The sequence below is a fragment of the Ureibacillus thermophilus genome (assembly GCF_004331915.1).
In the GTDB taxonomy this organism is placed as follows: domain Bacteria; phylum Bacillota; class Bacilli; order Bacillales_A; family Planococcaceae; genus Ureibacillus; species Ureibacillus thermophilus.
Window position 1 is genome coordinate 2,677,963 of record NZ_CP036528.1, and the last position, 115,343, is coordinate 2,793,305.

Here is a 115,343-nt window from a genome sequence, read left to right on the forward strand (position 1 = left end):
TTTTAATGGATCATTTGAGGAACTCCTTTTGGCAAGAGGTTTTTTACGAAGAGTGAATGGACAGATAAAATTAACCGTAGCGGGTGTATTAATGTTTGCGAAGTATCCTACAGCATTTATTCCTAGTGCAAGGTTAAGGTTTTTCCGTTATGATGGGACGAAAGCAGATGTTGGAACTTCAATGAACATCTCTAAACAAAAGGTTTTCGAGGGTCCAATACCTAAGTTAATTGAGGAATCAAAAAAGTTTATTGATACACAATTAAGGGAGTTTACTGCACTTGACAAAAATACTGGACAGTTTATTACCGTTCCGGAATATCCGCCTTTTGCATGGCAAGAAGGAGTCATAAACGCTATTACCCATCGAGCTTATAACATACATGGGGATGATATCAAAGTCTTTATGTTCGATGACCGACTTGAAATACACAGTCCCGGTCGTCTCCCTAATATTGTGAATGTAGAAAATATAAAATATACAAGGTATTCAAGAAATCCAAAAATCGCTAGAGCATTGACGGAGTTTGGATGGGTACGAGAACTGAACGAGGGCGTCAAACGGATTTATCGTGATATGGAACAATTCTTTTTAGATCCTCCAGTATATATTGAAACTAATTCATCTGTCATCCTAACTTTAAAAAATAACATATTAATGCGAAGACAACGCAGAGAAGAAAGAATTTCATCAATTATCAATAGAAGTTGGAAAAGTTTAACCGATGATGAAAAAGTAGCATTGGAAATTGCATATGCAAAAGAAAAACTAAAAACGAGACAACTAGCGGATGCTCTTGGAAAAAGTCTTCAATATGCTCGAAAAATCCTTAAAAAATTAGAGGAAAAGAAACTTATTAAAAAAATTGCTACCTCTAATTATGATCCAAATTTACATTATATATTAAATACTGAAGATGAGTCTGGAACAGCTGATAAATGAGTCTAACACGGGTTTGTTAGGCTCATTTTTTGTTGGGATTAAGAAAGGCTAAAGGGATAATACATAGACCTAAATAAAAAATGTGGGAAGACTGATTTAGACTCTGATCAACTTATTATAAAGGTGAATAGGCTGTTTTCTAAAGGATATAGACATGAAACTGCTTCATATACTCTCTAAATTGTGGAAAATAAAGAAACTTTATGGTGGAATTCGGTGTATTTGACACGAGATATGAAGAATTTGAACCATGCAAGAGTTACCTAAAAAAATAATTAAAATTCCCTCTAGCTTGATAAGAAATAAAATTGAGCTTGACGTGAAATCTGGGGAACTTGACGCGGGGAAGAAAGAACTTGTCAAGGGAAATTCAAGGATTGTCTTGAATAGAAGGGTTTAGATGCTATCTTAGCTTGATAAGAAATAACATGAGCTTGACGTGAAATCTGGAGAACTTGACGCGGGGAAGAAAGAACTTGTCAAGGGAAATTCAAGGATTGTTTTGAATAGAAGGGTTTAGATGCTATCTTAGCTTGATAAGAAATAACATGAACTTGACGTGAAATCTGGGGAACTTGACGCGGGGAAGAAAGAACTTGTCAAGGGAATTCAAGGATTGTATGCTATCTTAGCTTGATAAGAAATAACATGAACTTGACGTGAAATCTGGGGAACTTGACGCGGGGAAGAAAGAACTTGTCAAGGGAATTCAAGGATTGTTTTGAATAGAAGGGTTTAGATGCTATCTTAGCTTGATAAGAAATAACATGAACTTGACGTGAAATCTGGGGAACTTGACGCGGGGAAGAAAGAACTTGTCAAGGGAATTCAAGGATTGTCTTGAATAGAAGGGTTTAGATGCTATCTAGCTTGATAAGAAATAAAATGAGCTTGACGTGAAATCTGGGGAACTTGACGCGGGGAAGAAAGAACTTGTCAAGGGAATTCAAGGATTGGATAGGTAATTTCTCTTTTGACTCTAATTTTTGCAGTTCTTCAAAGGAAAATAGGCTTTCTTGTAGAATATACAAAGTGACTTCCTCCTTTTGAATTTTTTGTTGTTTCGTCACTTCAAAAATTCTACATTTTAGGGGTGAAGTCCTTTTTTATGTCTTTGAAATCCTTATGGCTCTTGGGTCAAAAAATATGCAAAATGCTCAATTAGTAATTAAAATTTAATATAATTCTTTTATCTCTCTTAAACTTCCCCTAATTCCCCTAATTTTCTAAAAAAGTAAAATTAGATTATTATTTTTTAAGGGGAACCCCTTTCCCTAAAAATCACTAAAAACCCTAAATATTTGAAAGGGAATTAGGGGCTTCTAGGGAAAGTAAATATCCTAATTACTGTTGTTGATGTAATTGTATTGGAAGAATATTAGGGGAAATAGGGTAATTATTTTGTAAATGAGGATTAACATAAATTATTTGTTTTCTCCCCTCAAAACTATTTTTAATATAATTTAATTCTTCCAGAATATTTAAATATTTTTTACATTCCTCTGATTTTTTAAATCTTTTTTTTACTAATTGCCATAATTCTTGATATGCAATATATTCTTCCCTTTCAAATTTTTTAGATGTTATTTTGTCTAATAAATATTTCAAATCATCGTAATTCTCTCTTTTTCCAATAAGACCAAAAGCCTTTTCCGCATGTTTAATAAAATAATCCCTTAATAAATCAGCCCTTTTTAAGGTTTTTCTTGTTATTTTATTTGGTATTTTCTCATTTTGAATATTTTCTGCAATGTGCAACACCCCAGCTATGCGAACTATTTGTCCGATTAATTTCCCCAGCCATCCTTTAAAGCCAAAATCCATATCTTGATTTCCTAACATTTTTTCCACTTCAATCTGAATATCAATTAAATAATTTGTTGCTCCTTCATCAAAAACTAGTTGGATTGGTTCCTTTTTTTGTTTTTGGTGTTCTAACGTAATTAATTTTCTAATATTAATTTCATATATTTTCTTTGTCTGTGTAGGTATTGGTATTGGTTTTATTTTTCTAAAGCCTATAAATGATTGGGGCAAGAAAAAAAGAAATCTTTGTGTTAAACCTCTTTCTGAAAACTTTCTTGGAAGATTTTGTATCACAGTTGGTTGAACAAATAAACCTATTGTTAGCGTTGGATTGGGAATAAAAATGCTATTACTATTTTTTCGATCTATAGTTATATTGTCACCAGAGTGAGCTTTCAGATATATATCTAAATTATACTTTTCAGAATATCTTCCTGAAACCATATCAAATAATTCTGCACCTTCAGATGATAAGATTGCAAATTTCCCATTATTCTCGAACATTAACTCTGCTAGTTTTTCAGGTGTGACATCGCTAGTAAAAAAACGAGGCAATATGATACGATTGTTTTGTTTATTGATAACATCTTTTTGCAGTTCTTTAATTTCTTCTAGGATTAAACTTGCTTTTTCTTTATCACTTTCCTTACTGTACATGTTTTCAAGCTCACTAATACGTTTTTTTATTGCTTTTTCTTCCGCTTGTTTTTCTGCCAACATAGGTGCTAATCGTTCTCTCTCTTCTGCTTCAAAATCAGATAATGGCTTCTGAAATAAACTAAAAACTGCACTTTTACGATTTGCTGGATCTAATGCCATAACACAATACAGTCCTAACGTCTCAGTCCATGATGTTCCATTTGGCTTGACCACATATTTACCACCTAAAATGGTAGATAATATCGTTAAACAAGCCATTCCTGCTGCATCCACAGGCGTTTGTGTTTCTTCTGCAACCGCATCAACATATTCTTTTAACCAAGTAGGGAATATGCTAGAATTAAAAGTAGGTAGTATTGTATTATCCAATGGGATTGGTTGCTCCCATTGGATTGGTAAAGGATTAATAAGTTCATTAAGTAATAGTTCTTTATTCAATTATCTCACCGCCTTCTCTCTACTCTTGTTCGTGAGTCTTTACGTGCAATACTACGAATAATCGATTCTAGCTCTCTTTCAGGAAGCGGTGGTTTATTTTTTTGATTCCACATTAGCATGAATTCTATTATTATCGCTGGATTTACATTACATCTAATTAAATGTCCGACTAACGAAGTAGCTGCATTATTTCTTTGTCCCTCGCAAACACCATTAAGGATTGACACCCAATAATCTGTTTCTTTTTTTGCTATTCTATTTTCTTTTTTCGCTATTAGATTTTCTTTATCGCCAACTAAAAGATGTAACAACCAATTAGGTAATTCCGCAATCTCTATTTCGTTTGGTCTACTAGATAATTCCCACTCGTATTGCCTACCATTTGGGTGTATAGATGGAGGTGCTACAATATAACCCCCATCCCCTCTAATGTCTATTTTTTCAAGCCAATTCACCTTATTTTTTATTACTACATTGGGTATATTTGGATATTTAAATAAAATATGTTTTCCTCCACTACCTGTTAGACTTATTACAGTATCTGGTAACACCCCATATTGACTAACTAATTTTTCCAAAGAATAATCTCCAATTTCACCATCTATATCAATTACAATAAATCCTGATTCCTTACCAGTTCTTATACCTACATTTGCATCTGGATATTCTGTCCACCAATTAACAATTCGGCTTATTTCTGTAGTAGCATCCCTAAAACCATTCGAAGTTATTGGTTCTTTTCTTTTTGGAATTAACGGGAAAACATTCCATTTAAACAACAGTGCATAATAAATTGCAGCTTTACCATAATTCGAAATGTTTAAATTACAAATATTCACTATACTCATCCTTTACAATATCTTTTGCCCCCACAAGTATTTCTTTTTTAAAAGTGATATTTTATTTCATTAAAATACTTCTAATAACTATTCTCAGAAAGAAATCTATCAATCTCCGATTTTTTAATCCGCTTTATACCATCAATTTCACATACCCGTAAGCCCATACGACGCATTTTGGATAAAGTATTAAATGATACTCCTATATATTCTTGTGCCTCTTTTAGCGTCATCCACTCTTTTGTATTTTTTCTTAATAAATATTGTTCTAGTTTTTGTTCAATAGTTTTGACAATTATTGCACTTGCTTGCTCTCCCAATAATGTTGATAAATCCGTATCTTTTAACTCAATTCTCATTTTCATCCCTCTGTTCCTTTGTATTTCTTTGTAATAAGGTAAAAAAATAAAACCAAAAGTTTCTTTTGATTTCACCCCTTTTCATCTTTGTGTTTCTTAGTATACCATTTTTATTATTTAAAGTCAAATTAAATCTTTGCATTTCTTTGTATTTTGTAGTATTCTTTGATTAACTAATAGAAAGGAGAAGTGCTATGGATATAATTCCTAATCCTAAAGAAGTTGGGGAGCGTATCAGAAATATTAGGAAAAGTTTAGGATTAAGTATGGATGCTTTTGCAGCTAGGATTGATGAAAAAGCTAAAAGTGGTACAGTTAGTAATTGGGAAACTGGTAAAAACCTTCCTAATAATGAACGTTTAAAAAGAATAGCGGAATTAGGTAATACTTCAATTAGTTCACTTTTATATGGTAATACACAAAATTTTATACGAAATAATTTGAGGAGACTGCTACCTGAAGAATATGAATTTCTAAGTGAATCATTATCAAATGAACATGTAGATTTTTTCGTAAATGAAATTGAACATAATAAAGTTTCTATTTTTGAAATTGAAAAAATAAGATCAATTATTAACAATTGTTTGTTAAATTTACTGCCTGAAATAGAAATATCATATAAAGATAAGGTAAATTTTATTGCAAAAAATAAAAATTACAAAGATCAAGTAATTGAACAGTTCATATCAGATAATAAATTTTCTAAAAGTAATACAGAAAAAATTAATCAAATAAAATTTATCTTTAAAAATGCTGACAATCTAACAGTTAAAAATCTTAATCTATTCCCAACCATAAATATAATTTCAGAAATCTTAGAATCAATCATTAATAATAATTCTTTAATTTCTGTTTACGCTTTTTTAATAGAAGAGAATACTTTTATTAAAAAAATCGAAGATATTGATTTTATTAATGATCAAACCTTAGAGATGCATCAAATTTACATTAAACAATATACAAAACCATTTCCAAATCCTGAAAATGATGATTACTTTCACTTATTAGTAAAATTAAAAAGTGAAATCCCAGAATATGCAAACAAAGGAGACTATATACTTGTAGATTACTTTCCAAATTTGGATTATGAAATAATAATTAAATTTCTTCTTAATAAAAAGCTTGCAATTATTCATAATAATAAAATATATATTGGTAATTTAAATGAAGATTTAACTTTCAAAACAGCAAATAAAACTATAAAATTAGATGAAGAAAATTTAGAAACTAAAATATTCCCTTTATTAGCCATTTTCTATTAAATATTACTTCTTATAACACTTGCCCCCACAAGTAGTTATAGGAGGAGATATTATGGGTACACCAGTAGCGTACTACAAAAACGGTAAAAAATATTACAGAATCCAAGTGTATCTAGGTACAGATCCATTGACTGGTAAACGAGTAAAAACAACGATTAATGGTTGTAGAACACAAAAAGAGGCACAACAAAGAGCTCGCCAATTAAAAGTGGCATTTGAAAATGGTAAATATAAAAAACAAACATTTGCCACATATCAGGATGTATTCAATCAATGGATAGAAACTTACGAAAAAACCGTTGAAGAAAGTACATTTTTAAAAACAAGCCGCATTTTTAAAAATCATATTTTGCCGTCAATGGGTAACTATCGAATCGAGAAGATAAATGTACAAATTTGTCAAAAACATATTAATGAATGGGCGAATAAATTACAAAACTTTAGAGTTGTTAAAGCCTACGCATCTAAAGTTCTCGACTATGCTATGAAATTAGATTTAATAAAAAGTAATCCTTTTAAACTTGTTGAAATGCCAAAAAGAAAAAAAGAATTAAATACAAAAGAAGAGGTTGAAACTCAATTTTATACAAAAGAAGAATTAAAAAAATTCTTAGATTGTCTTGAAAAAGAAAACAATTATATGGTTTTTGCTTTTTTCAGATTATTGGCCTATTCAGGGATGCGTAAAGGACCAAAAAGAACTATTAGGAAATAAACTGCTTAATTCTAAGCAACTGGTATTTAGTAATCAAAATAATGATTTTTTACAGCCTACAAAAACTCGTAAATGGATATTAAAAGTTCAAAAAAAATATGGGTTAAAAGAAATTAGTACACATAAATTACGTCACACTCATTGCTCCTTGCTGTTTGAGGCTGGAGCAAGTCTTAAGGAAGTACAGGACAGATTAGGACATAGCGACTCTAAAACTACATTAGATATATACACTCATGTCTCTAAAAAAGCTCAAAAAAATGCAGTCCAAAAATTCGTTGCTTATATTGATGGAAATGATGAAGAATAACACTTTATTAAATGCCATTTTAAATGCCACTCGTTGAAATCAAATGCCATTGGATGAAACAGTGCAAAATAAAAAAACCCTTGAACTTCAAGGGTTTTGACATTGTTTGAAATCCAATGATATTAAAATATGGAGACGGCGGGAGTCGAACCCACGTCCAGAAACTTCAACACTTAAGCGTCTACGCGTGTAGTTTGTCTATTAAAGTTTCGCGTTGCATTCTGCCGACAAACAGGCGTCCTGCACGCTAGCTTGTTGAATCTCTTGCCAGCGCCCCAAGCAAGGCACTCGCCGTAGCCCACTCAGGATGAACCCTAATGCAGCCACATGGGCGATGGCTGATTAGAGTGCTTCAGCAATTAAGCAGCTAAAGCGTAAGATTGTTTGTTGCCAGTTATTTTTAACTGCCGTTGATCACGGAGACGAGCCCTCCGACGCGCAGCTTAAGCTTGAACCATTCCTGTCGAATCCGTAACGTCCCCTTCATAGTATACTACAAAAGGACTACGGTTATATTAGAACGTCCAATCTGGCTGTCTACGTTAATTATTATACTTCACTCATAAATAATTTGCAACTATCCAAAATAAAAATTTAGTATTTTTCTTTCATAAATATTATTTTTTTGATTAACACACTATTGATTTTTTAATTTCAATGCGCGTTCCATTTCACGTTTTGCTTCTTTCTTCCGCTCATCCGCACGTTTATCATATTTTTTCTTACCTTTGCCAAGGCCAATCAACAACTTGGCATAGCCATCTTTAATATAAATTTTCAAAGGTACAATCGTGTAGCCGTCCCGTTTGACCGCACCGGCAAGTTCTGCGATTTCTTTTTTATGTAATAACAGTTTCCGCACTCGCAGCGGATCATGGTTGAAGCGGTTTCCTTGTTCATATGGGCTGATGTGCATATTGTGAATCCATGCTTCCCCGTTCCGGATTAGCACGAAGGAATCTTTCAATTGTACACGGCCGGCGCGGATGGATTTAATTTCCGTTCCTTGCAATACCATGCCAGCTTCAAATGTTTTTTCAATAAAATAATCGTGGTTTGCTTTTTTATTTTGAGCAATGACTTTTCCTGTACCCTTCGGCATAATTTACACCTCGCTGAACACACAAAATAAAAGGCTGCTAGAAATTCCTTCTTTTATTTTAAAGTAATTTCATAACAGCCTCTAGTATAATCGTTCGACAGATATTTGTCGAATCATCGGGCTACTTTCTTTTCTTCTTTTTCCCTTTTTTTGCAACGCCTTCGTAGAATTTCTCTTTCTTTTTCCCTTTGCGGCCGCGCTCATCTTCCTCTTTCCGTTTTTTCTTCTTCCGTTCAGCATGAATCACTTTTGGCGCTTCTCTGCGAACTTTATGGAAAGATTTCACCATATCCACAATCTCAAAGTCGATGGATGATTCATCCAAATTCACATTCGCCACACGGACTTTCACTTCGTCCCCGATGCGGAAGATGCGCCCCGTGTATTCGCCAACCATAATCATTTGGCGTTCATCAAAATGATAATAGTCATCCGTTAAGTTTGTAATATGCACGAGCCCTTCAATCGTATTTGGCAGCTCAACGAAAATACCGAAATTTGTGACGGACGAAACAATGCCCACAAATTCTTCCCCAATTTTATCAGACATAAATTGGGCTTTCTTCAACGCTTCTACATCCCGCTCTGCATCCACCGCTCTGCGTTCACATTCAGACGTATGGTCGGCAATTTCATCCATCACTTGCGCCCATTTGAAGATTGATTGCTTCGATACATCGCCTTCAAATAAATATGTGCGGATTAATCGGTGCACAATCAAGTCCGGATAGCGTCGGATTGGCGATGTGAAGTGAGTATAGAAATCTGTGGACAATCCAAAGTGCCCAATGGATTCAGGATAATATCTTGCCTGCTGCAATGAACGGAGAAGCATTGTTGAAATGACCGGCTCCTCTGGCAATCCATCAATCGACTCAAGCACTTCCTGCAATGCTTTTGGATGAACCGTATTTCCTGTTCCTTTTACAATTAAGCCGAAGTTCGTAATAAATTCAAAGAAACGATGCAATTTTTCCGGTTTTGGATCCTCATGGATACGATAAAGGAAAGGCACTTCCATCCAATGGAAATGTTCGGCTACTGTTTCGTTGGCGCAAAGCATAAATTCCTCGATGATCCGTTCTGCAATCGTGCGCTCCCGCAATACGACATCAATCGGCCAGCCTTCTTCATTGACAATGATTTTGGCTTCTTCAAAGTCAAAATCAATGGCGCCTCGGTTCATGCGTTTTTTCCTTAAGATCAGCGCAAGTTCCTTCATTTCTTTAAACATCGGAACAAGCGGTTTGTAACGTTCAATGAGCACTTCATCTTCCTCTTCCAATATTTTATAAACATCGGAATAAGTCATCCGCTCTGTTGTCCGAATCACACTTGGGAAGATTTCATGTTCAATGACATTTCCGTTTTGGTCGATAATCATTTCACAAGAAATCGTCAAGCGATCCACTTGAGGATTCAACGAGCAGATGCCATTGGATAATCGATGTGGAATCATTGGAATAACCCGGTCCGCCAAGTACACGCTCGTTCCCCGTTTGTAGGCTTCTTGGTCAAGGAGCGAGCCTTCTTTTACATAGTAGCTGACATCGGCAATGTGGACGCCTAGTTTATATGTGCCATCTTCATTTTTTGTTACCGTCACCGCATCGTCCAAGTCTTTCGCATCAGCGCCGTCAATTGTAACAATCGTTTCATTTCGTAAATCTCTGCGTCCCACCAAATCTTCATCCGATATAGTATCTGGAACTTTTGCCGCTTCTTTGAGCACTTCATCTGGAAATTCTGGCGGGATATCATGCTGATAAATGATAGATAAAATATCGACGCCCGGGTCATTTTTATGCCCTAAAATTTTAATAATGACGCCTGTAGCCGATTTGATTTCGCTTGGCCAGTTCGTCACTTCCACAACGACTTTATGGCCGTCCACAGCGCCCATTGAATCTTCTTTGGCAACGAAAATATCCATGTTTAAGCGTTTATCATCCGGCACGACAAACCCAAAGCCTCGATTTGCTTGATATGTGCCGACGAATGTCGTTTTGGAACGCTCCACCACTTTGATGATGGTGCCTTCCCGCTTATCGCCGGAAGACTCCTTCAATACGCGCACCAACACCATATCTCCATTTAATGCGCCATTGACTTCATGGGGCGGGATGAAAATATCATCCAATCCTTCTTCTTCTGGCACCACAAATCCATAGCCTTTAGAATGGCCAATAAATTTCCCGCGAAGCAAATTCATTCGTTCCGGCAAGCCGTAGCGATTGGAGCGGGACCGAACGATATAGCCTTGGTCTTCCATGCGGACAAGAGCTTTGACTAATTCTTTAAATTCATCGGCCGTTTCAATTCCAAGTACTTCTTCCAGTTCATCTACTTTAAGGGGTTTATAATCTTCTTCCTTCATTAAATTTAAAATTCTTTGTTCAAGCTCCGTATGTGCCATCACATTCCCTCCTTTTTTCTATCCTTCCCAATCCAGGCTTTCTAAAAATCCGAAAACCTCTTCATGCAGTTTTTGTTTTTCTTTATCCAATGTAATGACATGCCCCGATTCTTCAAACCATACTAGTTTTTTATTCAAAGATTCCACCTTTTCATAAATAATATGCGCAGAATTCGGGTCAATAATTTCATCATGTCTTGACTGAATGACAAGAATTGGTGCATACACTAAATCTAAATCTTTTCGGACTTCTTGCACAAATTGCTGCAAATCCTGTAAACTTGGCATGCCTTTTTGGCGAATGGCTTCTACTTCTTCATAGATTTGCTGTTCCGTTTTTCCTTCATATTTTTTATACTCTCTCGCATATTTGAGAACTCCTTGAAACATCATGTCCGTTGTTCTCATCGTCATGGGAGAACACATCGTAATGACACCTTTCAGAGGGACGTTCATGGCAAGTTTTAATGCTAAAACGCCGCCAAGAGAGAGTCCGGCAACTGCAATTTGTTCATATCCTTTTTCTTTTAATGTTTCATAAGCTTTAACGACATCTTCCCACCAATCTTGCGGACCGGTTTGGATGAGCTCTTCTGGCGGTACACCGTGGCCTCGATAGTGGGGAGCATAACAAGTATAACCTTTTTTTTCGAGAAAACGGCCGAGTATTCGAACGTCGGCTGAACTTCCAGTAAAGCCGTGTAGCAATAATACCGCGCGCTTTCCTGCTGGGAAAAAGAAAGGTTGATGTTCTTTTTTCTGCATAATTTCCTCCAATTTTGCAACCAATATTTCCGTGATGATGCAAATTTTCTCTCTCCATTATAAATGAAAAAGCCTAACCATGCTCGGTTAGACTTTTATTTTATCCATTTTAAAATTTCACAATTAATAAAGTTAAAATGAAAAATAATACTGCAAGAACAATTGTCATTCTATGTAAAACTAAATCAATTCCTCTAGCTTTCGTTTTACCGAATAGTTGTTCAGCTCCACCAGAGATGGCACCTGATAAGCCCGCACTTTTACTAGATTGCAATAATACTACGGTGATTAAAGCAAGAGATACTAAAATTAACAAAATCAACAATACAGTATGCAAAAGTCCCACCTCCTGAACAGTAACACTTCTTAGAGTATATCAAAATCCATTGTTAGTTACAATCTTTGTAAAAAAAATGAAATATTAATTATTCATTTTTTAATTTTTCTATTTTTCTCTGATTAAAGTTTTTCGCTTCATCGGTTCAATTTATTCATCTTAAAGATAGAAAAAGTGCCACAAATTTTGATTTTAAATTGTATTTTGTCTTCAAATATTTATTTTCAGGAAATTTATTCCATTATATCAGCTGTTGTTTTATGATGGAAGAAAGGAGGTGGAAAGTTGCTTCTGCTGGATCGAAAAACGCCAAAAAGCATTTTGATTTTAGAAGCACTTTTGCGCAGGCTGGATGCTAATGATCGGGATTTTTCCTATTTTCAAGACTATTTGACTCGGCTGAAATTTGGGCATGAAGGGGAGCATCGGGTTGACCGGGAATGGTTTGAAATGCCCTATTTGAATGAGCATTATTTATTGTTTAACTATGAAATTGAGAATGAATTCGGCTTCTCTCATCAGATTGATACCTTGTTGCTGACAAAGCACTTTCTCTTGATCCTGGAAGTCAAAAACATTGTTGGGCGGATCGATTATGACGAACAGAAGCATCAATTGATTCGCACCCGTCCAAATGGAATGGCAGAAACGTTGACAAATCCTTTTGATCAGCTTTATCGTCATGAAGAATTGTTTCATCGAATTTTATCTCAATTGAAAATTTCATTGCCTATTGAAACAGCGGTTGTCATGGCTAATCCTTCCACTGTGATTGGAACGGTTCCAAAAGCTCCACCACTTTTTCATGCCAGTGGGCTGCGAGCATTTATTAAGAGTTGTTTAGTCCGGCATGAAAGCCTACTCACAACAAGCCAATTGGATAAGTTGGCAAAGCTGCTTATGTCGCGATCCATGTCCCGAAATTTTGATTTGAATATCAGCGTGGATCGCATTCGGAAGGGCGTGCTTTGTGAGAAATGCAATTATGCCGTGGCCATGACTTACAGCAGAGGAATTTGGACTTGCCCAAAATGCGGCTTTGAAAGCAGGGATGCATTGCTGAAGGCGCTGGATGACTATCGGTTGTTGATTAGCGAGCGGATTACAAATCGGGAGTTTAGGGAGTTTTTTAATGTGGAGTCTATGTATGCTGCATCAAAAATATTGTCACGACTAAATATCGAAACAGTAGGGCATAAAAAAGGAAGATATTATATCATTCCTGAAGATCTTTTAAATAGATGACTTTTATGGCCATCTAGAAAGCAGAATTTTTTCTAGATGGCCTTTGTTCTTTTAAATTTTGCTATTATCCTTCCATCAAAAATCAAATTTCCCTCTTTGACTATTATCCATTTCTGGAAGCGGCATTTTTCTATTCTTGGCTATTATGTTCTCTACTTTGGCCATTATCTTATCCACTTTGACTATTAACTTTAAGTTTTTGACTATTATCCATTTCTGGAAGCGTTGCCAAACGGAGAAAGAGAATTGACAGAGACATTTCAACGATTCGTTTTACATTATGGCTTTGAATGCGAGTTCTGCAACCCAGCCAGCGGAAATGAAAAAGGGAATGTCGAATCAAAGGTGAAATATATTCGAAACAATTTCTTTTTACCTGAACAAACAATCTATCAACTAGAAAGTTTTAATGAATCTTTATGGGAGAAATGTGAGAAGGACTGGAATCGTCCGCATTATGAGAAGGAGCGACTCATCGCTGAATTATTTGAAGAAGAACAAGCGTTATTTCTTCAATTGCCAGCCAAAGAATTTGAATGTGTCCGATATGAGCAGGTCACGGCTGATAAGTATGGTTTCATCCATTTAGAAAACAATTTATATTCCACGTCTCCCCGTTTTGCCAAACAAAAGGTTTTGGCAAAGATCTCTTATCATGAGATTGCCATTTTAACAGAAGAGCATGAGCTGATTATCAAGCACGAGCGTTTATATGGCACAAAACAAAAATCAATGAAATGGCAACCATATCTTACGTTAATGGCCAAAAGGCCAAATGCATTAAAATATACGGATTTCTATGAAAAGATGCCGGAAGAATGGAAAAATTATTTTTCCAATTGTACCGTTCAAGAAAAGAAGGAAGCATTACAACTACTAGCTGTTTTACTAAAAGAACATGATTTCGAAGTTTCGACACAGGCTTTGAGGATTGCCTCCCAGTATGGTCATCCGAAAGTAGAATCGATTAAACAGGTATTTTATCAATTAATCAATGGAAGAGGTATACGAGAGCCAATTCAACCGAAAAAACACGTTCCAGATATGCCGGAAGCCATCCGAGGAGTAAGGCATTATGACCGCCTATTCGAATCCCAAGGAGATGTGGCATCATGGAACAAATGATTAAGGAATATGCCAAAAGACTAAAATTAAGCTGGATTCCAGCCAATTACCATACCATCCATGCGGAAACAAATGAGGAATTTTTACTGAAGCTGTTTGAACGAGAAGTGCAGCATCGAGATGAGAGAAGGATAAATTTACTACTAAAACAGGCGACATTGCCGAAAATTCCAAATAAACCTTATGATTGGCGGGAGATTCAACTAGCCCCAGGCATCACAAAAGATTATATTTTAGAAGGTGAGTTTACGAAAAATCAGGAAAACCTTATCTTCTATGGCGGAGTGGGAACCGGTAAAACATTCCTTTCCACTCTCATCGCCCTCAATTTGATGAAAAAACAAGGAAAAAGAGTGAAGTTCTATACGGCCGCCTCCATTGTCAATGCTTTATTGGAGGCCAATGAAAAAGGTGACCTTGGTAAATTTCTCAATCAAATCGAAAAGTTGGATCTCTTGATTCTTGATGAATTGGGCTATATTCCATTGCATAAACAGGGGGCAGAGTTATTATTTCAAGTTATTTCCATGTGTTATGAAACCAAAAGCATCATTGTGACAACCAATTTACCGTTTAGCCAATGGAATAATGTCTTTGGCGATCCCATTTTAACAGAGGCCGTCATTGATCGGCTGATTCATCATTCTCATTTAATCATCTTCAATGGTGAAAGTCACCGATACAAAGACTCAATCTCTCAACGTTAACCATGGAATTTGGCAAGTGTATGTATGCATTTTTAATTGCCATTTCATACATTTTCTACTTGCCAAAAACACCGATAGTGCAAAAAGTGCCTTTGACTTGTTTCCGACTACCGACAATGTAAAAGACATCAATCCACCCCACTCGTTGCATTGCGAAGCTTGGAGTTGGCATGATGAATGAAGAACGATTTCCAATTGTGGAAGTCTTTTTTTTAGGAAATCCATTATCGGCAAGTAACTATTTCATGGGAGAAAACAAGGGGGATATTAACAAGCGGGTGTCAATGTTTTATAAGTTAATTATTTTAGTATTAAAAATAGCTAGCCGTGGAAATGTTTATAAAGGATAGTAATATGAGATGATAAAAAATAAGCGTCTTTAGAACATTTGATCGTCCTGTCGATTTAAGTGAAATTGGAATTGAATTCAAAAATAACATTGTTTCTGGAAAAAGAATTGATGAGACGGATATTAATAAAATAAATGAACGTGCTATTAATTAAGTATAGACCTTCTTCTAAATAAAAATGATTTTTTGAAAAAAAAAAACTCCCAATCTTAGATAAGCAGTAATATTTTTTTACTGTCTATCTAATAGGGAGTTTATTAATTTTCTGTTGCTTTTTTTGGAAACCGTTAAATCTGTCTGCAATTTGCCGCCTATACCCCCATATAATAATCAGACAGAAGTAAGAGCATCTAAGATAAGGAGTCCCTGATTTTTGCTTCAATATCACTTTTACTTGTTTTAAATCGCTTAATCATGTCTTGAAGGTTGTCAGCCAAGTTTTTTAGGTTTACATTTTGTTGTTTTAAGTAATCGACCGTGTTGTTTTGTTGGATAGCAGAAGCAGAAATTTCTTGCGTAACGGCTACTCCTTGTTCTGAAATGGCAGAAATTTCTTGAATGGACATTAAAATTTCGTCGGATGCTTGATTCAAATCTTCTATACTTTTCACAATCGTATCAATTCCTTTTGCCAATTGTTCTACTGACTCAAAAATAGAATTGAATAACCGTCCATTATCTTCAACAATCTCAACACCTTTTACAATATCCTCATAATCTTGTTGGTTCAAACTTAGTACGAGATTTGCTTGTTCATTGATTTCACTTATCGCTTCAGATATTGTTTTGATCGATCCATCCGTTTGATTTGCAAGTTTCTGAACTTCTTGGGCAACAACTGAAAATCCTTTGCCCGCCTCTCCAGCACGGGCAGCTTCAATGGATGCATTTAAAGAAAGAAGATGAATTTGGGATGAAATTTCTTGGATAATCTTAATGATTTCATTAATATGTTCTAATTTTTTTCCTAGATTAAACAAGTTCTCTTTGCTGACCATACCATTTTGTTTAATTTTGTTTATTTGTTCGACAATCATTTGAACTTGAACATTTCCCTTATCCGCTTGCTGACTTGTTTGATCAGTAAGGTTTTTAATCAACTTAGTTTGTTCATCTACGTTGGATATCGAAGTGGACATTTCAGATAGCATATTTGAGATTCGTTCAATATGGTTGGCTCTTTCTTCGGCACCTTTCGCCTCTTCATCTGTACTTGTCGCAATTTGTTTAGAAGCCTCATCTAATTCTTCAAAGGATTCCAGAAGCGTTTGGCTAGTATGATGAATTCCTTCCGATTTCTCTTTTACATTATCAATGATGTGGCTTAAATTTTTTCTCATTTCTTCAAAGCTGTTTGCTAAGATGCCGATTTCATCATTTCGCTGAATTTTTACTGATTCGCTAAGATCTCCAGTAGAAAAGAGTTTCGCATAATGTACTAAACTATTCAGAGGGTTAGAAATTCTTCTTCCAATGAATAAAGCTAATAAGACCCCAATAACAATCATAATAGCTGTTACAATAAGCGAAACCGTTTTAACTGGTCTATAAATTCAGCGCTCATATCGATTCCTAAAATAGCGTCCACACCATTATCATCTAAAGGAGTAAAAAATGATTTATGCACACCCCATTTATCTTTATAAATAGGACTCAGCACATTCTTGTTTTCTTCAAATGATGATTTTTGCTCATCTGTAAACGAAGACTCAACCATATATTCGTCACTGCCATTTAATGCGACAATGACATCCTTTCCATTTTTTCTGGACAATATATATACATATTCGATTCCTTTTTTTCCTTCAATAAATGAATCTAATTTGTCTTTCAGTTCCGTCCCATATTTTTCAGGGTAAATCATTGCATGCTTAATTAAATCTGGATCAATCGATTTTGCCAGTGTTTGTCCATTTTCTTTTAACCGTTCATCAAACTGCGGAATCACTTGTTCTTGAATAATGTAATCTGATACATATCGAACAAACCCAAATAGAATGAATGAAAATATAAGGAAAGGAATTAAAAAACTGACAATTAATTGGGTTTTTATTGATTTTTTCCGGATACTTTTCCTCAATTCTTATCTCTCCCTCGAATGCTCCATTCCGTAAATCCATTTGCTTTGCCGGAATTTAATAAAAAATAATCAAGATACATTTTAGAAAAGATTTGACAGAATATATCTTTTATCTTTGAATTGTCTTACCCAACAACTTTTGATGTGCATCCATAAAAGAAAAAAATCCTTATCATCCATTAAATGTAAGGATTTTAGCATATCTGAATGGCTACTTTGTTATTAACTTTTTGTAACGATTTAATCAAAATAGGAGAAATGATTTGAACGTCTAAGAGAATCATTTTGATGCACCTTTCTACAATAAAGATTAAGCAGCTACTTTCTATAAAATGTAAAAATAAGTAATTGGACAGATAGTTCTTTAAAATACATTCAATATGGCATCTAATCAATCCAATAGTTGAGCCACAGCTGCGGCTAAAATTTTAGACCTACTGCCTTGATAAAAAGTCGCGACATTATTCTTACTTTTATTTTTAAAATTAACGGGCCCATTTTCTTATCGTCGAAAAATTAGAGAGTTTTAACATTTTAAATGTTTTTTTACTTTTCAGGAAATTTCAACATTTTCGGAAAATTAAAATTGAGATAGCTAATGCGGTAATTATTCAATAGGGTAAATTTGCATTGCACTAAAAAACAATCAAGTTGAATACTCCAACTTGATTGCTTTAGACAGCCATTAATTTTAAAAGAATTTTTTTGTATTTCGGTCTTCTTTAAGGATTTCGACGGCTTCCCTAAATCGGAGGGAGTGGACGATTTCTCTTTCCCGTAAAAATTTCAAGCTATCATTTAAATCTGGATCGTCAGACATATCAATAATCCATTGGTAAGTTGCACGTGCTTTTTCTTCTGCGGCGATGTCTTCGTACAAATCGGCAATTGGGTCGCCTTTTGCTTGAATATACGATGCAGTAAATGGGACGCCGGATGCGTTTTGGTAGAACAGGGCTTTATCATGATTCACATAATGATCTCCTAACCCTGCTGCTTTTAATTGTTCCGGTGTCGCATCTTTTGTCAGCTTGTAAATCATTGTGGCAATCATTTCGAGATGAGAGAGTTCCTCCGTTGCAATATCCGTTAATAGGCCGACCACTTTATCCGGAAGGGTATAGCGTTGATTCATATAGCGTAAGGCAGCTGCCAACTCCCCATCAGCGCCTCCATATTGTTCAATTAAATACTTTGCAAGCATTGGATTGCAGGTACTTACCTTCACTGGATATTGAAGCTTTTTTTCATAGTACCACACCATTTGTTCCTCCTAACGAATTTAGGTACTTAAACCTGCCAAGGCCAAGGTGTATCGATCCAATTAAAAGGGTAATTCGAAAAACTTTTACCAAAATTCATTAACGGACCAAACTTTTTCTCAAATTCTATTTTTAATTTCATGCTTTTTTCAGTGAAGTCATTAAATTGTTTAATGGCTTCAAAATCGTCAGGGTGCGTATCTAAATACAGATTTAATTCCACAATAACAAAATCAATGGCCTGAATTTCTTCCAACATACTGTAAAACTCAGGGGGCATTGTTTTACTCATGATTTTTCATTCCTTTTTGTGGATTTGGATAAGGACTATAAAGCTGAGGCCATAAGGTTCCATGTTTTAAGGCTTCTTTGGGAGTTTGAAATTGAGGCAATCCAAGTGGTTGGAATCCTATATAAAGTTGAGGGGGAGTGGAATAGCTTTTTATTTTTATCGGTGGACAAGGATCATTTGGACTAACATAAGGCTGCCAATATTTATATTGAGTAAACAAAAAATCCTCCTCTCCGTTACTCTACTTATAAATTTATGGCAATAATGCTTTCAATATGATGGTCTTAGAGAAAATAAATGTAGGTTTTCATAAAAAATTCAACTCCTCCTCGCTTTGGAAAATTGTCAGGGATTTAACCAATCAACCTCTACTAAGTATTTTCATTATACCTTTTCATATAAATTTCAGAAACCAATGGTATCTTGATAATCAAAGAGATGATACAAGTACTGACTTAGAGCCTAAACAGAAGGGAGATAGGAAGAAATTCATTCAAAAGAGGATGATGTTTTGAAGTGGTTTTTGATGACAAGTAGATAAAATATAAGGAGTGAATGGAAATGATAAAAAAATTAACGTTAACCGGATGCACACTACTTTTATTGGCAGGATGTGGCACAAATACATCAACAGAAAATGTAGATACGCTTAATCAACTAGATACAGCTGCCTATCAAACAAAGACTTCTAACTTGACCAATGTAAATTATAAATCTAATTCTTCAACAGGAAACGAAGCCAACACTTTTGATATCAAAAGTCCAAAAGTTTCATTGTCAGAGGCATTGGGGATTTTTAATGAAGTTTATCCAAATGCAAAAATTGAATCGGTTGATTTAGAAATTGGTTATGGACAATTATATTATGAAATCGACGGTTTTGATTCAGCCAAAGAGTATGAACTAAAAATTGATGCAACAACAAAAGAAATTTATCAAAATGAAGTGAAAAGAATGAAAGGAACAGAAGAAGTATTAGATTTTTCAAGCATAATGAATCTAAAAGAAGCCATTGAAATTGCTTCACAAATTTCGGAAGTACAAGGACTTGCTCCAATAGGCTGGTCCCTTGATGCAGAGTATGGGGTGCAAATTTATACAGTTGAATTTAGAGATTCTTACACAGAAATAGAAGCTAAAATCAACGCAAACACTGGGGAAATTTTAGAAGTAGAGGTGGATGATTAATAATCGCTTTCATGATGTGAAAAATTCGCTGCCTTGAATCAATAAGGGAACGCTTGCATGGAGAGAGCATTCATGATTCTTTGCAAAGATCATGTCCATCATTCCATGCAAAGCGTTAAATAGGACAAAATTTATGTGTAAAAACTAAATCATTTTCCCTTAGAATTTAATAATTCCTCAAAATACTTGATGTTTTCTTCAAATACAGGCAATTGTTGTGTTTCTTCCGCTTTTTTTACTAAATCCACCACTAAGTTATTAAATGGTGTATCGACGCCAAGCTGTAATCCTTTTGCTTTGATGACACCATTAATATAGTCGATTTCTGTTTTTCTGCCTTTTTCTAAGTCCTGCAGCATGCTGGCTTTTAATGAGCGTTGAGGAGTAAACGCATAAGTTAATAATTGCATGCGATGTGGGATTTGACTTTCGTCTGTTACTTGCAGCTGGTTGAAATCAATGCCTAGCATTTCTATAAATGTGATCCCTTGGGCTTTTGCAGTACGAATCACTTCATCCATAATATGCACGGCGCTAGTTAAAGCGACTTTATTATCTAATACCCCTCCAAATGTGCAGCCTAGAGCTGTTGATAAACCGCTCATTGTGACATTCACGAGCAATTTAAACCATTTTGCTCCAACTAAATTTTCTTTGATTTCTGTATGTCCAACAGATTCAAGGATTTTTTGAATAGTATGTATACGTTCTGTTATTTGACCATTTAATTCCCCAATGTCAAAAGCATTAGATTTAAATGCTTCATACTCAGTTGTTAATTCTGAAACCCCTGGGGATTTCCATGTTGCACCGAAGTTCACTGTTCCAGCAACGACTCTTGATTTTCCTACAATACTAGCCACTTGTTCTTCAGGAATTCCATTTTGCAATGAAACGACTGTTCCGTCCTCTTTTAAATAAGGAAGCAAGCCTTCTAAAACAGATTGATTATGTAATTGTTTTGTCAGTAGAAATACAATATCGTATTTTTCTTTCATTTCTGAAGGGAGTATTGCTTTTACCGGAATTGTTTCGTTTAAATGTCCAACTAAAGTGGCTCCTTTTGTATTTAAAGCATAGACATGTTCTTTGTTTACATCGATTAAGTCGATATCATATCCGTTTTTTGAAATTAATGCACCAATAATTGTTCCGAGTGAGCCGGCACCCATAACAGCTAATTTCATAATCATTCAATCTCCTTTTTTTAATAGTTTAAACAATATTAAACATTTAATAATTATAATGGCCTCCAACCATTATATACAAAAATTTTAATAAAATAGCATTCTATTCGCATAAACGAGTAAATTGTTTATGTTTTAATAAGGAAAATAGTTTTTATTATTTTACAAATATCGAAATTGTTATAACAATAAAACAAATATTAAGGGGAACTAAAAGCAGTAATTTTGAGCAATTTTCGTGTAAAATAGATAGGGACATATAAAGGAGGATAAGTATATGTATTTCGTTGATAATAAAGGCATCACAGACCCTAGGGTGAACTTGGCAATAGAAGAATATCTTATAAGAAATATGGATGTTGAGCAGGATGACTTTTTGCTGTTCTATATTAATCAACCGTCGATCATTATCGGAAAAAATCAAAACACATATGAAGAAATCAACACAGACTACGTTGAAAAAAATGGAGTGATTGTTGTTCGACGTCTTTCTGGCGGTGGGGCAGTATATCACGATTTAAATAATTTGAACTTTAGTTTTATCACAAAAGATGACGGAAACAGCTTCAGCAACTACAAAAGATTCACACAGCCGGTTGTTGATGCGTTGGCAAAATTAGGAGTAAAAGCGGAACTTTCCGGACGCAATGATATTTTAGTGGAAGGACGAAAAGTTTCGGGGAATGCACAATATGTAACCCGCGGCCGTGTAGTTAGCCACGGTACATTGATGTTCAATTTAGATTTGGATGCAGTGACGAATTCTTTAAAAGTGAAGCAAGACAAAATTGAATCAAAAGGCATTAAATCCGTGCGTTCCCGTGTTGCCAACATCATTGATTTTCTACCGGAAAAAATTACGGTTGAACAGTTCCGAATGGAAATTTTAAAATCGATTTTCGGCGGCGAGGAGAATATCAAATATTACGAGCTATCCGAACAAGATTGGAAAAATATTTATGAATTATCAAAAGAGCGCTACCAAAAATGGGAGTGGAATTACGGAAAATCCCCAAGATTTAATATGCAAAAGCAAAAACGCTTCCCATCAGGAGAAGTGGATATTCGTTTGGAAGTGAACAAAGGCATCATTGAAGAGATTAAAATTTATGGCGATTTCTTTGGAGTGAGAGACGTAGAAGAAATCGAGCAACGCTTAGTGGGTAAACGTTATGCTTATCAAGACATTGAAGAAGCATTGTCCGATGTGGATATTTCTATGTACTTCGGCGGCGTAACAAAGGAAGAATTCTTACAGTTAGTTTATTGAGTTATGGTTTGGTAAACGTAGATAATACCAAAACTAGACTGTCAATTCGCTGTGTAAAGAAATAATTAAAACTTTATTTTAAAACTACATTGGACACTTTTAATCACTCTTTTCACTGTATCTAAATCATTTCTTCAAAAGACTAAATATTTTTATCATAATCATATTAAATTCGAAAAAATTGTTGGTTCTTTCTAATATAAGAAAGGAGTAATCTATGTATAGAGATATTGATTATTTAGTTTCTTTATTAAAAGAATTACAAGCCCTGCCAAAAGAAACAGAATGGGTTGAATTCAAATCAAATCAATCAGATCCAAATGCTATTGGTGAATATATTTCTGCACTTAGTAATTCAGCTGTTTTATGTGGAAAAACTAGTGCTTATCTAGTTTGGGGAATAGAAGATGATACACATAAATTAATAGGTACAAATTTTAAAATTTCTACGTCTAAAAAAGGTGCAGAAGATTTGGAACCATGGTTATCTAGATTGCTTAATCCACGAATCGATTTTCAAGTGTATGAGTTTCAGTATGATGGGTTAGACTTTGTTATATTAGAAATTCCTAGAGCTTCGAATGTACCTACCAAATTCTCAGGTCAGGAATATATTCGGGTTGGTTCGCATAAAAAACCTTTAAAGGATTATCCAGAGAAGGAGCGAGCATTATGGAGAGCTTTTGAAAACGTTGCATTTGAGGAAGAAGTAGCAAAATCTGATCTTGAAAAATCAGAAGTACTTAGTTTGTTGGATTATACTGCGTATTATGAATTACTTAATTTAAGATTACCGACTAATCTTGATATGGTTATTGAAAATTTAATTGCTGATCATTTTGTACAGCGTCAAGATAATGGACGATACAGTATTACGAATTTAGGTGGAATTCTTTTTGCGAAAAATTTAAGTCTATTTCCTACATTACATAGAAAAGCCGTTAGAGTTATACAATATAGTGGAAAAAATAAACTAAATCCAGTTAGAGAACAAATTGGTGGAAAAGGGTATGCTATTGGATATGAAGGGCTGATAAATTTTATTGATTCGATGACACCCACAGAGGAGATAATTGAAAAGGGTATTAGGAGATCAATTAAACATTTTCCTGAGTTAGCAATACGTGAAGTAGTTGCCAATGCACTTATACATCAAGATTTTCGAATAAGTGGTACTGGACCAACTATTGAAATTTATTCTGATAGAATGGAAATTACTAATCCAGGTAAACCATTGATGAGCACTGAACGTTTATTAGATAGTCCGCCTCAATCACGAAATGAACGATTAGCTTCTTTTATGAGAAGAATTGGTATTTGTGAAGAACGGGGTAGTGGAATTGATAAAATTGTTTTTGCCGCTGAATCTGAGCATTTACCTGCACCGACGATAACAGTAAATTCAGAACACACAGTGGTAACATTGTATAAATTTAAACCATTAAAAGAGATGGAACGACATGAAAAACTTCATGCTTGTTATATGCATGCTTCGTTGAAGTATGTTTCGAAGGATTATTTAACAAACAGTAGTTTAAAGGAACGCTTTGGAGTAACGGATTCTCCGACAATTTCTCGTATTATTAAGGATGCTGTTGAAAATGGAAAAATTAAGCCTCTAGATCCAAATACCGCTCCTAGGTATATGAAGTATATACCATATTGGGCATGATTTTATTTTCTAAAGTACTTAGTAATAGAGGAGAAGAACTTTATATAAAGGGAAAATTTAATTTGCTTTTAACTTGCAAAAGCAGTTGGAAAAGTTATTAGAAATACAATGATATTTTGTATTTTAACTTGATGATAACTTGCAAAAGTAGTTATTAACTAAGGAGAAAAGCTTTATATAAAGGGAAAATTTAATTTGCTTTTAACTTGCAAAAGCAGTTGAAAAAGTTATTAGAAATACAATGATATTTTGTATTTTAACTTGATGATAACTTGCAAAAGTAGTTATTAACTAAGGAGAAAAGCTTTATATAAAGGGAAAACTTTGACTATTAACTTTAAGTTTTTGACTATTATCCATTTCTGGAAGCGGCATTTTTCTATTCTTGGCTATTATGTTCTCTACTTTGGCAATTATAATCCGCCTTCTTATAGAAAAAAGAAAAAGCCGTGCCCCCTCTAACAGGAAGCACGGACATCTCCAATTATTTCAAATTATAGAACGACTTAATTCCAAGGTATTGTGCTGTTGAGCCAAGTTGGTCTTCGATGCGCAATAATTGATTGTATTTAGCGACGCGGTCTGTGCGAGAAGGAGCGCCTGTTTTGATTTGGCCAGCGTTTGTAGCTACAGCAATGTCTGCAATTGTAGCGTCTTCGGATTCACCGGAGCGGTGGGAGATGATGGCAGTGTAGCCAGCGCGTTTTGCCATTTCAATCGCATCAAGTGTTTCTGTTAAAGTACCGATTTGATTTACTTTAATCAAAATTGCATTGCCTACGCCTTGTTCAATTCCGCGAGCAAGCCGTTTTGTATTTGTCACGAATAAGTCGTCACCTACAAGCTGCACACGATGACCGATGCGTTCAGTTAATAATTTATGGCCTTCCCAGTCGTTTTCATCTAAGCCGTCTTCAATGGAAATGATTGGGTATTTAGAAGTTAATTCTTCGTACCAATCCACCATTTCTTCAGAAGTTTTAACAACGCCTTCACCAGCTAAATGATATTTTCCATCTTCTTTGTTGTATAACTCAGAAGATGCAACGTCTAATGCAATGCGCACTTCTTCTCCTGGTATATAGCCAGCGCGTTCAATCGCTTCTAAAATCACTTGGATGGCTTCTTCATTTGATTTTAAGTTTGGCGCGAATCCACCTTCGTCACCAACAGCTGTGTTGTATCCTTTTTCTTTCAATACTGCTTTTAAGTTATGGAAGATTTCTGCTCCCATGCGCAATGCATGGCGGAAAGATTCTGCTCCCACAGGCATAATCATGAATTCTTGGATATCCACGTTATTATCTGCGTGTGCCCCACCGTTTAAAATGTTCATCATTGGGACAGGCAATTGTTTTGCATTCACGCCGCCAAGGTATTGATATAAAGGAATATCAAGGTAATTTGCTGCTGCATGGGCGCAAGCAAGGGAAACACCTAAAATGGCATTTGCGCCAAGTTTTCCTTTATTTTCAGTGCCGTCAAGTTCGATTAAGGCTTTATCAATTTCCACTTGATCCAACACAGAATAGTTGCCTTCTAATGCTTCTGCAATGATTGTGTTGACATTTTCGACTGCTTTTAGAACACCTTTTCCTAAATAGCGGGATTTGTCGCCATCGCGCAATTCCACTGCTTCATATTCACCAGTGGATGCACCAGATGGAACAATTGCCCGTCCAAAGGCGCCTGATTCTGTGAACACTTCTACTTCTACTGTTGGGTTACCGCGAGAGTCTAATACTTCACGTGCGTATATTTGTGTAATAAATGGCATATCCATTCTCCTCTATATTAATTTTTCAGTTATTAAAAAAGTGGTTGACCTGTCATTTCTGCAGGTTGTTCAATATTTAATAATTTTAACATAGTTGGAGCTAAATCAGCTAAAATTCCATTTTCCCTCAATGTAATTCCTTGTTTTGTCACGATAACTGGCACTGGATTCGTTGTATGAGCCGTCATTGGTTTTCCTTCCATTGTCACCACTTCATCAGAATTACCATGGTCTGCCGTAATGATGGCAGTGCCGCCAAGTTCTAAAATTTTATCAACAACTCGGCCTAAGCATTCATCTACTGCTTCGATTGCTTTAATTGTCGGCTCTAACATACCGCTGTGTCCTACCATGTCAGGATTTGCGTAATTTAAAATAATGGCATCGAATTTATCTGCTTCTAATTCATTAAGCAGTGCCTCTGTTACTTCATAAGCACTCATTTCAGGTTTTAAATCATATGTAGCTACTTTTGGGGATGCAATTAAGATTCTTTCCTCACCTGGAAACTTCTCTTCTCTGCCGCCGCTCATGAAATATGTAACATGAGGGTATTTTTCTGTTTCAGCAATACGTAATTGCGTTAAACCGTGTCTTGAGATGACTTCCCCTACAGTATTAATTAAATCTTCATTTTCAAACACAACATCTGCAAATACTTCTTCGCTATATTCAGTAAATGTGACGAATTTTAAATTTTGAGGGTGCTTATTAGACAATTCAAAACCGTTAAATTGATCATTCGTAAATACAGTAGAAAGCTGGATGGCCCGGTCTGGACGGAAGTTGAAATGGATTACTGCATCATTTGAATCAATTGTTGCGACCGGTTTTCCATCTTCCACGATTACAAATGGAATCACAAATTCATCCGTTACATCATTGCTGTAGGATTCTTCCACGCCAACTTTTGCAGAAGGAGCTGTTTTTCCTTCCCCATCCACAAGAGCTTTATAGGATAATTCCACCCGCTGCCAACGTTTGTCGCGGTCCATAGCATAGTAACGGCCATGGATGGAAGCAAATTTCCCTACACCAATTTCTTCCATTTTCTTTTCTGTTTCTTCAATATATCCAAGGGCTGTTTTTGGACCAACGTCTCGTCCATCTAAAAATCCGTGGACATAGACTTCCTCAACCCCGTTTTGTTTCGCCATTTTTAATAATGCGAATAAATGATTATAGTGGCTATGTACCCCACCGTCTGATAACAGTCCCATAATGTGGAGTTTGGATTGATGTTTTTTCACATGATTCATTGCCCCTAACAATTTTTCATTTTCGAAAAATTGTCCTTCGCGAATAGATTTGTTAATTCTTGTTAAACTTTGATACACAATGCGTCCTGCACCGATATTTAAATGTCCTACTTCAGAATTGCCCATTTGACCTTCTGGGAGACCTACTGCTTCTCCAAAGGCAGTAAGTGTCGCATGGGGATATGTTTCCCAATAACGATCAAAATTTGGTTTTTTGCTTTGTGCTACTGCATTTCCAAAGGTTTCATCACGTAATGCAAAGCCATCTAAGATAATTAACGCAACTGGCTTTCTAGGCATTTGCCCCCGCCTCCAATAATTTAAGATAAGATTCTACTTGTAAACTAGCACCGCCCACAAGAGCGCCGTCAATTTGTTCTTTGGACAATAAATCTTCAATATTTTCCGGTTTTACGCTGCCGCCATATTGAATGCGAATATTTTCAGCAGCCGCTTTTCCGTATAGTTCTTCCACCACTTTGCGAATATGGCCACAAACCGCATTCGCATCATCGCTAGTAGCTGTTTTCCCCGTTCCAATGGCCCAAATCGGTTCATAGGCAATGACAATATGCTGCACTTCTTCTTCCGTTAAACCAGCTAAAGCTTTTTTCACTTGGTTTGCCACTTTTTCTTCCGTTTGGCCAGCTTCCCGTTCTTCCAACGTTTCGCCACAGCAAACAATTGGAACGATTCCATGGGATAAAGCCGCTTTTACTTTTTTGTTCACCGCTTCATCGGTTTCATTGAAGTATTCACGGCGCTCAGAATGACCAATAATGACATAGTCCACTTGGATTGCTTCAAGCTGTTTTGGGCTGATTTCGCCGGTAAATGCGCCTTCTTCTTCATAATGCATATTTTGTGCACCAATTGCCAAATCCGTTTCTTTTGCAATATCCACTAGAGTTGGCAAATATAAAGCAGGGGCGCAAACAACTGCATCCACTTTCTCCACTGGCGGAATTTTGTCTTTAATTGCCTCAACAAACTCCACTGCTTCATCAAAGGTTTTATACATTTTCCAATTGGCAGCAATGATTGGTTTACGCATTCAATTTCTCTCCTTATTTATCATTCAAGGCTGCAATACCTGGCAGGATTTTACCTTCCATTAATTCTAGAGAAGCTCCTCCGCCTGTTGAAATGTGATCCATTTTATCTGCTAAGCCGAATTTTTCAACGGCTGCTGCAGAATCGCCGCCGCCAATAACCGTATATCCTTCCGTTTCGGCCATGGCTTCTGCAATTGTTCTTGTTCCGTTGGCAAATTGGTCGATTTCAAATACGCCCATTGGTCCATTCCATATTATTAATTTTGAATTTTTAATAACTTCCGCATACTTCTCTGCGGTTTTTGGACCAATATCAAGACCCATATAATCTTCAGGAATTTGATCAATGTCTACCACTTTGGCTTCCGCTTCAGGCGATAGTTCTTTCGCAACCACTGCATCAATTGGCATGTAGAAGTTGACACCCTTTTCTTTTGCTTTTTCAATGAAGTTGCGGGCTAATTCTATTTTATCTTCTTCGAGCAATGATTTTCCAATTTCGTACCCTTGTGCTTTTACAAATGTAAAGGAAAGACCACCGCCGATGATTAAGTTATCCACTTTATCAAGCAGATTTTCAATGACGCCGATTTTGTCTTTTACTTTTGCGCCGCCAATAATCGCTGTGAACGGGCGATCCGGATTGGATAAAGCTTTGCCTAACACATCTAATTCTTTTTCCATCAACAATCCAGAAACTGCCGGAATGAATTTTGCTATTCCTTCCGTAGAAGCGTGTGCACGGTGGGCAGCACCAAATGCATCATTTACATAAAGATCTGCAAGACTTGCAAATTGTTTGGCTAGCTCTTCATCATTTTTCTCTTCGCCTTTATGGAAACGCACATTCTCAAGTAAAACAATGTCTCCATTTTTCATTTCGTCAACGGCCTTTTTAACTGCTTCGCCAACAGATTCATCTAATTTTTTTACAGGTTTTTTCATTAATTGGGAAAGGCGTTCGCCGACAGCTGTTAAACGCATATCTTCTTTTACTTCGCCTTTCGGACGACCTAAGTGAGATGCTAAAATAACTTTTGCACCTCTTTCCGATAGTTGCTGGATTGTCGGAATGGCTGCACGAATTCTTGTGTCATCTGCCACGACACCATTTTCCATCGGCACGTTAAAATCTACACGTACAAAAACTCTCTTCCCCTGTACGTCCACATCGTTCATTGTCTTTTTCAGAAACATGAAGTAACCTCCTAGTGTACCGTCGTCATTCCTCTTTCCTACGACAACATTTCTGTAAAAATTTTCAACACTTTTTATATTAGCAAAAAATAAGAAGCGATGGGTACTCCATCACTCCTTTTACCCTCATTTATTATAAATCGTTCTCCATATTTAGGCTATACTTTTTCAATAGAAAGTCATAATTATGTTACACTTTTTCAGTTTTATAATATAAATTATGACATAATTGACGATTAAACCAATCCTTGTTCAGTTATATATGAGGCCAAGTCAATCAATCGGACGGCATATCCCATCTCATTGTCATACCAAGCGACCACTTTAATCAGGTTGTCGTCTAATACCATTGTTGATAGACCATCAATGATGGCGGAATGGGGGTTTCCATTATAATCGATGGATACAAGAGGCAATTCGCTGTAATCCAGTATGCCTTTTAATTCACCTTGAGCCGCTTCTTGAAAAGCAGAATTGACCATTTCGACCGTGACATTGGTTTTAAGTTCTGCCACCAAGTCCACACAAGATACGTTCGGGGTTGGTACACGAATGGCAAAGCCGTCCAATTTTCCTTTCAGCTGCGGTAATACTTTGCCAACCGCAGTGGCAGCACCTGTTGTTGTCGGAATCATGGACAGGTTTGCAGCTCGGGAACGCCGGGCATCTTTATGGGGCAAATCTAAAAGCCGCTGATCATTTGTATAGGAATGAATGGTTGTCATCAACCCACGCCGAATGCCAAAATTTTCATCGAGCACTTTGGCCACTGGCGCCAAACAGTTCGTTGTACAAGAAGCATTGGAAATTACATGATGCTCTTTTGGGCTGTATTCCTTGTGATTGACGCCCATTACAAATGTCGGCATTGCTCCTTTTCCTGGAGCGGATAAAATAGCTTTTTTGGCACCTGCTGTTAAATGTTTTGATACATCTTCTACAGAACGAAACAATCCTGTACATTCCAAAACGATGTCTATGTCTAATTTTTCCCACGGCAATTTTTCTGGATCTTTTTCTGAAAGGACTTGAACCCGCTTTTGATCCACAATCAACGCATCTTCTTCATGATGCACTTCTCCCTCATAAATCCCGTGCACGGAATCGTATTTTAAAAGGTGGGCTAACTGGTTGGCTCCCGCTAAATCATTCACCGCCACCACTTCAAAACGGCCGTTTTTCATTGCCTCTCGAAAAGCGAGACGACCGATGCGGCCAAATCCGTTAATTGCCAATTTTATAGTCATTTAACACCCCTCCATTTATCTATCTTATATCCATTTTTCCCCAATACAAGTGTAAATAAACATTCTCCCGCTCATGTTGTGATTCCAAATATATTCGAAATCATGGTGTATTCATGAAGGCTTCATATAAAGTGGCAAAATCGATTTGGCCATATTGGACAATTTCCCCATCTTTTTCTATCACCGGAATCATGAGCATATATTTCTCGTGAAGTTCATCATCTTCTTCAATATTGATCATGTCAATTTCAAAATTTGACTCTTCCTGAACAAGTTTTAATATAAGCAATCCTTCTTCGCACAATGCACAATTGGGACGATGATAGAAGCGAACTTTCAATAGTATTCCCTCTTTTCTTCATTTTCTGTTTCCACTATCCCAAATCTCTTTTGAATAATCAAATGATTTTAATGCCAAAATAGTAATGTACGACTGTACAGAATTAATTAAAAGGAGGAGACTTATCGATGGAAAATCAATTTATGAACCAACAACCTACTTCAGAAAACATTCCCATGTCCATGAACCATGGTGCCCATGAAGTTTTAGACGTTCATGAAGTATTAAGTTCTTCTATTGGCGCATTGAATATGTTTATTATCTTGCGTCCGCATGTAAAAGACCCTGAACTGCTCAATATTTTAGACAGACAGTATGCGTTTATGCTCGATGAATATAACATCACTTTAGAATGCTTTAAAACAGGTCAAGATCCAAGCCATCCAACACGCAAATACAACATGCAAATCGGCAATGATTCTAAATACGGCTTAACGCCTTCTCAACCGAAAAAACCTATCACTTCTTCCAACGAAATTGATGATGGCATCATCTCTAGCTTCATGTTAAGCCAGCACAAAATGTTGGCAACAGGAAAAACTGCTGCTGCATTAGAAGCAACAAATCCAGTTGTGCGCCGCGTGTTGCAAGACTCTGTTCCAAACTGCATCGAAATGGCGTACGAATTATCCCTATACCAAAACAAAAAAGGCTACTATCAGGTTCCACAACTTTCCACTCAAGATATGCAAACAATGTTAAATATGTACGGCCAAGCCGAAAAAGCAAAAGATATGCCAAACTAATTTCATTTGGGTTTGCTCCCCCTACACAAAAAGGACATCTCTTTCCCATGGAGATGTCCTTTCTTTATTATAAAACTTTGCTTAAAAAGGCTTTTGTCCGTTCGTGTTTTGGATTACCAAAAATTTGTTCTGGCGGTCCTTCTTCTACAATGACACCACCGTCCATGAAGATGACCCGATCCGCAACTTCACGGGCAAATCCCATTTCATGAGTTACGACTACCATCGTCATACCTTCAACAGCTAATTGTTTCATTACATCTAATACTTCCGTTACCATTTCCGGGTCAAGGGCTGAAGTTGGCTCGTCAAAAAGCATTACTTTTGGTTTCATCGCAAGGGCTCTTGCGATGGCTACCCGTTGTTGCTGACCTCCAGATAATTGTTGTGGATAATTATATGCTTTTTCACGAAGCCCTACTTTTTGAAGCAATTCAAAAGCTAAGTTTTCTGCATCTGTTTTGTTCATTTTTCGGATGAGCTTCGGAGCCATCGTAATATTTTCCAACACCGTCATATGCGGGAATAAGTTGAACTGTTGGAACACCATTCCCACTTCTGTACGAATTTTGTTAATATCCGTGTTTGGATCATTGATTTTAACCCCATCAATATAAATTGCACCATCCGTTGCTTCTTCTAACAAGTTGATGCAGCGCAAAAAGGTACTTTTTCCGGAACCGGAAGGACCAATAACACAAACAACTTCCTTTTCTCGGATTTCATAATCGATGCCTTTTAATACGTCCAGGCTGCCGAAACTTTTATGAAGATTTTCAATTTTAATCATGCAGCAACCCGCCCTTCATCTTTTTTATCTTTGCGCGGATTGTATTCGACACTGAATCGTTTTTCAATGAATGAAACGATTTTCGATACGATAAATGTCAAAATTAAATAAAGGGCTGCCGCAGCAAGATATGGTTCCCAGAAACGGAAATAAGTTCCGGAGACAACTTTTGCCGCATATAAAATATCGTTGGCAGCAATCACCGTTACTAAGGAAGAATCTTTTAAGAGAGTAATAAATTCATTCCCAAGAGGGGGAATCATACGGCGGAAGGCTTGAGGCAGAATCACTTTCCGCATGGCTTGGAAATGATTTAAACCGAGGGACCTTGCCGCTTCCATTTGACCTTTATCAATAGATTGAATCCCCGCACGGATAATTTCAGCTACATAGGCAGCGCAGTTTAAAATTAGCGCAGCAATACCTGAGACCATAAATCCGAGGGAATGACCAAAAATCGATGGAATTACTGCTAAGTGAATAATAAATATTTGAACTAAAAGCGGAGTTCCACGGAATAAATCGATATACAATTTACATGGCCAATAAAGCCATTTTCTTTTTGAATTTTTCCCAAGTCCAAGAAAAACTCCGAAGATGAATCCGCCTAAAAACCCACATATTGTCAAAATTAATGTTACCCAAATACCCCGTATGAAATATTCACGGTAGTTCCAGATTATATCCCAGCGAAAATCCAGGATTTCCATCTGAAACACCCCCTAAACTGTTATTCAAGTTCTTGTCCTGTAATTTCTGCTAACTTACCGTTTTCTTTAATTTTTTGTAAGCCTTCATTTAGTAAATCAAGCAATTCTTTGTTTCCTTTTTTCACCATAAAACCATAATATTCTTTTTCAAATGCATCGTCTTCAATGACTTTTAATTTTGCATTTGGATTATTTTTTAAATATTCATAAACTACCGCGTTATCACCAATTGCTGCTTGAGCTGTTCCATTAATCACTTCTTGGATTGCTAATGGAAGGTTTTCATACGCTAAAATATTTGGGTTCGTTTCTCCTAAAAGTTTTTTCGCTGCTTGGTGTCCTGTAGAGTTGATTTGTACAGAAACTTTTTTACCTTCTAAATCTTTTGCCGATTCAATCGGTGAATCTTCCGTAACCACAATCACTTGTGTTGCTTCGAAATATGGTTCAGTAAAGTCGAATGTTTCTTTACGTTCATCTGTAATTGTTATACCGGAAGCACCCATATCAAGTTCGCCGTTTTGAACTTGTTGGAATACTGCTTCCCAACCAACATGGCGCATTTCATATTCCATGCCGAGTTCTGTAAAAATGGCATCTACAATATCTTTGTCGATTCCTACAATATTTCCGTTATCGTCCATATATTCAAAAGGAGCAAATGTCGCTTCTGTACCCACCAAGATTTTTTTGTCTTTCAAACTAGTTTCTCCGCTTTCACTTTTTGAATCCTTTGAAGATGATGAATTTTCGCTTGATCCGCATGCTGCTAGCACCACTGCAAATGCCATCAGCAACATAAATAAAAATACACGATTTCTTTTACCCATTTCAATATCCTCCTTCGGTCAATTTCTAGCTTTATCAGCAACAACGAATATTTAATGATGTGTACTGATATGTTTAATTATATAAATCGTTTTATATTTATACAACAAATAATTAATAGGAATAAAAAATAATATATTTTCAGTATGAATATTCCGAAAAATGAAAGGGCTTACATTTTGAAAAAAATTCTCCAACTCAAGCTTATACGCTTGGAGATGGAGAATCAATGATTTATTATATTTAATCTGAAATTTTGCCTTAGGAATAAATAAGGGGTAAAATGAATCACGTCATTTTATCCCCTATCTATCCATCCACTTGTATTCTTTAAGCTGCTAACTAATAATTTTACTTACTTAATATATTCTATTAAACAGTAAAATGGCGCCCTCGGAGGGAATCGAACCCCCATTGCAAGAACCGGAATCTTGAGTGTTATCCATTACACCACGAGGGCGAGTGAATAAAGTTTCCATTTTTTGCATATTTTATTGTATTTTTCATATAATATAGAATATGCATAGAACTTTTTTTGAATACTTACGACTTTAATATTATACACAGGACTTCAAAATAATTCAACCTTTAAAACAAAAAGAAATTTTTCTGCAAACTAAACGTATAGATTTTGTAAATTCAATAAATGCGGGACTTTATATTTGACCATTATTGACTATAATGTGTATGATAAACATACAAGCTGAAACAAATTTTGTTTCGGTACGTAGATTATTTAGAATAATTATTTGCTTAAGGAGGACATACGATGATCTTAGTTCCTACAGTCATTGAACAAACAAACCGTGGTGAGCGTGCTTACGACATTTATTCTCGCCTTTTAAAAGACCGTATTATTTTACTTGGCAGCCCAATTGATGATAATGTTGCAAACTCAATTGTCGCACAATTATTATTTTTAGAAGCAGAAGATCCTGATAAAGATATTTCTTTATACATCAACTCACCTGGTGGTTCCATTACAGCAGGGATGGCCATCTATGATACAATGCAATACATTAAACCAGATGTGCAAACAATATGCATCGGAATGGCAGCATCAATGGGTGCTTTCCTCCTTTCAGCTGGTGCAAAAGGAAAACGTTATGCATTGCCAAACGCAGAAGTGATGATTCACCAGCCATTAGGCGGCGCTCAAGGTCAAGCGACTGAAATCGAAATTGCAGCAAAACGCATTTTATTCTTGCGCGATAAATTAAACAAATTGTTGGCTGATCATACGGGCCAACCAATCGAAAAAATCGCACAAGATACTGACCGCGATAACTTCATGACTGCTGAGCAAGCAAAAGAATATGGTTTAATCGACCATATTATTTCATCCAGCGAACAAAAATAATGTGAGAAACCGGGCTGTCGAAGTAGACAGCCCGGTTTTTTGTGCGTCAAACAAAGCTGCCTGCAGGAAAAGTTATGCATAAAATAAAAAAACTCACAATTCTCGAATAGCTTCGAAAAATTGCGAGCGTTTTCAAAAATTAAATAAATTATGCTTCATTTGTGATGAATGAAGATAACCCTTCAATTGCCTCGTTTTCATCATTGCCCTCTGCAATCAGCTTTACCGTTGTACCTCTTGCAATGGCTAAGCTCATGATGCCCATAATAGATTTTGCATTGACTTTTTTCTCGTCTTTTTGCAAAAAGATATCAGATTTATAACGATTTGCCTCTTGGACAAACAGAGCTGCCTGGCGAGCTTGCAAACCGTTTTTTAATTTAACTTCCACTGTGGTTTCAACCATATCACTTTCCACACCCTTTCTACACCGTTCATCACATTTTTATATTTATCTTATCGAAATTATATGAAAAGAACAATGCGGTTCTTAGAAATTATTTTATCACTTTTTCACCGCGCCGTAACTTTTCCGCAATTTCATCAATTTTTCTCAAGCGGTGATTAATGCCGGATTTGCTGACTGTGCCTGTTGAAATCATTTCCCCAAGCTCTTTTAATGTAACGTCCTGATGTTCGATGCGCAGTCTCGCAACTTCTCTTAATTTTTCCGGCAATTGATCGATGCCGATTGTTTCATCGATAAATTTAATATTTTCCACTTGTCTTAGAGCGGCACCAATGGTTTTATTCAAATTGGCCGTTTCGCAGTTGACGATGCGGTTGACGCTATTTCGCATATCTCTAAGAATACGCACATCTTCAAACTTTAGCATTGCTTGAAAGGCGCCTGCAAGTCCAAGAAATTCCGAAATTTTCTCTGCTTCTTTCAAATAAGTGATATACCCTTTTTTGCGATCGATGGTTTTGGCATTCAATTGAAATTCATTCATTAAATTGGCTAATGCTTCACTGTGCTCTTTATACATGGAGTGAATTTCCAAATGATAAGAAGATGTTTCAGGATTGTTGACCGAACCGCCTGCTAAAAAAGCGCCTCTTAAATAAGCTCTTTTTTGCATATTCGTTTTTAGCAGCGAGGAGGAGATGGAATGATTTAACTGAAAATCCCCCTGAAGGATGTCAAGATCTTCCAAGATTTCTCGGGCACCTTCTCGAATGCGGCAAATATAGACATTATTCTTTTTGAGCCTCATTTTTTTACGAACTAAAAGCTCCACATTATACGGATATAGCTTTTTGAGCATCGTATAAATTCTTCTGGCAATAGCGGCATTCTCCGTTTGGACATCTAAACTTAACTGTTTATTTGAAAAGGATAGAGTCCCATTCATTCGAATAATGGCAGAAAGTTCTGCTTTCAAACATTGATCGTTTGCCTCAATTTGAGTTAATTCTTTCTTTGTTTCCGATGCAAATGACATACAAGCCCCCCCTCTCAAATTTTTTATGATGTTAATGTATATTCAAGCAGCCATTCGGCAATGGCTTTTCCTTCATGCCGTACAGCACCATTTTTGATAGTTGCTATATTCTTTTTTATAATTTCTAATCCTAGTTTTTTTAATTCTTCTTCATTTACTCTGACCGGTTCAGCATTTTGTTCTCTATAGTTTTCTTTAATGGGGGATGGCAAATCGTTGCTGTTGACTAAAATGGCATCTAAAAATGGCGTGCCGACATGCTCATAAATGGCTTTTACATGATCTACCGCCTGATACTGATTGGTTTCCCCTTGCTGCGTCATCAAATTGCAAACGTAAATTTTTTTTGCTTTTGATTGGATGATTGTTTCGCCAATTTCCTTTACCAATAAATTTGGGATGATGCTTGTATATAAACTGCCTGGTCCAATGAGAATCACATCTGCATAGTTGATTGCGTTTATTGCTTCCGGAAGGGGCTTTACATCATCTGGAACTAAAAAAACGCGCTTTATAGGCTTGTTAGACAAAGGAATTTTGGATTCCCCTTTAACAATCTCCCCATCCAACAATTCAGCATGTAAATTGACTTTAGCATTTGCAGATGGAATGACCTTTCCATGAACTTTTAACACTCGGCTCATTTCGATAATGGCACTAAAAAAATCCCCGGTAATGTCGGTTAGTGCAGTCAGCATTAAATTTCCCAACGAGTGGCCGCCTAATTCTTGAGAATTTGCAAAACGATATTGAAATAATTGTTCCAGCAGCGGCTCCGTATCAGATAAAGCGGCAATGACATTTCGAATATCTCCAGGAGGCGGGATGTCGTAATCATCCCTTAATCTCCCGGAAGACCCCCCATCATCGGTTACAGTGACAATCGCCGTAATATGAAAGGGATAAAGCTTTAACCCTCGCAGTATGGTCGATAAACCGGTCCCTCCTCCAATAACTACAATATTGAGTTGTTTCATCCAAACAATCCTCTCTCTTTATGAACGGATATCCCGGTGCGTGACCTCCGTATGATATTTTTTTCTAAAATATTTTCCAAAATATTCAGTTAATGTAACCGAACGATGTTGACCGCCTGTGCAGCCAAAGGCAATCACTAATTGCGGTTTTCCCTCTTTAATGTATTGCGGAATAATAAAGTCAAATAAATCTTCTAATTTTTTGATTAAAGTTTTGGTTTCATCCATGTTATAAACATAATCGTAAACTTCTTGGTCCAATCCCGTTTTATTTCTTAATTCTTCAACATAATATGGATTATTTAAGAATCTTACATCAAAAACTAAGTCTGCATCAATAGGTATCCCGTTTTTATACCCAAAAGACACCACATTAATCGAGAATTTAGGACTTGAGGAAAGGGAAAATTCTTCTGTAATGCGTTCCCTGAGTTCACGGGGCTTCATTTTGGAAGTATTGTAAATATAATGGGCTCTTCCCTTCAATTCTGACAGCATTTCTCTTTCTTTTCTAATGCCGTCAAGAGGAAGTCCGCTGGGTGCTAACGGATGCTGCCGTCTTGTTTCTTTATATCTTCTCACCAACGTCTCATTATCGGCATCTAAGAATAAGATCCGCGTTTTGACGCTTTTTTCTTTCTCCAAAGTGTCAAGAGCATCAATGAGGGAATTGAAAAATTCTCCGCCGCGCATATCCATAACAGCAGCGATTTTGGAAATTCTTTTTTTCGATTGTTTCATTAATGCTAAAAAAGTGGTTAATAATTTAGGAGGCAAATTATCTATACAATAATAGCCCATATCTTCAAAACTTTGAATGGCTACAGTTTTTCCTGCACCAGACATGCCAGTAATGATGACTAGCTCATGTTCATATTCTCTTTCATCTTTTTCATCCATTTGATTCATCTCCTTCGATTAATTCCATCGAAGTTTGGTATTTGGCCTCTATCAATTCATAATCCTTTGTATATATGCATGTTCCGTATTGAATGCCTTTATTTAATGCAGCAAACAACAGGATTTTCCGGTCTCCTTCCGCCATTGGAAGGTGGTGAAGATCTTGGATTGGACGCCATTCTAAAATACCTTCTCTATTTTCCTTATCTGGTGTTCCTTCCACACCTGTTGCTACAAAAGTGAATAGCATCCATTCTTCAATAACTTGGTCGCCGTCTTTAACAACAATTGTATAAACCCCTTTTAAATGGGCATTTTTAGGAGTAACATTCGTCTCCTCTTGGAATTCTCTTACTGCAGATTCAACGATGGATTCACCGCTCTCCATTTTTCCGCCGGGAGCGACGTACCATCCTCTTCTCGGTTTTTTCAGAAGAAGCACTTGTCCATCTTGTATTGCTAATAAGTTGGCTATTCTTTGCATAATCGACACCTCAAATCTTTGTTACTCCTGCTCATTATTATACCTTGACTCGTCATTTCGTTACAAAATAATCCTTTTACAAACAATCTATAATTTCAATTTTATGATTAGAAGCACTTTTGTATAATTATTGAAAAAAAAAGTTGTTTCCAAAATGGAAACAACTAAAAACAAACTAAAGGGGGGTTAAATTCTAATATTATTATACCCCAATTCAATAGTAAAAAAAGTTACAATAAAGTTAATTTCTCGTTACCCATTCTTTACTAATTTTTCCTTCAATTCTTCCACATATTGTTGTGCTGATTGGGCTGCAATGCTTCCATCACCTGTTGCTGTCACAATTTGACGCAACTCTTTTTCACGCACATCTCCTGCTGCAAAAATCCCTTTCACAGATGTTTCCATTTTTTCGTTTGTTACTACATACCCTTGCTCATTTAAAATACCTAACTTTTTAAAAGGTGCAGTTAATGGAGACATTCCGATATATACAAAGACACCGTCGCATGGAACTTCTTTTTCTGAACCATCCACTGTTGAAACAAGCGTCACGCTTCCAACTTTTCCGTCTTTTTCGTTGATTTGTTTTACAGTGTGATTCCAGATAAAGTCTATTTTTTCGTTGGCAAAGGCACGGTCTTGCAAGATTTTTTGGGCGCGCAATTTATCGCGGCGATGCACAATTGTAACTTTATTGGCAAAACGTGTTAAATAGACGCCTTCTTCCACAGCAGAGTCTCCACCGCCGACTACAATTAAATCTTTGCCTTTGAAGAATGCCCCATCGCAAACGGCACAATAACTTACACCTCGTCCGCCGAGTTCGTTCTCTCCTGGCACTCCTAATTTTTTGTATTCTGCACCTGTAGCGATAATAATGGCATGGGCTTTATATTCCTTTGCACCAGCTTTGATAATTTTATAGTCCTCGCCGTCAATTATTTCGGAAACATCGCCATAGGCATATTCTGCTCCGAATTTTTTTGCATGTTCAAACATTTTTGTGGATAATTCCGGACCTAAAATTGTTTCAAATCCTGGGTAGTTTTCAATTTCTTCTGTATTCGCCATTTGCCCGCCAGGAATGCCCCGTTCCAACATAAGAGTTGAAAGGTTGGCACGGGAAGTATAAACCGCTGCAGTCATACCTGCTGGTCCTGCTCCGATAATCACGACATCATAAATTTTTTCTTCTGCCATTTTTATTCCTCCTAACTTACTTTAAATGTAGTCAAACAAGTTAGAAACTTCAAATAGTTTGCCTATTCTTCACCAAAAGGCAAAAAATCCAGCAATTGTTCTACATATTTTGTTAGCGTACTGACAGAAATTCCGTGTTTTTCTGCAAATTGTTTTTTCGTAACCCGCTTGGAACTGACCGTTGAATAGTACATATATTCCATTGCAGCGGTCAATGCTTTTACATTTTTAAATTCGTAGCCGTTCAGAAAAGCTCTCTCGCTGAGTACGAACCACATTTGAAACAGATGCTGCCTTTCAAGGGTCAACGCTTCGATACTGTTGAAAAGTTCCTCAGCCACAGCAATCAGGTGAATAAAATTTTTCTCTACTTTATTATTTAAATCAAATTGATGATTTAATGCATACGCTAAACAAAGTTTTTCCAATCCATTGTATTTCGACAAATCAATCAATTTCGGATGAGCTATAATTTCTTGCTTAAATGCCGATTTGCTGAGCAAGAAAAAGCCGAACATTCGATGGGCTGAATAATTGCTGCTGATTTTCTGAATAATATAGTCCCGATTTTGGTCAAGGGTTGGCAATTCGTTTGATTCTTTTCTTTTAATATGTTTCCATGGTTCCATCCCCTCTTTGGATGGGTCTAGTTGAACCAACATTTTCCACGCTTTATCTGCTTCTTTTCTATGGTTTGAGAAATACGCAGCTTGACTCAACCAAAAATAGAAGCCGGAATCTGCCGGCGACATTCGCTTTGTCATGCTATGTAACCATTTATAAGCCAAATCGTATTCGCCAATCAGCGCCAATGTTGCACCAAGTTTGTAACGATTGTCAAAGTCAAATGGATGTATTTTTTTCAACAAATCAACTAAATACGCTAAGGTAGATTCATCTTTTTCATAATAAGCAATGATTGTGAGATTACATAGCGCATGCAAATTTCCGACATTTTCCCGAAGCACGTGATGCAAGATGGCTTTAGATTGTTCCAAGTCCCCTACATAAAAGTAAGCTAGAGATAAATTGTTATAAGCAGGCCAGAGTTCTGGATATTGATCAATCAGATATTCCAACACTTCAATGGCTTCATCAAATTGTTTATCTTCCATTAATCGACGAGCTTTTTCCTGCATGATGAATTGTTCATAGGAATCATCATCATCATCAAAGTCGTCAATAGTATTTTGCTCAAAATGGACATAATCAATGATTTCTCTTGCTTCCCATGCATAATAGCCATCCGGATCAAGCTCTAAATATTTTTCAGCATATTTTTTCGCATCGTTCATCAAGCCTAAAAAGCCGGATACTTCCGCTAAATAATATACATGCTCCGGTTCATCTGGTTCCATGCAATAAGCAGTGTGAATCAACTCATAGGCCTTTTCAAAATTTTGCAAATTCATTTCCAAAAGGCCGTAATGCATTAATACATGAGCATCATCAGGACTCAATTCCGCTGCTCTTTTCATATATTTGTACGCTCGATCCATTTGGTCTTTTTCCAATGCTTTAATCGCTTTGTTAAAATAATATTCTCCATCTGGAATGAACGAAACAATGTTGTTTTTTTCTTTCTGATGTTTCTTTTCCAAAATGAACCTCCAAGACAATAAATAAGGAACGTTTTGAAAACGTTCCTCTCTATTATAACATACTTCCAACATTCTTCATTGGAAATGCTTATGAAATTATTTTGTATGTTTTGTGCTGGCCCGTTTTTGCTGATGTCTTTCTACAAGCACTTCCAATACGTCATAAATGCTGATTTTCTGTTCTTGCAAAAGTACAAGCAAGTGATAGATTAAATCAGCCGCTTCCCATTTTACTTCTTCCGGATTGCGGTTTTTTGCGCCGATGACCACTTCTGTAGCTTCTTCACCGACTTTTTTGCAGATTTTATCGATTCCTTCTGTGAATAAATAAGTCGTATACGCACCTTCAGGCATTTCTTCCTCGCGTTTTTTAATGATTTCTACTAATTCTGGAATAATGCCTACACTTCCTACTTTTCCATTTTCCACAACGGTTTCAGTAAAGCAGGAAGTTGTTCCATTATGGCAAGCAGGGCCGGCTGGATCTACTTCCACCACTAAGGCATCTTGGTCGCAATCGGTTGTAATGGAAATGACCTTTTGTGTATTGCCGCTCGTTTCCCCTTTATGCCAAAGTTCATTGCGGGAACGGGAATAAAACCAAGTTTCTCCTGTTTCGATGGTTTTTTGCAATGATTCTTTATTCATGTAAGCAACCGTCAACACTTGCTTTGAGCGGGCATCTTGCACAACGGCAGGAATTAAACCCTTTTCATCAAATTTCAAACTTTCAATATCTATCATCTGACACAAACTCCTTTTTCTCGTAAGTATGCCTTCACTTCAAGCACGCTTGTTTCTTTATAGTGGAAAATGGATGCTGCAAGGGCTGCATCCGCATCCACATCTTGCAACACTTCCCGGAAATGTTCCTTGTTTCCTGCTCCGCCGCTTGCGATGACCGGCACTGTAACCGCATCTCTTACAGCTTTGGTCAACGCCAAATCAAAGCCAGATTTTTCTCCATCTTGATTCATGCTGGTAAGCAAAATTTCTCCTGCTCCAAGCTCCACGGCTTTTTTGGCCCATTCTATAGCCGTCCAATTCGTTTTATTTCGGCCGCCATGTGTATAAACCATCCAAGTGCCATCTTCATCACTGTATCGGGCATCAATGGCAACTACAATGCATTGGGAACCGAAGAAATCCGCTCCTTCTTTAATTAATTCCGGTCTTTCGATGGCAGAAGTGTTGACGGATACTTTATCTGCTCCAGCCCGCAAAATCCGCTTCATATCGTCCAATGTGCGGATGCCGCCACCTACAGTAAAAGGAATGGAGATTTCAGAGGCAGTTTTTCTCACCACATCTATCATTGTCTGTCTTCCTTCGTAGGATGCCGAAATATCCAAAAAGACTAGTTCATCAGCTCTTTGCTCATCGTAATATTTGGCAAGTTCCACCGGGTCTCCGGCATCCCGAAGGCCTACAAATTGGATGCCCTTTACGACTCTGCCTTCTTTTACATCTAAACAAGGTATGATTCGTTTTGTTAACATTTATTTCACCCCTTGCAGCCACTTTTTCAATAAATACACGCCAAATTCCCCTGACTTTTCAGGATGGAACTGCATGCCGCAAACATTGCATTGCTGCACGATTCCAGGAACTTGCACGCCAAAATAATCAGCTGTTGCCACTACTTGGGAAGAAGCCGTATCTGCATAATAAGAATGGACAAAATATACAAATTTATCTTCCGGCAACTCTTCCCCTTTCAACCATTCTGGTATGGAATGAAAGGCTAATGAATTCCACCCCATATGAGGAACACGGTATTTTTCGCCCTTCTCTGAAATGCCGGAGAATCGGACTACGTTCCCTTCAAAAAAACCAAATCCTTTTGTCGGCGCCACTTCTTCACTTTCTTCAAACAATAGCTGCATCCCTAAACAAATGCCAAGGAGGGGCTTATTATTTTCGACCTCGCTGCGGATAAACTCATCCAATCCGGTTTCCTGCAATCGTTTCATAGCATCCGGAAAAGCGCCAACCCCAGGCAAAATGAGCGCATCTGCTTCACCCAATTCTTCCGGTTTGGAAGAGACGATCACTTCAACATGCAACTTTTTTAACGCTTGCGTCACGCTGAATAAATTTCCCATTCCATAATCAATGACTCCAATTTTCATGCAAGCAGTCCTTTCGTTGAAGGTACTCCTTTAACCCGAGGATCGATTTGTACGGCATCATCAATCGCGCGGGCAAGGGCTTTAAAAATAGCTTCGATGATATGATGCGTATTGTGGCCATAAGGAACTATCACATGCACATTCATCCGCGCTTCTAAAGCAAACTTCCATAAAAATTCATGCACTAGCTCAGTATCAAATGTTCCTACTTTTGGCTTCAGTTCAGGTGTCACGCGATATTCTAAATGAGGGCGGTTAGAGCAATCCACCACCACTTGCGCTAAAGCATCATCCATTGGCACAAAGGCGTTTCCATAGCGTCGGATGCCCCGTTTATCCCCAAGAGCTTCTTTCACTGCTTGTCCTAAAACAATGCCGAGGTCTTCCGTTGTATGGTGGTCATCAATATGGGTATCTCCATTTGCCACAATCTTGCCATCAAACAACCCATGCTTCATAAATAAATCCAGCATATGGTCCATAAAAGGAACACCTGTGTTAACTTCTGCCTTACCTTCTCCATCCAAATAAAATTCCACTTTGATTTGGGTTTCTTTTGTTGTCCGTTCAATTTGGGCAAAGCGTTTTTTCTCCGTCATCCTTATTCTCCTTTCTTCCAACCCCGCGATTCAACGGCTCTAGCATGGGCTTCCAAACCTTCCATACGGGCAAGCCGTGCAATTTTCGGTGCGTTTTCTTCCCAAGTTTTTTCTGAGTAGTAAATGATGTTTGTCTTTTTAATAAAATCATCAACATTTAATCCGCTGGCAAAACGCGCAGTGCTGTTTGTAGGGAGTACATGGTTCGGTCCTGCAAAGTAATCTCCTACTGGTTCTGAACTGTATCGGCCAAGGAAGATTGCTCCTGCATGGCGGATACTAGCGCTCACTTCTTCCGCATTTTCCGTTACAATTTCCAAGTGTTCTGGCGCAAGAGTATTGACTGCTTCCACTGCCTGTTCCATTGATTCAGCAATATAAATATGGCCGAAATTTTCAATAGAGGCTCTTGCAATCTGTTCGCGAGGAAGCTTTCTCAACTGCTCTTCCACTTGTGCACTAACGGCAGTCGCCAATTTTTCACTAGTTGTAATTAAAATGGCGCAAGCCCGCATGTCATGTTCCGCCTGGCTTAGCAAATCCGATGCGATTTCATCCGGATAAGCTGAGTCATCCGCAATAATGCAAATTTCGCTAGGCCCAGCAATCATATCAATGGCAACTTGTCCAAACACTTCTCGTTTAGCAAGGGCTACAAAGATGTTTCCTGGACCTGTTATTTTATCCACAGGGGCGATGGATTCCGTTCCGTAAGCAAGCGCTGCAATGGCTTGGGCGCCGCCTATTTTATAAATTTCATTCACCCCTAAAATGTTCGCACACACTAACACAGCAGGAGGAAGTTTTCCATCTTTTCCGCAAGGGGATGTAATGACGATGCGTTTTACTCCCGCCACTTGCGCAGGAATCACGTTCATTAATACAGAGGAAGGATAAGCAGCAGAACCTCCTGGCACGTATAAACCTACTGAATCCAATGGAATGATTCGCTGTGCAAGATAGGAACCGTCCCCTAAAGCCAATGTATATCCTTCCCGTTTTTGGGCTTCATGATATTTTCGAATATTGTTTGCCGCTTCTTCCAAGTCCTTTTTCAATTGCGGATCGAAATGTTGAAGGGCTTCCTGAATTTCCTCTTCGCTTACACGAAAATCAGAAAGCACAACCTTATCCCACATTTCCGTATATTTTCGAATGGCCTCATCTCCATGTTCGCGAACATCTCTAATGACTTGTCTTACCGTTTTTAGCTGCTCCTCATTCCCGCTCTCTAACTCTCTTTTTAATGAAATATTTTTGGATAGTTTCGAAATCTTCATTTGGCAACCTTCCCTTTACTTCACAATTTTCTTTAATCGGGATACGATTTCTTGAATGCGTTCATTTTTCATTCGATAACTCACTGGGTTTGCAATTAATCGGGAAGATACATCGGCAATATGTTCATATTCTACCAACCCATTTTCCCTTAACGTTCTTCCCGTTGAAACGATGTCCACAATGCGGTCTGCAAGCCCAATCATCGGCGCAAGTTCTATGGAACCATTTAATTCAATAATCTCTACTTGCTCACCAATGCCTTTATAATAATTCATCGCAATATTCGGATATTTTGTGGCAATCCGCGGCGCAATTTCATCCATTTCCGTATTTGGAAGTCCAGCAGAAGCAATATGGCATTTGCTGATTTTTAAATCCAACAGTTCATGGACATTGCGCTGCTGTTCCATTAATACATCTTTTCCAGCAATGCCTATATCGGCAACTCCATGCTCCACATACACCGGAACGTCCATCGGTTTGGCTAAAATAAAGCGGATGTTTTCTTCCGGAATTTCAATCATTAATTTTCTGGACATTTCTACTTCTTCAGGCAATTTAAACCCAGATTCAATCAACATTTGATAGGCTTCTTCAAAAATTCGCCCTTTCGGCATAGCAATTGTTAATTCAGTACTCATTGTGTTTCCTCCTGGCTTAAATCAACAACCCGACTAAACTGTTTCGTAAATGCTTCCCGATTGATTAATCCTTTTTTTGATTGGACCGTTACCCGCGCCCCTTGTTCTCTCAATGCAGTTGCAAGGTCCAATGCTTTAATGAAATCTTCATCATCAAACAAGATGCAAATTGTTTCTTCTTCAATTTCTTCTTTCGGCAATACTTCAAGAAGCCGGTCAATGCGAATGCTAAATCCGGTTGCTCCTGCATCGCTTCCAAACAAATGCAAAAGCCCATCGTAGCGTCCGCCATTTCCTAGTGGGAAACCGCTGCCTGATGCAAAAATTTCAAACAGCATGCCCGTGTAATAGCTCATATGGCTTGAAAGGGTGAAATCGAACGACACATACTGCGTGAGATTATACGCATCAAGCAATTTTGAAAGCTGCTTCATATATTCAATCCCATCGTTTTTCCGTACATATTTTTCCATATCTTCAATGGAAGTTAAATTTGTTGCTTCATTAATAAATTCTAAAAGTGCGTTGGCTTTTGTAATCGGCAAGTCAAATTCATGCACCGCTTCTTCAAAGCCAACATAATTGCGTTCCACAAGCAAATTTCGCAACGTTTCCCGCTGATCTTTGTTGTCAGTATAATCATTTAAAATATCATGCAATACTCCTGCATGCCCGATGGTTAATTTAAACGACTCAATGCCAAACTCTTTTATTAATTGAATGGCTGTAATGAGCACTTCTGCATCAGCAAAAATCGTTTTATCTCCAATAATTTCAACGCCCATTTGACCGAACTCAGCCGGTCTTCCTCCTTCCATTTGCTGTGCGCGAAACACATTCGCGAAATAGGCGAGCCGAAGAGGAATTTTTTCCTTCAATAATTTCGAAGTGGCGACCCGTGTAATTGGCGTTGTCATATCCGGGCGAAGGACAAGGGTGTTTCCTTGGCTGTCGACTAATTTAAATAAAAATGAATCAGATATAGCTGATGCCTTGCCTACCGTATCGTAATATTCCAATGTCGGCGTTTCGATAAAATCAAATCCCCTTGAACGAAAGACTTTTCGGCCGATTTGCCTTGCCCTCTCCATTTTTTCATATATCCGAGGGAATGTATCTCTCATTCCAAGGGGTTTTTCAAATTTTTTAATCGATGACATAGACCACACTTCCTATTTCACTTTAGTATATTAGAGTATTAGAGAGTTAGAGAGTTAGTATATGAAAGCATTGTATCGAACTATTGAAAAATAGTCAATTCATAAATGGCTGAATTAGGAAAATTTTCTCTTCTCTTGTGGTGAATTCCCAATTCTCTAGAAAACTTTACAAAGAAAGGCTGTGTAGAAAGCTCTCCTTTCTAAACAGCCCCATTTCTCTTCTTTTTGCGTTCTGCCATTTCTTCCGCGGTATAGATGATGCGCATTGGGTTTCCCCCAACCATTGCTCCAGCCGGAACATCTTTATTCACTAAAGTGGCTGCGGAAACAATGGCTCCATCGCCGATTTCTACACCAGGCAAAATGGTGGAATTTGCTCCTATCATGACTTCATTTCCAATTTTCACATCACCTAAACGATACTCATCAATCAAATATTCATGAGCCAAAATGGTTGTGTTATAGCCGATAATCGTATTATCGCCGATGGAAATGCGCTCAGGAAACATCGTATCCGGCATAACCATTAATGCGAGAGAAGTCTTCTTCCCTATTTTCATTTTTAAAAAGGTGCGGTAAATCCAATTTTTTAGTCCCATAAATGGTGTAATTCTGCCGATTTGAATAAAAATAAAGCATTTCACAACTTTCCAAAAGGAAACGGTTTTATAAATATGCCATAAAGAGTTGGCGCCTCCTTGAACTTGGTATCTTTCAGTTCTCCGCATATTACAACCCCTTCACGATTGTCAATAAATCGGATATATGATGCAGCATATAATCCGGCTGGAATTGCCTCAAATAGTCTTCTCCTTTTATGGACCAAGCAACGCCGGCTGTTTTGACGCCTGCATTTTTTCCCGCCAATATATCGTGGTAATTATCACCAATCATTAAAGCGTCTTCTTTCCGCATTTTTAGACGTTCCAGCGCCAACAACACTGGTTCCGGATCCGGTTTCACTTTTCTCACATCTTCCAATCCAATCCAAAAGTCAAAATACTGTTCCGCCTTCATAAATTTAAGCCCTCGCTCAATGGTTTCCCGTTTTTTCGTGGAAACGATGGCCAATTTATGTCCTTGGCGCTTCAACTGTTCTAAAGTTTCATTGACACCATCAAATTCTTTCACATACTGATCGTGATAAGCATGGTTCCATTGGCGATATTTCGCGATTAATTCATCAACTTCATTTGGTGCTATCTGTTCGAATGTCTCTTTTAATGACGGACCAATGAATTTGATGCAATCTTGTGGCGAATATTGCCCGGGAAATCTGTCGTTTAATACATGCATAAATGTGCGGATGATTAATTCATTAGTGTTTAATAACGTTCCATCGAAATCAAATAATAATGCCTTCATTCTGTTCGTACCACTTCCCTATTTAACGCCTTCACTTCTGCTTTATTCCAAATAAATGCAACAATTATCGTTAAGACAAATGCCGTCACTAAACGGATTAATAATAAATATAAAATTGGAACTCCGAGTGGTGCAAAGATGAGCGTATCTTCAACGACTGCGTGGCATGCAACTAAAAAGATGAAGCATAATGTAGCATCTTTTTTGCTCACGCCATCTTCTTTAACAGATTGAATCATCACTCCTGCTCCATAAGCGAGCCCAATGACTAAGCCAGCCACTAAAGTCATTGCAGCATTTGGTTTGACGCCGATTACTTTCGTTACAGGAGATAAAACATTCGACAATTTATCTAAATAATGATAGTCGCGCAAATATTGCACGATAATCATTAACGGAATCACAATAATTAATAATTGTAAAATCCCATAGCCTGCTTTTTCGAGTCCAAGCAACAATATTTCGCCCCAACCGTTTGGATCAGGTGTTTGTGTAGGAACTAAACCGTATTTGGCAATTTCATCGCCGCCGTTCCAAAGAAAACGAATAACAAGGGCTGAAACAATTGCAAGTCCGAATCTTACCGCAAGTACCACCCAAAGTTTAACTCCCACTTTTAAAGCGACTCCCGTTTCAACAAACATATTGTGGGCAAAGGATAGCATCACAGCTAGTATAAATACTTCTTTCACAGTAAGTTCTAAGGACAAAATCCCTGCAATGGCTGCATATAAATTCAAAAAATTCCCAAGTACAAGGGGGATTGCAGCTTCCCCGCTTAATCCAAGTATCCCCATTAATGGTTCAATTAAATCGATGAGCCAAGGTAAGATTGGTGTAAATTGTAATATTGTGACAATAAATGTAATTGGAAAAATGACTTTACTTAAAGACCAAGCAGTTTTTCCACCTGCAATTAACCCCTTTTTTAACGTAGACATTTCTCATTTTCCTTTCTCTTTCTATTCATCATAATAACGAATAACAGGACGAACTTTCCATCGGCGATAGAAAATTGAAACGAAACCGATGATAATGAGCGTCACTGACATCACTTGAGCAGAGCGCAAATCTCCAATTAAATATAGGCTGTCAGTTCTCATGGATTCAATAAAGAATCGGCCTATTGAATACCAAATTAGGTATGAAAAGAATATTTCCCCTCGATGCAAATTGGCTTTTCTAAATAAAAGCAAAATAATTAGCCCTACTAAATTCCATGTCGATTCATATAAAAATGTTGGATGAACATATGTGCCTAAATCATGAATGTACATTTGTTCAATGAGCCAATCCGGCAAAAATAAGCTTTCCAGAAAATCTCGGGATACGGGACCTCCAAAGGCTTCTTGGTTCATAAAGTTGCCCCAGCGCCCGATGATTTGGCCGATCAAGATGCTAGGAGCGGCAATGTCCGCTACTTTTAAAAAGCTTACTTTTTTTACACGGCAGAAAACATATGCGGTTGTAATGGCCCCAATCAACGCACCATGAATAGCAATGCCGCCATTCCATATTTCTATGATTTTCCCTGGATTAGCTCCGTAATAGTCCCATTTCATCATAACATAATATAGCCGTGCGCTGATAATGGCAATCGGCACTGCCCACAATAATAAATCACCAAAAAAATCTTCAGGCAACCCTCGTTTTTTTCCTTCCGCATTGGCTACTAAATAACCGATGATAATGCCTGTGACGATGATAATGCCGTACCATCGGACAGTCAGTGGACCAATACTGAAGGCAACAGGATCAATTGTTAACAAAATCGTATTCATAGGAACTCCTCTCAATATCATCTTTTATCATTCATATTCATCCAAGTCATCGTGCATGGCAATAACCTCGTCCAATCTTCTTGAAAACTCAAGAGCAGGATTAATGCCGATTTTCTTCAAACGATAGTTCATTGCTGCTACTTCAATAATAACGGAAACATTTCGTCCAGGGCGCACTGGAATTGTTAATTTTGTAATTTCCGTATCAATAATTTTCATTTTTTCTTCATCCAACCCTAAACGGTCGTATGTCTTATTTGGATCCCAAGTTTCCAGCTCTACAATTAATGTAATGCGCTTATAAGGACGAACCGCACTTGCCCCAAAGAGCGTCATAATATTAATGATGCCAATTCCTCGAATTTCCAATAAATGCTCAAGTAATGGCGGCGGACTTCCAATAAGCAAATTCTCCGCTTCCTGACGAATTTCTACACAATCATCCGCAACGAGCCGATGTCCTTTCTTAATTAATTCCAAAGCGGTCTCACTTTTTCCTACACCGCTTTTGCCAATAATTAAAACCCCAATTCCGTAAACATCGACTAATACGCCATGAATCGCCGTTGATGGTGCAAGTTTACTTTCCAAATAGTTTGTCAGCCTGCTGGAAAATCTTGTTGTTTTCATGGACGTAACAAGAACAGGTACATTATTTTGATTGGAAGCTTCAATCAATTCCTGCGGCACTTCCATATTTCTTGAGATAATAATCGCCGGTGTATCCTGTGAACATAATTTTATCATTCGTTCTTTTTTTAAATCCGGAGGGAGCATTTCAAAAAAGGATAATTCGGTTCTGCCAATGAGCTGTACCCGGTCAGCAGGATAATGGGTAAAATAGCCTGCCATTTCTAAACCTGGTCTTGAAATATCGCTTGTTGTGATATGACGACCGATGCCTTCATGACCGCTGACAAGCTTTAGTTCAAATTTTTCCATTACATCTTTTGTTGTAACTTGTGCCATTCACTCTCCCACCTTTTTTCTCATATGGTTTTATTTTAGCATTATAGTATACTTCGCCAAAAGAAAAAAGGAGACGTGCTTATACGTCTCCTAAAATTTCCTAATGTAAACGCTTTTATTTCTTCATTATTTTTGTTGTGCTAACCATGCAGCAGCAGCTTTTGCATCATCGCCAGTAAGCAAACCTGGAGGCATTGCATTTCGACCGTTTACAATAACATCTAAAATTTCTTCTTCAGAAAGTCTTGACCCAACGTCAGATAGCGCAGGAGTATTGCCCATTCCCTCTAAGTTGCCGCCATGGCAAGAAGTACAGTTTTTCTTTACAAGTTCTTCACCTTTCGCAGTATCTGCACCACTATCAGTTGTTGTTTCTTCAGTAGTTGTTGTAGTGCTGTCGTTTGAACCTTCGTCGCTAGTATCGTCGCCACCGCCGCAAGCGCCAAGAACAAGGGCAGTTCCAAAAAGTAATGCTAACCAAGCTTTTTTCATTTTTTGAACCCCTCCAAAAAAATTAATAAAAATTGTATAATACAAATTCATTATAACAAAATTGATGGATAAAAAAACATTTGGCCCTTTATCCAATGCTTAGAAAAACCGTTAAAAGTCAAGCGTTTCAACGATTTCAACAATTGTTTCAGATTTGTGAATTCTTTGTGAAATTCTGTCACAATCCGAATAAGTTTTTTTAATATAATTCTGCATTGATTACGAAGGTTCAGTAATGAATATTATGGATAACTCTTTTCATCCTATTCATGCGGTGATTGTGACTATGTATTTATTCAAAATGATTTTTTTGAATCATCTAATGCTGGTTTGTAAATCTCGACTAAATCCTTTGTTTCGAATCCTAATCTCTTTGCAATGCTTGTGGCTAAATGAATATCCAATTTTGAAAGGGCGATACTCAACTGCAAATAATCCGTCATTTCCGTATTCTTGCCGCAAATCGTGGAAGTTCTGCGACCATTTCATTAATTGTTTTTTGCAAAATGGCATCAATTAACGAAAACATTCCGGCTAAATAATATTCAGCATAATTTTCCTTTTTCTTTTTTCTGGAAAGAAGTTCACATATTTTTCCTCTTATTAGGGAAGCTCTCGTTAATTCAATTTCAACATCTGTCGGCTCTTCCAAACGCCCTTCATGCAAAGCTAATAAATATAAGTATTTGCGCAGTTCCATTATTCCCAATTCCATGATGGCCTGCTCAATGGAGTGCACTTTTATTTTTTTTCCTTGAAAGATTGTTTATTAACCTAAGCAATTTATAGATTAAAGCAACATTTTGTTCAATGGTTTCGGCGATGTTTTTTCTTTTGTATTCATTGGAACATCTGATGATTTAATAATTTGCGGTTCTTCGAAAAATTTATAAGCAACCACTTCTTCCTTTCGATTAAAAATTGGTTGCCGCCCGACAAACACTTTTGAAAAAATTTGTACCTATTACTATAATATCTAATCCAATTCATAGAAAAACCTCATAAATATGAAGAATATTTGTCATATTAAAAAAAGAGGTTTGGACAAATCTAAAAAAACATCACTTTCTCCAAAGAGAAAATGATGTTTTTTTGATATGTATTAAAAATTGATTTCCGTTCCGGGGACGCTTTCCGCGGGCCCGGAACGAGCCCCCTCTGAGTCATTCCTTCGCTCCTCGTGGTATCGAGAGGGCTCGTCGCAGGAAAGCTTTGCTTTGCGACTAAGCGTGCGCGACAGGAACTCGCCCCGTCACTCCAATCAATTTCTAGTTATATCAATTTTTTATCAAAACTCTCTCAGCTGCCCCTATCATTTTTGGTTTATGTCCAAGCCTCTGTACAAATTAATTTATTCTTCTTTAAACACGATGGACCATTCATTGCGTTTTTCTAGCATTTCTTTTGCCAATTGTTTTGCCCCTTCTAAGCTGTGATTTGCCGCCCAGCCGCACTGCACTTCATTACATGCAGGAACTTCCGTCGCATTCAATACATCACGAAGGGTTTTTTCTAAAATATCCAATACTTCCTCATAATCTTCGTGGTTAATCATGGTGAGGTAAAATCCAGTTTGGCATCCCATTGGACTTAAATCCACCACATGGTCTGTGTAGTTGCGGATATGTTCAGCCATTAAATGCTCAAGGGAATGCAAAGCTGGCATTTCCATATGTTCTTTATTCGGCTGTTTAAAGCGGATATCGTATTTGCGCACCACATCGCCATTTTGTCCTTCTTTCACGCCGGCTAAACGAACATAAGGCGCGCTCACCTTTGTATGGTCTAAATTAAAACTTTCCACATTCATTTTTTTCATCGAGCTTCCCTCTTTTCCAATCTTTTATACTACAAATCATTGTACTGCTTTCCTTTTATTCTGTCACTTTTTCCTGGAACAAGGATTGAAACTGAATTTTCTAGCTGCATTTTCTAAATCTTAATTTTTTACGTGGGCAATAAACCGCCATCGAATTAAATAAAAATAAATGATCTGAATTAAAATCAAGAAAGAAAATGCAAATACAATTTCCTTTACAATTGAAATATTAGCAATATCTTTCAGCAAATTTTGCAAAGCCAAAAAGGCAAATAAACTATGAACCATCGCCACCCCCCACGGCAAGAAAAACTGAGGGAATAATTGATTTGTCACAAGCCCCTTTATTTCGCTGTCAGCAATCCCCATCCGTTTCAATACATCAAATTTCCTTTTTTCTGCATCCAAGTTTGTATGAATTTTAAAGTAAATAAAGCTGCCGGCCGCCAGCAAAAATACTGCCGCTACTAAAAGCCCTACCAACGTAAATAGAGAATACATTGACAATACATAGGAATAATTCAACCCAGCGTTTTCAAAATAAAAAGGCAATTCATACTGATTTTTTTCGTATTCTTTTTGCACCTGCTGATAAATCGGCACTCCTACATCCTGCGCCTCAAGCCATTGAGGAATATCAAAAGCAAATAAATGATACGCCGGCTCCACTTCAGGATAGCCGCTATACGGATTTTTTAATTGTACAAAATCTTCATCGCTAATAATGATGGCGTTCGGGCTGACAATGGAACTTGGGAAAATCAATTTTGGATACACTTCATCAATCGTAATGGGCACATTATTTTCTTTTAATACCGTATGCACAGTTCTTTTTGAAAGCTTTTTAATTGATTCTTCTGAGTAAGGAATAAACATCCCTTCACCGCTGTCCAACTGCACCATCGGATAGCCATAAGAAAACAGCAAACTGTTTATATCCGATTCCCGAAACACTTCCACTTCGTAATTCGTATAAGAAGAGGTTTGTTTTTTTACTTCGAAGCGGGTGAAATGATAGGAAAGCCCTTTCTCTTCCAATTCATTGACAATGGATGAAATATGCTCTTTCTCATAGGGATTATCAATATGCCCTTTATAAATCAACCCCAATGGATTTAATTTGTCATATTGAGATGTATAGGATGACAAGGCTGCAAGCAAGCCGATGCATAAAAAAGCAGCTGCCGAAACCATCGTAACAACAAAATACATTTTTCCGTTATTTTTCAAAATAAACGTTTGCTCGGCAATGGACAGCATACTTGATTTTTTCCAATAAAAATTTTTTCTGCTTTTTATTGCCTCCACAATCCATTGGACTGTATCTGTAAAGAAAAGATATGTGCCAATGGTAATGAGAAGGGGCAATAATACAACAAATAGATAAAAGTTCACCCGGTTCGTAAGCAACGACAAAAGATAGGCCACCACTAATAAAATGATGGACAAAACCGCTCTCTTTTTTGAAAAGCGGCCGTTCATATGAGGATATTGATACCATCTTAATAAATCAATAATTTTTCTTTCAGGAGAAAAGTTGACGCTGATGATCGAAATGATCACAAAGGCGCTGAAATAGACAGCAATCGTCAAAATAAAAGGTTCCCATTGAAAATACAACGGCAGCTCTTCCAACATTAAAATTTCCCTGACAATCATAAAGAAAAATTTCGTAAAGGCGTATCCAAAAAGAATGCCACAAGCAATTGAAAGACTTCCGATGATAATGGTCTCCAAAAAGATGAGCTTGCTGAGCTGCCGCTTCTCCATCCCTAAATGAAGCAGAATCGCAAATTCCTTCGCCCTCGATTCTAAAAAAGCTTTCATGGAATAAAAAATAAAAAACCATGAAAACAGCACTAAAATCATTTCAGCAAAGACCATCCCGCCAATCGGCACTTTTCCTAAATACCCGTTTTCGATTTCCGGATGAAACATCAACATTGAATAGATGAAAAATACGAACACGGAAAAAAAGCTGGCCATAAAGAAAGCCGCGTAAATCCGGAAATTCCGAAACACATTACGGTAAGCGAATTGATGAAAGGTCACCGACTCTTCCCCCCAACAAGCTCAACACGTTTAATATTCGTTGGAAAAAGGTTTGCCTGCGGTCATCCCGATAAATTTCATTAAAATATTCGCCATCTTTGATAAAAAGCACCCGGTCGCAGAAGCTGGCTGCAATTGGGTCATGGGTCACCATAATAATTGTTGCGTTTCTTTCTTTGTTTATTTTGCTTAACAATTCAAGCACTTCCCTTGAATTATGAGAGTCCAGATTTCCTGTCGGTTCATCGGCTAAAATGATGGCAGGCTCATGGATAAGGGCGCGGGCGATGGCCACCCTTTGCGCTTGACCGCCGGATAATTCATCTGGCCTTTTATTTAAAACGCTTGATAAGCCTAACTTTTCCGTCAGTTCAATTACCCGCTCTTTCATTAATGAAACAGGCTGGTTGTCCAGGGTCAGCGGCAATACTATATTTTCTTCCACCGTCAACATCGGAAGCAAATTAAAATCCTGAAAGATGAAGCCTAATTCTCTCCTCCTGAAATAGGCGAGTTCTGTTTTATTAAATAAATGTGGCTTTGTTCCGTTAAAAATAATCTCCCCAGATGTTGGTTTATCGATGGTGGAAATGATGTTAAGCAGGGTAGTTTTCCCGCTTCCGCTAGGACCCATAACCGCCAAAAATTCTCCCTTTTCCACTTCAAAACTTAATTGGTTCAATGCCCGGTGCGTCACTTTTCCTTCATATACTTTTGTTACATCGATGACTTGCAATATTGGCATATAATTCCCTCAATTCATACTTAGAATACAACTTTTACCGTTGTTCCTTTTCCAACTTCCGATTCAATCACTAATTCATGGCCCAACTTCTCGCAAATTTCTTTCGCCAAGAATAAACCCATACCGGTAGACTCTCCTGTTCTTCGGCCATTTTCCCCTGTAAAGAACGGCTTTGTCACGCGGGATAAATCGGATTTGGGAATGCCGATTCCTTCATCTTGCACAAATAAAACCGTTTTTCCTTCATCTTTTTCTACAAAAATTTTCACTTTTTTATTTGGCTTGAAGGTATATTTCACGGCATTTGTTATAAATTGACCAAGCATAAATTTCAACCATTTTGAATCGGTTGTCACAGTTATAGTCTGGTCGATATTAATCACCGGAAAGACATGATTTGTAATAAATAAACGTTTATTGTCATTGATTGTTGCCGTGACAATTTCTTTTAAATTCACCTCATCTATCTGCATATCCTCTTCAAACTTTTCAAGTCGTGCGCTCATTAATACCATTTCAATGCCCCGTTTTAACCGGTCCACTTCTTCTTGAATGCTCGACCGATCCAATTCCTCTTCCTGCAGCAGCAGTTCTATAACAGAAATAGGCGTTTTCATTTGGTGAATCCATTGATTTAGAAACTTTTCCTGCCGATTTTGTTTCACATAAAGGTTTTGCACTTCATTTTGATAGTGCCGGTACAATTCCTGCAAATAAGCCTCCATTTGAAGATGCTCCGGTGTTTTTGCATTTTTTTGAAGGGCATCGTCCATCGAGTTTGGCAAATTGGAAATTCTATTAAGAAAATTTTTCCGGAATACATATCGAATAGCTAGAAAAGAAAAAATAAGCACCATACTGATTACGATGGAATAGATGGCTGTATCCACGTTTCGAAACCCATCCAGCCAGTACAAAGACAAAATAAAAAGAACGACGAACAGCTCGAATATGATAAAGGATATGTTCTCCTTCAAAAATAGTTTTAATCCCATACTATTTTTCCTCCGAATGTAAAACAAATCGATAACCGGCGCCGCGGACCGTTTCGATCACTGATTGAACACCGTACTCCGCAAGTTTTTTCCGAACGCGGGTCATGTTTACATTCAATGTGTTTTCATCCACAAAGGCTTGGTCATCCCATAGCTCTTCAAGCAATTTTTCCCGGGATACCACTTTCGGCGACTCCCGCATGAGCAAGTTTAAAATGGCGCATTCCTTTTTTTGCAGAGGGATTTCCACGTTTCGCACATGCATTTCCATTCGCTCCAAATAGAGAGTCAATTGCCCCAGCTGGACTGTTCTTTCTTCCTGTCTTGTTGAATATTCTCCATAGGATCTTCTTAAATGACTCTTAATTTTGGCGAGCACAATTTCATAATTGAATGGTTTTGTAATAAAATCATCGCCGCCATTTTCCAACGCAAATACTTGGTCCATCTCGCCGGAACGGGCAGAAATAAAAATAATCGGACACTTTGTATATTGCCTCAATTGTCTGCACCAATAATATCCATCATAAGAAGGCAAGTTTATATCAAGCAAGATTAAATGCGGTGAAAAAGCCAAGCATTCCTCAATAATTTCATCAAAATTTTTTACGATTTCCACTTCATATTGATATTTTTTCAATGTTTCAGCAAGCAGAGAAGCGATTTTATAGTCATCCTCAATGATATAAATTCGCGTACTTTCCAAATTTCTTCCCCCCTATCGGTACATCTAACTTTATTTTATCAAAAATAGAACAGCGGTCATATATACGCCCCTTTCAACTTTCTTATTAGCCAAATTTTTCATGGCTCTTCACAAAAGTGTCACAGTTACTTTTTAAAATAGGCAAATTCCTTATTGACGAATCAAAACTGTTATAATACAATTACAAATACAAAGAGGTATTATAAAACAGTTAATCTGCAAGGAGGTCCCCACATGTTAGAAAATATCGTTGAGTTCTTCAAAAATTTGCCAGATAAAATTTGCGTTAAATGCGGTGAAAAAATAGAAGAACAAAGTGAATGCTACACAAACACTTGCGAAAAATGCAGCTCACACTAAGAGCATCGCAACCGCTTACAACCTATGAAATGAACTTACTATTAAATCGCTTAACTTACCGTTCATCAAATCGTTTACAAAAAAAATCCTCAAAGTCCGAAACTTTGAGGATTTTTTTGTACTACTCTGCATCAATGGCTCCCATGAGAATCTTCAGTGGAATCATGATGATCTTGAAGTTCATGCTGCATTTGTGCTGTGTCTTATTTCGATGTATCTTCTTCCGGAATCACTTTGCTCATATCCGGACTACCTGCAATAATTTGTTTTTTCGGCATTACATGCAAACCCCTTGCTGTTGTATGGGCATACATATAATACACCCCATCATGATTAAATGTAAATTCTGCTTTATATACGCCATCTCCCGCATGTTCCGCTTTAATCATGGAACCTTGTTCGCGCAAACCGGATTCCCAAACTTCAAATTCTACAGAATCCGCATCTTCCACATCTTCATTGTTTTGTGTCACATGGGCAGCGAGTTCCACCGGCTCCCCTACTTTCACTTCATCCGGCGTCAATATCTCAACATTCACTTCCAAAGCAGAAACATCAACAGGTTCATCATTTGTATCCACTTTTGGTTCTTTATCGTCAGAATTGCATCCAACTAATAGCATAGGTACAGCCAGTATAGCAATCATCCATTTTTTCATGTCAATCTTCCTCCATTATTGGTAATGAAATTGTTACAAGTGTTCCCTCACCTAAAGCACTTTTGATGGAAAGGGTCCCATCATGCTGTTTCACTAACTGTTTCACAATAGAAAGTCCCAAACCAGCTCCACCGTCAGCTCGGCTTCTTGCTTTATTAACCCGATAAAATCGTTCGGTCACACGAGGGAGGTCTTCTTCAGGTATGCCAATTCCTTCATCTTGAATCTCCACGATAGCGCGGTGGTCTGATTCATAACAAAGAATGGTTACTTGCGAGTTATCATTGGAGTAGCGAATCGCATTTTCAATCACATTAATGAAAATTTGTTTAAGCTTCTCTTCATCTCCTTGAACGATGATATTTTCATCCAACTTTTGCATCATGCGAATATTTTTTTCTTTTGCTTGTCCCTCAAGGAGCTTCACGGATTCTCGAATGGTTTCTGAAAGGACAATCGGCAACATTTCAATTTCTTCTTGCTCTTTTCGGACAAGCTGCAGCAATTCATTCGTCATCCGTTCCATGCGAATCGCTTCACGAAGAATCAGCTCCAATGCTTCTTCCCGCTCTTTTCCTTCAAGAAGTTGATTTTGAATAGCTTCGCTGTAGCCTTTAATGTAGCTAATCGGCGTGCGCAGTTCATGGGAAACGGTTGCTAAAAACGCTTTTTGTTTTTCATCTTCCTGCTGAATTGCCTCTGCCATATGGTTAAAGGCTTCTGAGAGCATGCCAATCTCATCTTTGGAAGCCACCTTTACCCTTGTGCTGTAATCCCCTTCCGTCATTTTTTCAACTGCCGTTTGCAGCTCGTTTAAAGGACGCATGAGCCGCTTTAAACTTTGATGAACCAAAATGGCGATGAGAAGAGCAAAAATCATCCCTCCACCTATAAATATAGCCACTTCTGTTTTAGCTAATTCAGTAATTTTTGCTAAAGGATAATAAATATAGATAATTCCTTCCAATCGGTTTTGATCCAATAGCGGCAAAATCACCGATACAACTTCCCGATTAAACCGCTCTTCATAGCCGATTTTTGTAACAGTTTCTCCTTTCAATAAAATCCGCCGTTCATTTGGACCAATCAAAGTATTGTAATCAATTTCAAAAGGGACGCAAGCACTCAATTCCCGCGGGTTGCGGACGGCAAATACATCATAATTGGCATGTCGATTAAACTCCTCCACCTTTTCTACAAAGGTATCTGTTACTTTTCCCCCTGTATACATGGATTGGAGGTTTTCGCCAATCTCAACCATTTCGCTTTTCGTATCTTCTACATAAAATTTTTCATAGAGAAAATCGGCGAAAATATACATAAAGGCAATGGTCAACACTAAGTATGCAATAATTAAAATCCAAATCTTGGTTGAAAGCTTTCTCATACTTGATCAAAGCGATAACCAATCCCCCATACGGTTTGGATATAGTCGCTTGCCTCCTTTGAAATTTTCCTCAATTTTAGCCGCAATGTTTTGATATGAGTATCCACCGTTCTTGTGCCGCCATCGTAATCCATTTCCCAAATCTTTTCCAATAATTGTTCTCGGGAAAAAACGGTGTTCGGATTTTTCATAAAAAGCTGAAGCAAATCAAATTCCTTTAATGTTAAAGTAACTTTTTGATTGTTGACATAAACTTTGCGGGAAGCTTCATCCAGCTTAATAACTCCCCGTTCGAGAAACTGCTGCTTGTTCATTCCAGTTCTTCTTAAAACCGCTTGAATTCTTGCAATCAGTTCGCTGGCTGTGAAAGGTTTGACGATGTAATCATCCCCGCCAATTGTCAACCCTTTCACTTTGTCCTCATTGGCGTCTCTTGCGGTCAAAAAAATAATGGGTATGGATGAGATTTTTCGAATGTTTTCGCATACGCGGAATCCATCTTCTTTCGGCATCATTACATCCAGAAGGACAAGATCCGCTTCTTTGCGTTCAATAATGGGATAGGCTTCTTCGCCGCTTTCCACAGCAATCGTTTGAAAAAATGATTTTGAAAGCATGACTTCAATCAAATTTCGCATGTCTTGTTCATCATCGATAATCAACACGGTTGGCATCATCAAACCTCCCTTACGAGCAACTGGAACGGCCCAGACCCGGTCGATATGGATTGCTCAATTTCTCCATCTTTTATGAAATATACTCGATTGTCATCATATCCGGCTACAATAATCATATCTTTAAAGGCAGCAACAGAAAATGGATTGGCTCCTACTTCTTTGCTCCATAACACATTCCCGTTCACATCGCAGGCATACAATTCATTGGAGCCATGGTTGGTGATAAAAATGGCCTCTTCATTTCTTGCAAATCCGACAGGCATATGGGAAACCTGAATTTCTTGCAGCAACTCTCCCGTCTTTAAATCCAGCACTTTTACTTTTTGATTAGGACGGCTTCCTTCACCATGCCCTCCAATCCAAATAGTTCCTGTCTCCTCTACAATTTGCATTCCGCTCGAAGATTTATCAATCGACCATTCATCGAGAAGTTTCATCGTTTTTATATCCACAACGGACAGGGCAGGGGCTTTGTAATTGATGATATATAATTTGCCTTGATAACTATCCATGGACATTGGATAATCCTGCAGGCGAATTTCTCCTTGTTTTTCTCCATGTTCATCATAACTTGTCACTGTATTTTTCTTGCTATTGGCAATAAACAGCATTTTTTCCTTTTGATCGTAGTAAGCATTTGTTGTTCCTGTACCCGTTTTAATGGATTGGATTAATTTCCCGCTGGACAACTCGTAAATGTCTACTTCATCTAATTGGTGTCCATAAAGCACGATGCGGTCAAAAGGAATCAATGCTGCCCCCGTATACGCTTTTTCAAATTTCCATGTGGTAATCCGTTCTCCCTTTGAATCTAAAAAATCGATTGAGGGTTCCAATATATTGACAGAAGCAACAAAGGACTGATGGGGATTGATGGATGAAAAACGTTCATCAATGCATCCTTGCATTATCCAAATCAAGCATAAAAATAATAGGACTGTCCAGTTTTTCAAACAATCACCTCTCATCCTATAAGTGTAGTGAAAAAGTGTGAAGTTTTGATGAAATAAATTTGACAATCTTTTCAAATTTTATACTTTGATTGGAGGTAGTTTTTTCTTGCATAAATAGGGAGGTGAGGTGTCTTCTTATGCGGATGAACTTTTCTAGTTTTTGCCGATTAAATCTATAAGAAAAAAAGAGCCTCTCGCCACTAGGAGGGAGCCCATTACTGCGTTTACTTTATTTTCTCTTTTATAAATCTCAGCCCTTCTTCCCTTGTGCCATTTGGCTTAAATTCTAATTTTTCCAGAATTCTCATAGATGCGGCGTTATCTGCAGCCGTTTCCGCCTCAATAAATAATACATCCTGCTGCGCGAATGCCCACTCTATTAGACCTTTGCCATCTTCCGTTGCATAGCCGTTTCCCTCATAGGGTGAATCGATGTTGTAGCCAATCTTTACGGAACGGTTGATTGGCGTGCCTTTGAATCCAATACTGCCAATCTGCTCTTTTGAACTTCCAAGCACAACTTTCCATGGCGAATACCATACACGATTTACAACATCATTCATACAGCTATCCAACATTTCGCTATAAGCATTTTTTAATTCTAAATCGCTTGCGTTCATGATTAGCGTCCTGATTTCATCATCTGTCATTGACTCCAGCATAAGCCGGTTAATCTTTACAATCACTTCTTTATTCATTGTCATACAGCCTAAAAACATTTATCCCTATTTTTTCGAATGAAACATCCTACTGTAATACCATTTTTCAACAAAAATGAAAGGCTTCCATCCATCGGTCTAATTGCCGATTTTCTGGAAACCTTTCATTTAAACGAATTGCGCTTGAAACATCTTATCCACTATTTCTTCTGCCGCTTGTCTGCCTTGCAGCACACAATCTGGAACACTGATTCCTTCATATGAACTTCCCGCTAATTTCACATTAGGAAATTCTTTCTTGAGAATCCCCCTCATTTTTTCCAACCGTTTCTCATGCCCCACCGTATATTGCGGCATTGATTGCTTCCATCGCGAAACTACAGTAAACGCTGGTTTTTGGGTAATTCCAAGGGATTTCTCTAAATCACGAAGCACCGTTTTTTCAATATCCGCATCAGACAATTCTACGATGGCTTCGTCTCCCACACGGCCAATATACGTCCGGAGCAAATCATATCCTTCAGGCGCTACATTATCCCACTTATGATTGCTCCATGTGCAAGTCGTAATGGAAATATCGCTGTTTCTTGCAAAATAAAAACTAATTGCATCCTTGTATTTCTCGCTATCGATCCCTTCAAAGGCCATTGTAACCGTTGCAATCGTCGCATAGCTCATATCTGGAATCTCATAGAACATTCCGTAATGATGAAACATATTTTTCGCTTCATTCAAAGAAGTTGTGACAATCACTCCATGGCATTTGAGCGGCGCGATATTATTAAAATAAATTTGCAGCGTGCCGTCTTGCAGCTTATCAATTGATTCTACTTTCACGCCTTTTAAAATCGTTTTTGACGGCAGCTGTTCTTCCAATTTTTCCACTAACGTTTCTAAACCGTTTTTGAATGTTTGGTAGCCTTTCATCTGGCTGCTTAAAAAGGAAAAGTTCGTTTTTTTCATGCCATAAATTAAACTGCGATATTGTTTTTCAAGTTCATAAATCTCCGGAAACATGGATTGAATGCTCAGCCGATCAATATCACCTGCAAAAGTTCCTGCAAGCAGCGGCTCTACTAAGTTTTCAACTACTTCTTTTCCAAATCGGCGTCGGAAAAAGTCCCCAATTGGTTCATCCTTATTTTCCCTCATTTTAGGCAATACTAAATCTCCTGCAGCGCGAAACTTTCCACTTAATGAAACAATCCCAGAAGTTAATAATGAGGGGACAATGGGTGACCCACCAAATAAAATACCATTGGGAATGGGATACAGATGTCCACCAACAGCCACATATGTTTGACCTTTTTTATTGGTTACAACTTCATTTTCCATTCCCAAATGTTTCGCCAATTCCATCATGCCATTTTCATGATCAACAAAAGATTCAGGACCCCGTTCAATAATAAATCCATCTTTTCTTAAAGTTTGGATTTTGCCACCTAATCTTAATGACGATTCAATTAACATCACATCTAAAGGCAAGTGACGTTCCCGCGCATACTTATCCAAATAAAACGCTGCAGTTAACCCAGTAATACCACCGCCAATGACAGCTATTTTTTTTCGATTCGTCACCCTCATCATCACTTTCTATTATTTCTCTAGCATTTTAAAAATAGCATCAATCATCGCATCGATAAATAACGGATGCGTATTTGGCATTGGTGGGCGATAGTAATTTGCTCCCAATTCATCGCACACATTTTTGCATTCAATATCGTTGTCGTATAGCACTTCTAAATGCTCTGTTACAAATCCAACTGGTGCATATACGAATGAACGATATCCTTTTTTCTCATAAAGCTCTCTTGTTAAATCTTGTACATCCGGACCAAGCCATGGTTCAGGTGTTTGTCCTGCTGATTGCCATCCCACTTCCACATTTGGAAGCCCTGTTTTTTCTTGAATTAAACGGGCTGTTTCAAAAAGCTGTTGTTCATATGGGTCGCCTACTTGTTTAATTTTTTCAGGCAAGGAATGGTTGGAAACAATGACACAAGCTTTTTCCTTTTCTTCCTCGGACATTTTTTCGAACTCTTTCAGAATGGCTTGAGCCCAATATTCAATAAATTTTGGCTCATCATACCATGCTTCCACAGAATTAATTTTCAAAGTGCCGCCTAATTTATCCGCCGTTTCTTTCGCTCTGCCATTATATGATTGAATGGAAAATGTGGAAAAGTGAGGAGCCAATACAATCGAAACTGCTTCCTGAATTCCATCTTTCACCATTTGCTCAACAGCATCTTCAATAAACGGCTCGATATGTTTTAAACCGATGTATAATTTATATTCCACTTCATCTTGGACTTCATTTAAACGATTGACAAGCGCCTCTGCTTGTTTTTTTGTCATTTCTGCAAGAGGAGAAATACCGCCAATCGCTTTATAACGGGCTTTCAAATCATCTATATGTTCTTGGGAAGGTCTTCTCCCATGACGAATATGTGTATAATATCTTTCAATATCTTCTTCTTTATATGGCGTGCCATATGCCATCACTAATAAACCATGTACTGGTTTCAATGTTTTCACCTCATAAACAAATTTTTATTCATTTGCTAGTTTAGCAATCCGTTCTCTGCTGTAATCATGGATTAAATTTGTCAATCGTTTTAATACTTCAGGATTTACCTCAGGGAATACGCCATGTCCTAAGTTAAAGATGTGTCCTCCCGGCAATTCGATACCTTGGTCGATAATATCTTTCGCTCTTCGTTCAATGACAGACCAATCCGCTAAAAGAATGGAAGGATCTAAATTTCCTTGGACAGGTTTTTCTACCCCTAATTCACGGGCTTTGCGTATCGGCATCCGCCAATCAAGTCCCACAACATCAATTGGCAAATCATTCCACTCATGAAGTAAATGGCTTGCTCCAACACCAAATAAAATTAATGGAACATTTTGATTGCGCAACTCTGCAAAAATGCGAGTCATGACTGGTTTAATAAATACGCGGTAGTCATCAACGTTCAATGCTCCCACCCAAGAGTCAAACACTTGAATGGCGCTTGCACCGGCCTCCACTTGGGCTGAAATATCCGCAATAATCATATCCGCAAGCTTATCCATCAATTTAAACCATGCTTTTGGATCAGAAACCATAAATGATTTTGTTTTACTGTAATTTCTGGAAGGGCCTCCTTCAATCATGTAGCTGGCTAAAGTAAAAGGAGCGCCAGTAAATCCAATGAGCGGCACATCCAACTGCTCTTCTGTTAAAAGTCTGATGGTTTCAAACACATATGGCGTATGTTCCTTCGGATAAAACTCGCCCAACTTTTCCACATCTTCTACGCTTCGAATAGGATTGGAAATGACAGGACCAACGCCCGGCTTGATTTTGACATCAACTCCGATGCTTGGCAAAGGCGTCACAATATCTTTATAAAGAATCGCTGCATCGACATTATATTGTTCGACAGGCAGTCTTGTAACATATGCACAAAGCTCCGGTTGTTTTGTAATTTCTTCCAGTGAATATTTTTCTTTTATTTTTCGATACTCTGGTTGCGAACGTCCTGCTTGGCGCATATACCATACCGGTGTATATTCCGTTCGTTCTCCCCTTGCTGCTCGAATTAATGTGTCGTTGATTTGCCTCATTTTTATAACCTTCCCCTCAAAAGATAATCGTTTGACTAAAAGTTCAATGAAATCGATTGCAATTTTTCACTTTTCAAGAAATTTCATCGCTGAAAATTACTACAATTCATTATAATAACTATAATCTTGGAATTCATCCACTACTTCATTGATACCCATCAATATATACTGTTCCTTTACCATTGTATAGCTTTCTCTGACAAATGTCATAAAAATGTTCTTTTAATAGCTCATTTTTCTTAATGAATTTTTGACAAAATTAAGTCACATGATGAAACAAAGTAATTAAGGAGGAATCAAAATGAACTTTTACATGACGACCGGAACTCCACTATTTATGGAACAATTGCATAAGAAACATGGAAATGAAAAGATGTATATTCTCTATGGAACGACAGAAACCCTTTTGCTTCATGAGACTGAAAGAAAAACGGTTTTCCAAACGCCGAGAATATATGAAGTGGTTGATGGAGCAAATGAACTGCAGCAATCAGGTTTTTTCACTCTATACCATATTCCTGTTTCGGATGAAGGGAGACCGATTTTTGAAAAAAATATAAAAGAACGTTCCGGAAGATTAAAAGAGCAAACGGGGCTGGTTGCCTATCGACTTCTTCGTCCTAAAAAATCTGAAACCTACGTGATTCTCCTTCAATGGACCGACAAACGCTCTTATGATATTTGGAAAAAATACGATCCAATTGCCCAAGAACTAGAAAACTTTAAGATCGGTGTCAAAAAAGACAATATCTTCAATGCGGCCATATATATCACAACCTACTCTGGCGCAAAACAAAAAGCGGAAGAACAAGAAGAGGCTGGGACATAAACAAAAAATGAAAGGGGCAGTTGAAAGATTTTTGATAAAAAATTGATAGAACGAAAAATTGATTGAAACGGGGCAAGTTTCTGTCGCGCACGCTTAGTCGCAAAGCGGAGCAAGCTCAAGGAAGTAAATTCAAAGCTTTCCTGCGACTAGCCCTCTTAAGACCACGCGAAGCGAAGGAATGACTCAGAGGAGAGTCTAGCGGGGCGTGCGGAAAGCGTCCCCGGAAAGGAAATCAATTTTAATAACATATCAAAAAAAACATCATTTTCGCTTTGGAGAAAATGATGTTTTTTTTAGATTTGTCCCAACCTCTTTTCCTTCCAGAAGAAGCAGTGTCCCAATACAAAATAAAAAAAGCAGCTTAAGCTCATACTCAAGCCGCTTCTAAAACTCTAAACTTGCACTGACGGATCCTTTGACATGCAGAATGTCAATTCATTTACAACAATCACAATCAACGCCGAAACGAAGAACAATGGATGTCCAATGGCGCAAAGCATTACAATCATAGCTTGCATAACCATAAAGATGCGGAGCAATTTTTGAACGGCTTTCTTCCGTTGATTGTCCTTAATAGGATAGAGCATGTCCATGCGAAAGTCGCTCGAAGATAACAACGCATATTTCAATTGAATCGTGGTCGCAAAACTTAAAGCCCCTGCCACAATCCATAAAACAACAGGAATATCAATCAATAGAGCCACGATTGCAGAAATAAGCGTTAAACGCACCCATAAATAAAAATGGTCATTCGTTCTGACAAAGGTACGGAATATTAAATAACTTTGTGTATTTTCCTTTTTATATGGAACAAACTTGTAAACGGCATCCAGCCAAGTTCTCCGCTTTACTGCCCCGCGGATATGAGGAACATCGGTAAAATAATTGGCAAACCGATAAAAGGCCATCATTCGATTTTGTTCCAATTTGACAAAATGCTCATAAGGAATCGGTTGCACCTTTGCTTTTTTTGATAACGAAGCATTATACACTAAAAGCAGCACGAAATAAATAATTGCCCACCAAAAGGAATCAGACAATGCGGACTGCACCGCCAAAATGGATACCGCCATCCGTGCAATGCGATCATAAACCACATAATAGCCGCGATAAGCAAAACGGTAATGGAATTCTGCTTGAACGTTCATATATTTTAAAAGAATCACGAACAATAGGCCGAGCCATATTTGCCACGTTGATAAATCTGTCACTGCATTTATTAAAGGAATCAAAACAATATAGCAAATCACCGGCAAAATCACTTGGGACCAAAATGTCCAATTCAGCGCTTTTCGAAAATAAAGATGCATCTCTTTTTCCAGCGGCAGCAAATACACTTGATCCGGTTCCCGAAGCAATGTGACAGTCCGAGAAAAACAGACAACAATTCCTACAATGACTGCAGCGAGCCAATCAGCAGGAAAATCCGGAGACACAACATGCAGCCATTCGCTATATTGATACGCCAACGCCCCAATGGCAAACACTAATACAATCGCCAAATGCCCAGTAAAGACAAACCGCATATATTTTTGAACTTCTAAAAGATAATGTTCAAACCGTTTGGACCAAACATCTGTCAAGTTATTCATGCCGATCTTCCTTCGTCATGGCGATATACAAATCGTCCAGTGTGGCATTTGGCATGCCGAACGCTTCCCGCAAATCATTCATCGTTCCCTGTGCACGAACGCGACCTTCGTGAAGAAAAATAATGCGGTCGCAATACTTTTCGGCAGTTGATAAAACATGGGTGGACATTAATACAGAAGCCCCTTCTCTTTTACGCTCCGAAATCTGCTCAAGCAAAGATTGAATGGCCAATGGATCTAGCCCTACAAACGGTTCATCAATAATATATAAAGAAGGCTTGACCAAAAAGGCGCACATAATCATCACCTTTTGTTTCATCCCTTTTGAGAAATGGGATGGGAACCAATTAAGCCGCTTCTCCATTCGAAACTCTTCCAATAATTTTTCAGAGCGTTCTTTCAACGTCTTCTCATCAATGCCATAAGCCATGGCTGTCAATTCCAAATGTTCTTTTAACGTCAATTCCTCATATAATACCGGCGTTTCGGGAATATAAGAGAAAGAGGAACGGTATTTTTCAATATCTTCTTGCAAGGTCATCCCATTTAATCGAATTTCCCCTTTTTGTGGAATCAGTGTGCCGATAATGTGTTTAATGGTTGTACTTTTTCCTGCACCATTTAATCCTATTAACCCCACCAATTCCCCTTGTCCAATGGAAAAATTTAAATCCTTAATGACCGGTTTTCTTGTATAGCCGCCTGTTACATCCTTTAGTTCCAACATATTTCTAACACTCCTATTCTTCCTACAGTGTATCAAAAATGGAGGGAGTTATGTTAAAATGAAAATAACATTTTGAAAGAAAGGATTGGGTGAAATGAGCGACTGCATTTTCTGCAAAATTATTGAAGGGTCCATTCCGTCCAATAAAGTATATGAAGATGAACACGTACTAGCGTTTATGGATGTAGCTCCACTAACAAAAGGACATACATTGCTCATTCCAAAACAACACGTAAAAGATCTTTTTGAAATGCCTGAAGATGTAGCAAGAAATTTATATGCAGCTGCACCAAAAATTGCAAATGCCATTAAAAAAGCATTCAACCCAGTTGGAATGAATACGGTGAATAATAATGGCGCCTTTGCTGGACAAACTGTGTTCCATTATCATTTGCATTTCATTCCCCGCTATGATGAAAGCGACGGATTAAAAGTAAGATGGGAAGCAAAAAAAGACGAGTTTACGCCTGAACAATTAAAAACGATTGCAGAAGAAATCAAAGCAAATTTAAATGAATAAGATTCGGACTGGCTCCATTTTTGAGCCGGTCTTTTTATTTATACTCTATTAAAAATACTTGAAAATTATTTCTTATAAGATTACAATTATCGTACTATAAATTTCGCTGACAGCTAGTGACTGTTAGGAAGTTGAGCATAGTTTAGCAGAGGAGAGAAGTGTATGAAAACGAAAAATTTAGTATTAATGGCCCTTTTAATTGGTATTGGAACAGCGCTTTATTTGGTGATGCCGCCTATTCCAATCGGTGGCGGAATTAAGCCAGATATGATGCTGACAATGATGTTTGTTGGGATTATTTTATTCCCGAATGTTCGAGACGCCTTTATTCTTTCTGTTGTTACAGGTGTACTTTCTGGATTATTCTCATCTATTCCAGGTTCGCTCATTCCAAATATCATCGATAAATTTGTAACAGGTTTTGTCTTTTTACTAATTCTTTATGTAGTCAATAAATTCGCAAAAAACATTGTTGTTTACGCTATTTTAATCGGTCTTGGTACATTGTTGTCCGGAACCGTATTCTTGTCCATGCTGCTTCTATTAGTTGGTGACATGCCAGCAGCTTTTGGAATTATGTTTGCAACAGGAGTAATTCCTGCAACAATTGCCAATATTGTTGCATTCTGCATCATTTACCCAATCCTTACAAGTTTGTTAAAACGTTCGAAATTTGAAACTTCCATTACACAAGCATAAAAAAATTCGCTATCTAAGTATTCGTTTTACTTAGATAGCTTTTTTATTTCCTGTTAATTTGGTTTAATAAAAGATATGGGGGTTAATTAATAAACAAACCATTTTCTTTACATACTATTGAGCACATAATAAAGGAGAGATTGGCGATGCGTGTTAAACCATTTTTCTTAGGAATTTCGACAGGTGTGATTGCAGGCCTTGCTGCAGCATTTTTTACGACTCCACAGTCCGGACAACAATTGAGAAAAAATGTAAAAACAACAGTCAACAATATGAAATCCACCATCGAAGAAATTAGCTTTCAAATTAACGACTTGAAAAACGCCTTTTCTAAATTATCCAACGAAGCAAAAATTACTATACCAAAAATATTATTTGATCTAAAAACGTCTATTTCCCAATATAAAGAAGAAATCAAACCAGATTCGGAAAAGCTAATAGAAGAATTAGAAAAATTACAGAAAAGTATTAACGAAATCGAGAATAATCTTTCACAATTAAAGAAAGATCAAACAAATAAAAATTAGTTCTTTTTTATCATAAAAATCCGTTGATCATCTCGTTCATTTTCTAATTTTATTTTAAAAATAATATTTATTTATCGCTTTTTGATTTATGTATATTTTTTAACTTTAAACTTTTTTCTTTTATTGCTATAATATTTTAAAAACTTATAAAAAGAAGGTGAATCGAATTGGCTGCGGAATCCTACTCATTGAAAGAAGCCATGATTTATAGTCAGCGGATTGCTCAACTGTCTAAAGCCCTATGGAAAGCAGTAGAAAAAGACTGGCAACAATGGATTAAACCGTTCAATTTAAACATCAACGAACACCACATTTTATGGATTGCTTACCATTTACAAGGCGCTTCTATTTCAGATGTTGCCAGATTTGGGGTCATGCACGTTTCAACTGCCTTCAACTTCTCAAAAAAATTGGAAGAACGTGGGCTTCTTAAATTTTCAAAGCGTGACGACGATAAGCGCAACACTTACGTTGAATTGACTCCTGAAGGCGCTGAATTAGTCATCCGCATGTACGACCATTACTTGGATACGGAGCATTCTATCCTAGAAGGTTCTTTAGCATTAAAAGAACTGTATGGAAGATTTCCAGAATTTTTAGACGTTACGGCAATTATACGCAATATTTACGGGGAAGATTTTATCGAAATTTTTGAACGATCTTTTAAAAATTTTAAAGATTCCATCGAAGAAATAGATAAAAATCAAGTAGCAATTAAAAATAATGAAATTGTTATGAAATAAGTAAGCAATTGGGGATTTGGGGAGTGTATCTGTACACTCTTTTTTCTTTTTTTCGCATAAAATATTTCTCTCATCCATCGATTTGTTTTACAATTTTCTTGAAATGACATAGAGAGGTAGTCATTATGCATTGTTGGAAAGTAATAAATATTAAACGGGAATATCGTCTGCCGCGACTGATTTTATATATGGTGATAATTTTCATTTTAGTTTTTTCCTTTTCCTTTATTCTTGTTGGGTTTAAGCGTCCATTAAGCTATGATGTACAATATTTTCCTTTATTTGTTTTGGTCTTTTTTTTGTTTTATCCGCTGCATAAACTGATTCATTACTATTCGCTTTTTTCTTATCAAAAATCCGCTAAACTAAAATGGAGATTTGAATTTCATTTATTTCCGATCGTTAATATTCGAATAAAAAAAATGATACCGAAAAATCGATATATGTTTATTTTGATTGCGCCTTTTATTTTTTTGAATGCTTTATTAATACTCTTAGCGTTTCTTTTTCCTTATTATTCCCATTATGCTTGCATTTTGCTTGGATATCATTGTTCCATTTGCTTAATAGACATATTATATTTTAAACACCTGATCAAAGCGCCAAAAAATGCAGTCATTGAAGAAACTCCAAAAGGGTATGAAATTCTAGTTCCTCCCACTTTTCCAAACGCGTGAACCGCCAATTTCTAAAGAATAGGGAACTTACTTGTAGAATAACAACATTTTTTGATATCCTTAAATGAAGTGATAGAAGGGAGGAACCACTTTGCTACTGTTCACTGTAATATTATTTTCTGTCTTTTATTTATTTCAAATTAATCGGATGACCTATGCATTATGTATACAAAAAGAAATTCCCGAAGAAAAACAAACGAAAATTTTCAGAGCGATTAATATTTTAATTACGATTTTACTCATTTCTTTTTACATTGAGGTGTACACTGCCATCAATTTATGATGGCTTTATGCACATAAATAAAGAGCTAAAGGATTTCCTTTAGCTCAAAATTTACATTAGTGCAAGTATGCTGCACCTACAATGATTAATAAAATGAACAACACAACAAGAAGCGCGAACCAGCTACCACCGTATCCACCACCATAACTTTGGCCCATACCGACACCTCCTTTCCTTTCTACTGCCTATAGTATGCAGGGGGAAATGAGGTACCTAGGCAAACATAATTAGTGGAACCATTTCGTTTCTGGTTCGTTTATGTTATAGTACAAATGGAATTTATAGACAGGGAGAGAAAGAAAGTTTATGAAAAAAACAGTTTTAGCCATTGCATTAGCAACATCCGTTTTCGCCTTATCCGCTTGCAATTCCGGTGACGAAGTGGTAGTTTCCACAAAATACGGCGATATTACGAAAGATCAGTTCTATGACGAAATTAAAGATTTGGCAGGAAGTGTGCTATTAGAACAAGTCGTCCTAGAACAAGTTTTAGAAAATAAATATGAAGTATCTGATAAGGAAGTAGAAGAACGATTAAATCAATATAAAGACCAATTTGGCGATTCCTTTAACGATATTTTAAAACAACAAGGGTTGACAGAAGAACAATTTAAATCCAATATCCGCTTTACATTATTGCAAGAAAAAGCAAAAAACGATATTAAAATTTCAGATGAAGAAATCAAAAAATATTACGAACAAGGAAAATATGAATTGCACGCCCGCCATATTTTAGTGGATGATGAAAAAACTGCAAATGAAGTTCTTAAAAAACTGAAAAATGGTGAAGACTTCGCGAAATTAGCAAAAGAATACTCAAAAGACACAGGTAATGCAGAAAACGGCGGCGACTTAGGCTGGTTTACTGTCGGCAATATGGTGCCAGAATTCAATGATGCGGCCTATGCATTAAAAGCGAATGAAATCAGCGAACCTGTGAAAACAGAATTCGGCTATCATATCATCCAACTTTTGGACAAACGTGAAGTGGAAAACTATGGTACATTAGAAGAGAAAAAAGATGAAATCCGCCAAACATTAATTGAAATGAAAGGCGGCATTAATGCGAAAATAGAAGAATTACTAAAAGAAGCGGATATTAATATTAAAGATGAAGATTTGAAAAATGCATTTTCTCAAATTTTAGGAACTGACACAGACGATGATGATAAAGAAGCTGAAAGCAAAGAGAAATAATTAAATTTAGTGAAACGGTGTTGGCGAATAAGGCCAGCACTTTTTTTATAAATAAGTTTGCGCTTAATGCTAAGTAAACTATCAAAGTAATTAGACTTCTTCAAAATTCTCCATTCCGGGCAAAAAAAGAGCGAAAGGGTAAACATTTCCCCCATTCGCTCGCAGAAATTATGATTCTTCAAATTTCGGTTTGTAGAAAGAACGATTATCCAACGCAAAAATACGCTCCGTAAATTCCCCTGGCTTCGTTTTGCTTAGAGCCCGTGTCAACATATTCATTTTGGCGTCAATATTGTCAATATAATGCAGTATTTCTGCCTCTTGGATCATTGGTTTTTTCGGGCTGCCCCATTCTTCCTTGCCGTGATGGGATAAAACGATGTGTTGAAGCACCATCACTTCTTCTCCTTCAATGCCTAATTCCTTTGCAGCCTGCCCGATTTCATCCACCATGATTGTAATATGGCCCAATAAATTTCCTTCAACCGTATACATTGTTGAAACAGGGCCGGATAGTTCCTTTACTTTCCCTAAATCATGCAAGATAATGCCCGCATAAATTAAATCCTTATTCAAGGTTGGATATAATTCACAAAGGGCCTTTCCTAATCGCAGCATGGAAACCACATGATCCAACAGCCCTGAAACATAATCGTGGTGGTTTTTCGTAGCAGCAGGATATACGGACATTTCCATTTGATATTTTTTCATCAAATAGCGTGTAATTCTGGAGATTTTTGGATTTTTTATTTCAAAGAAATATTGAGTTAATTCTTCAAACAATTCTTCCTTTGGCGTAGCAGCGGAAGGCATTAAATCTTTTATTTGAACGCCATCTTCCGGTCTTGCCGGCCGAATTTGTTTAATGCGAAGTTGGTTTTTGCCTCGATACTCATGGATTTCCCCGCCAATTTTGACAATGGTTTGAGGCTGGTATATTCTTTCATGTTCTTCATTTGTATCCCAAAGTTTCGCTTCAATATCGCCGCTTTTATCTTGTAAAATCAGCGTCATGAAAGGTTTCCCAACGGTTGTGATCCCTTTCGTCGCTTGTTTAATCAATAAAAATTGATTCACCTCATCTCCAGGTTGAAGTTGAGTAATTCCTGGCATTGCGTATCCCCTTCTTTCGTTCAAAACAATCGTTTCTCTCTTATTGTACCATTTGTTTGGAATGGATTCGATGATTGAATCGATATTCTTTATCTACTAACGTACTTTACTTTTGTTATATAATAAAATGGAATATTCAAAAAAGGATGGGGATGAGGATGGCAAATTTTTATTTCACAGCTTTCGAAAAAAATGGGGAAATTTTATTCAATGAAGTTTGGGAATTTGAAAACGAACAAGAGGCAAAAATTGAAGGCCAAAAACGCATTGTGGAAAAAGGGGTGCAAGATAAACCACATCGCCTTGTGAATTCTTCAGGAAAATTGATTTTATTCCATTCGTCAAAGTTAGAGGTTGACTCATGATTTGAGTCAACCTCTCATTTTTATTGGCCGACAAATTGAGGCGCACGTTTTTCTACAAAAGCTTTAATACCTTCCAAATGGTCTTTCGTTTGCCTCATTTTAGTTTGAGCCACTAATTCTTGATTCAATATGTTTTTCAGTTCTTCTATGCGTTCGGAATGATAAATTTTCTTTGTTTCAAGCATCGCTAATATTGGGCTGGACAGGAGTTTCTTCACAAATTCCTGAACGTATTGATCTGCCTTGCCATCTTTCACCACAACGTCTATTAGTCCAAGTTTTTGCGCTTCTTCTCCATTCATAATTTTGCCTTCCCAAATAATTTGCTTTGCCTTTGGTATGCCGACCCGTTCTTTCATGAAGAAATGTCCACCACCATCTGGAATCAATCCGATGCCGATAAAATTCATTGCCAGTTTGCTGTTTTCTTCCGCAATGATAAAATCGGATGCAATGGCAAGGCTAAATCCGAGTCCTGCTGCAGCGCCATGAACTTGCGCAATTGTAATCATCGGCAATTGATAGTAAGCAGTTGCCATGCGTGAAATAATATCCATAATTTCATGGAAATCTTCAATTTTATCCTTTTGCAGCATCATTTTAATATCGCCGCCGGAAGAAAATGCCCGTCCATCCCCTTTAATGACTAATACTTGAACATTCTTTTCTTCCTGCAGCTGTTCAAAACAGTCAGCTAGTTCTCGAAGCATCACTTCATTCATCGCATTGAGCGATTCCGGACGTTTGAACGTTAGCACCCCTTGGCGATCATTTATCGTTAATTCAATTGTTTCGTAAGCCAATTTCTCCACCCCTTTATTTTTCTGTACCCTATTAACTTCGACCCGTATAAAAAAATTCCTCTTCCTTATTGAAAATCCATTAAAATTGAAGTAGATTAATACAAATATTTCATTAAAAACACGAATATTATTTTGTATTATCTGTATTAACGTTCGTCAATTATCGCTCAATTAAAGCGTTTTCATTTCATTTATTTAATTTTATTGCGGATATGAGTTGACAAACATGAACAATTCAGTTTATTATGTAGTCACATTGAAATAATAGTCAAAATATTATGACGGAGACATGCTCTTGCGTTCAGAATCTAAAGAGAGCTGATGGTTGGTGCAAATCAGCGTTTCTGGCGTCAGTAGTTCCACTCCTGAATAGAAAGGCCGAAATTGCAGTAAGCCATTTCCGGGTAATGCACGTTACGCATCACTTGAGGCTGTCGGAATTTTTTATAAACTTTCGGCAGTGAAAAAGGGTGGTACCGCGTAAAGTTGATAAGCAGCTTTTCGCCCCTTACATTGTAGGGGGTGGAAGGCTTTTTTTAATACTTCGAAATGAAAGGAGTATTTTTTATCGAAAATCTTTAAGAATTTTTCGATGTTTCGACGTTGTATTGACACCTATCATTCGAGAATAATTAATTAAAAAGCAAAAAGGAGTTTTTCAGATGGTAACAAAAGAAACTACAGCTACAGATGTAATTAAAGTATTTATTGCAGATCCATTAAGCGAAGATGGTATTTTCCCATTGCGTGAAGAAAAAGACTTAAACTTGGAAATTATCATTGACACTGGCAACTCTCAAGAAGAATTGATCAAAAAAATTAAAGATGTAGATGCTTTAATTGTGCGCAGTGCGACAAAAGTGACACGCGAAGTTATTGAAGCGGCTGAAAATTTAAAATTAATTGGCCGCGCTGGTGTTGGAGTAGACAACATCGACCTACAAGCTGCTACTGAACGAGGAATTATCGTCGTTAACGCACCAGACGGAAACACAAACTCTGCTGCTGAACATACAATTGCCATGATGACTTCTCTTGCTCGCCATATTCCTCAAGCTTATCTATCTTTGAAAAACGGCAAATGGGACCGCAAATCTTACGTTGGGGTTGAATTGAAAAACAAAACATTGGGCATTATCGGTTTAGGCCGCATCGGTACAGAGGTGGCATTCAGAGCAAAAGGTCAACGCATGAACGTCATGGCTTATGACCCATTCTTAACGGAAGAACGTGCAAAAGAATTGGGTGTAACAAAAGCAACAGTTGACGAAATTTGCAAAGAAGCAGATTTTATTACAGTGCATACGCCTTTATTGCCTGAGACAAAAAATATGATCAACAAAGAAAAATTCGCTTTAATGAAACAAGGCGTTCGCATTATTAACTGCGCTCGCGGCGGAATCATCAACGAAGACGATTTATACGATGCGATTGTAGAAGGTAAAGTAGCAGGTGCTGCTCTTGACGTATTCATTGAAGAACCTGCAACTGACCATAAATTACTTACATTGCCGCAAGTGATTGCAACACCTCACTTGGGAGCTTCAACTGTGGAAGCGCAAGAATCTGTAGCAGTGGATGTTTCGAAAGACATTATTAAATACTTTAAAACAGGTACTGTCACAAACCCTGTCAATATGCCTTCTATTCCAAAAGAATTACTTGCAGAAGTTGAGCCATTCTTTGAATTAGCTGAAAAACTTGGTTCTTTCTTATCTCAAGTAACAACTGAGCCATTGAAAGAAATTAACCTATACTATGCTGGAGAAATCGCCAATTTCGATGTGCGTCCACTGACAGCAAATGCGTTAAAAGGCTACTTAAAGAAAACACATGGCGAAAACGTGAACGATGTCAATGCACGCTATTTAACTGAACGAAACGGCGTTAAAGTGAATGAAAACAAAACAACAACTGCTAAAGGATTTACAAACTTGATTACAGTTGAAGTCAAAACTTCAAATGAAACACATTCTGTGGCTGGTACATTATTAAACGGCCTTGGCGCTCGTATCGTAAAAGTGGAAAACTTTGTAGTGGATGTTGTTCCAGAAGGCCACTTATTATACATTCGAAACATTGACAAACCAGGTGCAATCGGCCGCGTAGCTACAAAACTTGCTGAAAAAGATATCAACATCGCCACAATGCAGGTAGGCCGCGAACGTGTAGGCGGTTCTGCTGTCATGATTCTATCTATCGACAACGAAGTAACTCAAGAAGACTTAGTGTACGTATCTCAATTAGAAAACATCGATGAAGTAAAAGCTATTACGCTATAATGCAGCAAAAAGCAGGTAAAGGGATTCTCCTTTGCCTCTTTTTTTATATAATTTTCTATCCCATGACGATTATTGCTTCGATTTATAAGCGATTTTTTTATTTCCTCAATTCTGGCGATTATCCGTTGCTTTTTGGCGATTATTTTCATCCTTCTGGCGATTAATATTCCTTCCCTTTAATTTTGATTTTTCTGTTCATACTATGTTCGAAAGGATGTGATGACGATTTTAACCGAAAAACAAATTGCCAAATTGAAAAAGCAGCTGATTGAAGAAAAACAAGCCTTACAGAAAAGTTTATCAAAGGATGAAGAAGCCTTTGATAATGGCAGCTTGCGGGATTCTGTCGAGGAATTATCAACGGTCGACAACCACCCTGCCGACTTGGCGACTGAACTGTACGAACGGGAAAAAGACCTTTCCTTGAAAGTTCACCAAGAAGATGAATTGTCGAAAATTAACGCCGCTTTGGAAAAAATCGAAAAAGGTACATATGGATTGTGTGAAGTTTGCAAAGAACCGATTCCATATGATCGTTTAGCGGCCATTCCATATACATCCTTCTGTATTGAGCATGCCGAAGCGAAAGAAGCGCCAGCAGATCGCCCTGCAGAAGAAGATTTGATGAGACCGCCAGTGGATAATTCTTTTGCTGAACGGGAGATTGATGGAGCAATCCAAGATTATGAAGATACATTCCAGGTCGTTGCAAAATACGGGACTTCGGAAACACCATCGGATTTCGAAGGGGATATTGAGGATGTGAACGAACTTTACGATGACCCTGAGGAATATGCAAATAATGATGAACCTCAATCCTTCCATGTATCGTTGAAGGATGAAATTCCTTTCCCTATGACGAAACGGGAAATTGAGGAAGCGAGTAAATATGATTATTTGGAATAAATAAAATAATTGATGCTTTTCTAAAAAGTACAAGCCAGGGCGCTACTCGGACAAAAAAACACCCGCAATAATCAAGGCCGTCCGGAAAGTCGAAAACTTTCTAAACGGCCCATTATTTTCATTATGAAATTTTTTCTAGCAGCTGCAAAAATTCCGTTAAAGAAGTTACTTCATAAGTAGGCACGATATCCGGATTTTTTGGTTTATTTTCTCGATTAATCCAAACATTTCGCATGCCTACCCGTGATGAACCTAAAATATCCGTATTCAAATTATCGCCAACCATAATGCCTTCATCAGCCGTGATGCCGGCTTTTTTCATCATATATTCAAAAAGAGAAGGATCCGGTTTTCCTTTTCCAAAATCTCCTGAAATAATCACATGGTCAAAATATGGACGAATTTCCGGCGTCATCTCTAATTTCAAATTTTGCAAGCTTGGCGCACCATTTGTCAGAAGCACTAATTGGTACCTACCTTTCAATGCATCAAGCACTTTATACGTATCTTCATAAACAAATGGATATTTTTTCCGTTCTTCCACGAAACGTTCGCCCAGTTCGGCACCTAAAGCTTCATCATCAATGCCCAATGTTTTTAATCCCTTTGTCCACGCATCTTTTCGATATGTAGGCACGATTTTTTTCATTTTTTGAAAGGATTCTGTTGGGTCATCAAAAGTTCCCCATAAACCTTCAAACGGGTTGATGCCGATTAATACGGTGTAATCATAAGTTTCATAAGATTCATACAATTTTCGTGCTTCTTGTCGAACTGCTTCCTCCAATTGTACAGGATCGAGTTCATATTTTGTTGCTGCATACTCGCAAGTTTTTTCAAAAGCGGTTTTTATGCTTTTTTTATCCCAAAGCAACGTGTCATCTAAATCAAATACGATTGTAGTAATTGCCATTTCCAACTTCCCCTATTAGTTTTTTGTCACATTTTCTATTCTAACAATCAAATGAAACTTTATAAAGACTCATTCGTATGAATTGTAAATATAATTGAAAGGAGTTCCACCTATGCTAAAAAAATTTGCATCCGATGCCCTTGGTTTATCTGATATAGGAAAAGTGATCGAGCCACAGGATTATGATAAAACCGATTCGGATGATTATGTACTGCATGAAATCGGAGAAAAAATTTATTTTCTCATCAAAACAAGAGCCGATGAATATTGCTTTACAAATTTGGCGTTAATTCATGTGGACGGCGATTTGGCTGTCAGCAAAAAACGCACGTTAAAAAGATACGAATACAAATGGAACCCAATCAGCAACGTTTCTTTGGAAACAGCAGGAACGATCGATTTGGATGTGGAGATCAAATTTACAATCGGGAATACACCATTCAGCATCGATATCAATAAAAACGAATTGGACAAAGTGAAAGATTTGTACAAAGCGCTCGTTGAAATGGAACGCATCATGAAATCCAATGAAAAGTATATGAAATTTGCCCAAGACAGCTTGGAATATGCGCAAAAAAGCATTTCAAACGGCATGTCGCAAACTTCACCGGCTGAATCCTTCAAAGCCATTGCCCAATTTACAAATGAATGGTTAAAGGATATGAACAATCAATACGCTTATGACGACTATGGCAGCGTGTTTGAATTGTTCATCAATAATTGATTCATGGAAAACGGCAATAATGCCCTCGAGTTCTTTTCGTGGGCGTTATTAATAAATAATGAGGGGTGACATGATGAAAGAATTGACAAAAAAACGGTTAAAAGCTTGCGCCATCGATTTAGCGATATCTACCGCTCTTACCTTTGGCATTGAATATTTGTTGCGAAAAAAGGTGAAAAGCGAATTTGTACATAATGTGGTGACACCGACTGCCGTATTTTGGGGATTGGAATACGCCCAATTCAAAAATAGCGGCCAGACGATCGGCTATAAAATGATGGGGTTGAAGCTTGAAAGAGAAGACGGTTCAAAACCGACATGCAAACAAATTCTAAAACGCAGCGCTTATCGCGATACCCTTGGTCTTTTTTCCTACTTGAACAACCGGGAAGCTTATGAAGGGGAAGACGGCTCGAGACTTGCCCAAGACCGTTTTGCCGGAACAGTTGTAAAGGAAATAGAGTGATTTCCTCATCAAGATTCTTTTTCCCGCACTAACAAAGAAAAAGGGCTGGCTAATTTCTGCCAGCCATTTTATTATCGTGAAAAGCGAATACTTTGAAGATTGATATTCACCAAAATGTTGACTATTATCGCCGGATTCGGAATTTGTATCACCAAAATTGTGAACATATTCGCCAATCGTGAAATTTCATCCCTTGATTATAGCGATAATCGCCAGTAGTAGGCAGTTAATCGCCAATTCCTATTGCATTATCGCCAAAAGGCTTAACTTAATCGCCAAACTGTTATTTTTTCAATTCCACCCCATACAACTGATCCAACATCTCAATTTTTTTCTCGATAGCCCCTTCAAAAGAAGCAATATATTGGAAAGGTTCTTTTGGATTGTAGTATTGGGTAATTGCTCCGGTTTCCGGATTAACGAATTTGGAAGCGGCGCCGCATCCGATTCCTATGATCGTCTGCACTTCTTCCATTATCACGATATTGTAGATGCTTTCGTCACCAGGCTTTGAATACCCCACATTTTCCAAATTCCCTAAAATATTTTTTTGGCGGTACAAATAATACGGATGGTAGCCATTCTCGCGAGTCCACTCCTGAGCCATCTCCATCATCCGTGACACTGTTGCCCGATCAGCCACCTTATACTTTTCCTTATTTCTTGTCATTTCCGATGCCCGTTTGAAAGACAGTGTATGCACCGTCAATGATTCCGGCATTATTTTTTCCGTCTCATCCAACGAATGCTGGAATTCTTCAATTCCTTCATTCGGCAACCCGATAATTAAATCCATATTGATATTGTTCATGCCTGAATTCCGGGCCAGCCAAAACTTATCAATGGTCTCCTGCACAGAATGATGGCGGCCAATTGCTTTCAATGTTTCATCCGTATAACTTTGCGGATTCACAGAAATGCGGTCAATTCCCCATTTTTTCAGCACTTCGAGTTTCTCCAACGTAATCGTATCTGGACGGCCGGCTTCCACCGTTATTTCCCGGATGTTTTCCGGATTCGGGAAGGATTCATACATCGTTTGATAAAGGGCATCCATCTCCTCTGCTTCAATGGATGTCGGTGTACCTCCCCCCCAATAAACCGAAGTCACTTTCATATTATTTTCCTTCAGCCATTTTCCAATTTCCCTCATCTCAATATGCAATGCATCAAGGAAAGTTGCCACCCTACCCGTTTTTCGGTTCGGCGCGATGGCATAAGCAGGGAACGTGCAGTAAGCGCATTTTGTTGGGCAGAAAGGAACTCCGATATAGATGGACACTTCATTCCCAATTTCATCTAAATCAGGAATGGTGGCAAGTTGCCTCTCTACAATTGATTCCAATAAAGAAATTTTCTCATCGGATACGCGGAAATCTTTTTTCAAAACTGCACGTATTTCATCGCGGGATAGCCCCTCTTTTCTGAATTTATGATAAAGCTTTGTGGGACGGATGCCGGTTAAAATGCCCCATTGCTGCTTGATGCCTGTATATTGTTCCAATACGTCCAACAGTACATGGGACAATGCCCGCTTCATGCGTATATTTTGCTCCCGTTCCGTTCCATCAGTGTCGTATTCTTTTGAATAAGTGCAGACATAAGTTTTTCCGTCCACTTCTAATTGGCATGCAGTGGAATAGACGTTGTTTTCTATTTTATATTGAAAATGAACAGATAAATCAGGATTATCTATCGATTCACATAGTTTACTATCTTCAAAAAATAAATTGGCGATATGGGTTAAAACCTGAATCCAATCTTCTTTGAAACGTTCGTGAACTAAAATTTTTTTCATTCATACCTCTTCCTTTGATCTGTCTTTCAACTGAACTTTATTTTAACAAGCATACACGGATTAATCCAATAAAAAAAGACCACACCTTTTCGTGCGGTCAAATGGACATGCTCTTAGAGTCCTTCATAAATAGATTGAATCGGTCTAATCAATGAACGATTCAAATCGTCAATCAAGCGGCTTAATGCCATTTCTGCATCAAACAACGCTTTAATTTTCAGATTTTGTTCTGCTAGTTGAAGAACTTTTTGGAAGTAGAAGTATTCCTCTTCCTGCAATTCTTCCCCTTGCATCTGCATTTGCTGCAATTTCAATTGTGCATTGCGGAATTGTGTGAAAATCGTTCTTGCTTCATCATCATTGCGAACGACTTCAACCGCTCCTTTTAACTGTTGAAATTCTTCCGTTTGGCTAATGGAAGCTTCTACCTGTTGGATGGTTTCCATAAAATTGCTCATTTTATCATTCCTATTCATATTAGTTTAACAATTGTACAATCAAGCCTTGTACGATACCAATCAATCCACCTAAAAACCCGCCTAAAAAAGTAATCATCATTAATTCTCGGCTGGCAATACCCACGACTATCTCTTCCAACTTTTCAATTGGGAAAGAATTCACTTGCTCGCGAACGACTTCTTTTATATCTAAACGTCTCAGTACATCTTCCAGATGAATTTCAGCAATTTCCAAAGCTTTATCCACAACTTTAGGCATTATCTCATACTTTACCCAATCGTGTCCATTTGGAAAGTAGTAGTGGATTGTTTTATTTAACCGATCTTCAATGGCTAATTCCTTTTTCGCGTAGGATTGGATATTCATTAGTATTGGTTCTAATTGTATATCATTTAAGTATGTCATGATAGGGCGTTTTTTAATTTTTTCCCATTCCTCATTTAGAATATTCACGATTGAATTTTTTGTTTCTGATGAACGGAGAATGCGGACAAGCTCATGTTGAATTTTGGCAACAATAGATGAAGAATCGCTTAAAAACATTTGAAAAATGCCGCCGAGCGTTCCTTTGGAAGCAAGAAAATCATCCAACAGATTTTTAATGGTGATTTCTCCTTTGGAAGATAAAATATAATCTTCCCCTTTAAGAAGCAAAGTGTCCACTAATTGAGGAACTTTTTGATCGACTGACTTCATAATCTCTTCCGGTACGACTTCTTCAATTGGTTTCGTGGTCAGCTCTTGTTTAAAATGAAGAAATTGCTTTTCAATAAAATCATCCACTCGTCCTTCGACTTTTTCAGGTACATTTTTGAATCCGGCAAGCCCCAGCCATTCTTTCAATGTTCGGTTATTTAAAAAAATGATTTCTTCGACTTTTGTTTGTGCAAACTGCAAAATGACAAAACGAATTTCGGGTGAGAATAATTTATTTTTGATGACATCCGGCGTAAGTAGGTAATCATTGACGGTAACTCCAATTTGTCTTGCCAATTCCCCACGCCGTTTTGGAATTAATCCCGGCGTAAAAGGAAGACGCCATTTTCCAATATACTTTGCTTGATACGGTCTAAAAATCATTTTAATGGCGAGGAAGTTTGTTGCACTGCCGATGATTGCTCCGATAATTGCCATAAAGAGTATTACGAATGCTGTCTTCATGTAAATCCTCTTTTCTAAAAACTATGATTTTCCATTATATCAAAAGGTTCTTTAGGAAAAAAATAATTGTACCTCTTTCAGTACGATTTTACTTTATAAATTGTTTCATTTCGCGGGATTTAAATTTTTAAAGAAAATTGCATACTATATAATGTAGAATGACTCACAATCTTCTGAAAATTTCAGAGACGATAATTTGTATTTTTACAAAAAATGCGTTATTATTATCTCATTGAAATAAATTTTTTTATAGGAGGTGTACTCCTCTATTCACCCCTCATTCGGGCGTGGTATGAGGAAAGTATTTGGACGGAGACATAGTAGGGCTGACCATTAAGTTAGCAATTTTTGTCTTATTAATTTTACTTTCAGGATTTTTCGTTGCGAGCGAGTTCGCAATAGTGAAAGTACGTGCAACGCGTATTGATCAACTTGTAGAAGAAGGAAACAAAAAAGCAATTAAGGCTAAAAAGGTAATTGATAACCTTGACGAGTATTTATCTGCTTGTCAATTAGGTATTACCATTACTTCATTAGGTTTAGGTTGGTTAGGGGAACCTACCGTACAAATTTTATTGAGTCCAATATTTAATTGGATTGGCATAACAGGACCTATATCTGAAGTTCTTTCATTTATTATTGCATTCAGTATAGTAACGTATATCCATGTTGTGGCAGGTGAATTAGCGCCTAAAACGTTAGCGATTACAAAAGCTGAATGGGTAACACTGAATCTTTCAGGAGCGCTGTATACATTTTATAAGGTAATGTATCCTTTCATTCACCTTTTAAATACGTCTGCTCGCGGCTTGGCAAGAATTTTCGGTGTAAAATCATTTAACGAAACCGATACAGCCCATACGGAGGAAGAGCTTCGTATGATCATGGCAGACAGCTTTAAAAGCGGTGAAATTAAATATTCAGAATTCGAATACGTAAACAGTATCTTTGAATTTTCTGATCGCACGGCGAAAGAAATTATGGTGCCGCGAACAGAAATTTCAGCGATTGATAAAGACGTAAAGTTAAAAGATGTATTTGAAGTAATGGGTGTCGAACAATATACCCGTTATCCGGTCATTGATGGAGATAAAGACCATGTGCTTGGACTAGTTAACTTAAAACATCTATTAACGGCGTATATACAAGATCCTAAAAATGCAGATAAACCGATTACAGAATATATGCAGCCGATCATTCGAGTAATTGAAACTGTTCCGATTAGCGACTTATTATTGAAAATGCAGCATGACCGTATTCACATGGCGATTTTAATGGACGAATATGGGGGAACTTCCGGTTTAGTAACCATTGAAGACATCATCGAAGAAATCGTCGGCGATATTCAAGACGAATTCGACGAAGATGAAATCCCTGAAGTTCAAGAAATCAGTGATGGTCATTATATTATAGATGCAAAAATGTTAATTGAAGATGTCAATGAATTGTTAAATATTCATATTAATGACGAAGATATCGATACAATCGGTGGTTGGTTCTGGACTCAACGCTACGATGCTGTTGAAGGTGACAGCTTTGTATATGAGGGATACGAATTCAAAATTAAAAAATTGGATGGTCATCACATTTTATACATTGAAGTCATCAAATTGCCAGAAGAACAAGAAACAAATTTATACTCAATTGCCGAATAACATACTTTAAATACCGAAACGACTTTCTTCTAGTTGGAAGAAAGTCGTTTCGTCGTGTTTTGGACTTTTGTAGGGAGGAAAAATTGTGGAACTATATACAAATTTACGAGCAGGGGAAAAAGGTGCCTGGCTCTCCATTGGAACATACATTTTTCTTAGCGCGGCAAAACTTATAATTGGATATATTGGAAATTCAGAAGCCCTAAGAGCGGATGGACTGAATAATTCAACGGATATCATTGCATCGATTGCCGTTTTAATTGGCCTGAAAATTTCCCAGCGCCCCCCGGATAAAAATCATCAATACGGTCATTTGCGTGCAGAAACGGTTGCATCCTTAATCGCATCTTTCATTATGATGGCAGTTGGTTTAGAAGTAATCTTTAATTCTATCATGAACATTTTTAACCCTGTTCGTGAAACACCATCCACTTTAACCATCTATGTTGCCCTAGGTTGCGCTTCTGTCATGTATGTAGTCTACCGTTACAATTTAGCGCTTGCCAAAAAAATTAAGAGTTCTGCACTTAAAGCTGCCGCCTTTGATAATCGTTCTGATGCCTTGGTGAGTGTTGGAACAGCCATCGGGATTTTCGCAGCAATCATCGGTTTTTCAATCCTTGATACGATTACCGCCCTCATCATTGGAATTATAATTATAAAAACCGCTGTTGAAATCTTTTGGGAATCTGTGCAAACTTTGACCGATGCCTTTGATACAGAAGATATTGAAACATTGTCTACCTTGATAAAAAATGTGGATGGAGTTATTAGTTTAGTGGATATCAAAGGAAGAACGCACGGAAATGCAACATTCATCGAAGTAACTGTTACGGTAAATCCTTACTTGAATGTATGGGAAAGCCACCACATTACAGAAAAAATTGAAGAAACAGTTAAAAAATTTGATATTAATTGTACAGTTCTTGTACATATTGAACCTCATGAGAAAAAATAGAAGATGCAGTAGGTTGTTTAAAGCCGATACTTGCGGTTTTTAAACAACCTTTTTATATCCTTTTGTATAAATATAAACTTTTTTGGGGGAGGTTACTCCTTCATTTAGTATGGATACAACCAAGTTTGGAGCGTTTGCTTCCTCATTTCGTGCGTTTATTACTCCATTTCGTGCGGATACTGCCTCGTTTCGTGCGGTTGCTCCTCTCTTTTGTGCGGATGCATCCTCATTTCGTGCGTTTATTACTCCATTTCGTTCGTGCGTTTACCTCCCCATTTGGTGCGGATACTGCTCCCTTTCGTGCGTTTACCTCCCCATTTCGTGCGGATACTGCCCCCTTTCGTGCGTTTACCCCCATTGTTTACAAAAAAAGAACAAAACTAGAAACCAAATCGTTCCTAATTTTGCTCTTTTTTCACTAAACTACTTCCCGCTTCCTTCAGTCAATCCATGTTTAACGGCATACAAGGCGGCTTGCGTCCGATCTTGCACTTCAAGCTTTGTGAAAATATTGGAAATATGGGTTTTTACCGTCTTTTCGGTCACATAAAGGGATGCGGCAATTTCCCGATTGCTTTTTCCTTTTGTCAATTCTGCCAGCACCTCTTTCTCCCTGGGCGTTAACGGGTTTTTAATATGGGGCAAATTTTCTTCCTCTTTCAACGTTTCTTCGAGCTTTGTCGTCGCCGCCGGATGCATAATGCTTTCACCGCGCATTACTTGCCGAATGGAATTCACTAAATCGTCCGGTTCGATATCTTTCAATTGATAGCCAGCCGCCCCTGCTTCAATGGCTGGAAGGACATGGTCTTTATCGGAGAAGCTTGTCAGCATTAATACTTGCACTTTGGGCCACTGCGCTTTGATTTTTTTCGTTGCCTCAATTCCATCCATCTCCGGCATCACTAAATCCATTAAAACAATATCCGGTAATAGTTGTTCCACTAATTGAACGGCTTCCATCCCGTTTTTTGCTTCCCCAACAACTTCAATATCCTTTTGGGTTTTTAAGAAAAACTGCAATCCCCTGCGAACGACATGATGATCATCCGCAATTAATACTCGAATCATCTACTTCCCTCCTTAATAAGGCAACCGAACAAATAATTCTGTACCTTTTCCAATTTCTGAAACCCATTCCGCCGTACCGCCGAGCGCTGTTGCCCGATCGCGGATAGATTGAAGACCCATTGAAGGAAGTTTTGCATCTTGATCGATTTTAAATCCTCTTCCTTCGTCTTTAATCACAAGTAAAATATCTGTTTTCGTCACCGTAAGATAAATGGTTGCTTCCTGTACGCCTGAATGCTTCCGAATGTTGTTCAAAGCTTCTTGGGCAATGCGGAATAACGTCTCCTCCACCCTTGAAGGAAATTGAATAACACCTGAAACATTAATGATGAGCTTCAGCTTTAACATTTCTGCATAGGCTTTGATCGCATCAATCAAACCGCTTTCCAATCCTTGAGGTCTCAGTTGCCAAATGAGCGCGCGCATTTCCGTTAATGCCGATTGGGTTAAATTTTGAATCTCTTTAAAGGTTTCCTTAATTTCTTCATCTTCTGTCATTTCCACTCCTGCCCGGGCTGTCAATGTGACGGAAAATAATAGTTGATTGACAGAATCATGCAAATCACGAGCCAAACGATTCCGCTCCCGGACTAAAGCCATTTCCTGCTCTTGTTTCGTCAAGTAAATGCGTTTGATGGCAGAGCCAATTTGAAAAGCCACTGATTCTAAAAGTTCCAACTCTTCTTCCGTAAATTCAACGGTGTGGGGAGTTGCAACATTTAATATGCCAAACCGCTCATTTCCCGATTGCAATGGCACTGTTGCATGATGGGTAATTCCCCCGGTATCCCCCACCTGTCCTTCAATTGCATTCTCAATTCGTTGGCATTCAATAATGTTTGATGCTTTTTTCAACTGATCGCGCCTGAATCGGGAAACGCACCAACAACCACCCTTTTTTAAATATTGGCAGTCGTTGTAGCACAAACCATCCGGTAAATTTTCATGAACGACGAGGTCAATTTTCCCTTTTTCATTAATAAAGAAAATCCATCCAGTGCTGAAATTCGTTCCCTTTAAAAGTTTTCTGAGCGCACCCTTTAACATGGGAATTAATTCTGTTTCTTCATTCAACAATTCTGCAATTTCTTTTAATAATGTTATGTTGGAATGATCATTCACTGCCATAGTACACCTCGAAAAATGCTTTGTAATGTAATCATATCACTCCCCTTGCACTCTCGCATTTGTTGAATCCTCAGACTTTTGAATGATATGTCATTTTCTTGAATTCGAAATAATTTGATTTACTCCGAAGTCAAAACAATTTATAATCTAAACTGCATGGAGAATAAACTAGTAGGAGAGTTGCAATGAATAAAAAGTTAGAGAATAGTTTGCTATTTATATGGTTAGTATCATTAGTAGCAACGCTAGGTTCTTTATATTTTTCAGAAGTTCGAGGCTATGAACCTTGTGAGCTCTGCTGGTATCAAAGGATTTTGATGTATCCGATTGTACTTATCACTCTTGTGGCATATATTCAAAAAAACGCACGGATTGCAGCGACTACTGCTGTGTTTTCTTGCATTGGCGGAACCATTTCTCTCTATCATTACGGAATTCAAAAATTAGATTTTTTATCACAAACTGCACCTGCCTGTGGACGAGTTCCATGTACAGGGGAATACATTAACTGGCTCGGGTTTATTACAATTCCATTTTTGGCATTAACCGCCTTTGTATTAATTGCGATTACAAGCTTTTATATGTTGAAAACGTTGAAGGAGGACAAATAATTGAAGAAACTTGGAATTATTGCAGCCGTCGTGGTGATTTTATTCGGCGTCATCATCGTGCTAACAAATTTATCCAATAAAAGCAAATTGGAAAACAATCCATACGGCACAGACAATTTAAGACAATCTACAATCGATTTGTTAGATGATGAAAATTATCAAAATATCATTTTGCCGGATGCATTGAGAGAAAAAATTAAATCAGGAGAACCGGTTGTTGCTTACTTGTTCAGTCCGGAATGTCCGCACTGCAAAGAAATGACGCCAAGACTTATGCCAATTGCAGAAGAAATGGGAGTTCATATCGACCAATTAAATATCTTGGAATATGAAGAAGGCTGGGATGAGTATAATGTGGAAGCAACGCCGACATTGATCTATTTTAAAGATGGGAAAGAAGTAGATCGTATAGTTGGCGCCCACCCAGATGAAAACATTCGACAATTCTTTGAAGAAGTGGTATTAAAATAGAGAAGTTGAAAATCGTGTTCTTGAGGAACACGATTTTTTTTGGAGGAAAAGAACATGCAGTTTTCATATAAAATTCCGCAAGATGGACTAACGGTAGAAGCTTTGCTGCGAGAAAAATGGCGATTAGGCAAAAAACTGGTGCATGAGCTGAGGATGGCAAAGGCTGTGAAAAATGCAGATGGAGATTCGGTGAAATGGAATGAACCTTTATCTAAAGGAGCACACCTCTGTTTTTCTTTGGAGATGCCAAAATCTGATTATGCGCCTGCAAAACAATGCAACGTGGACATTCGTTACGAAGATCAACATATTTTAATTGTTTCCAAACCTAAAGGAATGAGCACCCATCCAAATGACGATTATGATAAAGATACTTGCATGAATCATGTGATGGCCTATATGAAGAAAAAGGGGTTGGTGTATGCAGAACATGTTCATCGGCTTGACCAAGGAACAGAAGGGCTTCTCATTGTAGCAAAGCATCCGATTGCCAAATCCGTTTTTGACCGCATGATTGAAGAAAAGTCCATTGTTCGAACTTATGAAGCAGAAGTGCAGGGGATTATAAAAGAAAACAAAGGTACAATCAATGCCCCGATAGGAAGAGACCGGCATCATCCAACACGGCGCATCGTTTCCAAATCTGGCCAGCATGCAGTGACCCATTTTCAAGTAGTGAAAAGAAAAGAACATTCAACCATTGTTCATCTGAACTTGGAAACGGGTCGTACCCACCAAATCCGCGTACACATGGCACATATCGGCCACCCGATTGTGGGGGATGTTTTGTATCATGGACGCAAATCCAAGACGGGGGATTACAAGCTTCACGCCATTCAATTAGAATTTGAGCATCCCTTTTTAAACCAAAAAGTCATTGTAAAAGATGAATAATAGGATTCTACTTCAACCACACTAAAAGAAAGAGAGGTTGGGACAAAACCCCCTCTAAAATGGAAACAGCCCATGAAATTTTGGAATAAAATTTCATGGGCTGTTCTTCATTTTTTCAATAAAAATAAGGACATCTTCTGTTAAAATTTAAGTATCCAACCCCAAAAATTTTAACGAAAGAAGTGTCCTTATGTTTAAATATTATAACATGAATCAATTAATTTTGCCTCTAGATTTAGAAATAAAATTACAAGAAAATGATATTGCCTTCCACATTCACCATTTAGTTGAAAGTATTCCAGATGAAGCCTTCCAGCCGTTACTTGGACATCTTGGGGGAACGGAACAGTTATTCCAAAACAGATCAAGATGCAACGTTCATGCGAATGAAAGACGACTATATGAAAAACGGTCAATTGAAGGCTGGATACAACGTATAAATCGCAACAGAAGGTCAATACGCACTGGCTTATGGCATTTTTCCAAATCCTACCGATACACGTACATTGATTCCGTTCTTGAATGAGATTGAGAAGCATTATTTTCCATTGCCAAAAATATTGTCGCAGATGCTGGTTATGGTAGTGAACAGAACTATGAGGACATCCTTTCGAATCGAAAATGTGAGGCACTTATTCCATATACCATGTATGAGAAAGAACAAAAGAAGAAATATAAACAAAACCCATTTCATCCAGACAATTGGATGTACGACGAAGAAAGTGATACCTACACGTGTCCGAATCAGCAGCGGGTAACCTTCCGATATCGTTCTGTACGTACCGATAAGACCGGTTTCAAACGAGAATTGAAAATCTATGAATGTGAAAACTGTTCGGGATGTCCATTCCGTTCTTCATGTACAAAAGCAAAGGAAGGCAACCACCGAAAAGTCATGGTGAATGAAAAATGGGAACGACAAAAAGAATATGTAAGAGCGAAGCTTTCAGAAGAAAAAGCAGGTTCTATTTTCCGTCAACCTAAAATGGACGTAGAACCAGTTTTTGGATTCTTGAAGGCTAATTTGCGTTTCACTCGATTTTCCGTCCGAGGCAAATCGAAGGTGGAAAATGAAATGGGGATTGCCTTAATGGCCGTGAATTTACGGAAATACACGGCCAACAAAGATCAACTGACCAAAAATAATGGAGAGAAATGGAAAAAGGAGAATTTGAGTTGGCTCAAATTCTCCTTTTTCCTATCTTGAAGCTAGTTTTTTTTGTTGAAAAATTTAATTGTGTAAACTATGAAATACAAAATAATGTATGGAACAATAATGTACAAAGTAATTACCAACATATCATCTTTATATTCAGCAATTTCTTCTAATAGAGTTAAAGGTCTACCATCGTATACAATATCTTTAAAAGAAAATATGAAATGATCAACAGTCAAATCAGCGAGCATGATTATAATCAAATATGCAATGTAGATGAGTGTATTGATAACGAATTTGAATCTTCTTTTTGAATTTATTGATTCTATCAAAATAACAAAAAATACAAAGGAAATAGCCAGCATTATGATTTCATTAAATTCAACATACCCTGAATTATCAATCAATAATGCAAAGACTATAATAAAATTTATAACTGCCAGTATAATCAAATTTTTCTTTTTCATCCTTTTTTCCCCTCTCCCAATATAGTAGTTTCAATTTTAACAAAAAAAATAATTTTTAAAAAATAAAATTAGATTTTTTCAAACAATTTAAAATTTTTTACAAAATTAAGAATTTTTGGATATTATTCTTTACATATAACCTAATCATTGGTATATATCGATATATATGGAATTGTTTCAAAGGAATAGGGGGTATTTTGGTGAAGAAAAAAACATTTTTTACTGTAGCAGTGACTGTCATCATGTTATTCAGTTTAGCTACAAATCATGCTTTTGCATGGAGTTACAGTAATTATAATTACGGATCTTATGTTCCAAAGTCGGGAACTGGTACAGCAACTACGTATTACGACTCAAGAAATTTCTTACAAACGAGAATTGATTTCAAGTTTGATAGTTATAATGTCAGCTCCATAATCAGTTACAACAAAGGCAATGGCACTGGCGGAAGCTGTCCAGGATATAATGCATATGTGACTTTGGATCAAACTGCTATTCCTGATGGTTCATCCTTAAAAATTTCCGCATGGGAGGTGCTTACTAATCTGCCAAATCCCAAAGTGGACATTGAAGATAATAATCTCTGGGGAGCTGATGATGAATCAGAAGTGGTTGCACTAGGGACTGTCGTTGCTGATAAAGCTTATTATATGACAACTAAATGGCTTGATAATCGTGGAGGTAAATCAACAGATAGCGGCAGAATTCAAGCTCAATTTGCCATGAGCAAAAAAGGTATTTTGGACTATAACAACTGCACTCAATCTTCAACAGTACAGCACACATTCACTTATGGTGATAACCAAGGTAAAGTTGCTTCTATTCAACCTCAAATAACAAAAAGTCTAAAAGCAGTAGCTAGTACAACTGTGCCGGTATCTAATACAACAAGTACTACAAATTCTCAATCTGACTCTCAAGTCATTACTGAATATAAAGCTATTGAACCAACAGAAGATGGGATTACAAAATATAAATCAAAACAAAAAGAGATAACTAAGAAATTAAAATCTAATAAAAAAATTAATGACATTGCAGTCACAGTTACTTTTGCTGAACCATTAAGTTTTGATGAAGTTAAAACAATTACTGAAAAATACAATGTTAATATTGAAGAATTGGAAGCAAGATCAATAGACAGTAATGGCGACAGAATCACTCATGCTATTAAAGGATTGAACAAGTCATTATCTCAAGATGGAAGTAATTTCATAGGATATACTAGTTTACAGGGATATGTTTCATCAGAAAATATTTTTGGTTTAGAATCAGAGGAAAAAATTTTCTTAGTTGATGCCAGTGGAGACAATAATGTAACAGAATTAGAGAAAGACAATTTCGCAGTTCCTCTTACATGGTATTTAGAAGATTTGAATCCTGAAAAACATTTAAAGAAATAAAACCTTTAATTTAAAATAAGATTGGTTTCGACAGTTTCATTCTGTTATTTTATTTATTAAATGTGCAAAAGGACCGGATTCTTGAAGGCTAATTTGCGTTTCACTCGATTTTCCGTCCGAGGAAAATCGAAGGTGGAAAATGAAATGGGGATTGCCTTAATGGCCGTGAATTTACGGAAATACACGGCCAACAAAAATCAACTGACCAAAAATAATGGAGAGAAATGGAAAAAGGAGAATTTGAGTTGGCTCAAATTCTCCTTTTTCCTATCTTGAAGCTAGTTTTGTCCCAGCCTCTCTTTTTAGAAATCAAAATGGAAATTGTCCGGATTTTGGCCGAAGCGTTCATTTTTATTCAAAGCTTTGATTGCCAGCATATCTTCATTGGACAGCTCAAAATCAAAAATATTCATATTTTCTGCAATACGGCTTGGCGTTACGGATTTTGGAATGGTGATTGTATCATTTTGATAATGCCAGCGCAATACGATTTGGGCCGGTGTTTTTCCATATTTATTGGCAAGCTTTACAAGGGTTTCATCATTTAAAATGCGGCCTTTGCCAATTGGTGCCCATGCCGTTACGGCAATATTGTGCTCTTTGCAGAACGTTTTCAATTCGTCCTGCTGTAAATACGGATGGCATTCCACTTGATTTACCATTGGCTGCACATTTGCTTTAGCAAAGATTTTTTCCAAATGGTGCTGATGATGGTTGGAAACCCCTGGTACGCGGATTAATTTTTCTTCATAAAGCCGCTCAATAGCACGGAACGTATCCACAAATTTCCCTTCCTCTGGCCAGTGAGTTAAATACAAATCCACATATTCTAGCCCTAACTTTTTCAGAGAAGTTTCAAAGGCGCGGAGGGTTTCATCATAGCCTTGGTCCGAATTCCAAACTTTTGTTGTGACAAAAATTTCTTCTCTCGGAATGCCGTTTGCTCGAATGGCTTCTCCCACTTCTCTTTCATTGTTATAAAGCGCCGCGGTATCAATCGCCCGATAGCCCAACTTCAACGCTGTTGCCATTGCATTCAATGCTTCTTCCCGGTCTTCCATTTTATAAACGCCCAATCCTAAATACGGCATCTCTACGCCATTAGCCAATGTTTTTGTCGGTATTGCCACAAAATCACTCCCTTTACAATCATCAACTCTATTATAAACAGAAAAATTTCAATAAAAAATCATATTGATTCAATCCATTTTATAAGCATTAAATTTTATAGAATAAATTAATAATAATATGGCAAAAAATTCTCTTTTAAGTTAAAATATTCTTTAATAAGCAGTAATTTTAAGTTATAAAATTACCTTTCTCGAAATATATAATTGGAGAGGGTTCTAACAAAGGGGGAGTATGTTTTATGATGGACACACCTTTATTATTGACAAGCTTCTTAAAGCGTGCTGAGCGCTACTTTCCAAACAAAATGGTCATTTCTCGCACAGCACCGGATACGATTCACCGCATTCCTTACAAAGAATATGTAAAGCGCACGAGGAAACTTGCCAGCGCTCTCACAAAGCTTGGGATGAAACGCGGAACAAAAGTTGGTTCTTTTGCTTGGAATCATCACCGGCATTTAGAAGCATATTTTGCAGTGCCTTGTGCAGGGGCTATCTTGCATATGATCAACATCCGCCTGTCGCCTGAGCATATTATTTATGTTATTAACCACGCAGAAGATGAAATTTTATTAATCGACGGCGACTTATTCCCATTATTCGAAAAAGCCATTCCGTACTTAAAAACCGTTAAACATATCGTTGTCATGCAAGATGATAAATCTGTTCCTGAATCCTCTTTCCCAAATATCCACTCCTATGAACAATTAATTGAGGAAGCCGATGAGTTTGAATTTCCAGAAAATTTAGACGAAAATTCTCCTGCCGGCATTTGCTATACAAGCGCTACAACAGGAATGCCAAAAGGAGTTGTTTATACTCATCGTGCATTAGTGCTTCATAGTCTGGCTCTCGGTTTAGCAGACAGCATGGGTATTTGTGAAAGAGATGTGATTATGCCAGTTGTTCCAATGTTCCATGTAAATGCCTGGGGAATGCCATTTGCAGCAGTAAATTATGGTACAACCCAAGTGCTCCCAGGTCCACACTTCACACCTAGCTTATTGCTTGATTTAATTGAGCAAGAAAAAGTAACGTTGACGGCAGGAGTTCCAACAATTTGGCTTGGCGTTCTTCAAGAGCAGGAGAAAAACCCTCGGGACCTTTCTTCTTTAAGAGGCATTGTTTCAGGCGGTTCTGCTTCACCAAAAGGGCTTATTCAGGCCTTCGAGGATAAATACAATGTTCCGTTTATTGTCGGCTACGGCATGACAGAAACAACACCGCTCGTTTCCCTTTCACACTATACATCTGCTATGGACGATTGGACAAGGGAGCAAAAATTAGACATCCGCGCTACACAAGGACTCACTGTTTCACTCCTTGATACAGAAGTTGTCAATGATGAAGGGGTTGTTCCTTGGGACGGCAAAACAATGGGCGAACTGCGCATTCGAGGGCCATGGATTGCCCACGAATATTATAAAGATGAACGCACAAAAGAAGCATTCCGCGACGGATGGCTCTATACAGGAGACATTGCCGTTGTGACGCCAGAAGGTTATATTAAAATTACAGACCGTACGAAAGATTTAATCAAGAGCGGTGGCGAATGGATTTCTTCCGTTGATTTGGAAAATGCTTTGATGACGCATGAAGCGGTGCTGGAAGCAGCGGTTATCGCGATTCCGCATGAAAAATGGCAGGAACGCCCTCTTGCCTGCGTTGTATTGAAGGAAGGAAAACAAGCGACGAAAGAAGAATTGCTGGATTATCTAAAAGGCCAATTTGCAAAATGGTGGATTCCGGATGATGTCGTCTTCTTAAAAGAAATTCCAAAAACTTCTGTCGGCAAATTCCTAAAAGCCAAACTGCGCGAGGAATTAAAAGATTATCAAGTACAGGCTTAATGCTTAGGGGCTGTCCAGAAAGTTGAACACTTTCTGAACAGCCTAACTTCTTATAGTAATATTCTCTTAAAAACTTTCCCTGCGGCGGTTACAAAACGCGCCTCCTCGTCGCAATTTATCTGCGGCGAAGCACTAGCTAAAGCCGCAATGGGGGCGTCTTGAAATGACTTTTCAGACCCCCCTTTAACTTTTTCTCTTAAATTTTTCTTCCTCTACATCATCCGATTGAATCGGATCTGGAATGCGGTTATCTTCTTCAAGCTGCTCCCCATCTCTTAAACGTTCCATTTGTTTTCCGAGCCAAATGCAATCTTCCATATTATTTGTCATAAACCCGCTTGTCGGCATGCTATTTTTATTTTCCATTAATATCCCTCCTTGTTGATGATCATAGTTATTGTGAACAAAAGCTTTAAAAAAATGATATAGTAAAGTAAATTTAATTAAGCTATACTAAATGAGAGAGAATTTATACTTAGGAGGTATACTTCCATGGGTACTGTTTTAATTCTTATTGTGTGTTTAGCATTCATTACAGCAATTTTAACTGCAGGTCGTGAAGGAGATTATAAAGAAGAATAATCTCGATAAAAAGGCAATCCTATTTGTTAGGGTTGCCTTTTTATTTTCTTGACTTTTTTCGATTATCAAAATAAACTTAGTTACATAAAGTAAGTTGATGTACAGAATAAACTAAAGGGGTCTTGAAATGGCTACACATTTTCATCAAAAACCGAACACTTATGTTTCCCATGTTCAAATAAAAGTATCCAATTTGGATCGTTCTATAGAGTACTATCAAAATGTCATTGGATTTAAAGTATTGGAGCGTACAGAACAAACTGCTGCATTGACGGCAGATGGAGAAACGAGCATTTTATCCATTGAAGAAGTGAAGGATGCGCTTCCTTTGCAAAAAGGGCAAACCGGCCTTTATCACTTTGCCATATTGGTTCCTACGCGGAAAGATTTAGCCAATTTCGTTCAGCACATTTCCGAGTTGAATGTTCCGATTGGCACCGGCGACCACCATGTTAGTGAAGCGATTTATTTATATGATCCGGATGGAAATGGCATTGAAGTGTATGCGGATCGGCCTGAAGAACAATGGATTTGGAATGGAAATATGGTTTATATGACGACGGAACCCGTGAATTTCCGCTCCCTTTTGGCAATTGCAGATGGCACTTGGAAGGGGCTCCCTGAAGGAACAGTGATGGGCCATATTCATTTATCGGTTTCTGATTTGCACAAAACGGAAGAATTTTATACGAAGGCTTTAGGATATGAAGTGGTGACAAGATACGGAAGCCGTGCATTGTTCATCTCCACTGGCAAATATCATCACCACATTGGGTTAAATACATGGGAAAGCTTAGGCGGTTCCCCTGCCCCTGAGAACAGTGTGGGGTTAAAATCCTTTACATTGGTGCTTGAGAACAAAGAAAAAGCAGAAATCATCAAAAAGAATTTGCGAGAGATGGGATATGTAGTCGAATATTTTGAAAGTGCCCCCAAATTGGGAGGACGTCAAGATTTCTCAACCATTGACCCTTCCGGCATTCGCATAATCTTTACATTAGAAGGGGAATAAGGTTCCTATACGATGGGCCATTTTTATCTGAAATGGAAAGGGTGGCCCGCGGAAAGCGTCCCCGGAACGGAAATCAATTTTGATAACAAATCTAAAAAACATCATTTTCTCCAAGGAGAAAATGATGTTTTTTAGATTTTCCTTTTTATTTCATACCAGGGAAATTTTGTTGGCGCAGTGCTTCATAAATAATGATAGCTGCTGTATTGGATAAATTGAGAGAACGCACTTTATCCGTTTGAGGTATTCGAAGCACCCGGTCAATGTTTGCATAAGCAAAATCTTTTGGCAACCCGGTCGTTTCCTTTCCGAACATGAAATAAATATCTTTCTCTTTGTCACTGAAATCAAAGTCGGAATATGGCCGATCACTATACGTTTCAATCAAATAAAGTTCGCCATCTTTCATATATTCAAGAAAATCTTCCAACGAATCGTGATAAACGACATTGACATGGTGCCAGTAATCCAACCCTGCACGTTTCAACATTTTATCATCGGTTGAGAAACCTAAAGGGCGGATTAAATGCAACGTTGTGTTGGTCGCTGCACAAGTGCGTGCAATATTTCCGGTATTTGCTGGAATTTCTGGTTGATATAAAACAATATGTAATGGCAACACTAGACACTTCCTTCTATAATAACTTGACCAGTGCTAGGCCTTTCCCAATAGCTCTAGCCCTTTTTTAATTTCAATAATTACATCTTCATCCTTTTCATAATGAAGAGCTTCAAGCAATGCTTCTTTTGCTTTTTCTCCCCCAATGACGCCAAGAGCCCATGCACTTGTTCCACGTATGACTGGTCGTTCGTCTTCTTTCAATAACTCAATTAAATCCGGCACTGCCGATTGCTCCTTAAAATGGGCAAGGGCAAGAATCGCATTGCGCTGAATAGGCTTTTTCCCTCGCCAAGAGCCGGCCATCGTGCCAAATTTCTTTTTGAATTCTTTATTGGAAAGTTTTAATAGCGGCGTAAGTAAAGGCTTTGCCAGTTCTGGATCTGGCATAAATTCATCATGAATCCAATTGGCCTTTCCTTTATTTTTTGGACAAACCGTTTGGCACGTGTCGCATCCGTAAATCCGGTTTCCAATTTTCCCCCGAAATTCATCCGGCAAAAAATCTTTCGTCTGAGTCAAGAAGGCTATGCAGCGCTTAGCATTTAATCGACCTGCATCAACTAATGCCCCGGTCGGACAAGCATCAAGGCACAATCGGCAGTCCCCGCATTCATTTTCAATGGGCTCATCGGGAGGAAAAGGGATATTCGTAATCATTTCCCCTAGGTAGACGTATGAACCGAACTCTGGCGTAATAATTGAGCAGTTTTTTCCGCTCCAACCAATGCCTGCCCGTTCCGCCACTGCCCTATCCACCAGTTCCCCTGTATCGACCATGGATTTCACTGAAAGATTGGACACCCTTTCCCTCAGCCAGTTTTCGATTAAATCAAGCCTTTCTCTTACCGCTACATGATAATCCAGCCCCCAAGAAGCTCTGGCAAAAATCCCTCTCCGTTCTCCCCTTTTACCAGTAGGGGGGTTTTTCATTTTGGAAGGATAGGCCAAGGCAATGGCAATAATGCTTTCTCCTTCCGGAAGCAGTTGTTTCGGCTCCGTCCGCTTCTCGATATCTTCCTCTTCAAAACCGGATTGATAGTTTAGTTCTTGCTGTCTTTTCAACCGATTTTTCATTTCGATAAAGGGAGAGGCGGTAGTAAATCTAATTTTATCCACTCCAATGGACTTGGCATATTCAATTAAATCTTGCTTTAACTGTTCGAGCATCGTTTCCCCTCCCTTCTTGTCGAACTCCTATCTATATTATGGTACAATATAATTACAAATTATTGGCAGGTGATTATGATTGAATTTTTCTGTAAAAGATGAACTATTTACATTCATTCCAAATCTTAAATTCGGCATTATTCATTATACCAAAATTGTTGTATCACCATCGCCTCAAATGATCAAAGGACGTTTCCAATTATTTCAGGAAAATTTATATTTTGAACTGCAGGAAACGCCTGTCACTGAACGGCCTGGCATTAAAGAGTGGCGAAGTATTTGGAAAGCTTTTGGTGCGGATCCGAACCGTTATCGCCATTCTGCAGAGAGTTTAATGCGCCGAGTAGCAAAGCAAAACTATTTATCGCCTGTTCATTTAGCCGTGGATTTAAATAATTTCTTTTCATTGCAATATGAAATCCCCATCGGCATATATGATGTAAAACACCTTCAAGGGGATGTGGAAATTGCTTTAGGAACGGAAGACACGGGATATGAAGGGTTAAATGGCCGGTATAACAAATTAAAAAATATTTTATATAGTAAAGATGACCATGGCGCTTTTGGAAGCCCGTTTGTGGATTCGGTCCGCACTAGCGTGACGGAAGAAACGACGGAAGCATTGCAAATTTTTTATCTATGCCCTTCTATGGAGGAAAAAGAATGCCGTGAACTGCTTAATGCTTGCGGCAAAATGTTTACCCAAGTGGCAGGCGGGGACTATACCATTGCCGTATTAACCAAGGAACATCCAAACATTACGATTTGAGGTGAAACAATGAAGACGATTCCATTAGCAGAGGGCATTAAATTAAAAACCATTTTAACGAAAAAAATTCAAGAATTGGTGTATGAGATGCACAACAACGCCCATGTGATTGTAGAAAAAGGAGAAACCCCAAAACAATCCGGCAGAGCTTTATCGGAAATTGAAGCGGAACTCGCAGAAATACGGAAAGATGTGCGGACATTGGATAGACTCATCTATCGGGCAAACATTGACCATGCGATTGAGTTCAAAGGGGAAAAAATGCCAATTGTAGAGGCCATTGAATTGGCGAAACAACTGAGAGCAGAATCAAGTTTGTATAAAGATTTAGGGAATACAGAGAAAGAAAAAATTTATACAACGACTGGCGAAGGAACGGTGCTTTATCAAATTGCAACATATGAACCTCGAGAATACCGGGAACGGGCCATCCAGCTTGAAAAAGAAGCTCATCGCCTTTCAAATTTAATCAACGCGAAAAACTATGAAATTCATATTGAATTTGATGATTCTAAATATTTCTAATGCCTCGGGGCGGTGAGAGTCCTCCCCGGGGTGTAACGGCTGCAATGGTGTTTGAATCGATAGTTGGTAAACCGATTACCGTTGACCTGTCACTTGATCACTTTTAACCAATGACCAACTAACGCAAAGGAAGTCAAACAAGATACCTAGTTTTTTTGGTGCAGCCGTTATAACAATAGGCTGTTTAGGAAGATTTTTCTTTCTAAACAGCCTTTTTCTTTGGGCAAGGCTTTTTCGATTGGCGATTTCTTCTAAAGCTCTATTTTTTTCGTTTGGCGATTATCTTATCCTAGGTGGCGATTAACTTTTACGCTTTGGCGATTATTTTGCTAAAGCCGGCGATTATCCAGCCTTCTACTTTTTCGATTTGTTATTGGAAAAAACAAACACTAACGGAGGAAAGAATAAAATAAATCCATACCATCCAAATGAAAAGAAAATCGGAATTAGTAAAAAGGAAATCCCTGAAATAATGGTCAATATAGATCTTTTCTTCAAACCGTAAATACCTATAATAAATCCGAGTGCGATACAAATTAAAGACAGTATTTTTAGCCAATCCATGTAACTCACCTCTAACGCTTATTCCACTCCTGGCAAGAGCCGCAGCAATTTCTCATCCGCATCCAAAATCACTTCAACCCCTAGTGGAATACCGATGTTTGGCTTCGAATGCCCAATGTTGAATCCCGCTACTGCTGGCTTTTTATATGGGGATAAATATTCCTTGAATAAAGCTAATATGTCTTCCTTACCAACACTTCCAATTGCAAAGCCGCTTGCTTCTTTTAACTTTCCTGCAAGCCTCAACTGATTCAGCAAACGATCGATTTCTTCAATCTGCAAATCTGCTTCTTCCAAAAGCAAAATTTTGCCAAGCGTATTAATTTCAAATTTTGTGCCAAGGGTATCCACAATTCTTCGCAAGTTCCCGCCGATAATTTCTCCCCGAACCGCGCCAGGAATAATGCTCACAAGCGGAGAAAGGCTTTCATCATAAAAAATTTCGTAAGGTGCAAATAATTGGTAAAGCATTTTTTTCGATTGTTCATCTACAATTTTTGAAAGAGCAGGTCCGTGGAAGGTTGCCACATTGGAAAACTGATGAAAGGCAATATGTAAAAACGTGATATCTGAACATCCCCAAAAAATTTTAGGATGTTCAGCAAGCAATGGATAGTCAATTTGATCAGCTATTCTTGCAGCACCATATCCGTCTGTCACGCAAAAAATCGCCTTTACTTCCGGATCGATAATCATTTGATGCAAATCCTGCACCCGCTCTTCATCTGTTCCTGCCAAGTACTTTCCAGAAAGTCCGATGGTTTGTCCTAATTTGTATTGTAATCCCATTTCACTAAAGATCGATAAGGGATTTTGCAAACTTTCTACATCCATCGGATTGCTAAGGGCAATCACTCCAACTGTATCTCCTTTGTTTAAATGCTTCGGTCGTATAATCATGGATTTCCTCCTGCGTTCTTTTTACTAAAGTTATATTAACAAAATTGCCTCAGAAAAAACCATTACATAAATCCGATTTCTTTGGACTAAAACAAATAATTAACAATTTTTTCCTTTAAATTCGTCATTAATTATTATACAATCTTTGTAACTATTCATTCCAACCTCCAAAGGATGAGTAACATGGTCAAGTTAAAATTAGAGCATCTGCACAAAGCCTATCACCAATTCGATGCTATTAAGGATGTCAATTTTGAGATTCAAGATCAGGAATTTATTGTGATTGTTGGTCCTTCCGGCTGCGGTAAATCGACTCTATTGCGACTTATTGCAGGGTTGGAGGAGCCTTCCCACGGACAAATTATCATGGATGGGCAATGCATCAATCATCTTTCACCAAAGGAACGCAATGTTTCCTTTGTCTTTCAAAATTTTGCCCTTTATCCCCATATGAATGTTTACCACAATTTGGCCTTCGGATTAAAAAGCCGGAAAACCCCAAAAGAGGAAATTGAATCTCGCATCCAAAATATTGCTAAACTTTTGCATATTGAAGATTTATTAAAACGAAAGCCTAATGAACTTTCAGGAGGGCAGCTGCAGCGCATAGCCATTGGACGGGCCATTATCCGGGATGCCAACCTTTTGTTAATGGATGAACCCCTTTCCAACTTAGATGCTCAACTACGCATAAAAATGCGAAAAGAGCTCATTCAACTCCATCAACACCTAAAAACAACAACCCTTTATGTAACCCATGACCAAGCTGAAGCTATGACGATGGCTACTCGCCTTGTCGTCATGAATCAAGGAACTATCCAACAAATCGGAACACCGCAGGAAATATACAATCGGCCAAAAAATGTATTTGTGGCAGGGTTCATCGGCTCACCAAGCATGAACTTTTTCAACGGCATCATAAATAACGGAAAAATTCAAATCGACTCCCTTTCAATTCCTCTATTAGAAAGTCAATTGACTCTTTTAGAAGATTACAATCAGCAAGAAATCATCATCGGAATTCGGCCGGAAGATTTTTCATTCAATCCAAAAAGAGGCATCAGTTTCCAAGCAAAAGCAGAAATCGTTGAATCTTTAGGTGCTGAAGTTCTTGTCCACTTCAAATTAGGAGAGCAGCCCTTCACCGCCCGATTGAAACCAACAGCGAATGTTCAAGCTGGACAACCTCACACCTTATCAATAGATTTAGAGAAAATACATTTTTTTGAAAGCCAAACAAAAAATCGGATTTTTTAAAGACTGGGGTAATTGTTGATGAAAAAATTGTGCATGTTCACGACAATTTTGTTATGTTCTTTCATTCTTGCAGCATGTTCGAACTCCGACCAGGAAAGTAAAGAGGTTAAACTTACGGTATCCGCAGCAGCTAGTTTAAAGGATGCTTTAGATGAAATAAAACAGCACTACGAAAAGGAACATCCGGATGTTTCCTTAACCTTCAATTACGGCTCTTCTGGTTCTCTTAAGCAGCAAATCCTTCAAGGGGCGCCTGTCGATTTATTCTTCTCTGCGGCAATAGAGCCCTATAACGAACTTGTTGAAAAAGGCATTATAGAAGAAGGTACCAACCTGCTTGGAAATGAACTTGCATTAATTGTTCCCAAAAACAATTCTTCCATTAAACGTTTTGAAGACCTTGCAGCTGAAGAAATCCATAAAATGTCCATTGGAACGCCTGAAACTGTCCCAGCCGGCCTATACGCAAAAGAAACCCTTGAACGGATGAATTTATGGGAAGCTGTGGAATCCAAATTGGTGTATGCAAAAGATGTCCGACAAGTGTTGTCCTATGTGGAGACGGGCAATGTGGATGCAGGCATTGTTTATAAAACGGATGCATTAGTTTCCGATAAAGTCAAAATTGCAGCAACAGCAGATGAAAGCATCCATGCGCCAATAATGTATCCTGTTGGGGTCATCAAGGAATCACAAAATTATGATGCAGCCAAATCCTTTTATCAATATTTGCAAAGCGAAAATGCAATAAAGGTGTTTGAAGCCTATGGATTTACTGTTAAATAAAGAATTTTGGACTCCGGTTTGGCTATCTATTAAAACGGCTGCCATTGCAGGAATGATTGTAATCGTCTTTGGAACGATTGCCGGAAGGTTGCTCTCGCGGAAAAATTTTAGAGGGAAAGTTCTGCTAGAAACGTTTCTTCTGCTTCCGATGGTGCTTCCTCCAACCGTTGTCGGCTTTTTCCTTATTGTGATTTTTGGGAAAAACAGCCCAGTGGGACAATTTTTAGAGTGGTTATTTCAGCAGCCCGTCATTTTCACTTGGTATGCAGCGGTAATTGCAGCGGTGGTCGTCGCTTTCCCTTTAATGTATCAATCCGCAAAAGCAGGATTTGAAGCCATCGACAAAGATATTGAAGATGCCGCAAGAATTGACGGGGCAAGCGAATGGAGAATTTTCTTGTATATTTCTATCCCCCTTGCTTCAAAATCGCTCATCTCCGGAAGCATATTAAGCTTTGCCCGGGCGTTGGGGGAATTTGGGGCAACGTTGATGTTTGCTGGAAATATTCCGGGAGAAACGCAAACTATCCCAACCGCCATTTATATTGCCATCGAATCAGGCAATATGGCTTGGGCTTGGATGTGGTGCATATCCATCTTCCTGCTTTCCTTCGCACTACTTTTAGTGGTTCAATTGAAAAATAAAAGGAGGCTCTAAAATTTAAGAGGCCTCCTTTTTATTTGCTTCAAGTTCACCCTCCGCTAATCGGCGGAATGAAGGCAAGGGTATCGCCATCTTTTACGAATGCATCATCTGTGACAAATTCTTCATTCACTGCAGCCATCATTTGCTCCAAAGAAAGTTGAGGATATTCCTTCTCCATCCATTTCTTCACATCTTGTACTGTGCAGCCCTCTAACTCTACCATGACCTTTGATTGTCCAACGGCTTCTTGCAAGTGGGCAAATAACAATACCTTAATCATCCTTGTTCACCTCTCAGAATCGTGGTTTTCCTTCCGCATATGGCACATTTTCCAATTGATCGCCAATCCATTCGCTGCCGTCTTCCCAATGCTCTTTTTTCCAGATTGGCACAATTTGTTTAAGTCGCTCAATGGCATATTCATTCGCTTCATATGCTGCTTTCCTGTGGGGGGAAGATACGGCAATGACTACAGCAATTTCTGTAATTTCCAACTGGCCCACTCGATGGGTAATGGCGATTTTCGCTTCCGGCCAGCGTTCCTTAATTTCTTTTGCAATCTGTTCAAACATTTTTACCGCCATTTCCGGATATGCTTGATATTCCAAAAATAACGTCTTTTTCCCATTGGTCATTTCACGCACAGTTCCGACAAATAAGGTGATTGCGCCGGCATTGCGGTTTACCACTTTCTTTCTGACCTCTTCAACATCAATGGGATGTTCAACAATTTCAAACAATGACGTTCCCATGATTTCCCCTCCATTCTTCCATCAAAAATTTTATGTACCGTTCCTCTTCGTCAATGGAGAAAACAGGATAATCCATCTTTTTCTCTATTACACAAGTTGGCCAGTGGATGACGCATAAAATATTGGACAACTTTTCAAGCAGCTCCATCTCCTCTGGACTTCGCAAAAGAATCACTTTCCTGAATCGTTCCTGTTTATAGCCTTCTATCAAAATGAGATCGAGATTAAACAAATCATACATCATTAATATTTCATCCAATGTCCAGCTCTCCTGATGAATGCTTAAACGCAATGTACCGTGCCCTTCCACTGCTGCAACACAGGCTCCTGCTTGTTCATGGCGAACGTTGTCTTTAGAGAATTCCTCTGGGATGCCTCCATGCCCGTGGTGTTTAATTGCACCAACGCGCAAACCTTGAGCAGCTGCTTGGGAAATAAGATTTTCCATCAACGTAGTTTTTCCGCTGCCAGAATACCCTACAATTTGTAAGATTTTACGATATCGTCCCAAGGCCACTCACTTCCTTCTTGGTCATCAAGCAACAATACATCCACCTGCATTCCCTTTTCATATCCCCTGGAACCCCTTGGGAGTACAATGAAAGCATTGGCTTTTGCTAAAGAAGAAACAGCACTTGATTTATCAAACCCGGAAGGAATGGCTTTTAATGTCCCATTTTCATGAAAAGCTGTTCCTCTCACAAAACGGGTAAAAGGATTTGGTTTTGGAAAGTCCGCCCCTAAGATGGCCTGGGCTCTTTTTAGGTGCGGGCGTTTAGAGCCAAATGCTTTCCGAAGAATTGGACGAACGAACAGTTCAAATCCAACGTAGCAGGCGGATGGATTTCCGGAAAGCCCAAACAATAGCTTCTCATCCTTCACAGCCACCGTTGTCACGCTTCCCGGCCGCATCGCCACTTTATTAAACAATACTTTTGCGCCGATTGCTTCATAAATCGCAGGCACATTGTCAAAATCGCCGACAGATACGCCGCCAGTAGTGATTAATAAATCCACTTCTTGCATCGCTTTCAAAACAGCATCAATGCATTCTTCAAGGTCATCTTTCAACTTGCCTAAATACATTGCCGTACCCCCTGCCCGCTCCACTTGAGCCATCATCATATAAGCATTGCTGTTGCGGATTTTTCCCGGCTGCAAAGCTTCCCCCGGCTCCACCAGTTCGCTGCCTGTTGCAATCACGCCAACAACCGGTTTTCGGAAAACAGGCACATCCGACACCCCAAAGGTTGCAAGCAACGCAATCACTCCAGGGTTAATGAACTCTCCTTTTTCGATGAGTGCCTCTCCCTTTCGAACTTCCTCGCCGCGATAAGAAATATTCGTTCCTGCTTCAAAAGGACGTTTAATGGACATAAAACTTTGGCCATTTTCTTCAAATTCCTGGGTCAACTCTAGCATCACCACAGCATCGCATCCTTTAGGAATCGGAGCGCCCGTCATAATTCTTACCGCTTCTTGCTTGCCCACCGTTCCCTCAAAGACATATCCTGCACCAATTTCCCCCACGACTTTAAAAATTACGGGATTGTCCCTGCTTGCACCCTTACTATCGATAGAACGGATTGCAAAACCGTCATAAGGAGAGCGGTCAAAGGCTGGAACATCTATATCTGCCGCAATATCTTCCGCTAAAAAACGGCCATGCGCTTTCGTTAAAGGCACAACTTCTTTCTTCGCTTCAAAGGCAAATTCCATTACCCTACGAACCGCTTCCCCTACTGGTATGGGATTTCTTTTTTCCAACAACTTAACACACCTTCTTTATCCTAATAATCGATAATAAATGCTTTTCGCTTTTTCAATTTCTTGAATGCCATGAATCATGACGCGTCCATCTTTGAAAATCACCACTCGAACATTTTCCATTAGACATGAAATTAAAAATGGATTTCTTTGGATTCTCCCGTAATTTTGCAGGCGATGGGCAAGTTCGTCCAAAGAATAAGAGAGGGGTTTTGCCGGACGAATTTGCACCGCATCCCGACCGCACAATACTTCCAATTTCGTTTGAGATTCATAAGATAAAAACGGAAACGTCGGATGCATCCCGCATGAAGGACAATCCTCATTCTGCATTTTTTCCACATTGATTTCATAATGCTGATTTTTCCATACATCAAAGAGTAAATACGTCTTTCTCAGCGCCTCTTCATCACCCACTAAAATTTTCAACACTTCTGCCACTTGATAGGCTGCGGTAATTTGAACCGCTGGGCTAATGATGCCAATCGTGTCGCAAGTGAGCCCTGTATTCGTAATGACCTTTTGCAAACAGCGAAGGCAAGGGGTTTTTCCGGGAAAGATGGTGTAAGTGGCACCGTAGCTTCCCACACAGGAACCATAAATCCAAGGAATGTAATATTTTTGGGAAAGGTCATTGATTAAATAGCGGACATCAAAATTATCCGTTGCATCCAAAATTACATCCACATCTTTTAAGAGTTCCGCAAATGGTTCGGAGAAAGCGTCAAGTACATACCCTTTTACTTCAATGCTTGAGTTGATTGCTTGAAGCCGGTTTTTTGCTGCAATCGCTTTAGGCAGTTTCTCCTCTGCATCCTGCTCCGTGTACAATTGCTGCCTTTGCAAATTGCTCCACTCCACATAATCCCGGTCCACCAAGGTAAGTTTCCCGACGCCGGCTCTTGCTAAGGCTTCTGCCGATGCGCTGCCCAATGCACCAATGCCTACAATCAGGACGTGTTTTTGCTTCAGCATCTCCTGTCCTTTTTCTCCAATGGGGCGAAATAATTGTTGTCTTGAATATCGATCACTCATCATGACCCATCTTTCCTTTACAAAAATTTGCTTCAACTATTATGATAAACTATAATTTCCTAAAAATAGAAATGTACCAAAGGAGGGCTACTATTGCACCTTACAAAACAAATTCCTATCCATGCCGCTATCTTAACGGTAAGCGACACACGTACAAAAGACGATGACCTCAGCGGACAAAAAATCAAATCATTGCTTGAAGGGGCTTCTTTTCACGTTGCAGATTACCAAATCGTCAAAGATGAGCCTTCAGAAATCGCAAGCCACATTCAAAACTGGTGCGAACATGAAAGCATCAATGCCATTATCGTGACAGGGGGCACCGGCTTTACACCAAGGGACCAAACTTACGAAACGATTGTTCCACTTTTGGAGAAAGAAATGACTGGCTTCGGGGAATTGTTCCGCTACTTAAGCTATGAAGAAATCGGAGCAAAAGCGATGTTTAGCCGTGCCACAGCGGGATGCAGAAATCAAACAGCCATCTATTTATTGCCAGGCTCCCAAAATGCCGTAACGCTTGCCATGACCAAACTTATTCTCCCAACGGTGCAACATTTTGTGAGCGAGCTGAACCGCCAATGAACATGGCAGGGGTTGTCTTAGCAGGAGGTCAATCATCGAGATTCGGCCGCCCAAAAATGTTTGAAATCTTTGAAGAAGAACCTTTGTATAAAAAAAGTTTAAAAGCTTTGCAAGGAAATTCTTTGCATCCTATCATCATCGCAACCAATGCCGAACTACAGCCAAATTTTGCGGAAGAAAATGTGGTGTTCCATATTGAAACAACACTGCATCAAGGGCCTTTAGTTGCACTCCAAAACGTCATGCAACATTTTCCTGATGTTGATTGGTTTGTTGTGCTGGCAAGCGATATGCCTTTTATAGACGCAGATTTTATCCGCAAAATGCTAAACCAAATCGATGACCGGTATGAAGCCATCGTCCCAAAGCAAAATTCAAAAATCCAGCCCCTTGCTGCCATTTATCGGCGTAGAACTTTGCCGATACTTGATTCTGTCATTCAACAACATAAAAGAAGCATGAAAGACTTTTTAAAGGAGCTGAAGGTTTGCTATGTTAAATTTGATGAGGAATGCCAAACCTTTGCCAATATTAATACCCAACAAGATTTGCTGGAAATTCTAAAAAAGGAGAAAAAATGATGCGTAATTTTTCCCATTGGAATGAAGAAGGTCGTCCGAAAATGGTCGATATTTCCGAAAAAGATACAACAAAGCGTACAGCCATCGCACGCGGCATAATTACCTTATCCGATGAATTGTACGAAGCCATACAAAAGGGAGGAATCAAAAAAGGCGACCCATTGCAAGTGGCGCAAATTGCCGGAATTATGGGGGCGAAAAAAACGCCGGACCTTATTCCAATGTGCCACCCAATCATGTTGCAAGGCGTTGATTTTGAATTTGAATATACGAAATCGAAAAGCGGCTACGAATTGCATATCCAAGCAACGGTAAAATGCACCGGAAAAACCGGCGTTGAAATGGAGGCATTAACGGCTGTAAGTGTGGCGGCCCTCACTTTTTATGATATGTGCAAAGCTGTTGATAAAAGGATGGTCATTAAAGATATTTATCTTGTCCAAAAAACAGGAGGAAAAAGCGGAACGTTCGTGCATCATGTATAGATCGGCGAATGCCGCTTTTTCTTTTATCCTCCGATATGGGACATTTCCACTTTCGGCTTGTTCTTTGTATATTGATTGCGTTCTTCGGAATAGCGGTCTTTCCGGTTTTCCCACACGTTAATTACACAATGCTGGATGGTTTCATCATCCGCGCCATTCCTTAACAAACTCCGCAAATCCGTGCCGCTTGAAGCAAATAAACAAGTATACATTTTTCCTTCAGCCGACAGCCTAGCCCGGGTACAAGTTGCGCAAAAAGGCTCTGTAACCGATGAAATAACCCCGATTTCCCCATCTCCATCTAGATACTGATAACGTTTTGCCACTTCCCCTCGGTAATTGGGCTTAATGGGTTTTAAAGGAAACACATCGTTCAATTGTTCAAGAATCTCTTGTTTTGTGACAACTTCATCCAATTTCCATCCATTGGTGTTGCCCACATCCATATATTCAATAAAACGGAGAATTTGCTTTCTCTCTTTGAAAAATTTTGCCATGGCGACAATATCTTCCTCATTGGCTCCCCTTTTTACCACCATATTGACTTTCACTTTTAAGCCTGCTTCATGGGCTTTTTCAATGCCTTCTAAAACAGCCTTCACACTGCCCCGATGGCCGTTTATTTCCGAAAAACGGCCTTCATCCAGCGAATCTAGGCTGACTGAAACTCTTTTCAGCCCCGCCTTTGCCAAATCCTCCGCATGCTTTTTCAACAAGCTGCCGTTCGTTGTAAGGGCCAAATCCTCCACTCCACTAATAGCGGCAATACGTTCTATCAATTCCGATAAACGGGGGCGCAACAAAGGCTCTCCCCCTGTAAACCGAATTTTTTTCACACCCAGCGACACAAAAATCTTGACGAGCCGTTCGATTTCATCAAAAGTAAGCAGCTGCTCCGATTTCAAAAAAGGATAATCCGGGCCGAAAATTTCGGCAGGCATGCAATATTGGCAGCGGAAATTGCATCGGTCTGTCACCGATATTCGCAAATCACGCAAAGGTCTTTTCAATTGGTCTTGTAGCATTGTAATAGTCAATCGCCTTCTTTCGTTAGCCGGATTCTTTCTGGATGGGTGTAAATATTCATCGACTCATTGCGGATGAATCCGACCGTTGTGATGCCCAGCTGTTCTGCTAAATTAAGGGCCAATTCTGTAGGAGCAGATTTCGATAAAACCATTGCACAGCCGATTTTAGACACTTTCATTAAAATCTCCGAGGAAATGCGCCCGCTGAAAACAATGATTTTATCTTTTACCGGGATGTTATTTCGCAAACAATAGCCATATATTTTATCAAGGGCATTGTGCCTCCCAATATCCATGCGGCTGATGACAATGCCTTTTACATCGCAAAGTGCGGCATTGTGGACGCCGCCCGTCTGTTTAAAAACTTGCGCAGAATCTTGCATTTCCTTCATCAATCGAAAACAATCTTCCGGAGCGATGCTAAGTTTCACATCTTCCAAATTTTTAGAAGCCAATGCATCGCTTGCAAAGACAAATCCTTGCCGGCTCATCCCGCAGCAAGAAGTCAAATACCGTTTATTTTGCAGTTGTTGGACAAAAGGGTTCACTTTCCTTGCTTTAATATGCACAAAGCCCTCTTCTTCCTGATGCCAAATATCCTCAATATCTTTGTAATGAAGAATGCGCTCTGAAACGAGATAGCCAATGACCATATCTTCCACATATTCCGGCGTGCAAACCATTGTCACGATTTCCTGTTGGTTGACCTTTACAGTGAGTGCATATTCCGAAACAATTAAATCCGTGACTTGCTGTTTTTCGCCGTTTTCAATTCGGATAATTTCCCGAGTAACCGTAGTTTTCATCGATTTTCTCCTTTATTCCGAAATTGGATCTTCAAAAATAAAGACCGAAACAGCACAGTCTTCCTCGATTTTGATGTCGGTAAACAAATGGAGCAGTTTAGAGCCCATCAATTCTTCCATTTCTTTCGGCGTTGATTTGGCATATAAATCTTTAATCATCGTTGTGCGGGCGGTATGCACCATTTTGGCTCCTTCTGGCGTTGTGGCAATAAATCGTTCTGTTGGGGTTAGATTGCCGTATAAAAGCGATACAACGATATTATCAATAAACACCGTATGAATGCGGTCCGGCCCTTTTCCAAATAAATTTTTGCGCAGTTTTCTGATGATATTATTAAATTCATGTATCTTTTTAGACAAGTTGAACCCTCCAACATTTAGAAACTCGTTTATAATTTGATTATAATAATAACAAATTCTGAAAAATAAAAGAGAAAATATTTTCGAAAATTAAGAAATTACTTTTCTATTGTTGAATTGAACGTTCCGCGTTATGATATAAAAAAGGATAATGTGGATGAATTGGATATATTTTGATTTTTATGTATATGTCAAAACCTATGCATGAAAATCATAATATATTTTCCAAATGATAATGTTTGAGAT

Annotated in this window: 126 protein-coding genes, 1 tRNA gene, 1 other RNA gene and 2 pseudogenes (1 of these 130 running past the window's edge); 45 read left to right on the top strand and 85 right to left on the bottom strand. The window is 38.0% G+C overall.

The genetic code is table 11. The annotated features are described in order from the left end of the window. Nucleotides 1-943 carry the 3' portion of an ATP-binding protein gene (locus tag DKZ56_RS13510; protein WP_208650452.1) on the top strand. The gene continues 536 nt to the left of window position 1, outside the view, so only the last 943 of its 1,479 coding nucleotides appear in the window; the start codon falls outside the window, past its left edge; its stop codon occupies nt 941-943. A 1,344-nt stretch (nt 944-2,287) separates the two neighbouring features. Here the strand turns inward: DKZ56_RS13510 and DKZ56_RS13515 are convergent. The 3 genes from DKZ56_RS13515 to DKZ56_RS13525 form a co-directional block, all read right to left on the bottom strand. Further along, nucleotides 2,288-3,847, bottom strand: coding sequence for a YfjI family protein (locus tag DKZ56_RS13515; protein WP_208650453.1), 1,560 nt, complete (start codon nt 3,845-3,847; stop codon nt 2,288-2,290). Between the two features lie 5 nt (nt 3,848-3,852). After that, on the bottom strand, nt 3,853-4,686 hold the full coding sequence (locus DKZ56_RS13520) for a bifunctional DNA primase/polymerase (protein WP_208650454.1): 834 nt from the start codon (nt 4,684-4,686) through the stop codon (nt 3,853-3,855). Nucleotides 4,687-4,766: 80 nt separating this feature from the next. Beyond that, nucleotides 4,767-5,120: a helix-turn-helix domain-containing protein gene (locus tag DKZ56_RS13525; RefSeq protein WP_245989474.1), complete on the bottom strand. Its 354-nt coding sequence runs from the start codon at nt 5,118-5,120 to the stop codon at nt 4,767-4,769. Nucleotides 5,121-5,239: 119 nt separating this feature from the next. On the opposite strand from DKZ56_RS13525, the gene DKZ56_RS13530 reads away from it, so the two are divergent. The 3 genes from DKZ56_RS13530 to DKZ56_RS15610 are packed head-to-tail and all read left to right on the top strand — an operon-like array spanning nt 5,240 to nt 7,332. Continuing rightward, nucleotides 5,240-6,307, top strand: coding sequence for a helix-turn-helix domain-containing protein (locus DKZ56_RS13530; RefSeq protein ID WP_208650455.1), 1,068 nt, complete (start codon nt 5,240-5,242; stop codon nt 6,305-6,307). 52 nt (nt 6,308-6,359) lie between these two features. Further along, on the top strand, nt 6,360-7,022 hold the full coding sequence (locus DKZ56_RS13535; RefSeq protein ID WP_245989475.1) for a site-specific integrase: 663 nt from the start codon (nt 6,360-6,362) through the stop codon (nt 7,020-7,022). Continuing rightward, nucleotides 6,955-7,332: a site-specific integrase gene (locus tag DKZ56_RS15610; RefSeq protein ID WP_245989477.1), complete on the top strand. Its 378-nt coding sequence runs from the start codon at nt 6,955-6,957 to the stop codon at nt 7,330-7,332. The genes DKZ56_RS13535 and DKZ56_RS15610 overlap by 68 nt, the downstream gene beginning before the upstream one ends. Before the next feature lie 127 nt (nt 7,333-7,459). Here DKZ56_RS15610 and ssrA read toward each other — a convergent pair. The 5 genes from ssrA to secG form a co-directional block, all read right to left on the bottom strand. Beyond that, nucleotides 7,460-7,814, bottom strand: a transfer-messenger RNA (tmRNA) gene (ssrA, locus tag DKZ56_RS13540). Nucleotides 7,815-7,969: 155 nt separating this feature from the next. Then, nucleotides 7,970-8,434, bottom strand: coding sequence for an SsrA-binding protein SmpB (smpB, locus tag DKZ56_RS13545; protein ID WP_208650456.1), 465 nt, complete (start codon nt 8,432-8,434; stop codon nt 7,970-7,972). A gap of 121 nt (nt 8,435-8,555) precedes the next feature. Beyond that, nucleotides 8,556-10,850, bottom strand: coding sequence for a ribonuclease R (rnr, locus tag DKZ56_RS13550; RefSeq protein ID WP_208650457.1), 2,295 nt, complete (start codon nt 10,848-10,850; stop codon nt 8,556-8,558). Between the two features lie 18 nt (nt 10,851-10,868). Next, nucleotides 10,869-11,615: an alpha/beta hydrolase gene (locus DKZ56_RS13555; RefSeq protein ID WP_208650458.1), complete on the bottom strand. Its 747-nt coding sequence runs from the start codon at nt 11,613-11,615 to the stop codon at nt 10,869-10,871. Nucleotides 11,616-11,724: 109 nt separating this feature from the next. Continuing rightward, a complete protein-coding gene (secG, locus tag DKZ56_RS13560) occupies nt 11,725-11,952 on the bottom strand; it encodes a preprotein translocase subunit SecG (RefSeq protein WP_208650459.1) in 228 nt (75 codons plus the stop codon). 285 nt (nt 11,953-12,237) lie between these two features. On the opposite strand from secG, the gene DKZ56_RS13565 reads away from it, so the two are divergent. The 4 genes from DKZ56_RS13565 to DKZ56_RS13580 all read left to right on the top strand — a co-directional run bounded on the left by DKZ56_RS13565 (nt 12,238) and on the right by DKZ56_RS13580 (nt 15,379). Then, nucleotides 12,238-13,197, top strand: coding sequence for a nuclease-related domain-containing protein (locus DKZ56_RS13565; RefSeq protein WP_208650460.1), 960 nt, complete (start codon nt 12,238-12,240; stop codon nt 13,195-13,197). Nucleotides 13,198-13,443: 246 nt separating this feature from the next. Further along, on the top strand, nt 13,444-14,322 hold the full coding sequence (locus DKZ56_RS13570) for a Mu transposase domain-containing protein (protein WP_245989479.1): 879 nt from the start codon (nt 13,444-13,446) through the stop codon (nt 14,320-14,322). Further along, the gene (gene istB, locus DKZ56_RS13575; protein WP_013399917.1) at nt 14,310-15,029 is read left to right on the top strand and encodes an IS21-like element helper ATPase IstB; all 720 of its coding nucleotides are present in this window, start codon (nt 14,310-14,312) and stop codon (nt 15,027-15,029) included. The genes DKZ56_RS13570 and istB overlap by 13 nt, the downstream gene beginning before the upstream one ends. 173 nt (nt 15,030-15,202) lie before the next feature. After that, nucleotides 15,203-15,379, top strand: coding sequence for a hypothetical protein (locus tag DKZ56_RS13580; protein ID WP_208650461.1), 177 nt, complete (start codon nt 15,203-15,205; stop codon nt 15,377-15,379). A 350-nt stretch (nt 15,380-15,729) separates the two neighbouring features. Here DKZ56_RS13580 and DKZ56_RS13585 read toward each other — a convergent pair whose 3' ends face one another. The 5 genes from DKZ56_RS13585 to DKZ56_RS13600 all read right to left on the bottom strand — a co-directional run bounded on the left by DKZ56_RS13585 (nt 15,730) and on the right by DKZ56_RS13600 (nt 19,233). After that, nucleotides 15,730-16,887, bottom strand: coding sequence for a methyl-accepting chemotaxis protein (locus DKZ56_RS13585; RefSeq protein WP_245989485.1), 1,158 nt, complete (start codon nt 16,885-16,887; stop codon nt 15,730-15,732). 8 nt (nt 16,888-16,895) lie between these two features. Continuing rightward, nucleotides 16,896-17,459 (bottom strand): hypothetical protein, encoded by a 564-nt coding sequence (locus tag DKZ56_RS15615; RefSeq protein ID WP_245989487.1) that lies wholly within the window; start codon nt 17,457-17,459, stop codon nt 16,896-16,898. A 691-nt stretch (nt 17,460-18,150) separates the two neighbouring features. Beyond that, nucleotides 18,151-18,720, bottom strand: coding sequence for a manganese catalase family protein (locus DKZ56_RS13590; RefSeq protein ID WP_208652266.1), 570 nt, complete (start codon nt 18,718-18,720; stop codon nt 18,151-18,153). Nucleotides 18,721-18,749: 29 nt separating this feature from the next. Next, nucleotides 18,750-19,013 (bottom strand): spore coat protein CotJB, encoded by a 264-nt coding sequence (locus DKZ56_RS13595; RefSeq protein WP_208650462.1) that lies wholly within the window; start codon nt 19,011-19,013, stop codon nt 18,750-18,752. Beyond that, complete coding sequence (locus tag DKZ56_RS13600) at nt 19,006-19,233, bottom strand: spore coat associated protein CotJA (protein WP_208650463.1); 228 nt, start codon at nt 19,231-19,233, stop codon at nt 19,006-19,008. The genes DKZ56_RS13595 and DKZ56_RS13600 overlap by 8 nt, the downstream gene beginning before the upstream one ends. 341 nt (nt 19,234-19,574) lie before the next feature. Between DKZ56_RS13600 and DKZ56_RS13605 the strand changes: the two genes are divergently transcribed. Continuing rightward, the gene (locus DKZ56_RS13605) at nt 19,575-20,201 is read left to right on the top strand and encodes a PepSY domain-containing protein (RefSeq protein ID WP_208650464.1); all 627 of its coding nucleotides are present in this window, start codon (nt 19,575-19,577) and stop codon (nt 20,199-20,201) included. Nucleotides 20,202-20,350: 149 nt separating this feature from the next. Here DKZ56_RS13605 and DKZ56_RS13610 read toward each other — a convergent pair whose 3' ends face one another. Further along, nucleotides 20,351-21,388, bottom strand: a complete 1,038-nt coding sequence (locus DKZ56_RS13610; protein WP_208650465.1) for a ketopantoate reductase family protein — start codon at nt 21,386-21,388, stop codon at nt 20,351-20,353. A 277-nt stretch (nt 21,389-21,665) separates the two neighbouring features. Here DKZ56_RS13610 and lplA point away from each other — a divergent pair, with 277 nt between their 5' ends. Further along, nucleotides 21,666-22,658 (top strand): lipoate--protein ligase, encoded by a 993-nt coding sequence (gene lplA, locus DKZ56_RS13615; protein WP_208650466.1) that lies wholly within the window; start codon nt 21,666-21,668, stop codon nt 22,656-22,658. Between the two features lie 217 nt (nt 22,659-22,875). Next, nucleotides 22,876-24,330 carry an ATP-binding protein gene (locus DKZ56_RS13620; protein ID WP_208650467.1) on the top strand — a complete coding sequence of 485 codons (1,455 nt, stop codon included), beginning with the start codon at nt 22,876-22,878 and terminating at the stop codon, nt 24,328-24,330. Nucleotides 24,331-24,814: 484 nt separating this feature from the next. Here DKZ56_RS13620 and eno read toward each other — a convergent pair whose 3' ends face one another. The 6 genes from eno to DKZ56_RS13650 all read right to left on the bottom strand — a co-directional run bounded on the left by eno (nt 24,815) and on the right by DKZ56_RS13650 (nt 31,205). Beyond that, nucleotides 24,815-26,107, bottom strand: a complete 1,293-nt coding sequence (eno, locus tag DKZ56_RS13625) for a phosphopyruvate hydratase (protein WP_208650468.1) — start codon at nt 26,105-26,107, stop codon at nt 24,815-24,817. Nucleotides 26,108-26,139: 32 nt separating this feature from the next. Continuing rightward, nucleotides 26,140-27,666: a 2,3-bisphosphoglycerate-independent phosphoglycerate mutase gene (gpmI, locus tag DKZ56_RS13630; protein WP_208650469.1), complete on the bottom strand. Its 1,527-nt coding sequence runs from the start codon at nt 27,664-27,666 to the stop codon at nt 26,140-26,142. Then, entirely contained in the window at nt 27,659-28,420 is a 762-nt protein-coding gene (gene tpiA / locus DKZ56_RS13635; protein WP_208650470.1) for a triose-phosphate isomerase, read from the bottom strand. Before tpiA ends, gpmI begins: the two co-directional genes overlap by 8 nt. A gap of 13 nt (nt 28,421-28,433) precedes the next feature. Continuing rightward, entirely contained in the window at nt 28,434-29,618 is a 1,185-nt protein-coding gene (locus DKZ56_RS13640) for a phosphoglycerate kinase (protein ID WP_208650471.1), read from the bottom strand. Nucleotides 29,619-29,854: 236 nt separating this feature from the next. Then, nucleotides 29,855-30,865 (bottom strand): type I glyceraldehyde-3-phosphate dehydrogenase, encoded by a 1,011-nt coding sequence (gene gap, locus DKZ56_RS13645; RefSeq protein ID WP_208650472.1) that lies wholly within the window; start codon nt 30,863-30,865, stop codon nt 29,855-29,857. 100 nt (nt 30,866-30,965) lie between these two features. Next, the gene (locus tag DKZ56_RS13650; protein WP_208650473.1) at nt 30,966-31,205 is read right to left on the bottom strand and encodes a glutaredoxin family protein; all 240 of its coding nucleotides are present in this window, start codon (nt 31,203-31,205) and stop codon (nt 30,966-30,968) included. A 128-nt stretch (nt 31,206-31,333) separates the two neighbouring features. Between DKZ56_RS13650 and DKZ56_RS13655 the strand changes: the two genes are divergently transcribed. Next, nucleotides 31,334-31,951, top strand: coding sequence for a spore coat protein (locus tag DKZ56_RS13655; RefSeq protein ID WP_208650474.1), 618 nt, complete (start codon nt 31,334-31,336; stop codon nt 31,949-31,951). Between the two features lie 67 nt (nt 31,952-32,018). On the opposite strand, the gene DKZ56_RS13660 is transcribed toward DKZ56_RS13655, so the two are convergent. The 4 genes from DKZ56_RS13660 to DKZ56_RS13675 all read right to left on the bottom strand — a co-directional run bounded on the left by DKZ56_RS13660 (nt 32,019) and on the right by DKZ56_RS13675 (nt 34,739). Continuing rightward, nucleotides 32,019-32,741 (bottom strand): amino acid ABC transporter ATP-binding protein, encoded by a 723-nt coding sequence (locus DKZ56_RS13660; RefSeq protein ID WP_208650475.1) that lies wholly within the window; start codon nt 32,739-32,741, stop codon nt 32,019-32,021. Next, nucleotides 32,738-33,451 (bottom strand): amino acid ABC transporter permease, encoded by a 714-nt coding sequence (locus DKZ56_RS13665; RefSeq protein ID WP_208650476.1) that lies wholly within the window; start codon nt 33,449-33,451, stop codon nt 32,738-32,740. Before DKZ56_RS13665 ends, DKZ56_RS13660 begins: the two co-directional genes overlap by 4 nt. A gap of 20 nt (nt 33,452-33,471) precedes the next feature. Next, a complete protein-coding gene (locus tag DKZ56_RS13670; RefSeq protein WP_208650477.1) occupies nt 33,472-34,281 on the bottom strand; it encodes a basic amino acid ABC transporter substrate-binding protein in 810 nt (269 codons plus the stop codon). Nucleotides 34,282-34,664: 383 nt separating this feature from the next. Next, nucleotides 34,665-34,739 (bottom strand) — tRNA-Arg (locus DKZ56_RS13675). 309 nt (nt 34,740-35,048) lie between these two features. Between DKZ56_RS13675 and clpP the strand changes: the two genes are divergently transcribed. After that, complete coding sequence (gene clpP, locus DKZ56_RS13680; RefSeq protein ID WP_208650478.1) at nt 35,049-35,639, top strand: ATP-dependent Clp endopeptidase proteolytic subunit ClpP; 591 nt, start codon at nt 35,049-35,051, stop codon at nt 35,637-35,639. 148 nt (nt 35,640-35,787) lie between these two features. Here clpP and DKZ56_RS13685 read toward each other — a convergent pair whose 3' ends face one another. The 27 genes from DKZ56_RS13685 to DKZ56_RS13815 all read right to left on the bottom strand — a co-directional run bounded on the left by DKZ56_RS13685 (nt 35,788) and on the right by DKZ56_RS13815 (nt 58,986). Further along, the gene (locus DKZ56_RS13685; RefSeq protein ID WP_208650479.1) at nt 35,788-36,045 is read right to left on the bottom strand and encodes an HPr family phosphocarrier protein; all 258 of its coding nucleotides are present in this window, start codon (nt 36,043-36,045) and stop codon (nt 35,788-35,790) included. Nucleotides 36,046-36,136: 91 nt separating this feature from the next. Then, nucleotides 36,137-37,084, bottom strand: a complete 948-nt coding sequence (gene whiA / locus DKZ56_RS13690; RefSeq protein ID WP_208650480.1) for a DNA-binding protein WhiA — start codon at nt 37,082-37,084, stop codon at nt 36,137-36,139. Nucleotides 37,085-37,107: 23 nt separating this feature from the next. Further along, nucleotides 37,108-38,061 (bottom strand): gluconeogenesis factor YvcK family protein, encoded by a 954-nt coding sequence (locus tag DKZ56_RS13695; protein ID WP_208650481.1) that lies wholly within the window; start codon nt 38,059-38,061, stop codon nt 37,108-37,110. Between the two features lie 18 nt (nt 38,062-38,079). Beyond that, the gene (gene rapZ / locus DKZ56_RS13700) at nt 38,080-38,961 is read right to left on the bottom strand and encodes an RNase adapter RapZ (protein ID WP_208650482.1); all 882 of its coding nucleotides are present in this window, start codon (nt 38,959-38,961) and stop codon (nt 38,080-38,082) included. Beyond that, on the bottom strand, nt 38,954-39,445 hold the full coding sequence (locus tag DKZ56_RS13705; RefSeq protein ID WP_208652267.1) for an NUDIX domain-containing protein: 492 nt from the start codon (nt 39,443-39,445) through the stop codon (nt 38,954-38,956). Before DKZ56_RS13705 ends, rapZ begins: the two co-directional genes overlap by 8 nt. A 252-nt stretch (nt 39,446-39,697) precedes the next feature. Beyond that, nucleotides 39,698-40,648 carry a thioredoxin-disulfide reductase gene (gene trxB / locus DKZ56_RS13710; RefSeq protein WP_208650483.1) on the bottom strand — a complete coding sequence of 317 codons (951 nt, stop codon included), beginning with the start codon at nt 40,646-40,648 and terminating at the stop codon, nt 39,698-39,700. A gap of 62 nt (nt 40,649-40,710) precedes the next feature. Next, complete coding sequence (locus DKZ56_RS13715; RefSeq protein WP_208650484.1) at nt 40,711-42,249, bottom strand: tetratricopeptide repeat protein; 1,539 nt, start codon at nt 42,247-42,249, stop codon at nt 40,711-40,713. Between the two features lie 96 nt (nt 42,250-42,345). Then, nucleotides 42,346-42,993, bottom strand: coding sequence for a bifunctional phosphoribosyl-AMP cyclohydrolase/phosphoribosyl-ATP diphosphatase HisIE (gene hisIE / locus DKZ56_RS13720; RefSeq protein ID WP_208650485.1), 648 nt, complete (start codon nt 42,991-42,993; stop codon nt 42,346-42,348). Further along, nucleotides 42,990-43,748 (bottom strand): imidazole glycerol phosphate synthase subunit HisF, encoded by a 759-nt coding sequence (gene hisF / locus DKZ56_RS13725; protein WP_208650486.1) that lies wholly within the window; start codon nt 43,746-43,748, stop codon nt 42,990-42,992. The genes hisIE and hisF overlap by 4 nt, the downstream gene beginning before the upstream one ends. Next, nucleotides 43,749-44,381 carry an imidazole glycerol phosphate synthase subunit HisH gene (gene hisH, locus DKZ56_RS13730; RefSeq protein ID WP_208650487.1) on the bottom strand — a complete coding sequence of 211 codons (633 nt, stop codon included), beginning with the start codon at nt 44,379-44,381 and terminating at the stop codon, nt 43,749-43,751. Beyond that, a complete protein-coding gene (gene hisB, locus DKZ56_RS13735; RefSeq protein WP_208650488.1) occupies nt 44,378-44,980 on the bottom strand; it encodes an imidazoleglycerol-phosphate dehydratase HisB in 603 nt (200 codons plus the stop codon). The genes hisH and hisB overlap by 4 nt, the downstream gene beginning before the upstream one ends. Before the next feature lie 2 nt (nt 44,981-44,982). Continuing rightward, nucleotides 44,983-46,260 (bottom strand): histidinol dehydrogenase, encoded by a 1,278-nt coding sequence (gene hisD / locus DKZ56_RS13740; RefSeq protein ID WP_208650489.1) that lies wholly within the window; start codon nt 46,258-46,260, stop codon nt 44,983-44,985. 15 nt (nt 46,261-46,275) lie between these two features. Continuing rightward, nucleotides 46,276-46,902 carry an ATP phosphoribosyltransferase gene (gene hisG / locus DKZ56_RS13745; RefSeq protein ID WP_208650490.1) on the bottom strand — a complete coding sequence of 209 codons (627 nt, stop codon included), beginning with the start codon at nt 46,900-46,902 and terminating at the stop codon, nt 46,276-46,278. Then, nucleotides 46,899-48,062 carry an ATP phosphoribosyltransferase regulatory subunit gene (locus DKZ56_RS13750; protein ID WP_208650491.1) on the bottom strand — a complete coding sequence of 388 codons (1,164 nt, stop codon included), beginning with the start codon at nt 48,060-48,062 and terminating at the stop codon, nt 46,899-46,901. Before DKZ56_RS13750 ends, hisG begins: the two co-directional genes overlap by 4 nt. A gap of 200 nt (nt 48,063-48,262) precedes the next feature. Next, nucleotides 48,263-48,790 (bottom strand): acyltransferase, encoded by a 528-nt coding sequence (locus DKZ56_RS13755; protein ID WP_208650492.1) that lies wholly within the window; start codon nt 48,788-48,790, stop codon nt 48,263-48,265. A 1-nt stretch (nt 48,791) separates the two neighbouring features. After that, a complete protein-coding gene (gene ppaX / locus DKZ56_RS13760) occupies nt 48,792-49,427 on the bottom strand; it encodes a pyrophosphatase PpaX (RefSeq protein ID WP_208650493.1) in 636 nt (211 codons plus the stop codon). Continuing rightward, nucleotides 49,424-50,368 (bottom strand): nucleoside recognition domain-containing protein, encoded by a 945-nt coding sequence (locus tag DKZ56_RS13765; protein WP_208650494.1) that lies wholly within the window; start codon nt 50,366-50,368, stop codon nt 49,424-49,426. Before DKZ56_RS13765 ends, ppaX begins: the two co-directional genes overlap by 4 nt. A gap of 21 nt (nt 50,369-50,389) precedes the next feature. Next, complete coding sequence (gene lgt / locus DKZ56_RS13770) at nt 50,390-51,208, bottom strand: prolipoprotein diacylglyceryl transferase (RefSeq protein WP_208650495.1); 819 nt, start codon at nt 51,206-51,208, stop codon at nt 50,390-50,392. Nucleotides 51,209-51,235: 27 nt separating this feature from the next. Then, on the bottom strand, nt 51,236-52,177 hold the full coding sequence (hprK, locus tag DKZ56_RS13775; protein WP_208650496.1) for an HPr(Ser) kinase/phosphatase: 942 nt from the start codon (nt 52,175-52,177) through the stop codon (nt 51,236-51,238). Between the two features lie 126 nt (nt 52,178-52,303). Then, nucleotides 52,304-52,669 (bottom strand): cytochrome c551, encoded by a 366-nt coding sequence (gene cccB / locus DKZ56_RS13780; protein WP_208650497.1) that lies wholly within the window; start codon nt 52,667-52,669, stop codon nt 52,304-52,306. Nucleotides 52,670-52,965: 296 nt separating this feature from the next. Beyond that, nucleotides 52,966-53,112, bottom strand: a complete 147-nt coding sequence (locus DKZ56_RS13785) for a hypothetical protein (protein ID WP_208650498.1) — start codon at nt 53,110-53,112, stop codon at nt 52,966-52,968. Further along, complete coding sequence (locus DKZ56_RS13790) at nt 53,109-53,384, bottom strand: hypothetical protein (RefSeq protein WP_208650499.1); 276 nt, start codon at nt 53,382-53,384, stop codon at nt 53,109-53,111. Before DKZ56_RS13790 ends, DKZ56_RS13785 begins: the two co-directional genes overlap by 4 nt. Before the next feature lie 636 nt (nt 53,385-54,020). Beyond that, complete coding sequence (locus tag DKZ56_RS13795; protein ID WP_208650500.1) at nt 54,021-54,488, bottom strand: S-ribosylhomocysteine lyase; 468 nt, start codon at nt 54,486-54,488, stop codon at nt 54,021-54,023. 120 nt (nt 54,489-54,608) lie between these two features. Then, nucleotides 54,609-56,540, bottom strand: coding sequence for an FtsX-like permease family protein (locus DKZ56_RS13800; RefSeq protein WP_208650501.1), 1,932 nt, complete (start codon nt 56,538-56,540; stop codon nt 54,609-54,611). Further along, nucleotides 56,512-57,285 (bottom strand): ABC transporter ATP-binding protein, encoded by a 774-nt coding sequence (locus DKZ56_RS13805; protein WP_208650502.1) that lies wholly within the window; start codon nt 57,283-57,285, stop codon nt 56,512-56,514. The genes DKZ56_RS13800 and DKZ56_RS13805 overlap by 29 nt, the downstream gene beginning before the upstream one ends. A 20-nt stretch (nt 57,286-57,305) precedes the next feature. Further along, nucleotides 57,306-58,280 carry a sensor histidine kinase gene (locus DKZ56_RS13810; RefSeq protein WP_208650503.1) on the bottom strand — a complete coding sequence of 325 codons (975 nt, stop codon included), beginning with the start codon at nt 58,278-58,280 and terminating at the stop codon, nt 57,306-57,308. Between the two features lies 1 nt (nt 58,281). Next, complete coding sequence (locus tag DKZ56_RS13815) at nt 58,282-58,986, bottom strand: response regulator transcription factor (protein WP_208650504.1); 705 nt, start codon at nt 58,984-58,986, stop codon at nt 58,282-58,284. A 234-nt stretch (nt 58,987-59,220) separates the two neighbouring features. Here DKZ56_RS13815 and yhfH point away from each other — a divergent pair, with 234 nt between their 5' ends. Then, complete coding sequence (yhfH, locus tag DKZ56_RS13820; RefSeq protein WP_208650505.1) at nt 59,221-59,346, top strand: protein YhfH; 126 nt, start codon at nt 59,221-59,223, stop codon at nt 59,344-59,346. Between the two features lie 203 nt (nt 59,347-59,549). Here the strand turns inward: yhfH and DKZ56_RS13825 are convergent, their stop codons facing one another. From DKZ56_RS13825 to hemE, 8 genes are all read right to left on the bottom strand, one after another. Next, nucleotides 59,550-60,005: a FixH family protein gene (locus DKZ56_RS13825; protein ID WP_208650506.1), complete on the bottom strand. Its 456-nt coding sequence runs from the start codon at nt 60,003-60,005 to the stop codon at nt 59,550-59,552. A 1-nt stretch (nt 60,006) separates the two neighbouring features. After that, nucleotides 60,007-61,392: a sensor histidine kinase gene (locus DKZ56_RS13830; protein ID WP_208650507.1), complete on the bottom strand. Its 1,386-nt coding sequence runs from the start codon at nt 61,390-61,392 to the stop codon at nt 60,007-60,009. After that, nucleotides 61,389-62,066 carry a response regulator transcription factor gene (locus tag DKZ56_RS13835; protein WP_208650508.1) on the bottom strand — a complete coding sequence of 226 codons (678 nt, stop codon included), beginning with the start codon at nt 62,064-62,066 and terminating at the stop codon, nt 61,389-61,391. The genes DKZ56_RS13830 and DKZ56_RS13835 overlap by 4 nt, the downstream gene beginning before the upstream one ends. A 2-nt stretch (nt 62,067-62,068) precedes the next feature. Then, a complete protein-coding gene (locus DKZ56_RS13840; RefSeq protein WP_245989489.1) occupies nt 62,069-63,022 on the bottom strand; it encodes a YncE family protein in 954 nt (317 codons plus the stop codon). Nucleotides 63,023-63,246: 224 nt separating this feature from the next. Further along, nucleotides 63,247-63,720: a GNAT family N-acetyltransferase gene (locus tag DKZ56_RS13845; RefSeq protein ID WP_208650510.1), complete on the bottom strand. Its 474-nt coding sequence runs from the start codon at nt 63,718-63,720 to the stop codon at nt 63,247-63,249. Between the two features lie 129 nt (nt 63,721-63,849). Further along, entirely contained in the window at nt 63,850-65,265 is a 1,416-nt protein-coding gene (gene hemY, locus DKZ56_RS13850; protein ID WP_342775788.1) for a protoporphyrinogen oxidase, read from the bottom strand. A 12-nt stretch (nt 65,266-65,277) separates the two neighbouring features. Beyond that, on the bottom strand, nt 65,278-66,210 hold the full coding sequence (hemH, locus tag DKZ56_RS13855; protein ID WP_208650512.1) for a ferrochelatase: 933 nt from the start codon (nt 66,208-66,210) through the stop codon (nt 65,278-65,280). A 24-nt stretch (nt 66,211-66,234) separates the two neighbouring features. Next, the gene (gene hemE / locus DKZ56_RS13860; protein ID WP_208650513.1) at nt 66,235-67,293 is read right to left on the bottom strand and encodes a uroporphyrinogen decarboxylase; all 1,059 of its coding nucleotides are present in this window, start codon (nt 67,291-67,293) and stop codon (nt 66,235-66,237) included. A 301-nt stretch (nt 67,294-67,594) separates the two neighbouring features. Here hemE and DKZ56_RS13865 point away from each other — a divergent pair, with 301 nt between their 5' ends. Then, on the top strand, nt 67,595-68,122 hold the full coding sequence (locus DKZ56_RS13865) for an antibiotic biosynthesis monooxygenase family protein (RefSeq protein WP_208650514.1): 528 nt from the start codon (nt 67,595-67,597) through the stop codon (nt 68,120-68,122). Nucleotides 68,123-68,514: 392 nt separating this feature from the next. Here DKZ56_RS13865 and DKZ56_RS13870 read toward each other — a convergent pair whose 3' ends face one another. Then, entirely contained in the window at nt 68,515-69,714 is a 1,200-nt protein-coding gene (locus DKZ56_RS13870; protein ID WP_208650515.1) for an ABC transporter permease, read from the bottom strand. Then, nucleotides 69,707-70,441 carry an ABC transporter ATP-binding protein gene (locus DKZ56_RS13875; protein WP_208650516.1) on the bottom strand — a complete coding sequence of 245 codons (735 nt, stop codon included), beginning with the start codon at nt 70,439-70,441 and terminating at the stop codon, nt 69,707-69,709. Before DKZ56_RS13875 ends, DKZ56_RS13870 begins: the two co-directional genes overlap by 8 nt. Nucleotides 70,442-70,535: 94 nt before the next feature. On the opposite strand from DKZ56_RS13875, the gene DKZ56_RS13880 reads away from it, so the two are divergent. From DKZ56_RS13880 to DKZ56_RS15620, 6 genes are all read left to right on the top strand, one after another. Beyond that, complete coding sequence (locus DKZ56_RS13880) at nt 70,536-70,961, top strand: HIT family protein (protein WP_208650517.1); 426 nt, start codon at nt 70,536-70,538, stop codon at nt 70,959-70,961. A 162-nt stretch (nt 70,962-71,123) separates the two neighbouring features. Then, the gene (locus DKZ56_RS13885) at nt 71,124-71,660 is read left to right on the top strand and encodes a tryptophan transporter (RefSeq protein ID WP_208650518.1); all 537 of its coding nucleotides are present in this window, start codon (nt 71,124-71,126) and stop codon (nt 71,658-71,660) included. 146 nt (nt 71,661-71,806) lie between these two features. Beyond that, a complete protein-coding gene (locus DKZ56_RS13890) occupies nt 71,807-72,187 on the top strand; it encodes a YtxH domain-containing protein (protein WP_208650519.1) in 381 nt (126 codons plus the stop codon). 167 nt (nt 72,188-72,354) lie between these two features. Then, the gene (locus tag DKZ56_RS13895; protein WP_390261976.1) at nt 72,355-72,930 is read left to right on the top strand and encodes an HTH-type transcriptional regulator Hpr; all 576 of its coding nucleotides are present in this window, start codon (nt 72,355-72,357) and stop codon (nt 72,928-72,930) included. A 188-nt stretch (nt 72,931-73,118) separates the two neighbouring features. Continuing rightward, nucleotides 73,119-73,607 carry a DUF3267 domain-containing protein gene (locus tag DKZ56_RS13900; RefSeq protein ID WP_245989663.1) on the top strand — a complete coding sequence of 163 codons (489 nt, stop codon included), beginning with the start codon at nt 73,119-73,121 and terminating at the stop codon, nt 73,605-73,607. A gap of 91 nt (nt 73,608-73,698) precedes the next feature. After that, on the top strand, nt 73,699-73,890 hold the full coding sequence (locus DKZ56_RS15620) for a hypothetical protein (RefSeq protein ID WP_245989492.1): 192 nt from the start codon (nt 73,699-73,701) through the stop codon (nt 73,888-73,890). A gap of 56 nt (nt 73,891-73,946) precedes the next feature. Here DKZ56_RS15620 and DKZ56_RS13905 read toward each other — a convergent pair whose 3' ends face one another. Continuing rightward, nucleotides 73,947-74,048 carry a YjcZ family sporulation protein gene (locus DKZ56_RS13905; RefSeq protein ID WP_208650521.1) on the bottom strand — a complete coding sequence of 34 codons (102 nt, stop codon included), beginning with the start codon at nt 74,046-74,048 and terminating at the stop codon, nt 73,947-73,949. 148 nt (nt 74,049-74,196) lie between these two features. Here DKZ56_RS13905 and DKZ56_RS13910 point away from each other — a divergent pair, with 148 nt between their 5' ends. Then, nucleotides 74,197-75,087 (top strand): peptidylprolyl isomerase, encoded by an 891-nt coding sequence (locus DKZ56_RS13910; protein WP_208650522.1) that lies wholly within the window; start codon nt 74,197-74,199, stop codon nt 75,085-75,087. 168 nt (nt 75,088-75,255) lie between these two features. Here DKZ56_RS13910 and yhaM read toward each other — a convergent pair whose 3' ends face one another. Next, nucleotides 75,256-76,200, bottom strand: coding sequence for a 3'-5' exoribonuclease YhaM (yhaM, locus tag DKZ56_RS13915; protein WP_208650523.1), 945 nt, complete (start codon nt 76,198-76,200; stop codon nt 75,256-75,258). Nucleotides 76,201-76,358: 158 nt separating this feature from the next. Here yhaM and DKZ56_RS13920 point away from each other — a divergent pair, with 158 nt between their 5' ends. Then, nucleotides 76,359-76,565 (top strand): YhzD family protein, encoded by a 207-nt coding sequence (locus DKZ56_RS13920; RefSeq protein WP_208650524.1) that lies wholly within the window; start codon nt 76,359-76,361, stop codon nt 76,563-76,565. Nucleotides 76,566-76,585: 20 nt separating this feature from the next. Here the strand turns inward: DKZ56_RS13920 and DKZ56_RS13925 are convergent, their stop codons facing one another. Then, nucleotides 76,586-77,368 (bottom strand): enoyl-CoA hydratase, encoded by a 783-nt coding sequence (locus DKZ56_RS13925; RefSeq protein ID WP_208650525.1) that lies wholly within the window; start codon nt 77,366-77,368, stop codon nt 76,586-76,588. A 662-nt stretch (nt 77,369-78,030) separates the two neighbouring features. Between DKZ56_RS13925 and serA the strand changes: the two genes are divergently transcribed. Next, a complete protein-coding gene (gene serA, locus DKZ56_RS13930; RefSeq protein ID WP_208650526.1) occupies nt 78,031-79,650 on the top strand; it encodes a phosphoglycerate dehydrogenase in 1,620 nt (539 codons plus the stop codon). Between the two features lie 219 nt (nt 79,651-79,869). Beyond that, nucleotides 79,870-80,556 carry a TraR/DksA C4-type zinc finger protein gene (locus tag DKZ56_RS13935; protein ID WP_245989494.1) on the top strand — a complete coding sequence of 229 codons (687 nt, stop codon included), beginning with the start codon at nt 79,870-79,872 and terminating at the stop codon, nt 80,554-80,556. Nucleotides 80,557-80,677: 121 nt separating this feature from the next. Here DKZ56_RS13935 and DKZ56_RS13940 read toward each other — a convergent pair whose 3' ends face one another. Then, nucleotides 80,678-81,469, bottom strand: coding sequence for an HAD family hydrolase (locus DKZ56_RS13940; RefSeq protein WP_208650527.1), 792 nt, complete (start codon nt 81,467-81,469; stop codon nt 80,678-80,680). Nucleotides 81,470-81,581: 112 nt separating this feature from the next. On the opposite strand from DKZ56_RS13940, the gene DKZ56_RS13945 reads away from it, so the two are divergent. Further along, nucleotides 81,582-82,193, top strand: a complete 612-nt coding sequence (locus DKZ56_RS13945; RefSeq protein ID WP_208650528.1) for a PH domain-containing protein — start codon at nt 81,582-81,584, stop codon at nt 82,191-82,193. A gap of 73 nt (nt 82,194-82,266) precedes the next feature. Then, nucleotides 82,267-82,659: an RDD family protein gene (locus tag DKZ56_RS13950; RefSeq protein ID WP_208650529.1), complete on the top strand. Its 393-nt coding sequence runs from the start codon at nt 82,267-82,269 to the stop codon at nt 82,657-82,659. 283 nt (nt 82,660-82,942) lie between these two features. Here the strand turns inward: DKZ56_RS13950 and DKZ56_RS13955 are convergent, their stop codons facing one another. The 3 genes from DKZ56_RS13955 to DKZ56_RS13965 form a co-directional block, all read right to left on the bottom strand. After that, a complete protein-coding gene (locus DKZ56_RS13955; protein WP_208650530.1) occupies nt 82,943-84,457 on the bottom strand; it encodes a coproporphyrinogen III oxidase in 1,515 nt (504 codons plus the stop codon). Nucleotides 84,458-84,570: 113 nt separating this feature from the next. Then, nucleotides 84,571-84,915: a YlbF family regulator gene (locus tag DKZ56_RS13960; RefSeq protein ID WP_208650531.1), complete on the bottom strand. Its 345-nt coding sequence runs from the start codon at nt 84,913-84,915 to the stop codon at nt 84,571-84,573. A gap of 19 nt (nt 84,916-84,934) precedes the next feature. Further along, the gene (locus DKZ56_RS13965) at nt 84,935-86,077 is read right to left on the bottom strand and encodes a DUF445 family protein (RefSeq protein WP_208650532.1); all 1,143 of its coding nucleotides are present in this window, start codon (nt 86,075-86,077) and stop codon (nt 84,935-84,937) included. Between the two features lie 305 nt (nt 86,078-86,382). On the opposite strand from DKZ56_RS13965, the gene DKZ56_RS13970 reads away from it, so the two are divergent. Next, the gene (locus DKZ56_RS13970; RefSeq protein ID WP_208650533.1) at nt 86,383-87,732 is read left to right on the top strand and encodes a hemolysin family protein; all 1,350 of its coding nucleotides are present in this window, start codon (nt 86,383-86,385) and stop codon (nt 87,730-87,732) included. 85 nt (nt 87,733-87,817) lie between these two features. Further along, nucleotides 87,818-88,690, top strand: a complete 873-nt coding sequence (locus DKZ56_RS13975; RefSeq protein WP_208650534.1) for a cation diffusion facilitator family transporter — start codon at nt 87,818-87,820, stop codon at nt 88,688-88,690. A 226-nt stretch (nt 88,691-88,916) separates the two neighbouring features. Here DKZ56_RS13975 and DKZ56_RS15780 read toward each other — a convergent pair whose 3' ends face one another. The 3 genes from DKZ56_RS15780 to DKZ56_RS13985 all read right to left on the bottom strand — a co-directional run bounded on the left by DKZ56_RS15780 (nt 88,917) and on the right by DKZ56_RS13985 (nt 90,889). Continuing rightward, nucleotides 88,917-89,048, bottom strand: a complete 132-nt coding sequence (locus DKZ56_RS15780; protein WP_281275662.1) for a hypothetical protein — start codon at nt 89,046-89,048, stop codon at nt 88,917-88,919. A 65-nt stretch (nt 89,049-89,113) separates the two neighbouring features. Continuing rightward, nucleotides 89,114-89,761 carry a response regulator transcription factor gene (locus tag DKZ56_RS13980; protein WP_208650535.1) on the bottom strand — a complete coding sequence of 216 codons (648 nt, stop codon included), beginning with the start codon at nt 89,759-89,761 and terminating at the stop codon, nt 89,114-89,116. 12 nt (nt 89,762-89,773) lie between these two features. Beyond that, nucleotides 89,774-90,889, bottom strand: coding sequence for a GAF domain-containing sensor histidine kinase (locus DKZ56_RS13985; RefSeq protein ID WP_208650536.1), 1,116 nt, complete (start codon nt 90,887-90,889; stop codon nt 89,774-89,776). Nucleotides 90,890-91,074: 185 nt separating this feature from the next. Here DKZ56_RS13985 and DKZ56_RS13990 point away from each other — a divergent pair, with 185 nt between their 5' ends. The 4 genes and pseudogenes from DKZ56_RS13990 to DKZ56_RS14005 form a co-directional block, all read left to right on the top strand. After that, the gene (locus tag DKZ56_RS13990) at nt 91,075-91,500 is read left to right on the top strand and encodes a disulfide formation protein C (RefSeq protein WP_208650537.1); all 426 of its coding nucleotides are present in this window, start codon (nt 91,075-91,077) and stop codon (nt 91,498-91,500) included. Beyond that, on the top strand, nt 91,501-91,971 hold the full coding sequence (locus DKZ56_RS13995) for a thioredoxin family protein (RefSeq protein ID WP_208650538.1): 471 nt from the start codon (nt 91,501-91,503) through the stop codon (nt 91,969-91,971). 54 nt (nt 91,972-92,025) lie between these two features. Then, a complete protein-coding gene (locus tag DKZ56_RS14000; protein WP_208650539.1) occupies nt 92,026-92,865 on the top strand; it encodes an RluA family pseudouridine synthase in 840 nt (279 codons plus the stop codon). 323 nt (nt 92,866-93,188) lie between these two features. After that, a pseudogene (locus tag DKZ56_RS14005) lies at nt 93,189-94,072 on the top strand (transposase); the annotation flags it as partial. 2 nt (nt 94,073-94,074) lie between these two features. On the opposite strand, the gene DKZ56_RS14010 reads toward DKZ56_RS14005, so the two are convergent. Continuing rightward, nucleotides 94,075-94,488 carry a hypothetical protein gene (locus DKZ56_RS14010; RefSeq protein WP_208650540.1) on the bottom strand — a complete coding sequence of 138 codons (414 nt, stop codon included), beginning with the start codon at nt 94,486-94,488 and terminating at the stop codon, nt 94,075-94,077. Nucleotides 94,489-94,688: 200 nt separating this feature from the next. On the opposite strand from DKZ56_RS14010, the gene DKZ56_RS14015 reads away from it, so the two are divergent. Together DKZ56_RS14015 and DKZ56_RS16010 are read left to right on the top strand one after the other, a co-directional pair. Then, entirely contained in the window at nt 94,689-95,888 is a 1,200-nt protein-coding gene (locus DKZ56_RS14015) for a hypothetical protein (RefSeq protein WP_141602957.1), read from the top strand. A 75-nt stretch (nt 95,889-95,963) separates the two neighbouring features. Then, nucleotides 95,964-96,255 (top strand): annotated as a pseudogene (locus DKZ56_RS16010) (IS5/IS1182 family transposase); the annotation flags it as partial. Here the strand turns inward: DKZ56_RS16010 and DKZ56_RS14020 are convergent. Continuing rightward, complete coding sequence (locus DKZ56_RS14020; protein ID WP_208652270.1) at nt 96,191-96,979, bottom strand: aldo/keto reductase; 789 nt, start codon at nt 96,977-96,979, stop codon at nt 96,191-96,193. The pseudogene DKZ56_RS16010 and the gene DKZ56_RS14020 sit on opposite strands and share 65 nt — an antisense overlap. A gap of 278 nt (nt 96,980-97,257) precedes the next feature. Between DKZ56_RS14020 and DKZ56_RS14025 the strand changes: the two genes are divergently transcribed. Beyond that, nucleotides 97,258-98,868: a long-chain fatty acid--CoA ligase gene (locus DKZ56_RS14025; RefSeq protein ID WP_208650541.1), complete on the top strand. Its 1,611-nt coding sequence runs from the start codon at nt 97,258-97,260 to the stop codon at nt 98,866-98,868. 183 nt (nt 98,869-99,051) lie between these two features. On the opposite strand, the gene DKZ56_RS14030 is transcribed toward DKZ56_RS14025, so the two are convergent. Beyond that, nucleotides 99,052-99,234, bottom strand: a complete 183-nt coding sequence (locus tag DKZ56_RS14030) for a hypothetical protein (protein WP_208650542.1) — start codon at nt 99,232-99,234, stop codon at nt 99,052-99,054. A gap of 343 nt (nt 99,235-99,577) precedes the next feature. Here DKZ56_RS14030 and DKZ56_RS14035 point away from each other — a divergent pair, with 343 nt between their 5' ends. Continuing rightward, the gene (locus DKZ56_RS14035; RefSeq protein WP_208650543.1) at nt 99,578-100,462 is read left to right on the top strand and encodes a VOC family protein; all 885 of its coding nucleotides are present in this window, start codon (nt 99,578-99,580) and stop codon (nt 100,460-100,462) included. Nucleotides 100,463-100,607: 145 nt separating this feature from the next. Here DKZ56_RS14035 and trmL read toward each other — a convergent pair whose 3' ends face one another. Further along, nucleotides 100,608-101,084 carry a tRNA (uridine(34)/cytosine(34)/5-carboxymethylaminomethyluridine(34)-2'-O)-methyltransferase TrmL gene (gene trmL / locus DKZ56_RS14040; protein WP_390261929.1) on the bottom strand — a complete coding sequence of 159 codons (477 nt, stop codon included), beginning with the start codon at nt 101,082-101,084 and terminating at the stop codon, nt 100,608-100,610. Between the two features lie 33 nt (nt 101,085-101,117). Further along, entirely contained in the window at nt 101,118-102,251 is a 1,134-nt protein-coding gene (gene queG / locus DKZ56_RS14045) for a tRNA epoxyqueuosine(34) reductase QueG (protein WP_208650544.1), read from the bottom strand. Between the two features lie 79 nt (nt 102,252-102,330). Between queG and DKZ56_RS14050 the strand changes: the two genes are divergently transcribed. Continuing rightward, entirely contained in the window at nt 102,331-103,020 is a 690-nt protein-coding gene (locus DKZ56_RS14050) for a B3/B4 domain-containing protein (protein ID WP_208650545.1), read from the top strand. A gap of 9 nt (nt 103,021-103,029) precedes the next feature. Continuing rightward, complete coding sequence (locus tag DKZ56_RS14055) at nt 103,030-103,545, top strand: DIP1984 family protein (protein WP_208650546.1); 516 nt, start codon at nt 103,030-103,032, stop codon at nt 103,543-103,545. 582 nt (nt 103,546-104,127) lie between these two features. Here DKZ56_RS14055 and DKZ56_RS14060 read toward each other — a convergent pair. Beyond that, nucleotides 104,128-105,009 (bottom strand): S66 peptidase family protein, encoded by an 882-nt coding sequence (locus DKZ56_RS14060; RefSeq protein ID WP_208650547.1) that lies wholly within the window; start codon nt 105,007-105,009, stop codon nt 104,128-104,130. A gap of 183 nt (nt 105,010-105,192) precedes the next feature. On the opposite strand from DKZ56_RS14060, the gene DKZ56_RS14065 reads away from it, so the two are divergent. From DKZ56_RS14065 to modB, 3 genes are read left to right on the top strand one after another with little or no spacing between them, the layout of a single operon-like run. Then, on the top strand, nt 105,193-106,266 hold the full coding sequence (locus DKZ56_RS14065) for an ABC transporter ATP-binding protein (RefSeq protein ID WP_208650548.1): 1,074 nt from the start codon (nt 105,193-105,195) through the stop codon (nt 106,264-106,266). Between the two features lie 18 nt (nt 106,267-106,284). Beyond that, on the top strand, nt 106,285-107,052 hold the full coding sequence (gene modA / locus DKZ56_RS14070; protein WP_096552040.1) for a molybdate ABC transporter substrate-binding protein: 768 nt from the start codon (nt 106,285-106,287) through the stop codon (nt 107,050-107,052). Then, nucleotides 107,033-107,710, top strand: coding sequence for a molybdate ABC transporter permease subunit (gene modB, locus DKZ56_RS14075; RefSeq protein WP_096552042.1), 678 nt, complete (start codon nt 107,033-107,035; stop codon nt 107,708-107,710). The genes modA and modB overlap by 20 nt, the downstream gene beginning before the upstream one ends. 34 nt (nt 107,711-107,744) lie before the next feature. Here modB and moaD read toward each other — a convergent pair whose 3' ends face one another. The 5 genes from moaD to DKZ56_RS14100 are packed head-to-tail and all read right to left on the bottom strand — an operon-like array spanning nt 107,745 to nt 111,252. Further along, on the bottom strand, nt 107,745-107,978 hold the full coding sequence (gene moaD, locus DKZ56_RS14080) for a molybdopterin converting factor subunit 1 (RefSeq protein ID WP_208650549.1): 234 nt from the start codon (nt 107,976-107,978) through the stop codon (nt 107,745-107,747). 13 nt (nt 107,979-107,991) lie between these two features. Then, on the bottom strand, nt 107,992-108,450 hold the full coding sequence (locus tag DKZ56_RS14085) for a molybdenum cofactor biosynthesis protein MoaE (protein ID WP_208650550.1): 459 nt from the start codon (nt 108,448-108,450) through the stop codon (nt 107,992-107,994). Beyond that, complete coding sequence (mobB, locus tag DKZ56_RS14090; protein WP_096552048.1) at nt 108,431-108,967, bottom strand: molybdopterin-guanine dinucleotide biosynthesis protein B; 537 nt, start codon at nt 108,965-108,967, stop codon at nt 108,431-108,433. The genes DKZ56_RS14085 and mobB overlap by 20 nt, the downstream gene beginning before the upstream one ends. Then, entirely contained in the window at nt 108,928-110,220 is a 1,293-nt protein-coding gene (locus DKZ56_RS14095; protein ID WP_096552050.1) for a molybdopterin molybdotransferase MoeA, read from the bottom strand. Before DKZ56_RS14095 ends, mobB begins: the two co-directional genes overlap by 40 nt. 15 nt (nt 110,221-110,235) lie before the next feature. Further along, nucleotides 110,236-111,252: a MoeB/ThiF family adenylyltransferase gene (locus DKZ56_RS14100; RefSeq protein WP_096552578.1), complete on the bottom strand. Its 1,017-nt coding sequence runs from the start codon at nt 111,250-111,252 to the stop codon at nt 110,236-110,238. Nucleotides 111,253-111,345: 93 nt separating this feature from the next. On the opposite strand from DKZ56_RS14100, the gene DKZ56_RS14105 reads away from it, so the two are divergent. Genes DKZ56_RS14105 through moaC form a run of 3 tightly spaced genes read left to right on the top strand, consistent with a single transcriptional unit; the run spans nt 111,346 to nt 112,903 of the window. Beyond that, nucleotides 111,346-111,837, top strand: a complete 492-nt coding sequence (locus DKZ56_RS14105) for a MogA/MoaB family molybdenum cofactor biosynthesis protein (RefSeq protein ID WP_096552052.1) — start codon at nt 111,346-111,348, stop codon at nt 111,835-111,837. Then, nucleotides 111,834-112,418, top strand: a complete 585-nt coding sequence (gene mobA, locus DKZ56_RS14110) for a molybdenum cofactor guanylyltransferase (RefSeq protein ID WP_208650551.1) — start codon at nt 111,834-111,836, stop codon at nt 112,416-112,418. The genes DKZ56_RS14105 and mobA overlap by 4 nt, the downstream gene beginning before the upstream one ends. After that, a complete protein-coding gene (gene moaC / locus DKZ56_RS14115; RefSeq protein WP_208650552.1) occupies nt 112,418-112,903 on the top strand; it encodes a cyclic pyranopterin monophosphate synthase MoaC in 486 nt (161 codons plus the stop codon). The genes mobA and moaC overlap by 1 nt, the downstream gene beginning before the upstream one ends. Before the next feature lie 23 nt (nt 112,904-112,926). On the opposite strand, the gene moaA is transcribed toward moaC, so the two are convergent. Genes moaA through DKZ56_RS14130 form a run of 3 tightly spaced genes read right to left on the bottom strand, consistent with a single transcriptional unit; the run spans nt 112,927 to nt 115,097 of the window. After that, complete coding sequence (gene moaA, locus DKZ56_RS14120; RefSeq protein WP_096552580.1) at nt 112,927-113,928, bottom strand: GTP 3',8-cyclase MoaA; 1,002 nt, start codon at nt 113,926-113,928, stop codon at nt 112,927-112,929. A gap of 8 nt (nt 113,929-113,936) precedes the next feature. Further along, the gene (gene fdhD, locus DKZ56_RS14125; protein WP_208650553.1) at nt 113,937-114,737 is read right to left on the bottom strand and encodes a formate dehydrogenase accessory sulfurtransferase FdhD; all 801 of its coding nucleotides are present in this window, start codon (nt 114,735-114,737) and stop codon (nt 113,937-113,939) included. A gap of 12 nt (nt 114,738-114,749) precedes the next feature. Then, nucleotides 114,750-115,097, bottom strand: a complete 348-nt coding sequence (locus DKZ56_RS14130) for a Na-translocating system protein MpsC family protein (protein ID WP_208650554.1) — start codon at nt 115,095-115,097, stop codon at nt 114,750-114,752. Nucleotides 115,098-115,343: the final 246 nt, after the last annotated feature.

Bases quoted from the DNA above. Each gene is read 5' to 3' on its own strand.
- DKZ56_RS13530 (WP_208650455.1), top strand. From the start codon at position 5,240: ATGGATATAATTCCTAATCCTAAAGAAGTTGGGGAGCGTATCAGAAAT.
- DKZ56_RS13535 (WP_245989475.1), top strand. From the start codon at position 6,360: ATGGGTACACCAGTAGCGTACTACAAAAACGGTAAAAAATATTACAGA.
- smpB (WP_208650456.1), bottom strand. From the start codon at position 8,434: ATGCCGAAGGGTACAGGAAAAGTCATTGCTCAAAATAAAAAAGCAAAC.
- rnr (WP_208650457.1), bottom strand. From the start codon at position 10,850: ATGGCACATACGGAGCTTGAACAAAGAATTTTAAATTTAATGAAGGAA.
- DKZ56_RS13555 (WP_208650458.1), bottom strand. From the start codon at position 11,615: ATGCAGAAAAAAGAACATCAACCTTTCTTTTTCCCAGCAGGAAAGCGC.
- istB (WP_013399917.1), top strand. From the start codon at position 14,310: ATGGAACAAATGATTAAGGAATATGCCAAAAGACTAAAATTAAGCTGG.
- DKZ56_RS13580 (WP_208650461.1), top strand. From the start codon at position 15,203: ATGAATGAAGAACGATTTCCAATTGTGGAAGTCTTTTTTTTAGGAAAT.
- DKZ56_RS13585 (WP_245989485.1), bottom strand. From the start codon at position 16,887: ATGATTGTTATTGGGGTCTTATTAGCTTTATTCATTGGAAGAAGAATT.
- DKZ56_RS13595 (WP_208650462.1), bottom strand. From the start codon at position 19,013: ATGAGTAAAACAATGCCCCCTGAGTTTTACAGTATGTTGGAAGAAATT.
- DKZ56_RS13605 (WP_208650464.1), top strand. From the start codon at position 19,575: ATGATAAAAAAATTAACGTTAACCGGATGCACACTACTTTTATTGGCA.
- DKZ56_RS13610 (WP_208650465.1), bottom strand. From the start codon at position 21,388: ATGAAATTAGCTGTTATGGGTGCCGGCTCACTCGGAACAATTATTGGT.
- lplA (WP_208650466.1), top strand. From the start codon at position 21,666: ATGTATTTCGTTGATAATAAAGGCATCACAGACCCTAGGGTGAACTTG.
- DKZ56_RS13620 (WP_208650467.1), top strand. From the start codon at position 22,876: ATGTATAGAGATATTGATTATTTAGTTTCTTTATTAAAAGAATTACAA.
- eno (WP_208650468.1), bottom strand. From the start codon at position 26,107: ATGCCATTTATTACACAAATATACGCACGTGAAGTATTAGACTCTCGC.
- gpmI (WP_208650469.1), bottom strand. From the start codon at position 27,666: ATGCCTAGAAAGCCAGTTGCGTTAATTATCTTAGATGGCTTTGCATTA.
- tpiA (WP_208650470.1), bottom strand. From the start codon at position 28,420: ATGCGTAAACCAATCATTGCTGCCAATTGGAAAATGTATAAAACCTTT.
- DKZ56_RS13640 (WP_208650471.1), bottom strand. From the start codon at position 29,618: ATGTTTCTGAAAAAGACAATGAACGATGTGGACGTACAGGGGAAGAGA.
- gap (WP_208650472.1), bottom strand. From the start codon at position 30,865: ATGACTATAAAATTGGCAATTAACGGATTTGGCCGCATCGGTCGTCTC.
- DKZ56_RS13655 (WP_208650474.1), top strand. From the start codon at position 31,334: ATGGAAAATCAATTTATGAACCAACAACCTACTTCAGAAAACATTCCC.
- DKZ56_RS13660 (WP_208650475.1), bottom strand. From the start codon at position 32,741: ATGATTAAAATTGAAAATCTTCATAAAAGTTTCGGCAGCCTGGACGTA.
- DKZ56_RS13665 (WP_208650476.1), bottom strand. From the start codon at position 33,451: ATGGAAATCCTGGATTTTCGCTGGGATATAATCTGGAACTACCGTGAA.
- DKZ56_RS13670 (WP_208650477.1), bottom strand. From the start codon at position 34,281: ATGGGTAAAAGAAATCGTGTATTTTTATTTATGTTGCTGATGGCATTT.
- clpP (WP_208650478.1), top strand. From the start codon at position 35,049: ATGATCTTAGTTCCTACAGTCATTGAACAAACAAACCGTGGTGAGCGT.
- DKZ56_RS13685 (WP_208650479.1), bottom strand. From the start codon at position 36,045: ATGGTTGAAACCACAGTGGAAGTTAAATTAAAAAACGGTTTGCAAGCT.
- whiA (WP_208650480.1), bottom strand. From the start codon at position 37,084: ATGTCATTTGCATCGGAAACAAAGAAAGAATTAACTCAAATTGAGGCA.
- DKZ56_RS13695 (WP_208650481.1), bottom strand. From the start codon at position 38,061: ATGAAACAACTCAATATTGTAGTTATTGGAGGAGGGACCGGTTTATCG.
- rapZ (WP_208650482.1), bottom strand. From the start codon at position 38,961: ATGGATGAAAAAGATGAAAGAGAATATGAACATGAGCTAGTCATCATT.
- DKZ56_RS13705 (WP_208652267.1), bottom strand. From the start codon at position 39,445: ATGCAAAGAATAGCCAACTTATTAGCAATACAAGATGGACAAGTGCTT.
- trxB (WP_208650483.1), bottom strand. From the start codon at position 40,648: ATGGCAGAAGAAAAAATTTATGATGTCGTGATTATCGGAGCAGGACCA.
- hisIE (WP_208650485.1), bottom strand. From the start codon at position 42,993: ATGATAGATATTGAAAGTTTGAAATTTGATGAAAAGGGTTTAATTCCT.
- hisF (WP_208650486.1), bottom strand. From the start codon at position 43,748: ATGTTAACAAAACGAATCATACCTTGTTTAGATGTAAAAGAAGGCAGA.
- hisH (WP_208650487.1), bottom strand. From the start codon at position 44,381: ATGAAAATTGGAGTCATTGATTATGGAATGGGAAATTTATTCAGCGTG.
- hisB (WP_208650488.1), bottom strand. From the start codon at position 44,980: ATGACGGAGAAAAAACGCTTTGCCCAAATTGAACGGACAACAAAAGAA.
- hisD (WP_208650489.1), bottom strand. From the start codon at position 46,260: ATGAAGATTTCGAAACTATCCAAAAATATTTCATTAAAAAGAGAGTTA.
- hisG (WP_208650490.1), bottom strand. From the start codon at position 46,902: ATGAGTACTGAATTAACAATTGCTATGCCGAAAGGGCGAATTTTTGAA.
- DKZ56_RS13750 (WP_208650491.1), bottom strand. From the start codon at position 48,062: ATGTCATCGATTAAAAAATTTGAAAAACCCCTTGGAATGAGAGATACA.
- DKZ56_RS13755 (WP_208650492.1), bottom strand. From the start codon at position 48,790: ATGCGGAGAACTGAAAGATACCAAGTTCAAGGAGGCGCCAACTCTTTA.
- ppaX (WP_208650493.1), bottom strand. From the start codon at position 49,427: ATGAAGGCATTATTATTTGATTTCGATGGAACGTTATTAAACACTAAT.
- DKZ56_RS13765 (WP_208650494.1), bottom strand. From the start codon at position 50,368: ATGTCTACGTTAAAAAAGGGGTTAATTGCAGGTGGAAAAACTGCTTGG.
- lgt (WP_208650495.1), bottom strand. From the start codon at position 51,208: ATGAATACGATTTTGTTAACAATTGATCCTGTTGCCTTCAGTATTGGT.
- hprK (WP_208650496.1), bottom strand. From the start codon at position 52,177: ATGGCACAAGTTACAACAAAAGATGTAATGGAAAAATTTGAACTAAAG.
- cccB (WP_208650497.1), bottom strand. From the start codon at position 52,669: ATGAAAAAAGCTTGGTTAGCATTACTTTTTGGAACTGCCCTTGTTCTT.
- DKZ56_RS13785 (WP_208650498.1), bottom strand. From the start codon at position 53,112: ATGACGGATTATTTGCAGTTGAGTATCGCCCTTTCAAAATTGGATATT.
- DKZ56_RS13790 (WP_208650499.1), bottom strand. From the start codon at position 53,384: ATGGAATTGGGAATAATGGAACTGCGCAAATACTTATATTTATTAGCT.
- DKZ56_RS13795 (WP_208650500.1), bottom strand. From the start codon at position 54,488: ATGAAAAAAATGAATGTGGAAAGTTTTAATTTAGACCATACAAAGGTG.
- DKZ56_RS13805 (WP_208650502.1), bottom strand. From the start codon at position 57,285: ATGCCAATATTGCAAGTCATCGATGTAACAAAAGTATATGAAGGAAAA.
- DKZ56_RS13810 (WP_208650503.1), bottom strand. From the start codon at position 58,280: ATGGGATTAAAACTATTTTTGAAGGAGAACATATCCTTTATCATATTC.
- yhfH (WP_208650505.1), top strand. From the start codon at position 59,221: ATGTTAGAAAATATCGTTGAGTTCTTCAAAAATTTGCCAGATAAAATT.
- DKZ56_RS13825 (WP_208650506.1), bottom strand. From the start codon at position 60,005: ATGAAAAAATGGATGATTGCTATACTGGCTGTACCTATGCTATTAGTT.
- DKZ56_RS13830 (WP_208650507.1), bottom strand. From the start codon at position 61,392: ATGAGAAAGCTTTCAACCAAGATTTGGATTTTAATTATTGCATACTTA.
- DKZ56_RS13835 (WP_208650508.1), bottom strand. From the start codon at position 62,066: ATGCCAACCGTGTTGATTATCGATGATGAACAAGACATGCGAAATTTG.
- DKZ56_RS13845 (WP_208650510.1), bottom strand. From the start codon at position 63,720: ATGAATAAAGAAGTGATTGTAAAGATTAACCGGCTTATGCTGGAGTCA.
- hemY (WP_342775788.1), bottom strand. From the start codon at position 65,265: ATGAGGGTGACGAATCGAAAAAAAATAGCTGTCATTGGCGGTGGTATT.
- hemE (WP_208650513.1), bottom strand. From the start codon at position 67,293: ATGAGGCAAATCAACGACACATTAATTCGAGCAGCAAGGGGAGAACGA.
- DKZ56_RS13865 (WP_208650514.1), top strand. From the start codon at position 67,595: ATGAACTTTTACATGACGACCGGAACTCCACTATTTATGGAACAATTG.
- DKZ56_RS13870 (WP_208650515.1), bottom strand. From the start codon at position 69,714: ATGAATAACTTGACAGATGTTTGGTCCAAACGGTTTGAACATTATCTT.
- DKZ56_RS13875 (WP_208650516.1), bottom strand. From the start codon at position 70,441: ATGTTGGAACTAAAGGATGTAACAGGCGGCTATACAAGAAAACCGGTC.
- DKZ56_RS13880 (WP_208650517.1), top strand. From the start codon at position 70,536: ATGAGCGACTGCATTTTCTGCAAAATTATTGAAGGGTCCATTCCGTCC.
- DKZ56_RS13885 (WP_208650518.1), top strand. From the start codon at position 71,124: ATGAAAACGAAAAATTTAGTATTAATGGCCCTTTTAATTGGTATTGGA.
- DKZ56_RS13890 (WP_208650519.1), top strand. From the start codon at position 71,807: ATGCGTGTTAAACCATTTTTCTTAGGAATTTCGACAGGTGTGATTGCA.
- DKZ56_RS13900 (WP_245989663.1), top strand. From the start codon at position 73,119: ATGGTGATAATTTTCATTTTAGTTTTTTCCTTTTCCTTTATTCTTGTT.
- DKZ56_RS13905 (WP_208650521.1), bottom strand. From the start codon at position 74,048: ATGGGCCAAAGTTATGGTGGTGGATACGGTGGTAGCTGGTTCGCGCTT.
- DKZ56_RS13910 (WP_208650522.1), top strand. From the start codon at position 74,197: ATGAAAAAAACAGTTTTAGCCATTGCATTAGCAACATCCGTTTTCGCC.
- yhaM (WP_208650523.1), bottom strand. From the start codon at position 76,200: ATGCCAGGAATTACTCAACTTCAACCTGGAGATGAGGTGAATCAATTT.
- DKZ56_RS13920 (WP_208650524.1), top strand. From the start codon at position 76,359: ATGGCAAATTTTTATTTCACAGCTTTCGAAAAAAATGGGGAAATTTTA.
- serA (WP_208650526.1), top strand. From the start codon at position 78,031: ATGGTAACAAAAGAAACTACAGCTACAGATGTAATTAAAGTATTTATT.
- DKZ56_RS13935 (WP_245989494.1), top strand. From the start codon at position 79,870: ATGACGATTTTAACCGAAAAACAAATTGCCAAATTGAAAAAGCAGCTG.
- DKZ56_RS13940 (WP_208650527.1), bottom strand. From the start codon at position 81,469: ATGGCAATTACTACAATCGTATTTGATTTAGATGACACGTTGCTTTGG.
- DKZ56_RS13945 (WP_208650528.1), top strand. From the start codon at position 81,582: ATGCTAAAAAAATTTGCATCCGATGCCCTTGGTTTATCTGATATAGGA.
- DKZ56_RS13950 (WP_208650529.1), top strand. From the start codon at position 82,267: ATGAAAGAATTGACAAAAAAACGGTTAAAAGCTTGCGCCATCGATTTA.
- DKZ56_RS13955 (WP_208650530.1), bottom strand. From the start codon at position 84,457: ATGAAAAAAATTTTAGTTCACGAACGTTTCAAAGAAGATTGGATTCAG.
- DKZ56_RS13960 (WP_208650531.1), bottom strand. From the start codon at position 84,915: ATGAGCAATTTTATGGAAACCATCCAACAGGTAGAAGCTTCCATTAGC.
- DKZ56_RS13965 (WP_208650532.1), bottom strand. From the start codon at position 86,077: ATGAAGACAGCATTCGTAATACTCTTTATGGCAATTATCGGAGCAATC.
- DKZ56_RS15780 (WP_281275662.1), bottom strand. From the start codon at position 89,048: ATGGGGGTAAACGCACGAAAGGGGGCAGTATCCGCACGAAATGGGGAG.
- DKZ56_RS13980 (WP_208650535.1), bottom strand. From the start codon at position 89,761: ATGATTCGAGTATTAATTGCGGATGATCATCATGTCGTTCGCAGGGGA.
- DKZ56_RS13985 (WP_208650536.1), bottom strand. From the start codon at position 90,889: ATGGCAGTGAATGATCATTCCAACATAACATTATTAAAAGAAATTGCA.
- DKZ56_RS13990 (WP_208650537.1), top strand. From the start codon at position 91,075: ATGAATAAAAAGTTAGAGAATAGTTTGCTATTTATATGGTTAGTATCA.
- DKZ56_RS14000 (WP_208650539.1), top strand. From the start codon at position 92,026: ATGCAGTTTTCATATAAAATTCCGCAAGATGGACTAACGGTAGAAGCT.
- DKZ56_RS14010 (WP_208650540.1), bottom strand. From the start codon at position 94,488: ATGAAAAAGAAAAATTTGATTATACTGGCAGTTATAAATTTTATTATA.
- DKZ56_RS14020 (WP_208652270.1), bottom strand. From the start codon at position 96,979: ATGCCGTATTTAGGATTGGGCGTTTATAAAATGGAAGACCGGGAAGAA.
- DKZ56_RS14025 (WP_208650541.1), top strand. From the start codon at position 97,258: ATGATGGACACACCTTTATTATTGACAAGCTTCTTAAAGCGTGCTGAG.
- DKZ56_RS14030 (WP_208650542.1), bottom strand. From the start codon at position 99,234: ATGGAAAATAAAAATAGCATGCCGACAAGCGGGTTTATGACAAATAAT.
- DKZ56_RS14035 (WP_208650543.1), top strand. From the start codon at position 99,578: ATGGCTACACATTTTCATCAAAAACCGAACACTTATGTTTCCCATGTT.
- queG (WP_208650544.1), bottom strand. From the start codon at position 102,251: ATGCTCGAACAGTTAAAGCAAGATTTAATTGAATATGCCAAGTCCATT.
- DKZ56_RS14055 (WP_208650546.1), top strand. From the start codon at position 103,030: ATGAAGACGATTCCATTAGCAGAGGGCATTAAATTAAAAACCATTTTA.
- DKZ56_RS14060 (WP_208650547.1), bottom strand. From the start codon at position 105,009: ATGATTATACGACCGAAGCATTTAAACAAAGGAGATACAGTTGGAGTG.
- DKZ56_RS14065 (WP_208650548.1), top strand. From the start codon at position 105,193: ATGGTCAAGTTAAAATTAGAGCATCTGCACAAAGCCTATCACCAATTC.
- modA (WP_096552040.1), top strand. From the start codon at position 106,285: ATGAAAAAATTGTGCATGTTCACGACAATTTTGTTATGTTCTTTCATT.
- modB (WP_096552042.1), top strand. From the start codon at position 107,033: ATGGATTTACTGTTAAATAAAGAATTTTGGACTCCGGTTTGGCTATCT.
- moaD (WP_208650549.1), bottom strand. From the start codon at position 107,978: ATGATTAAGGTATTGTTATTTGCCCACTTGCAAGAAGCCGTTGGACAA.
- DKZ56_RS14085 (WP_208650550.1), bottom strand. From the start codon at position 108,450: ATGGGAACGTCATTGTTTGAAATTGTTGAACATCCCATTGATGTTGAA.
- DKZ56_RS14100 (WP_096552578.1), bottom strand. From the start codon at position 111,252: ATGAGTGATCGATATTCAAGACAACAATTATTTCGCCCCATTGGAGAA.
- mobA (WP_208650551.1), top strand. From the start codon at position 111,834: ATGAACATGGCAGGGGTTGTCTTAGCAGGAGGTCAATCATCGAGATTC.
- moaC (WP_208650552.1), top strand. From the start codon at position 112,418: ATGCGTAATTTTTCCCATTGGAATGAAGAAGGTCGTCCGAAAATGGTC.
- moaA (WP_096552580.1), bottom strand. From the start codon at position 113,928: ATGCTACAAGACCAATTGAAAAGACCTTTGCGTGATTTGCGAATATCG.
- fdhD (WP_208650553.1), bottom strand. From the start codon at position 114,737: ATGAAAACTACGGTTACTCGGGAAATTATCCGAATTGAAAACGGCGAA.